The organism is Polaromonas sp. CT11-55 (assembly GCF_047303325.1).
GTDB lineage: Bacteria > Pseudomonadota > Gammaproteobacteria > Burkholderiales > Burkholderiaceae_C > Polaromonas.
Genome location: NZ_JBKBEX010000003.1, coordinates 114,202 through 226,265 on the forward strand (window position 1 = coordinate 114,202; position 112,064 = coordinate 226,265).

A 112,064-nucleotide genomic window follows, 5' to 3' on the forward strand; every position below is an offset into this window, starting at 1 on the left:
CCTCTCGTCGCGCGCTGCGTGCGCGACTGAACTCTCTTTTAACGCACGGAGAGGCGGACTTCGACCCGCATCCCATCCCGCCGGGTGGATTGCCGGCTGTCGGTGATGCCGCTGCTGCTGCCGGTGCTCGCGTCGTCAGACTCCGCCACGGTGACCCATTCCCCGAGGCGCACGCTCAGCGACGTGCTGGTGGACGATGAGGACAAGGGCGCCAGCGGCGATGAGCCGGTGCGGCTGGCCTGCCCCGCAGCCAGTTCCAGCTCCACGCTGTCACCACCGTACCAGAGCGGTCGGGCCGAAAAGCCGCTGTTGGCATCGATGAACACGGTGGCCGCCTGGCGTCCCTGTACCAGCCGCAGCGGCTGGCTGTTGCCCACGCTGATGTTGGCGGGGCGTCCGTTGAGCACCAGTATGCGCTGCACCATGTCACGCGCATCGCTGCGCTGGCTGTCCTGCGCCGTGATCTGGGCGGTGGCGCCCGAGCGGCCCGGCTGCAGCACGATCCCGCCCTGCGCGCCCAGGGCACTCTGGGAGCGCAGGCTGCTGCCGGCCTGCCGCACTTCGATCTGCAGGTTCCGCATGGGCAGTGTTTCGGGGCCCGCACCTGAATTGGCCGATGGCTGCGCCAGCAGCCAGGCGGGCGCAAGCATGAATGGCATCAGGCACAAGGCGCAAACGGCGTTTCGGAATTTCGTCATGGTGGCTCCAGGGGCAGGCGAGACAATAAGGCCGAAGGGGGTGGGCGTTGCCGCATGAAAGGGCGGTCCTCATATAAAGTGAAAGTGCCCATCCCGACAAGGCAAGCTAACATGGTACTGAAGTCGGTTGCCTGCCCGCTGTTTCACGCCATCACAGGCCGTGAGCGCCGTGATTAAACCCGTGTCCCCATGAGCCCAAAAATAAAAGTTATCACCTGGATTGTCGGCATTGTTGCCGCGTACGCCGCCAGCGTCGGTGTCGGTGCCTATCGCATCGCCTCCTCGGAAATGTTTCCGCTGGCAGAGAAAGGGCTGGCGGCCTACCTTGACGCCACGAAATCCGGCGAGGCCAACAAGCCGATTCACTTTAAATGGTGGTCGTCCTGGTATTTCAGAAACAACCTGTCGGATGGGCTGGCGCAGTTTTTACTGTGCACCTCCCCTCCCTCGCATTGCCACACCATCATTGCGTACGGGGCCGACGGCCAATGGCACATCAATGTTGACGGCCACATGGTCAATGTCGACAAATGGCGAGCTCCTGCGAACAGTAATCTGGCGAATGCCGAAACGCCGCCCCGGAAATAAAGCCGCGGCTTGCGGTCAGGCCAAGTGCCCCAGCGGCAGTGCGCTGCTGGCCTTGACCTCACCCAATGAAAAACTGGTGTGCAGGTCTTTCACATTGGGCAGGTTGATCAGGTTCTGCAGCGCGAACTTGCTGAAGGCCTCCAGGTCCTGCGCCACCACCTGCAGTTCAAAGGTGCCGGTGCCGCTGATGTAGTGGCATGACACGATCTCCGGCAATTTTTTGATGGCTTCCTCCAGCTGGCGCGTGGCGTCACCGCTGTTGCGGTCGGCGTCCAGGCGAACAAAAGCCAGCACGCCAAGCCCTATCTTGTGGCGGTTGATCTCGGCCCGGTAGCCGGTGATGAAACCGCTTTCTTCCAGCGCCCGCACGCGCCGCCAGCAGGGCGCGGCCGACAGACCCACGCGCGAGGCCAGCTCGGTATTGGTCAGCCGCGCGTCGCGCTGCAACTCATTCAGGATGGCGATGTCAAACTTATCTAATGTTTCCATATTTGCCATTTTGCAGCAAGATTCTTTCTGGAAGTGGGCTAAATAGGGCAAACAAAGCAAAGACATATCAGGGCCGGCGGCATACACTTTGCATGCATATAGAGGGCCGGCCCTAAGCGGGCGGTGACCCTTTTGCAGCTGCCCACAAGGCGGTATTAAAAACAGTCCTGGAGACCCACGAACATGAACGCGCCCCTACCTGAACACATCCGCAAGGCCCTGGAAACCGTCACTCTTGACGATAAATATTCCTTAGGGCACGGCCGCGCTTTCATGAGCGGCGTCCAGGCGCTGGTCCGCCTGCCCATGCTGCAGCGCACGCGCGACGCCATGGCGGGCTTGAACACGGCGGGTTTCGTCAGCGGCTACCGCGGCTCGCCGCTGGGCGGCTATGACCAGGCGCTGTGGGCCGCCAAAAAACACCTGGCGGCGCAGAACATCGTGTTCCAGCCCGGCGTCAACGAGGAATTGGGCGCCACCGCCGTCTGGGGCACCCAGCAGCTGGACCTGTACCCGCAAAGCAAAAAATTCGACGGCGTGTTCGGCATCTGGTACGGCAAGGGCCCGGGCGTGGACCGCTGCTCGGACGTCTTCAAGCACGCCAACATGGCGGGCACCGCGAAACACGGCGGCGTGATCGCGATTGCCGGCGACGACCATGTCTCCAAGAGCTCCACCGCCGCCCATCAGAGCGACCACATCTTCAAGGCCTGCGGCCTGCCGGTGTTCTTCCCGTCCAATGTGCAGGACATCCTGGACATGGGGCTGCATGCCTTTGCCATGAGCCGTTTTTCGGGCGTCTGGTCGGGCATGAAAACCATCCAGGAAGTCGTGGAGTCGTCGAGCTCCATCCTGGTCGACCCCGACCGCGTGAAGATCGTCATCCCCGAAGATTTCGTGATGCCGCCCGGCGGCCTGCACATCCGCTGGCCGGACGCGCCGCTGGAGCAGGAGGCCCGGCTGATGGACTACAAATGGTATGCGGCCCTCGCGTACATCCGCGCCAACAAGCTCAATTACAACGTCATCGCCGGCCCCAAGGACCGCTTCGGCCTGATCGCCAGCGGCAAGGCCTTCAACGACACGCGCCAGGCCCTGGCCGACCTCGGGCTGGACGAGCCAACCTGCCACCAGCTGGGCATACGCCTGCACAAGGTCAACGTGGTCTGGCCGCTGGAGGCCACCATCACGCGCGACTTCGCCGAGGGCCTGCAGGAAATCCTGGTGGTGGAGGAAAAGCGCCAGGTTATCGAATACCAGCTCAAGGAAGAGCTCTACAACTGGCGCGCCGACGTGCGGCCCAATGTGCTGGGCAAGTTCGACGAGCCCGAAGGCGACCAGTCGGGCGGTGAATGGGGCCGCTCCAACCCCAGTGACAACTGGCTGCTGCGCGCCAAGGCCGACCTGACGCCGGCCATCATCGCCAAGGCGATCGCCAAACGCCTGAAGAAACTGGGCGTGCCGGCCGACGTGGTCTCGCGCATGGACGAGCGCCTGGCCGTGATCGAGGCGCGCGAACGGGCCCTGGCCGAAGCCAAGGCTGACACCGGCGAGCGCGCGCCCTGGTTTTGCAGCGGTTGCCCGCACAACACCAGCACGCGCGTGCCCGAAGGCTCGCGCGCCGTGGCCGGCATAGGCTGCCATTACATGGCGACCTGGATGGACCGCTCCACCTCGACCTTCACCCAGATGGGCGGCGAAGGCGTGACCTGGGTGGGCCAGGCGGCCTTCACGACCGACGAGCACATTTTTGCCAACCTCGGCGACGGTACCTACTTCCACAGCGGGCTGCTTGCGATACGCCAGGCCATCGCCTCGGGCGTGAACATCACCTACAAGATCCTTTACAACGACGCGGTGGCCATGACGGGCGGCCAGCAGGTCGGCGAGCGGCCCGAGGGCCACTCGGTGCTGCAGATCATGCAAAGCCTGCGCGCCGAAGGGGTGGCCAAGCTGGTCATCGTGACCGATGAGCCGCAGAAATACGACGGTGCGCCGCTGCTGGAGGGCGTGACGGTGCACCACCGCGACGAGCTGGACCGCATCCAGCGCGAGTTCCGCGAGATCAAGGGCACGACCGCCATCATTTACGACCAGACCTGCGCGACGGAAAAGCGCCGGCGCCGCAAGCGCGGCACCCTGGTGGACCCGGAAAAGCGCGTGGTGATCAACGAGCTGGTCTGCGAGGGCTGCGGCGACTGCTCGGTGCAGTCCAACTGCCTGTCGGTCGAGCCGCTGGAAACCGAATTCGGCCGCAAGCGTCGCATCAACCAGAACACCTGCAACAAGGACTATTCCTGCGTGAAGGGTTTTTGCCCCAGCTTTATCACCGTCGAGGGCGGGCAGCTGAAGAAACCGAAAAAAGAAAAGAAGGGCGGCGCCTCGAGTCTGCCGCCGGTTCCCGAGCCGGTATTGCCCGTGGCGGAAAATGCCTGGGGCATTGTCGTGGGCGGCGTGGGCGGTACCGGCGTCATTACCATAGGCCAGTTGCTCGGCATGGCGGCCCACATGGAAGGCAAGGGCGTGGTCACGCAGGACGCGGGCGGCCTGGCGCAAAAAGGCGGCGCCACCTGGAGCCACATCCAGATCGCCAACCGGCCCGAAGCGATCTACACCACCAAGGTGGATACCGCCAAGGCCGACCTGGTCATAGGCTGCGACCCGATTGTGGCCGCCAGCAAATACACCCTCACCGTCATGCAGCCGGGCCGCACCTATGTGGCCATGAATTCACACGGCACGCCGACGGCGGCCTTTGTGACCAACCCGGGCTGGCAGTTCCCCGGCGGCAATTGCGAAAGTGCCGTCACCTCCGCAGTGGGCGCTGACTTGCTGGGCAGCTTCGATGCCGAAGAGGTGGCGGTGCAGTTGGTGGGCGACTCGATTTACACCAACCCGCTGATGCTGGGCTTTGCCTGGCAAAAGGGGCGTGTGCCCCTGTCGCATGCCGCGCTGATGCGAGCCATCGAGCTCAACGGCGTGCAAGTCGACAACAACAAGGCGGCTTTTGAGTGGGGCCGCCGCTGCGCGCACGATCTGGCCTCGGTGCGGGCGCTGTTCAAGGCCGCGCAGGTTATCGAATTCGTGAAAAAGCCGGCCCTGGCCGAAATGCTGGCGAAACGGGTGGACTTTTTGACGGCCTACCAGAACGCCGCCTACGCCCAGGCCTACCAGTCCTTTGTCGAACAGGTGCGGGGCGCCGAGGCGGTGCTGGGCAAGACGACGCTGACCGAAGCCGTGGCGCGCTACCTGTTCAAGCTGATGGCCTACAAGGACGAGTACGAAGTGGCGCGCCTGCACACGGACACGGCCTTTCTGGGCAAGGTCAACGCCATGTTCGAAGGCGACTTCAAGTTGAATTACCACTTGGCGCCGCCCCTGATCGCCGCCAAAAACGACAAGGGCGAGCTGCAGAAGAAGCAGTTCGGCCCCTGGATGCTGGGGGCGTTCAAGCTGCTGGCTCGCCTGAAGGGCCTGCGCGGCACGCCGCTGGATGTGTTCGGCCGCACCGAAGAGCGGCGCACCGAACGCGCCCTGATCGAGGAATACAAGGCCAGCCTTTCGGAAGTGCTGGCGGGGTTGACGGCCGAAAACCACGCCACGGCGCTGGAAATCGCCCGGATTCCCGAAATGATCAAGGGTTATGGCCATGTCAAGGCGCGCCACCTGGCCGCCGCGCGGCCGCAGTGGGCCGCATTGATGCAAGCCTTTCGTAGCCCCGGATCTACCGTCCAGCGGAAAGCGGCCTGAGCCCGACTGGGCCTTTCCTTCCCCGTGAGGGGCCCCGCAGCAAAGCCCGCGGCGGCCCTTTACGCGTAAAGCCGGCTTGAAAAGCCCCTGGCGCGCGCCAGTTACCCCTTGGGGCGATTGCCCCGCCGCATACAATCGTGGACTCTGTACGCCGTCCGTGCCGGACGGCGCGCGCGCCAGTGTGTTTTTATTATGTTGTGGAGTTAGCCGTGTTCATTTCTTCCGCCTTTGCCCAAACCGCTCCCGCTGCAGCCGCAGGTGGTGACATGATGTCTTCGCTGACGGGCATGCTGCCCTTGGTGCTGATGTTTGTGGTGCTGTATTTCGTCATGATCCGCCCGCAGATGAAGAAGCAGAAAGAGCACCGCGCCATGATCGACGCGCTGGCCAAGGGCGATGAAGTCGCGACGGCTGGCGGCCTGCTCGGCAAGGTGACCAAGCTGGGCGACGCTTACCTGACCCTGGAACTGGCCCCCGGCGTTGAAGTGCAGCTGCAGCGCAGCGCCATCATCCAGGTCCTGCCCAAGGGTGCGATCAGCACGGCCAAGTAAGTCTTCAGGGCCCTGTGAGGACTCACGGGGCTTTTCGGTATATCGGGGCTGCTGCTTGATGCGGGCGCCCCTTTTGTTCATTTGCCCACCAGGAACAGCCCTCTCATGAATCGTTACCCGGCCTGGAAGTACGCCATCATCGTGGTCGCGCTGCTGATCGCGGCTTTGTACACGCTGCCCAATTTCTTCGGCGAAGCGCCCGCGGTGCAGGTGTCCAGCGCAAAATCCACCATCAAGGTTGACAGCACGACGCTGGCCAAGGTCGAGCAGGCGCTGAAGGACACCGCCATCGCGGCCGACGCCATCACGCTCGAAGGCAGTTCGATCAAGGCGCGTTTCGGCGACACCGACACGCAGCTCAAGGCCAAGGATGCCATCCAGAAAGCCCTGGCGCCCGACGCGAACGACCCGGCCTACGTGGTCGCGCTGAACCTGCTGTCGCGCTCGCCCGCCTGGTTGACCTCGCTGCACGCTTTCCCGATGTACCTGGGGCTGGACCTGCGCGGCGGCGTCCACTTCATGCTGCAGGTGGACATGCAGGCAGCGCTCACCAAACGCGCCGAGTCCCTGGCCGGCGACATCCGCCTGTCCCTGCGCGAAAAGAACATCCGGCACGGCGGCATCAGCCGCAACGGCCAGGCCATTGAAATCAGGCTGCGCGACTCCGCCACCCTGGCCTCCACCAAGGGGCTGATCCAGGACCAGTTCGCCGACCTGCAGACCGTTGATGCGCCGGACGGCACGGAATACAAGCTGACGGCCTCCATCAAGCCCGAAGCCGCGCGCCGCATACAAGACCAGGCGCTCAAGCAGAACATCGTGACGCTGCACAACCGCATCAACGAGCTGGGCGTTGCCGAGCCGGTGATCCAGCAGCAAGGCATAGACCGCATCGTGGTGCAGTTGCCCGGCGTGCAGGACACGGCCAAGGCCAAGGACATCCTGGGCCGCACCGCCACCCTGGAAATGCGCCTTGTGGACGACAGCGCCGAGGCCCGGGCCGCCGCGAGCAATACCGGCGCTGTTCCTTTCGGCGACGAGCGCTTCTTCGAGCGCAACGGCCAGGCGGTGATCGTCAAGAAACAGGTGATCCTGACCGGCGAAAGCCTGACGGACGCGCAGCCCGGCTTTGACTCGCAGAACCAGCAGCCCAAGGTGGACCTCACGGTCGATGCCAAGGGCGGGCGCATCATGCGCGACACCAGCCGCGAGAACCTTAAAAAGCGCATGGCCATTTTGCTGTTCGAAAAAGGCAAGGGCGAGGTGCTGACGGCGCCCGTCATCCAGGGCGAGCTCGGCAACCGCTTCCAGATTTCCGGTTCCATGAGCGTCGTCGAGGCCAATGACCTGGCGCTGCTGCTGCGCGCCGGCTCGCTGGCCGCGCCCATGGAAATCATCGAGGAGCGCACCATAGGCCCGACCCTGGGTGCCGACAACATCTCCAAGGGCTTTCACAGCGTGTCCTGGGGCTTTGTCGTGATCGTGGCCTTCATGGCGGCCTATTACATGCTGTTCGGCCTGTTCTCCGGCCTGGCGCTGGCTGTCAACCTGTTGCTGCTGGTGGCGGTGCTGTCCATGCTGCAGGCGACCCTGACGTTGCCCGGCATGGCGGCCATGGCGCTGGCGCTGGGCATGGCCATCGACTCCAACGTGCTGATCAACGAACGCGTGCGCGAGGAACTGCGCAACGGGTCGTCGCCGCAGGCGGCCATCCACGCGGGCTACGAACGGGCCTGGGCCACCATCCTGGACTCCAACATCTCGACGCTGATCGCCGGCCTGGCGTTGCTGGCCTTCGGTTCCGGCCCGGTGCGCGGCTTTGCGGTGGTGCACTGTATCGGCATCCTGACCAGCATGTTCTCCGCGGTGTTTTTCTCGCGCGGCCTGGTCAACCTCTGGTATGGCCGCCAGAAAAAGCTCAAGTCGGTTTCCATCGGCACCGTGTGGCGGCCCGCCGCCTCCGGCGCGGTGGCGACCAAGTAATCCCGGCCTTTTCTCCCCCGAGTTTCCCAAGGACCCCAGATGGAATTCTTCAAAATCCGGCGCGACATCCCGTTCATGCGGCATGCCCTGGTTTTTAATGTCATCAGTTTTGCGACCTTCGCGCTGGCCGTCTTCTTCCTGATCACGCGCGGCCTGCACCTGTCGGTGGAGTTCACCGGCGGCACCCTGATGGAAGTCAACTACACCCAGGCCGCCGATGTCGGGAAAATCCGTGACACCGTGGCCGGCCTGGGATTCGCCGACGTGCAGGTGCAAAACTTCGGTACTTCGCGCGACGTGATGATCCGCTTGCCCGCCCAGAAGGGCGTGAGCACCGCCCAGCAAAGCGACAAGGTGCTGGCGGCCCTGAAGGCGGCAAGCCCCGAGGTGACGCTGCGCCGCACGGAGTTTGTCGGCCCGCAGGTCGGCGAAGAGCTGGCCCACGACGGCCTGAAGGCGCTCGCCATGGTGGTGTTCGGCATCATGGTTTACCTGGCCTTCCGTTTTGAATGGAAGTATGCGGTGGCGGCCATCATCGCCAACCTGCACGACGTTGTCATCATCCTGGGCTTCTTCGCGTTCTTCCAGTGGGAGTTTTCGCTGGCCGTGCTGGCTGCCGTGCTGGCGGTGCTGGGCTATTCCGTCAATGAGTCGGTGGTGATCTTCGACCGGATTCGCGAGAACTTCCGCCGCTACCGCAAGATGAACACCATAGAGATCATCGACAACGCGATCACTTCAACCATCAGCCGCACCATCATCACCCATGGCTCGACCCAGATCATGGTGTTGTCCATGTTGCTGTTCGGCGGCCCGACGCTGTTTTACTTCGCCCTGGCGCTGACCATAGGCATCCTTTTTGGTATTTATTCCTCGGTTTTTGTGGCTGCCGCGATCGCGATGTGGCTGGGCATCAAGCGGGAAGACCTGGTCAAGGGGCCGGCCAAAAAAGGAGAGGATCCGAATGACCCCAATGCAGGGGCTACGGTGTAAGCTATAGGCTAATCACCCAGGGCGGTCGTGCCAAGCAACAAAAATAACAGTCTTCTGGTCGAGCAGGCTCGCGCGCTGTTTACGGAGCGTGCAGCACGGATATTGCCCGTGCTGGCCAAAACCATTCAAGACAAGCTGTCTGCGCTGGTCGACCAGCCGGGCAGTGCCCGCGACATGCAGGAGCGGCGGGACGGCTGGCTGGCCTTCCAGAAAAGCGGCGATGCCTGGGTCCGCGGCACGATCGCCGCCTGGGCCAACGCGCAGACCATCCCTGCCGCCAACTCACCGACCCGTTTCCTGGACAGCGGGAAATTCGAATTGATGGATAACGACGTGATGGAGGACAAGATCCTCGCCTCGCGTCTGGCCTTGCGCCTGCTCGATTTCGCGAGTTGGGAGCTCAACGACCTTCGCTTGCGCATCCAGAACCTGGAGGGAATCACCGAACTCCACAAGCAGGACATCCTGCGCCCCGAAGTGCTCGCCCAGCACCTGGTGGAGCAGTGGGGCAAGGCCGGCCTGCCGCGCGAGGTCTGGCTCGCGGTCCAGAGCGGCATCCAGAAAGACATGGGCGAGCACCTGCTCGAAACCTACCATGCCACCAATGAATTCCTGGTGCAGCAGGGCGTGATGGCCGAGATCGACCTGAGGCCGCTGGTCAAGCGCACGCCTTCGGCTGCCGGCACCGGTGCTCCCGCCAAAACAGCGCCTGATGCGCAAAAAGGAAAAGCCCCGCAGGGTGACGGCAATCCGGGTGGGTCAGGCATGGGCGGTGGCGGTGGTGCGGGTTACGGCGGTGGCGGTGGCGTTTCAGCTTCCTATGGAGAATCCGCAGGCGGAGGCTCATCATCATTCGGTGGCCGAGGCCCGGGTCTCTCGAGTGGCGGCCGTGGTGGTGGCAACGCTCGCGGGGGCAGCCCCGGCGCCGCTTCACCCAGGGGTGGCACCGGCTCCCCCTATGGCGGTACGGGAAGTGTTGGCGCCGGCGGGGGGGGGGCGCGAGGTGCAAATGCTGCGGCCGGTGGTGGCGGTGGCGGTGTGCAAGGTGCTGGACGCTTTGCGTCCGGTGGCGCGGCGGGTTCTGGCGGCGTGGGAAGCGGCACGGGTTTCCAGGGCAGCCCCGGCAACATCGGCAATGGCGCTGGTGGCACCGGCCAGCCCAACGTAGCAAAAGGTCACGAAGCCACAACGGGTCCCGGCCAGGGGGTGTACGACGAAACCCGCTTGCAGACCGCGACCACGCCCCTGGCCCGGGCGCGTATGCGTGCCCAGGGCGTGATGGGGCAACTTAAACGCCTGCTGTCAAACCAGGCGGCGGGCTTCGACGATACGCGTCCCAGCCAGGCCTCGCCGCAGCTCGCGCAGGCCATGGCCAGTGTGGAGCGTGTGCAGGAAACCGGCGGGGAACGCACGCTGCTGGTGGATGCGCCGGGGCAGGTCTACGGCCAGGCGCAGGTGGACCATGCCGTCGGCGTCTTGCGCGAACGCACCACCAAGCTCAAGGAGGCCGCGTCAACCTCCTCCGAGAAGGCGACGATCGAAATCGTGGCCCTGATGTTCCAGAGCATCCTCGCGGAAGACCGGATTCCCGCAGTGATCCGTGTCTGGTTCGCGCGCCTGCAGATGCCGGTGCTGCGCGTGGCGATCTCGGAGCCCGAATTCTTCGAGTCCCTGCAGCATCCCGCGCGCCGGTTGATAGACCGCATGGGTTCGTGCGTGCTTGGCTTCGACGTCACGGTGGCGGGCGGCGTGCTGGAAGCCGAGATCAAGCGCGTTGTACAAGTGATCGAGCAATACCCCGAAACCGGTCGCCGGGTGTTCCAGCTCGTCTACGATGAATTCGACAAATTCCTGTCCCGGTTTCTTTCGGAGCACGGCAACGCCGCTCGTGTGGTGAGCGTGGCCCAGCAGGTCGAGCAAAAAGAGACCATGACCATCCAATACACCATTGAGATGCGCAACATGCTCAATGACATGCCGGTACGCGATGAAATCCGCGAGTTCCTGTTCAAGGTATGGGCCGAGGTGCTGGCGATCGCCGCCATGAAGAACGGCCCGCAGCATGAAGAGACTCTCACGCTCAAGCGGGCCGCCGCCGACCTGGTATGGGCGGCAAGCGCCAAGCCCAACCGCAATGACCGCGCGCGCGTCATCGCCGACCTGCCCAAGCTGCTGCAGCTATTGCGCCTGGGAATGTCCATGCTGGGCCTGAGTGTCGCCGACCAGGATGGGCACCTGAAAATCATCAGCGATACGCTGGCCGATGCTTTCATGTCCAAGACCGACGCCATTCCCGTGGAGAAGGTGGAGGCCATGGCCAAGCGGCTCACCAACCTCGAGGATTACCTGTCCGACGAGGATGTGGGAGACCTGCCTCTGGACACCGACAGCCTGGTGACCATGATAGGCATAGACGCCACCGACATCGAGGTGATCGCCGACGGCGGCAGCCACCCCACCGAGGCCATGCGCGCCTGGGCCAAGGAATTGCAACTGGGTTCCTGGTTCAGCCTGGACCACAACGGCAAGGTCAGCCATGTGCAGTTCGCCTGGTGCAGCGGCCGCAAGCAGCTGCACTTGTTCGCCTCCGCCGACGGCCGCAATTTCCTGATCCAGGCGCGACGCCTGGCGGCCTATCTGCAGGCAGGCTTGCTGGTGCCGACGGAAGAAGAAGCGCTGACGGTGCGCGCCACGCGCGATGCGCTGGCCAAGCTGGACGCCAATCCCGAGCGACTGCTGGGCTAGGCCTTTAATTTCCGCATTGGGGGGCGGCCCCTGGCGCGCGGCGTTCAGCGCTCAGTGGGCCAGGCGGAACTCCGTGTCGTCGCACAGCTCGTCGAGCACCAGCGCGTCGGGCTCTTCGCCAAAACTCCAGTACACCATGAGGACGATGATTTTGAGGTCGTCCAGCGTCACCGGGTCGCCCGGGGCCGCCATGGCGCGGTCTATGACGATCTCGCGCATGTGCGGCGGCAGCACGCCGGAGGATTCGAGAAAGCTCACAAAACCCAGGCTTTGCGCGCCCAGATGCACCTGCTCGGCGACGGAGTACACACGCAGGCTGGCGGCTGATTGCGGCTGGATGGCGGAAGCGCTTGCGGGGGATTCACCGCTTGCCTGCGGGGCCTTGGCCGGCAGGCTGATCTGCGTGCCTTGGGCAGCGACATTCAGGCCGTCGAGCCAGACAAGGGCTGCCTGGATTTCCTCGGCATCGAATCCCGCCGCGGTGAGTTTGCGGCTCAGTCGGTGGAGTTCGGGGCAAGCGTCACCTTGCCAGTAATTCTCGTAGACGTACACCAGTACTTCAAACATGCACCCAATATAACGCAGATGTTGCCGGCCGTGTCAAACCTCGAGGCCAGGGCCCGCGCGTGCGGAAACTGCCGGCGTCAGCCGGTGACCAGGCGCTGGAAAAGCCCGCCGGGCAGGCGCACCACCTGCCCGCACAGCTCAAGCTCCAGCAGGCTGGCCTGTAGCCGCGCAGTGTCCAGGCCGGTGCGCGCCTGCAATGCGTCGAGGCTCACGGGGTCAAAGCCCAGGGCCGCAACCAGCGAGTTACCGGCGTCCGGTGTCGCCGCCGCATCGTTGTCGCCGTCAGCGTGGAATCCGTTAGAGAGGTTCAGCTCTTCCAGTACATCCTGCGCGAGTTCCACCAGCTTGGCGCCCTGCTTGATCAGCGCGTGGCAGCCGCGTGATTGGGGCGAGTGAATGGAGCCGGGAATCGCAAAGACCTCCTTGCCCTGCTCGGCCGCCAGCCGCGCCGTGATCAGCGAGCCCGATTGCAGCGCAGCCTCCACGACCAGCGTGCCGCGCGCCAGGCCCGAAATAATGCGATTGCGCCGCGGGAAATTGCCCGCCAGCGGCGGCGTGCCCAGGGGAAATTCGCTGACGATCATGCCCTGCTGCGCGATCCGGTGCGCCAGCGTAAGGTGCTTTTTGGGATAAACCCTGTCCAGGCCGGTGCCTACCACCGCAATGGTCTCGCCGCCGCCCAGCAGGGCGCCATCGTGCGCCGCGCCGTCAATGCCCAGGGCCAGCCCCGACACCACGCAGAGCCCGACGGAGCCGAAGGCCTTGGCGAACTGCCGGGCGTTGGTTTCACCCTGCGGCGTCGGGTTGCGGCTGCCCACAATGGCGATGCAGGCCGCCGCCGGCTTCCCGGCCAGCGTGCCCAGCATGTAAAGCATGAGGGGCGGATCTTCGATGTCGAGCAAGGCCGCCGGATAGGCGCTGTCGCCCAGCACGGCGACCCGCCTGTCGTCGCCGGCCTGCAGCCATTCGAGGGTGAGCTGCAACTGGGCCGCCAGCCCCGGCGGTTCCGTCAGAATGGCTTTGGCCAGCTTTTCAGTGCCGAGTTGCTTGAGGGCGGCCGCGCTCTGACCAAAGACGGCCTGCGCCGACCCGAAGGCGGCCAGCAGCTTGCGCGCGGTGTCGTTTCCTACACCGGGGGAAAGCGTCAGCCGTAACCAGGCCTGAAGCTCTTGGGTATCCACGTCAGTCGGGGGATTTTGCGGAGGGAGGGCGGCTGTCGGTGGGCCGCGCCGCGGCGCGCCCTGCCGCAGGCTGCGCCCTTAGTTCGGGTTGGTGAAGCGGTCGCCGACCTTCACGCCGTCGGTGATCTGCAGGATCAGCGCGTAGGAGAGTTTGTCAAAAGTGCGGAACACCATCATGAGGCCGTTGCGCTCATTGGGGAGCTTGATCTGGGGCCGCGCGCTGTCGGTCTTGTCGGCCAGCCGCTCGCCATCCTTGAGGATGGCCATGACGTGGCCGCGCTCAAGGCCGTCCGCGGCGCCCCGGTTGATCACCACAACCTGGTTTTCCGCTGCATTCGCCACAGCGCTGCCGTAAATCGAAACGATCTGGCCGGTGATCGGGGTGGCGGGCGCATGCGGGACATAGCTGACCAGCTCCCGAGCGGGTTCAGGGAGCAGGCGGTCTCCCACTCGCATTTCTTCCTTGGTGGCCACGATATCGATGGTGGCAGGCACGATTTCCGCTTGCGGCTTGCCGTCCTTGCCCGGTACTTGTGCGACGGATTCGCCGCGCATCAACTCGGCCTTGCCGATGTATTGCGCCTCATAGCCCAGGATTTGCTGGGTGGTCGGGTCTTTCAAGGGGGTGGCATTGCGGTAGACGCGGTAGTCCAGTGGTTGGCCCTTGGCATCGCTCAAAGGGGTGCCGGTGGGCACGCCTCCCACGTATTCGCCGCGCGCATAGGCGCGGTCACCGCGGCTCAGCAGCACGCGGCCTTCCTGGGCGGCGACGATGCGGGGAGCCCTGGAGAAGGTCGCGTCGTCCACCAGGACGGCTTCCGAGAGGAAGGGTTCGATGGCATTGGGCGACAGCGTGGGAATGGAGCTGTCGGCCATGCTTTCAAAGCGCGTGCGGGGCGAGACGCGCACCGTGTCGGTCGGTGGGCCGTCGCTGGAGGCCTGGCGCGTGCGCAGGGTGGCGCGGCCGCCGGTTTTGTCCAGGTACAGGTGCTGGCCTGGGTAAATACGGTGCGGGTTGCGGATGTCCTGCAGGTTCATGCCCCACAGTTCCGGCCAGCGCCAGGGGCTTTTGAGGAACATGCCCGAGATGGCCCACAGGGTGTCGCCGCGCTTGACCGTGTATTCGTCCGGGGCGTTGGGGGCGAGTTCGCTGAGGGGGATCCCGGTCTGGGCCACCTGTGTGGCTGTTGCTTTTTGGCCCGGTGTGATGGGGTAATTCTGGGCATGCAGACCGCCGGCAATGCCCAGAAGGGCGGTGGCGGCTATTGAAATTTGACTGAAACGACCAAAAATTGTTTGCATCTTTGTAGGCCTTCGGCGCTTTTAGGGGATTGGCACGACGCGATCCGCAGCGGAATCAGGCGGAAAAGGCCGTGTCATATCTTGATAAATTACTAACGATTTTGTACCTAAGCCCTTGATTAAGCAACGAATACGCGATTCTGGGAATATCAGGATGCCGAAAAACCGAGAAAAGTGGCGAAAATAGCGACATCTCCCCCTCGGGCCTTCATTTCCCCTTGCTTTCCCCCATGAGCCAGCTGACCATTCTTCGTTACCCCGACCCCCGCCTGCACACGGTGGCCAAACCCGTGGCCGCCGTTGATGCACGCCTGCGCAAGCTGGCCGACGACATGTTTGAAACCATGTACGAGGCTTCCGGCATAGGCCTGGCCGCTACCCAGGTCAATGTCCATGAGCGCCTGATCGTCATCGACGTGAGCGAAGAGCGCAACCAGCCCATGGTGCTGATCAACCCTGAAATCCTCTGGGCCAGCGAGGAAAAGCGCGTCGGCGACGAAGGCTGCCTTTCGGTGCCCGGCATTTATGACGGGGTGGAACGTTCCATCGCCATCAAGGTCCAGGCCCTGGACCTCGACGGCAAGCCCCAGGTGTATGAGGCCGAGGGTATGTTGGCGGTCTGCATCCAGCACGAAATGGACCACCTGCTGGGCAAGGTGTTTGTGGAATACCTTTCTCCCCTGAAGCGCAACCGCATCAAGACCAAGATGATCAAGCAGAAAAAGGACGAGGAGCGCGAAGCCGCCGGTTGAGCGTTCACGGCCGGCTTGCGCGATACGCGGGGCTTTGCCGCCGCTACCCGGGATTTTCCCAGGGGTCTTTAGAATCGGACGCCATGCGCGTCATATTTGCCGGTACCCCTGAGTTCGCTCGCGTCGCCCTCGAAAGATTGTACGCAGCCGGTTTTGAAATCCCCCTGGTCCTGACCCAGCCCGACCGCCCCGCCGGCCGCGGCATGAAACTGCAGGCTTCTCTCGTCAAGCAGTGGGCTGAAACCGCCCACATCGCCGTCGCCCAGCCGCGCAGCCTGCGGCTGGACGGCAAATTCCCCGATGACGCGGCTTCGGCCCGTGAAGCCATCATGGCCGCGCGCGCGGACGTCATGGTCGTTGCGGCCTACGGCCTGATTCTTCCCCAGTGGGTGCTCGGTGCCCCCAGGCTGGGCTGCCTCAATATCCATGCGTCCTTGCTGCCTCGCTGGCGCGGCGCGGCGCCGATTCACCGCGCCATCGAGGCCGGCGACGCGGAAACCGGCATCACTATCATGCAAATGGACGCGGGCCTGGACACCGGCGACATGCTGCTGGTGGACAAGCTGCCTATCGCGGCGGACGACACCACCGCCTCCCTGCACGACAGGCTGGCGGCCTTGGGTGGGCGGCTCATCGTGGAGGCGCTGGAACTCGCGGCCTGCGGCGGCCTCCGCGCCACGCCCCAGCCGGCTGAGGGTGTGACTTACGCCCACAAGATTGAAAAACACGAGGCCATGACGGATTGGACGCAAAGCGCCGCCGTGCTGGAGCGCCGGATCCGCGCTTTCAACCCCTTTCCCGGTGCGGCCGGCGTGCTGGCTGGCCAGACCCTGAAGTTCTGGCGTGCCGAAATCCTGGCCGGCGCGGCCCGACCTGCCGACGCCGAGGCGGGCCTGGTGCTGGCTGCCGGCACGGAGGGTATAGACATCGCCACGGTGGACGGCGTGCTGCGCGTGAGCCGCCTGCAAAAAGCCGGTGGCAAGGCGCTGGACGCGGCCGATTTTTTGCGCGGTTTCGATATCCAGCCCGGCATGGTGTTCAGCCAGGCGCCGGCAGATCAACAGGAATGAGGATTTTGTGAAGAGATTGTTCAAGCATCCGGATTTCCGGGCGGGCGTCAACGACATGGCAGCGGTCGCGCCCGGCATCGCGGCCTGGGGGCTGATGACGGGTGTGGCGATGATCAAGTCGGGCATGAGCCTCGTTGAAGTGCTGCTGATGGCTGTCCTGGTGTTTGCCGGCAGCTCACAGCTGGCCGCCCTTCCGCTCATCGTTGCCGGCGCCCCGATGTGGGTGATCCTGGCCACGGCGTTTTGCGTCAATCTGCGCTTTATGGTGTTCAGCGCCCATTTGCGGCCTTATGTCATGCACCAGAGCCTCTGGAAGCGCCTGGGCTACGGTTACCTGATGGCCGACTTGAATTACGTGCTGTTCACCAGGCGTTTCCCGCACCCCGGCACAGACCCCGCGGTCATTGCCGCGCAGGAAGCCTATTGGATAGGAAACTGTGCGACCGGCTGGGTCAGCTGGGTGGGCGCCAGCCTGCTGGGCATTGTGCTGGCCAATTCCATTCCACTGTCCTGGGGCCTGGGTTTTGCCGGCATCCTGGCCTTGCTGGGCATCATGTGCTCGCTGGCCACCACCCGCCTGCGCGCGGTGTCGGCCGGCATCGCCGGCGCGGCTGCCGTGGCCACCTTCGCCCTGCCGCTCAAACTGAATATCCTGGTGGCCATCGCCGCCGCTGTGGCCGTCTGCCTGCTGCTGGAAAAGCCGGTGCCGGCCAAACCCGCCGCGCCCGCCCCCGGAGACGCCGCATGAACGAGACCGATCTCTGGACCGTGGCCACCATCCTCGGCATGACGGCCATCACCATCATCACCCGCAGCTTCTTTTTCCTGTCGGACAAGCCCTGGACCCTGCCGGCCTGGGCCCAGCGCGGCCTGCACTACGCGCCCATCGCCGCGCTGGCGGCCGTCATCATTCCCGAAATGGTGATGAGCCAGGGCCACCTGATCGCCACCTGGAAAGACGCGCGCCTGTTTGCCGTCGTCGCGGGCACGGCCTGGTATTACTGGCGCCATGGCGTGCTGGGCACCATTCTGGCCGGCATGGCGGTTTACCTGCCGCTGCATATTGGCTTGGGTTGGTAGGGCAGGTAAGCAAAAGCAAAGGCGCTCCGCAGCCGGCTTTCGGGAAAAGCGCCCGCCTACAATTGCGGCAGCTCTGGCCGGCATCGGCCTGAAACTCCACTTCCCTTGCGAGCCTTTCCATGAATTTCATCCGTTTTTCCGACCTGTGTGCCAGCGGCAAAGTTGCCGGCAAGCGCGTATTCATCCGTGCCGACCTCAATGTGCCGCAGGACGACGCCGGCAACATCACCGAAGACACGCGCGTGCGCGCCTCCATCCCCTGCATCCAGATGGCGCTGGACGCCGGCGCCGCGGTGATGGTGACTTCCCACCTCGGGCGGCCGGTGGAAGGCGAATTCAAGCCGGCCGACTCGCTGGCGCCCGTGGCCAGACGCCTGGGCGAGCTCATGAAGCGCGACGTGCCGCTGGCCGCCGGCTGGGTGGATGGCGTGGACATCAAACCCGGCCAGCTGCTGCTGCTCGAGAACTGCCGCCTCAACAAGGGCGAGAAGAAAAACAGCGAAGAACTCGCGCGCAAGATGGCCGCGCTATGCGACATCTTTGTGCACGACGCCTTCGGCACCGCGCACCGGGCCGAGGCCTCCACCTACGGCATCGCGCAGTACGCGCCCGTGGCCAGCGCCGGCCCGCTGCTGGCCGCCGAAATGGACGCCATCTCCAAGGCGCTGACGGCGCCACGCCGGCCGCTGGTCGCCATCGTGGCCGGCAGCAAGGTGTCCACCAAGCTGACCATCCTCAAGTCGCTGGCCGCCAATGTGGACCAGCTCATTGTGGGCGGCGGCATCGCCAACACTTTCATGCTGGCCGCCGGCCTCAAGATTGGCAAAAGCCTGGCCGAAGCCGATTTGCTGGCGGAAGCCAAGGCCGTGATCGACGCCATGAAGGCGCGCGGCGCCGAAGTGCCGATCCCGACCGACGTGGTCACCGCCAAGACCTTTGCCGCCGATGCGCCAGCCACCGTCAAGGCCGCCACCGACGTGGCCGACGATGACTTGATCCTCGATATCGGCCCGCAAACCACGGCGAAACTGGCCGCGCAGCTCAAGGCCGCCGGCACCATCGTCTGGAACGGCCCGGTCGGCGTGTTCGAGTTCGACGCCTTCGCCAAGGGCACTGAAGGCATTGCGCGCGCCATTGCCGACAGCAGCGCGTTCTCCATCGCCGGCGGCGGCGATACGCTGGCCGCGATCGCCAAGTACGGTATCGAAAAGCAGGTCGGCTATATCTCCACCGGCGGCGGCGCCTTCCTCGAGGTGCTGGAAGGCAAGACCTTGCCGGCCTTCGAGATTTTGCAAAAGCGCGCCGCGGGCTGAGCGTCTTCGAGAGTCTTCTTTTCCTGCCGCGCGGGTCCCGGGATGACCCCGGGCGCCGAATTGGTAACGCCTCTGTAACTATTTCCGTGTGAAAATCGGAAACTAAATTACATGGAGACATTCACTATGCCGCGTCGCGCCACCAAGATCGTTGCCACCCTCGGACCCGCCTCCAGCGATCCCGCACTGCTGGAGAAAATGATCCGCGCCGGCGTCAACGTGGTGCGCCTCAATTTCAGCCACGGCACGGCCCAGGACCACGTGGACCGGGCCCAGCTGGTGCGCGAAGCCGCCCAGCGCGCCGGCCGCGAAGTCGCCATCATGGCCGACCTGCAGGGCCCCAAGATCCGCGTCGGCAAGTTCGCCGAAGGCAAGGTCCAGCTCGAGCCCGGCGAGAAATTTGTCCTCGATGCCTCGCGCACCGAACCCGGCGACCTCAAGGGCGTGGGCCTGGATTACAAGGAACTGCCGCGCGACGTGAAAGCCGGCGACGTGCTGCTGCTCAACGACGGCCTGATCGTGCTCACCGTCGACATGGTGCGTGGCGAGGAAGTCCACACCACCGTCAAGCTGGGCGGCGAGCTGTCCAACAACAAGGGCATCAACAAGCAGGGCGGCGGCCTGACCGCCCCGGCGCTGACCGCCAAGGACATGGAAGACATCAAGACGGCCATGAGTTTCCAGGCCGACTATGTCGCCGTGAGCTTTCCCAAGAACGCCACCGACATGGAAATGGCGCGCCAGCTGTGCAACGTGGCCGCCGCGCCCTATAAACACAAGCCCGGCCTGATCGCCAAGATCGAGCGCGCTGAAGCCATCCCCAAGCTCGAGGAGATCCTGCAGGTCAGCGACGGCATCATGGTGGCCCGCGGAGACCTGGCCGTGGAAGTCGGCAACGCCGCTGTGCCGGCCCTGCAAAAACGCATGATCAAGATGGCGCGTGCCGGCGACAAGGTCGTCATCACCGCCACGCAGATGATGGAGTCCATGATCGTCAACCCGGTGCCCACGCGCGCCGAGGTCAGTGACGTTGCCAATGCGGTGCTGGACGGCACCGACGCGGTGATGCTCAGCGCCGAAACTGCCGCCGGCAAATACCCGCTGGAGACCGTCGAGGAAATGGCCAAGATCTGCGAGGAAGCCGAGAAGGCCGAATACAAGGAACTGGAAGGCGATTTTTCCGGCAAGACCTTCAGCCGCATCGACCAGTCCATCGCCATGGGCGCGCTGTTCACCGCCCATCACCTGGGCGCCAAGGCCATCGTCGCGCTGACCGACAGCGGCTCCACCCCTTTGTGGATGAGCCGCCACGACATCCGCGTGCCGATCTACGCGCTCACGCCGCGCCTGGCCACGCAGCGCAAGATGGCGCTGTACCGCAACGTTCGTCCCCTGCTCATGGACACCAGCGCCGACCGCGACACCGCGCTCGAGCAGGCCGAAGGCCACCTGCTGCGCCGCAACATCGTGCAAAGCGGCGACGTCTACGCCATCACCTGCGGCGAGCCCATGGGTGCGCCTGGTGGCACCAACATGCTGAAGATCTGCAGGGTAGCCTGATTTCCCCCGCCGGGGCCTAGAACCCCGGTGCGAGCGCGGGCACCTGGGCCCGGGCCGGCGACGGCCTTTGTGAAAGCATCTGGCTGACGATGTTGTCCACCAGCGCCGCCGAGGCCCAGCACAGCCAGGCGGTCCAGAGCGTGTGGCTCATGTAGTGGGCCCCGCGTACCTGCTGCGCCAGACCCAGCACCAGACCCGCCGTCAGGGCGCCTGCCAGCCAGCGCCGCGCCGTTTGGGGCAGGGTGTGGCGCAGCGCAAAAAAACCGCCGATAAACGCAAAACCCGCCGAGGCATGGCCGGCCGGAAAGCAGCCGCCGCTGCCGCCGTCGCGTATGCCCCAGGCCCAGTGCGACACATAGGCCACGGTGCCGCCGAACTCGCGCAGCTCCCAGGGGCAGCTGGTAAGGCTGTGCAGCTTGAGGGTGGACACCACCAGCAGTGAAACCAGCGTGGTCAGCGCCAGTTGCGCCCGGCGCTCCACGGCCAAGCCCCGCAGGGCGCCGAAAGGCCGCGCCACGGCCGCCAGCAGCGCCAGTTCGACCCCCCATGGCAGCCAGCGCATGTCGTCGTGCAGCGTTCCGCGCCAGAACCAGTGGTCTTCATAGGCAAAACCGGTGGCGGAGCCGAACCAGTGCGCCATCCACAGGTCCAGGCCTGAATGGTCCCAGGCGATGAGCAACAGGAGGCTGAGCAGGGTTCCCAGGAAAACACGGGACGCGAGGGGCGTGTTGTCGCCGGCGTAGGGGAAGGCGGTCATCGGAATTGCGCGCAAGCGGTTGGGCAGAGGGGGATGCCGCAAGGTAGTTCGGGCGTCTTAACTCATCCTTAAGGCCTTGCGGGCGAGCCGTGAAACCCCCGCCCCGTCCTCGCAGCGCCGACAATGGGCCCATGCGAATCCTGGTGGTCGAAGACGATGCCGGCATCGCCCTGGGCCTGCGGACCAATCTGCAGCAGCGGGGCTATGCGGTCGATGTCTGCGCCAGCCTGGCCTCGGCCTGGGCCGCCCTGTCCAGCGAGCCCTTCGACCTCGTGCTGCTGGACCTGGGGCTGGCCGACGGCGACGGCGGCGACCTGCTGCTGCGCCTGCGCCAGGCCCGCGCGGCCGCGCCCGGGGCGCTGCCCGACCCGCTGACGCCGGTGCTCATCATGACCGCGCGCGACCAGGTCGCGGACCGCATCTCGGGCCTGAACCTGGGCGCTGACGACTACCTGGTCAAACCGTTTGACCTCGATGAACTCGAGGCGCGCATGCGCGCCTTGCTGCGGCGCGCGGCGGGCCGGGCCCATCCGCTGCTGGTTCACGGCGAACTGGTGGTGGACCCGGCGGCCCGCACGGTATTGCGCGCGGGTGAGGCCGTCGAGCTGGCGCCGCGCGAATTCGCCCTGCTGCTCCTGCTGCTGGAATCGCGCGGCCGGGTGCTGTCGCGACAGCAGCTCGAGGCGCGCCTCTACAACTGGCAGGATGCCGTCGGCAGCAATGCGGTCGAGGTCCACGTTCACCACCTGCGGCGCAAGCTGGGCGAGGGCCTGATCCAGACCCTGCGCGGTGTCGGCTACTTCATACCGCGGGAGGACGGCGCATGAAGCCCGCGGTGCGTGCTCAGGCCTCGCTCACGCGCCGCCTGCTGCTGTGGGTGCTGGCGGCGCTGCTGCTGGTGTGGGCCGGCTTTGTGGCGGTGGGTTACCGCACCGGCATCCATGAGGCGGGCGAGCTGACCGACGGGCACCTGGCAGGTACCGCGGCCCTGATGCTCAACCTGGACCTGCCGCCCTTCGTCGACGCGGCGAGGGAAGTCATCCGTCCCGCCATTCCCACGCTCAAGAGCCATGACTACCAGCCATCCCTGAGCGTGCTGGTGCGCGGCGCCGACGGTCGGCTGCTGGCCCGCTCGGGTGACGCGCCTGTGCCGCCTTTCAGTGAACACTCCGGTTTCGCCGACCTCGAACTGGGCACGCCGCCGGCCACCTGGCGCAGCTTTTCACAGTGGGACGGCCCGCACGCGCGGCAGGTCACCGTGCTGGTGCGCGCCGACGAGCGCGACGAGATGGCCGCCGACGTCGCCGGGCAACTGGCAGAGCCGGGCCTGTGGCTGCTGCCTGTGGTGGCGCTGGCGCTGGGCGCGGCCATCTGGCGCGGATTGAGGCCCTTGCAGGCGCTGTCGCGCGACGTGGCCGAACTTGAAGTGGACAAGGCCGAACGCCTTGAGGCCCGCCATCCTTACCGCGAGTTCAACTCGGTCGTGCGCTCCATCAACACGCTGATGGGCCAGCAACAGGCCTCGCTGGAGCGCGAGCGGCAACTGGCCAGCGAGGTGGCCCATGAATTGCGCACCCCGCTGTCTTCCATCGCGCTGCAGGCGGCCTCGCTGCGCGGCGAGCTTTCGCCCGCCGCGCGCGAGCAGGCGCTGGCGCAGATAGGCGCCGACGCCATGCGCGCCGGGCACGTCATTGCCCAGCTGCTCGCGCTGGCGCGGGCCAGCCGCGCCGACCTGCAGCAGCAGATGCGGCGCCTGGACCTGGGTGCGCTGGCCGGGCGGGTGGTGGCCGGCTACGCGCAGGCTTCCTGGGAAAGCGGGCACACCCTCAGCGTGCAGGGCGAGGAAGGGCTTGAGGTGCTGGCCCATCCGCTGCTGCTGGAATTGGCCCTGCGCAACCTTGTCGACAACGCCCTGCAGCACACGGCCCGGGGCACATTCGTCTGCGTCCAGTGGGGCCATGACGCCGGCGCGGCATGGCTGCAGGTCTGCGATGACGGCCAGGCCCGTCCCGGCACCGTGGCGCCCTCCGCCGAAAGGCTGGGCTTGGGCCATAAAATCGTCGGCCGCGTGATGGACGTGCACGGCGGCCGTTTTACGCAGCCTGCCGCGCCCGCGCCTTTTACACGCTGTTACCGCATGGTTCTGCCGCTAACTTCCTAAATAAGTGGTCTTTACGCAGCCGGTAGAATGAAGGCCTCGGTTACTTGACGGTTACGGCCCATGCATGCAGCCCTCGTGCTGCGCGGCCCTCCGCAGGGACCTCGCCTTTTTTCGGCAGCGTTTTTAACTTTCTGGGGATTTTGATCATGGCACTCGTTTCGATGCGCGAGCTGCTGGACCATGCGGCAGTCAACGGCTACGGCATTCCGGCTTTTAACGTCAACAACCTCGAGCAGGTGCAAGCCGTCATGGAAGCGGCCAAGGAAACCGGCGCGCCCGTGATCCTGCAGGCCAGCGCCGGCGCGCGCAAATATGCCGGTGAGCCCTTCATCAAGCACCTGATCCAGGCGGCCATCGAGATGTACCCCAACATCCCCCTGGTCATGCACCAGGACCACGGCCAGAACCCCGACGTCTGCCAGGGCGCCATAGACCTCGGCTTTTCGTCGGTGATGATGGACGGCTCGCTCGAAGCCGACGGCAAGACCATCGCCAGCTACGACTACAACGTCGAAGTGACCAAAAAGGTCTCGCAACTGGCCCACAAGTACGGCGTCACCGTCGAAGGCGAACTCGGCTGCCTGGGTTCGCTGGAAACCATGAAGGGCGACAAGGAAGACGGCCACGGCACCGATGCGACCATGACGCGCGAGCAGTTGCTGACCGACCCCGAGCAGGCCGCCGACTTCGTCAAGCGCACGCAGATCGATGCGCTGGCCATCGCCATCGGCACCAGCCACGGCGCCTATAAATTCACCCGCAAGCCCACCGGCGACATCCTGGCGATTGACCGCATCAAGGAAATCCACAAGCGCATTCCCAGCACCCACCTGGTGATGCACGGATCCTCCTCGGTGCCGCAGGAGTTGCTGGCCCTGATCCGTCAGTACGGCGGCAACATGAAGGAAACCTACGGCGTGCCCGTCGAGGAAATCCAGGAAGCCATCAAGCACGGCGTGCGCAAGATCAACATCGACACCGACATCCGCCTGGCCATGACGGCCGCGGTGCGCAAGTTCCTGGCCGAAAACCCCGAAAAATTCGATGCCCGCGAATGGCTCAAGCCCGCGCGCGAAGCCGCCAAGCAGATTTGCAAGCAGCGCTACATCCAGTTCGGCTGCGAAGGCCAGGGAGCCAAGATCAAGGGCGATACCCTGCAGGTCGTGGCCGCCAAATACGCCAAGGGCGAGCTGGCCCAAGTGGTGCATTGAAAATTTCGCCGGCCGCCCGCGCGGATTGGCGATAATTCAAAGCCCGCGGCTCTTGCGAGTCGCGGGCTTTTTACTTTGATTCCTCCTTCCACCATGACCCAAGCACTCCACACCTCCGCCCTGACCTCCCTGCCCCTGCTCGCGCGCGGCAAGGTGCGCGACAACTACGCCGTGGGCAAGGACAGGCTGCTGATGGTGGCCAGCGACAGGCTCAGCGCCTTCGACGTCATCCTCGGCGAGCCGATTCCCGGCAAGGGCGCGCTGCTCACGCAGATGGCGCTGTTCTGGTTCGGCAAGCTGGGCCACATCTGCCCCAACCACCTGACCGGCGAGGCGCCCGAAAGCGTGGTTACGCCGGCCGAAGTGCCGCAGGTGGTGAACCGCTCCATGCTGGTCAAGCGCCTGAAGCCCATCCCGGTCGAGGCCGTGGTGCGCGGCTACCTGGCCGGCAGCGGCTGGAAGGAATATCAAGAGAGCCAGTCCGTCTGCGGCGTGCCGTTGCCCGCGGGCCTGAAGAACGCCGGCAAGCTGCCCGAGCCCATCTTCACGCCGGCGGCCAAGGCCGAAGCCGGCGAGCACGACGAGAACATCAGCTACGAACAGGTGGTCAAGATTGTCGGCCCGGAACTCGCCGCGCAGATCAAAAAGATCAGCATAGAGATCTACAGCACGGCAGCTGCCTTCGCACTGACCAAAGGCATCATCATCGCCGACACCAAATTCGAGTTCGGGCTCGACGAAAATGGCACGCTGACCCTGATGGACGAGGTGCTGACGCCCGACTCCTCGCGCTACTGGCCCATAGAAGGCTATGAAGCCGCCTACGCGGCGGGCCAGAACCCGCCCAGCTACGACAAGCAGTTCGTGCGCGACTGGCTCGAAGCCGTGCGCATCAACGGCAAGCCCTGGGACAAAACCCCACCCTCGCCGCACCTGCCGGCCGATGTGGTCGCCAAGACGGCCGCTAAGTATCAAGAAGCGCTGACTCGCCTCACGGCCTGAAACCCAGAGCCGGTCCAGCACCGCGATGGAATTCCTGCTGGAACTGCTGTTCGAGTTTTTCGGCGAGCTGTTTCTACAGCTTTTGGGCGAGATGTTCGGCGGTGCGTTCAAGGCCGCCTGGTACAAGCTGCGCGGTCGCGACCATGAACTGACGGCGGCGCAGGAAGCCGCATGGTCTGTCATGACCGGCATTGCCGCCGGCATCTTGACTGTTCTGGTCGTGCCCCAGCTGGCGATACGCCTGCATTGGCTGCAAATCCTCAACCTGCTGCTGGCGCCCGTGGTGGCGGGCCTGTTGGTCGAGCGGCTGCGAGCCTGGCGCGAATCGCGCCGCGAATTCAGCCTGGAGGTTGCCGGCTACGCCGCGCTCTTCGGTTTTGCCTTCGCCCTGACCCGCTGGCTGTTCGGCCAGTAGTCCTTGGTTCCCTAGCTCAGCACCACGCTGCTCAAGCGGCGGCGGTAAGTGGCTACGACGGGGTCCTCGGGCGGAATCTGCCCGTCAGCCACCTTGGGTTTGGGCGCTTCCATGATGTCGAGGATGGCGATATAGGTCTTGCGCGCGAGTTCCTCGTTCCAGGCCTTGTCGCGCATCAGGATTTCCAGCAGCTCGTCAAGAGCGTCGGTCCAGCGTTGCTGCACCATCAGCCCGCGCGCCTTGTCGAAACGCGCCTCGAAATCGCGCTTGTTGGCCGTGATCCTGGCGTCCAGGCCGGCAGCGGCACCCGTGCCCTGCGTGGCCACAAAATCCATGGCGTCCATCCAGCGCTTGAGCGAGTCAAAACGCCGCACCACTGTGGTCTGCGCGATCACCGGCGCAAACGCCACCTTGGCATCGTCTTCGCGGCCCATCTGCAGCAGCAGCTTCACGTAGTCGAAGCGCGCGTTGTCATCGGCCGGGTTGGCGGCCACGGCGTGCTGCAGTTTTTCGAGCACGTCGGCCGGGTCCGCGCTTTCTTCCTCGAGCGCCAGTTCGGCTTCCTCGGGCTCGCCGGCCGGCGGCAGGTGCTTGTCGAGGAATTCCTTGACCTTGCCTTCGGGCAGGGCGCCGGCAAAGCCGTCCACCGGCTGGCCGTTCATCATCAGGATGCAGGTCGGGATGCTGCGTATGCCGAAGGCCGCGCCCAGTTGCTGTTCCTGGTCGGAGTCGATTTTCACGAGCTTGAAACGCCCGGCATATTCGGCCTCGACTTTTTCAAGAATCGGGCCCAGCGACTTGCAGGGGCCGCACCAGGGCGCCCAGAAGTCGATCAGCACAGGGGTGGTCATGGAAGCGGCAACGACTTCCGCTTCGAAATTGGCAATGGTGACGTCTATCATGATTCAGTGGAAATGGGGCTGGAACAAGGGGTTTCAACCGCCGCGGCGCGGCTGGCTAGCCCGGGAGCAGGCCCAAACGATAGCATGCGGGCCCCGTTTGCCGCCGCCCACGCGTCCAGCCCTTAAAATCGGGGGTTACGGGCGAACGGCCTGCAAATCCCAAGACCAGAAGGTCCCAATGACGACGACAAACAATCCAGCCGCCCTGGTGGGCGTGGTGATGGGCTCCAGCAGCGACTGGGAGACCATGCAGCACGCGGTGCAGATCCTCACGCAGTTCGGCATCGCGCACGAAGCCCGTGTGGTGTCGGCTCACCGCATGCCCGACGAGTTGTTCGCCTACGCCGAAGCCGCTTCGGGCCGAGGCCTGCAAGCCATCATCGCCGGCGCCGGCGGTGCGGCCCACCTGCCCGGCATGCTGGCCGCCAAGACCACCGTGCCCGTGCTAGGCGTGCCGGTGGCCAGCAAGCACCTGCAAGGCGTCGATTCGTTGCACAGCATCGTGCAGATGCCCAAGGGCATTCCCGTCGCCACCTTCGCCATCGGCAACGCCGGCGCGGCCAATGCGGCCCTGTTTGCGGTCGCCATGCTGGCCCTGCACGACAAGGCGCTGGCCGCCAAACTGCTGGCCTTTCGGGTCGAGCAGACCGCCGCCGCCCACGCCATGACCCTGCCGCCCGCATGAGCCTTCCTTCCGGACTCCCTGTTTTCCCCGGCACTGTTTCCGTCTCCGGCCAGCCCGCCACGCTGGGCGTGATGGGCGGCGGCCAGTTGGGCCGCATGTTTGTGCATGCCGCGCAGCGCCTGGGCTACTTCACCGCCGTGCTGGACCCCGACGCGCAAAGCCCGGCCGGACTGGTGAGCCATCACCACATCCAGACCGGCTATGCCGACGAGCAAGGCCTCAAGCAACTGGCTGCGCTGTGCGCCGCCATCACCACCGAATTCGAAAACGTGCCGGCCGGCGCGCTGCAGGCCTTGGCCGCCAGCCGCCCCGTGGCACCGGGGGCGGCTGCCGTCGCCATCGCGCAGAACCGCATCGAGGAAAAGTCCCATTTCACCGCCAGCGCCGCAGAATCGGGCGCGTTGGCCGGGGTCGGCTGCGCGCCCTATGCGGTCATTGAAACGCAGGCCCAGCTCGAGGCCGCGCCGGCCGGCCTGCTGCCCGGCATATTAAAAACCGCGCGCATGGGCTACGACGGCAAGGGCCAGGTCCGCGTCAGGAACGCGGCCGAACTCGCCACTGCCTGGACGGGCCTCAAGCAGGCGCCCTGCGTGCTCGAAAAAATGCTGCCACTCAAGGCCGAATGCTCGGTCATCGTGGCGCGCGGCTGGGACGGCCGCATCGTGAGCTTTGCGCCGCAGCGCAATGTGCATGTGGACGGCATTCTGGCCGTGACCCAGGCCTATGAGGGCAATATGCCGGCTGCGCTGGCGCAACGCGCATTGGCCGCGACCCATACCATCGCCAACCATGTCGGCTATGTGGGCGTGCTCTGCGTCGAGTTTTTCCTGGTCGACGACGGCAGTCCCGACGGCGCGCTGGTCGTCAATGAAATGGCGCCGCGCCCGCACAACAGCGGCCATTACACGATGGATGCCTGCGATGTTTCGCAGTTCGACCTGCAGGTCCACGCCATGGCCGGCTTGCCGCTGCCGCAGCCGCGCCAGCATTCGCCGGCCATCATGCTCAACCTGCTGGGCGATGTCTGGCTTGATGCCGATGGCCGGGCGCGCACGCCCGATTGGCAGGCCGTGCTGGCCCTGCCGGGCACGCATTTGCACCTTTACGGCAAGACCGAAGCGCGCGCCGGCCGCAAGATGGGCCACCTCAATATCACCGGCACCGATATCGCCGCGGTCAGGGCCACGGCGCGCCAGGCGGCCGCCATCCTGGGGCTACCCGGCCTTGAAGACATCTGATGATTCTGTCCGGCACCGATCCACAGGCCATTGCTGAGGCTGCCCGCCGCATCCAGGCCGGCGAGCTGGTGGGCTTTCCGACCGAAACGGTGTACGGCCTGGGTGCCGACGCGTCCAGCGATCAAGCCGTCGCCGGCATTTTTGCGGCCAAGGGCCGGCCGGCGGACCATCCGCTCATCGTGCATGTGGCCGACGCCGCACATGTGGGGGTTTACGCGAGCAGCGTGCCGCCTTTCGCCGCACGTCTGATGAAAGCCTTCTGGCCCGGACCGCTCACGGTGATCCTGCCGCGAAAGCCCGGCGTGGCCGCGGCTGCGGCCGGCGGCCAGAATTCCATAGGCCTGCGTTGTCCCTCGCACCCGGTGGCGCTGGCTTTCCTGAAAGCCTGCAACACAGGCGTGGCCGGCCCCAGCGCCAACCGCTTCGGCCGCGTCAGCCCCACCACCGCGCAGCATGTGCGGCAGGAGTTCGGTGACGGCCTGTTGGTGCTGGACGGTGGCCCCTGCGATGTCGGCATCGAGTCCAGCATCGTCGACTGTACGCGCGGACGGCCTGTGCTGCTGCGCCCTGGCGTGCTCACGCGCGCGCAGCTGGAAGCCGCCTGCGGCGAAGCCGTGTTGGGCAAGGATGAATTCAAGCGGCAGGCCCTGGACCTTGTGGGTGAAGCGCCGCGCGCCTCCGGCACGCTGGAGGCGCACTACGCCCCCAACGCCAAGCTGCGCCTCATGGATGCCGGGGCCATACAGACGGCGCTGGACCTGTTGGGCGCCGATGCGGCCCACATCGCGGTCTATGCGCGCAGCATCGTGCGCATCAAGTCCGAAAAAGTGCTGTACCGCCGCATGCCCGACGACGCGCTGGCCACCGCGCAGCAGCTGTTTGCCGTGCTGCGCGACTTCGACGCCAAGGGCGTCAAGCTGATCTGGGTGGAAAACCCGCCGCCGGACGCCGAATGGGACGGCGTGCGCGACCGGCTGGGGCGCGCTGCCGCGAGTTGAGGCTTACCCTCCCGCGAGCCTCCGAGGTATAAACGAGGCTCCGCCAACAGCGTCGACTGCTGCGCAGGATGAACGCGCTGTGCCGAAACGCGTTTCAGTCAACGTCTACATGGGATGCATATTTTGGAACACTCCGTGTCACAACACCCCTTGGGCAGCGCGCCAGCGAGTGCTTCGCATGCAAGCCCCTGGCTAAAGCTCTGGCGCATGACGGCCTTGGCGATGATCATCATCGCGGTGGTCTTCATCAGCGTTGTGCCCCAGGTGTCCAATGACTTCTGGCTGCAGGCAAAGGTGGGAGAGCTCATCGCCAGGGACCACACCATCCCGAAAACCATCCTGTTTCCTTTCACGGAGATACGCGACGCTCGTTTCAACGCGCACGAATGGCTGCCCTCCTTGATGTTTTACTGGCTCATCGGCCTGGTTGGTGAAGATGGGCTCCCCTTGGTCATGGGCGCCGCGGGCGTCGCACTGTTCTGTCTCATGGCCTGGTTGGCCTACAGGCGAAGTGAAAGAAATCTGCCGCTTGCCCTGCTGTTGGGGCTTCTGGCTGTTGGCATAGAGAATCAGCGCCATTTCCTTCGCCCTGAGCTTGTTTCGCTGTTTCTTCTTGGTTTTTACTGGCTCCTGCTGGAAGCTTGCCGGCGAAGGCCGCAGGTGCTCGCTTGGGCGGGTGCATTGCTGGTGGTGGTTCTCTGGGCCAATACCCACGGCTCTTTTATCCTGGCTCCCGTCATCGCGGCCATCTACGCTGTGGGCTTGTGGCTGGATGGGCTTCGTTCCGGTACCGCGGGGGATTTGCGCCAAAAGCAGTTGCCCAAGGCCTTTGCCGTCTTTTCCATCGCCGCCCTGGCCGCGTGCGTGGTCAACCCTTTCGGTGTGGAACTCCTGCAGTTTGTCGTGAGCTTCGGCGGCGATACGGACAAAATCATCATCAATGAGTGGATGCCGACTTTCAGCCCGGGTTGGTACCAAATCCCCGCAGTCTGGATGGGGCTTGGCTGCGCTGCCCTCACCGGCACGGTGATGCTGCTTCGATGGCGCAATCTCAGTGCCGTAGACACTTTGCTGTACCTGATGTTTTTGGTCCTGGCGCTGAAAACCGTTCGCTTTCTCGTTTACCAGGGCATGGTCGCGGCATTTGTACTTTCGGCGCTGGCGACTGCGGGGCAGCAGGGCGCAAAGAAACAAATCCGGATCTATGCGGCCAGCACTTTCGCGGCGGCTCTTGTGCTGGGGCTGGCTTCGCAGTTTGGCAATGCTTTTGGTGCCTTTCCGCATTCGGCGCTGGGAATCAGCCCGAGCTACACCAGCTTCATGGTCAAAAAATTGAACGCTCCTGATTTGCAGGGCAATGTGATCAATTCATATGAGCTTGGAGCGGAGCTGGTCTATCGGGCCTATCCACGGCTTCGCCCTTCTATCGATTCAAGAATTGATTCATACGGAGGCGCGTACACGTGGCTGAATGGCCGCCTGTTTCAGGATGACGCACTGCTGACTGACTACGTGAAAAAATACGATGTGCGCTACATGTTACTGAGCCATCGGGATTTCCGGTCCGTTGAAAAATTGGCAAGCTGGACCAGTGGGCGCTGGACCATCCGGGCCATGGACCAACGGGCTGTATTGCTGCAAAGAAGCGACCTGCCTCCCGCGCCTTGATCCAGCGAGGGCCATGGCGCGATCCCATAATATTGACGTCAAGGGACATCGATGTTTTCCATCCTCCTCACCATCTGGTTTCTCCACGTTGCGGCCATGATGAGCCCCGGCGCCAATGTGCTGCTGGTGTCACAACTCGCGGCGAGTGATCGGGCGCGCAGCGCGGTGTTTGCGGCCCTGGGTGTGACGACCGGGGCCGCCATCTGGGCGCTTTGCGCGGTGCTGGGCGTCAATGCGATCTTTCAAGTCTTTCCGGGGCTGCGCCTGGCGCTTCAGGTGGCCGGCGGCCTGTACCTGCTTTATGTGGCGAGCCGGCTCTGGCGTTCCGGCGGCGTGGCGCTGGGCAATACCGGCCCCACGGTGTCCTCACCGGCGGCTTTCCGGCTTGGCTTTCTGACCAATATCACCAATCCCAAGTCGGCGCTGTTTTTCGGCAGCGTGTTTGCCGCATCGTTTCCGGCTTCGCCCAGCCCGGCTTTGCAGGCCGCGGCGGTGACCATGATCGTGCTCAACGCGCTGTGCTGGCATACCTTGTTGGCTTACCTGTTCTCGCGAGAGCGGGTGCGGCTGGCCTATGCCCGTACGCGTGGAGCGGCCAACCGTATCGCTTCGGTGGCTGTGGGCGCATTGGGCCTTGGGCTGTTGGCGGCTTCCTTGCGCGAGGCGCGCTCCTAGACTCTGCTTTTTAAGGCAGCGCGAACTGCCCCTCGGGCTCCGGTTCGTCCGGCCCGGCCCGCGTTTCCTCGTCGAGCCATTGCATATAGGCCGCGGAACCCGCGGTGATCGCTATCTGCACAATCTCCGGCGTCTCGTAGCTGTGGTGCGCACTGATGAAGCGCTCCAGCGCCGCGTAGCGTGCCTGCGGCGTTTTGACCGACAGGCGAAATTCGTTTTCGTTGCAAAGCCTGCCCTGCCAACGGTAAACGCTCTGGATGGGCTGGATCTGCACGCAGGCACCCAATCGGGCTTCGACAATGCCTTGGGCCAGGTTTTGTGCCTCTTGCTCCGTGGCGGTGGTGGTCAGCACCAGGCAATACACCTGCTTGCTGGTGGGGGGATGGCTGCTTGCTTGCATGGTGAGGCTCCGGTTCGACCTGCCGCCCCGGACAGGGTGGCTGCCCAAATTTCAGGCATTGTGGCGCAGGCCGCGCCAGATGGGGTTTTGGCCCTCAAGCCGCGGGGTCATCAACAGCCTTGTCCACACCCCTCAGGGATAACTTGCCTGCCCCGGGGCCGGAAAACTCCCTAGCGGGCTGCTTCTTTGACGGCCCATTCCAGCAGCGCGTCCAGCGCCGGGCGCGCCGCGCCGGCGTTCGGGTGGTTGATGAGCCCTACCACGATATATCGCGTGCCGCTGTGGCCGTTGGCGTAGCCCGCTATCGCGCTCACGTCGCGCAGCGAACCGGTCTTCAGGAAGGCCAGCCCCGCCACGCTTTTACCGCGCTCTCGCAGCGTGCCGTCCACACCCGCCACGGGCAGCGAATCGGCAAAATCCGCGGCCAGCGGGCTTCTGGCGGCATGCAGCAGCAGGGCCGACAGGCCCGCCGCCGTCACACGCTCCTGGCGGCTCAGGCCAGAGCCGTTGTCCATCAAGGGCGGCGCCGTGCCCGGCAGGTTTTTTTTCCACCAGGCGGCCAGCGCGGCGTGGGCCGATTCGAGCGTGCCGGCTTTGGGCTGGCCCAGGCCGGCATGCAGGCCCAGCGTCAAAAAGACGTGCTGGGCCATCACGTTGTTCGAATATTTGTTGATGTCACGCACCACTTCCAGCAGCGGCGGCGAGGGGTGCTCAAACCGTATCGAGGCTTTTTCGCCCGAGAGCGTGCCGGTGCTGCGCAGCATGGCCAGTTCCTGCGGCGTCGCGTCGCGCGCCGTGCCGGTCAGCAGGCCGCCCAGTTGCCTCCACGAGCCCTCGATGGCGCGCGCGGCAAAGCTGGCCGGGTCGGCATAGGCGCTGGGCCAGATTTTTTCGCCGCAGGCCGACGAATAGGTGCCGAGGAATTCGATATTGACCGGATTCTCGACGCTGGCGCGCAGCTCGCTGCGCCAGTCTCCGCAGCGCGCCACGCGCACCAGGGGCACGCTGGCGCCCACCTGCACGCCCGCCAGCGGCGGCTCGTAGCGCACCAGCGCGCGGCCGCTGGGCAGGTCCGGCGTGAAAGTCATCACAATGGATTTGAAGTTGATGAGAAGCGCATCGGGCCGCGCGTTGTAGGGCCGCAGCGGTTCGCCGTCGAACTCGCCTGGGTCGGTGGCGGGCACGCTGAAGGCGCTGCGGTCCAGCACGATGTCGCCGCGAATCACCCGCGCGCCGCCGGCCTGCACCTGGGCCAGCAGGGCCTGCAGGCGCTCCACGACGAGTTTGGGGTCTCCCCCGCCCTGCACCACCAGGTTGCCGTTAAGCAGGCCGCCCGAGGTGCTGCCGTCCAGTATCACCCTGGTCTTCCAGGTGAAATCGCGGCCCAGCGCATCGAGCGCCGAGTAGGTGGTGACCAGCTTCATGACCGAAGCCGGGTTCATCGGCGTGTCTATGCGCCAGCTCAGGCGCGGCACCGGCTTGCCGCTGGCCGCTTCGACCACCAACATGGACACCGCGTCGCGCGGCACCTTGGCGCGCGCCAGGGCTTTTTCAATTGGCGCGGGCAGGCGCGGGGCTTGCGCCAGGGCGGTATGGGGAATGCAGGGCAGGGCGGCGATCAGCGCGGCGGCCAGCAGGCCCCGCGCAACAGCATACGGTGCGCGCGGCGGGTCTTGGGTCATGCGGAGATTATCGCGGCAGCGTGCCGGCCGTTGGCGGGGATAATCGGGTACACATACCCGCCAGCTCCTTGATTCAAGCGCTGCCGGCCCTGATAGACCTGACCGACCGCATGCCCCAATTCCTCAAATTCCTCGCCTTTGACACCAGCACCGACCGCATGTCGGTGGCCGTGACGGACGGCGCGCGGATCTGGCAGCACAGCGGGCCCGGCGGCGCGCAGGCCTCGACCACGCTGATCCCGGCCGTCCTCGCGCTGCTGGCCGAGGCCGGGCTGGCGCTGGGCGAGCTGGACGCCATCGCCTTCGGGCGCGGCCCAGGCTCGTTTACCGGCCTGCGCACCGCCTGCGCCGTGGCCCAGGGCTTGGCCATGGGGGCAAGGGACGGCACCGGCATGCCGGTGCTGCCCATAGACACGCTGATGGCGGTGGCCGAGGAGGCGCGTTCGCGGCAGCCCGGCGCCAAGCCGTCCACCGTCACGGCGCTGCTCGACGCGCGCATGGACGAGATGTATGTGCAAAGCTTTGAATTCAGCAATGGCCAGTGCCGCGCGCTGGGCGAATGCGAGCTGCTGCGGCCCGAGGACTTTGTGCCCGATGCGGCGGCCGGGCTGCTGGCCGGCAATGTGTTTGCCGTCTATGCCGGGCGCCTGCCAGCCGCCATGCCGGCGCAGGCCGAGGCCCTGCCCACAGCCGCCGCCTTGCTGCGCCTGGCGCCCATGCTGGCCGCCGCCGGGCACTGCGTGAGCGCCGAGCTTGCCCTGCCGCTTTACGTTCGCGATAAAGTAGCGCTCACCACCGAGGAGCGCGAGCGGGTCAGGGCCGCCAAGCTCCTTGCTGAGATCCCGCCCCTTTCACCATGAACGCCATCCTCAAGCCCCTGGAAGCCCAGTTCGAAGCCATGACGCCCGCCTGGCTGGATGCGGTGCTGCGGGTGGAGCAAAGCGCCTACAGCCAGCCCTGGACCAAGGGCAACTTCCTCGACTCACTCAATGCCGGCTACCAGGCGCAGCTGTTGACCGCCGGCAACGCCCCCGATTCCCAACTGCTGGGCTACTTCGTGGCCATGAAGGGTGTGGACGAGGTGCACCTGCTCAACATCACCGTCGCGCCCGAACACCAGCGCCAGGGCTGGGCCCGCATCATGCTCGACGGGCTGGCGATCTGGTCGCGCGCCCAGGGCGCGCAGTGGCTGTGGCTGGAAGTGCGTGTGAGCAATGCGCGCGCCAAGGCGGTGTATGAGTGCTATGGCTTTCGCCATGTCGGCACGCGCCGCAACTACTACCCGGCCGGCGCCTCCGCGCGCGAAGATGCCGTGGTCATGAGCCTGGCCCTATGAGCCTGGACCTCGACAAACGGCATCGCGCCATGCTGCGCGAGATGGGTGTGCGCGTGTGGCTGCCGCAGGCTGCGCCCGCGGCCGAAGCGATGATGGACGCGGCTGTTGCCCGCGCCGGCGCAGCGGCAAGCCCCGTTGCGGACCTGCCGCAAGCCACGCCAGCGGCTACCCCCGTGGTGCGCGAAGCGCCGCCGCCGGCGCGCACCCCGCCCCCTCGCGCGCCGGTGGCTGCTCCGATCGCCGAAGCGCGTGAAGCCGCCGCACCCAATATCTCAGGCGCCTGGAGCATGGGCACGGCCCAGGCTTTGTATGCCGAGGCCGCCCATGCCGAAGGCGCGCGCTGGCTGGTGCTGGCTGAAACGCCGGCGGCCGCGCTGCAGCGCGAACCCTTCAACCCTTTCGAGGGCGACGCCGGCAAGCTGCTTGACAACATGTTGCGCGCCGCCCGTCTGCACAAGGCCGGCGTGGTGCTGCTTGCGCCGCTGGTGCGCGGCGCTGCGGCCGGCGTGGGCGCCGCCCCGCCCGAGGCGCTGCCGGCCCTGCTGGCCAGCGCGCAGCCCGACATCGTGCTGGTCATGGGCCGGCTGGCCGCGCAGGCCTTGCTGCAATCGAGTGAGCCCTTCGGCAGGCTGCGCGGCCAGGTGCATGCCCTGCACGGCGCCCAGGCGGTGGTGACTTATGACGCCACCTATTTGCTGCGCAACCCCTCCGACAAGGCCAAGGCCTGGGACGACCTGTGCCTGGCGATGGGCCGGGTTGCCGCCTGATTCCTCTTTCAGCCTTTTTCAGCGAGCGGACGGCTGGGCGCCAGCACCGAGGCGATCGCCACCGCCATCAGCAGCACCGCGGCCCAGTCCTGCCAGTGCAGCACCTCACCCAGGCCCAGTGCGCCCGAAAACACGCCCAGGATGGGAATCATCATCACGCTCAGCGTTGAGGCCACGGGCGGCAGCGCGCGCGCCAGTGTGAACCAGGCTGCGTGGGCAAAACCGAAGATCAGTACCGCGTTGTAGACAATCGCCGCCCAGGCCGTGGGTGAAGGCGCTTTCCACTGCGGCAGCTCGAACACCATGCCCAGCCCGCTCATCACCACGGCCGTCATCACCGTCATCCAGAACGAGATCGTCAAGGTCGCGGCCTGTATCGTGGTCTTGCGCAGCAGCTGCGTGCCCAGCGCCCATACGGCCGCCGCCACCAGCGCGCACAGCACGGCCAGCGGCCGGCCCGTCAGGTTGGTCAACTCATACCAGAGCAGCAGGGCCACGCCCAGCGCCGCGGCAGCCACCCCCAGCCAGTTGCGCGGTTTGAGCTTGGCGCCGAAAAACCAGGCGCCCAGCAGCGCCGAGAAAATCGGCATGGTGTAGCCCAGGATGGCGGCGCGCCCGCTGCTCAGGTTTTTCACCGCCAGGATGATGAGCGCATGCCAGACAAACATGTTCGCCGCCGCCAGCCAGAACAGCTCGCGCCATTTGTCGCGCGGCACAAAAAACGGCACCTTGAGCAGCACCATCGCCAGGCCCAGCACCGGAATGCCCAGCCAGATCGAGATTGCGCGAAAGGTCAGCGGCGGGTAGTCCGCGACGCCCATTTTCATCACCGGCCAGTTCAGGCCCCAGACCAGGGTGAGCAGGACCAGGAGGACGAGTTGGCGGCGGGAGAGTTGCATGAAGTTATTGTGCCCCCACGCTCCGCCGCTACGCGGGTCGCTGCCCCCGAGGGGCCGCCCGCCTGCGGCCCGGCAAAGCCGGTTCCGCGGCTCATGCTGGGCTAAGAGCTAAGGCTCTATTTACAATGGGGGATGACTTTTCTTGACATGCTGGGCGCCGCGGAACGCCAAAACAACTCCATGCTCTGCGTCGGCCTGGACCCGGAGCCGACCAAATTTCCCGGCAAGCTCAAGGGCGACGCCAACAAGATTTACGATTTCTGCGCCGCGATCGTCGACGCCACCGCCGACCTGGTGATCTCCTTCAAGCCGCAAATCGCGTATTTCGCGGCCCACCGCGCCGAAGGCCAGCTCGAACGCCTGATGGAACACATGCGCCGCGTCGCGCCCCAGGTGCCCATCATCCTGGACGCCAAGCGCGGCGACATAGGCTCCACCGCCGAGCAGTACGCCAAGGAAGCGTTCGAACGCTATGGCGCTGACGCGGTGACGCTCTCGCCCTTTATGGGCTTTGACTCCGTCGCGCCCTATCTGAAGTACCAGGGCAAGGGCGCGTTTTTGCTGTGCCGCACTTCCAACCCCGGCGGCGACGATTTGCAGAACCAGCGCTTCGCCTCCATCGAAGGCCAGCCGCTGCTGTACGAACACGTGGCGCGCCTGGCGCAAGGGCCCTGGAACCTCAACGGCCAGTTGGGCCTGGTGGTGGGTGCGACCTACCCGGCCGAGATTGAGCGTGTGCGCACCGTGGCGCCCACCTTGCCCTTGCTGATTCCCGGCGTGGGCGCACAGGGCGGCGATGCCGTCGCCACCGTCAAGGCCGGATGGCGTGCCGGTGCGCCCATCATTGTCAATTCCTCGCGCGCGATTTTGTACGCGTCGTCGGGAGATGATTTTGCCGACGCCGCGCGGCGGGAAGCGGTGAAGACGCGTGATGTGCTGGAGGCGGCCCGGGCGGAGGCTTCAAAGTAGGTTGTTTGTGGCTATTGGCCGGTTCGCGCCCTGCTGCGGGCGCACTCACAGGACAAGCTCTTAGCGAAACCCGTATAACCCCGCCGGGTTGTCCACCAGGATCTTCCGCCTCACCTCATCGCTTGAAACCCATGAAAACAGCAAGTCATAGAGGTCGACCTCGGAGGGCGGCGGGTTGCGCCCCGGGTGCGGCCAGTTGCTCGCCCAGAGACAACGTTCCGGAAACTTCTCGGCCAAGGTGCGCGCGATCAGGCTCACGTCGTCATAGCCGGGCGCACCCACTTTGGAGGTTTCGTAGGGCGCCGACAACTTGATCCACACCTTGCCGGTGTCCAGCACGCGCAGCAGCGACTGGAAGGCGGGATGCTCGGGCTTGACGGGTTCGAGGAACTTGCCGTTGTGGTCAATCACCAGCTTGCAGGGCAGGCGCTTGAGCACTTCTTCATGCTCAGGGAAATTGCGGCCGTCGAGTTGCAGATTGACCATCCAGTCCATCGCCGCCATGCGCGCGGCCATGGGCTCCAGTGACGCCCACGGCAGCACCGGGTTGATCATCATGTAACGCACGCCGCAAATGCCCCCGTCGTGCAGGCGGCGCAGCTCGGCATCCGTCACCTCGGGCGCCACCAGCGCGATGCCGCGGCCCGACTCGCCGAGCTGGGCCACGGCATCCAGCGTGCAGCTGTTGTCAAAGCCGTAGGCCGAGGGCTGGACAATGACCGCGCGGCTCAAGCCCAGGGCTTTTTGCACTTCGCGATATGTGGACACCGGCAGATGCGGCGGCACCCAGGCCACATTGGGCACCATGGGGTATTTGTCTTCGTAGATGTGCACATGGCAGTCGCAGGCGCCGGCATAGGTTTTGTTCTGGGTGGCTTGCATGAAGGAAAGGGCTTTCGAAGAAAACGGGAAGTGAGGGTGGGCGGCATTCAGGCCGGCTGCGGCGCTTGCGTGGCCTGTTGCCAGCGGTGGGCCTGCGCCGCGTTCACCGCGCCCTGGGGCGCGCGCCCCTGCAGCAGTTCGGCCACCTGGGCCACGGTTTCCATCGCCTGGTGCTCCACCGCGGGCGGCGTGAGGCCGCCGATGTGCGGCGAGGCAATCACGCGCGGGTGCGCGGCCACGCGCGGCGAAGGCATCTGGTCGGGCGCGCGGCCCACGTCGACCGCGCAGCCGGCAATCGTGCCGGCGTCCAGCGCGGCGATCAAGGCCTCGTCATCGACGAGGTTGCCGCGTGAGGCATTGATAAAAAACGCGCCGGGTTTCATGGCCGCGAAGGTGGTGGCGTTCATCAAATTCTCGGTCGCTTCGGTCGCGGCGGCCAGGCAGACCACGTAGTCGGAGCGCTGCAGCAAGGGCAGCAGTTCGACCTGCTCGAGTTCCTTGCGGCCTGTCGGCGTATAGGGGTCGTGCACCACGATGCGCATGCCGAGCGCCAGCGCCAGGTCGCAGAGGTAACGGCTGATCTGCCCATAACCGATCACCCCCAGCGTGGCGCCGCGCAGCTCGCGGCCCATGGCCGGCACTACGGGCCGGCCCGCGTGGTAGTCGGCCGTGGTGGCGCTGATGTGGCGGCTTAAATCAATCATCACGCCGATGATCCATTCGCTGACCGAGGGGATAAAACCTGCGCTGGCCTGGGTGACCAGCACGCCGTGGCGGCTGGCGGCCGGCACGTCGATGTTGCGGATGTCGATGGCGCAGCGCACAAAGGCCAGCAGGCGCGGCAGCGCGGCAAACAGCGCCTCGTCGCCTACCGTCTGGCGGTAGGAAATGATGACCTCGCAGCCGGCGGCCAGCGCGGCCAGTTCGCTGGAGGAGAGGTCGGTGTCGCCCGGGTTGAAGCGCACCTCGGCGACGGCCTGCAGCGCGGCGATCGCGCGGTCGCCGAAGTAGTGCCCGAGCTTGCTCTGGGGGTGGCTGACAAAAACCGTTGTCATTCAAAAACCTTGTGTTCAGTGCGTGCCGAAAATCAGCGTTCACGGGCCTGGTATCTCGCGGCCGAGTCGCGCGCCACCAGCGTGGGCTGGAAGATGTATTCCCGGGTCTCTATGGAAGGGTCGGCCAGCCGGCTCATCACGCGTTCGACCATGACCTGCGCCATCTCGGGCACCGGCAGGCGCACACTGGTCATGGCCGGATGCATCAGGGTGGAGAGGAACACGTTGTCGATGCCGATCACCGACACGTCTTCGGGCACGGCCAGGCCCGCGTCGCGAAAGCCCGCCATCAGGCCGAAAGCCATCAGGTCGTTGACGCCTATCACGCCGGTGGGCCGCTCGGGCAGTTTGGCCAGCAGGCCGGCCTGGGCGCGGCCGACTTCGCTCATCATCGAGTCCCCGTACTCGTCGACCGGCGTGCCTTCGACCACGTGGGCGCTGCCTTCCAGCCCCGCGCTTTTCGCGGCCGACAGGAAGCCGGCGATTTTTTCGTTACGGCTCATGGTGCGGCCGGCCGGTGTGACGAACGCCAGGCGGCGGTGGCCCAGGTCTATCAGGTGCTGCGTGGCGATGCGCGCAGACTCGAAGCTGTCCACCGTGACGTGGTCGACGATGGAGCGCCTATTCGGCGTGGCGCGCCTGTCGTAGCTCACCATCACCATGCCGCGTTCGGCCGCGGCCTCCACGTGCTGCTCGTCGATCAGCGAGGAGATGATGATCACGCCGCGCACGCCGTGGGCCAGCAGGTCGTCGAAGAAGCGCGTCTCCTTGTCCCTGTCGCGGTAGGTGTTGCCAATCATGATGCGAAAGCCGTAGCGCTCTTGCGCCAGGGTTTCGATCTCGCGCGCGATGAAGCCGTACATGGGGTTGGCCATGGACGGCACCAGCAGGCCTATCAGCGGCGTGTAGCCGGTTTTGAGCTGGCGCGCCGTGGAGTTGGGCCGGTACTTGAGCTCGGCGATCGCGGCTTCCACGCGCGCCAGCGTCTCGGCGGCCATGCGGTTGGCACGGCCGTTGAGCACGTTGGACACGGTGCTGGTGGAAACCCCGGCCAGGCTGGCGACATCTCGGATCTTGCTCACGGCGTTTGTCTTTTCATCAAGGAGTTGAAGGCGGTCACAGCCCCATGCGAGTAGGGAGCCACAAGGAGAATTGCGGCACCAGCACCAGCAGGATAAGCGTGACGAACAGCACCGCCAGGTATTTCATCATGGGCCGGGCCACGTCCTTGACGTGCGTGCCGGTGATGGCGCAGGTGGCGAACAAGCCCAACCCGACCGGCGGCGCGAACAAGCCCAATCCCATGGCAATCACCATGACGGTCCCAAAATGTAATGGATTGACGCCCAGCTGGGAGGCAATCGGCGTCAGCAGGGGGCCGAAAATGATCAGCGCGGGCGCGCCTTCCAGCACCGCGCCGAAGACGATCATGATGAGCACCGAGAGAATCACGAACATGGTGCTGCCGTAGGTGTGCGCAAAACCTATCATGAAGGTCGACAGGTATTGCGGGATCTGCTGTATGGTCAGCGCAAACGACACGCTGGACGCCGCCGCCACGATAAAGAGGATGCCGCCGGCCATGGAGGCAGAGCGCACAAAGAGCTGCGCAACCGACCTGACCGTGAGCTCGCGAAACGCCATCCAGCCCACCACCAACGCATAGACCACCGCGAAAGCCGAGACCTCGGTGGAGGTCGCCACGCCCGAGGTCACACCCTTGCCTATCATGGCCACCATCACCAGCGCCACCATGGCGCCGCCCAGCAGGCGCAGCATCGGCGTGCGCACGTCAAAGGCTTCGTCTGGGTTGATGCGCGTGCCCACGTAAATCGTCACCGCCGCCAGCGACAGCGCCAGCACCGCGGCTGGCACCAGCCCGGCCATGAAGAGGCCGGCAATCGAGATGTTGGCGACAAACCCCATGATGATCATGTTGATGCAGGGCGGAATCGTCTCGGCCATCACGGCCGTGCAGGCCAGCAGGCCCGCGGTTTCGTTCGGGTCCTGCTTGGTCTTGCGCACCGCCGGCATGATGATGCCGCCCACCGCCGCGATGTCGGCCAGCTTGGAGCCCGACACGCCCGAGAAGAAGGCGGTCGCTGTGATGGTGATCAGCCCCAGCCCGCCACGCACCCGGCCGAACATGCGCAGCAGCAGCTCGATGAGGCGCGAAGACATGCCGTTGGACTCCATCAGCAGCCCGGCCAACACAAAGAAGGGAATTGCCAGCAGCACATAGTGGTCGGTGCCCGCCATCACCTGCTGTGAATACACCAGCATGGGCAGGGAAGGGTCGGCCATGAAGAACACCAGTGAGGACAGGCCCAGCACAAAGGCAATCGGCACGCCCAGCAGCAGCCCTCCCAGGAAGCCGGCGGTCAGCAGCATCCAGGGCTTGATGGCCAGGCCGGGCAGCAGCATGTTCCAGCCCACCACCGCCGCCACCATGGCGATGCCGATTCCCAGTGTGGACCAGACCACGCGCGAAGGCCCATTGACTGCGTTGGCGATGCCGAACAGGGTCATGAACAGGCTGCCGATCACGACGGGGAAGGTATAGATCCATTGCGGCAGGCCTATGGGCGTGGTGCTGGACCAGGAGTCCACCAGCAGGCCGACCGACGAGACGAAGAGGCAAGCCGAAACCCCCACGATGATCCAGCTCGCGAACTGGATCAGCGCCGGCTGCCAGCGCGCGGGCAGGAGGCCGCGGAAGATGTCCACGCCCACGTGCTGGCTGCGCGCCAGAACGGTCGCCGCGCCGAAAAATACCAGCACGATCATCAGTGCCCGCGCCACCTCCTCGGCCCAGTCGAAGGGCTCGTGCAGAAAGTAGCGGAACACCACCGACGCAAACACCACCAGCACGTCGACGGCCAGCACCGCGCCCGCGACGTACTCGGTCATGCGCATCAGCCAGGCCAGCCAGCGACCGGGCGAATGGCCGACGCTGAAACCGGGGGCGGACGCGTGCGCCGGGTTGTGCGTGACGGCCTCGGGTACCACCGCGGGCAGGGCCGCCGACAGACTGGCTTCCATGCTCAGCCCCGCGCCGCGCTGATGGCCGTGAACAGCGGCGCGGTTTCAGGGTATTGCTTGGCAAAGCCGGCCCAGAGTTTGGTTTCCATTTCCTTGCGCACCTGGTCGCGCTCGGTTTTGGCCATGGGCGTGAAAGTGATGCCGAGTTTCTTCAAGTCTTCTATGCCCTGCAGGCCTTTTTCGGTGCCGGTCTTGCGCAGCTGCACCGTCGAATCGGCGGCGGCCTTCATGAAGGCCGGGCGCAGTTCGGCCGGGATCCGCTCTACGCCGCGTTTGCCCATGATGCACACCATGGGGCTGAACAGGTGCTCGGTCATCCAGCAGTGCTTGACCACCTCGTTGAGCTTGCTGGCCAGCACCGTGCCCGAATCGTGTTCAAAGCCGTCGACCACGCCGGTCTGCGCGGCCATGTAGAGCTCGCCGAAGGAAATCGGCGTGGGGATGGCGCCCATGATCTTGAAGGTCTCGATAAAGGCCGGCGTCGGCAGCACGCGCAGCTTGACGTTCTTGATGTCGGCCAGCGACTTGACCGGCTGCTTGGTGTAGACGTTGCGGGCGCCGTAGTGTGCGCTCCAGGTGATGACCTGGCAGCCGGTGCTTTTCTGCAGCATCTCGTTGAGTTTGGCGCCCACGCCGCTGTCCAGCGCCTTGGCCACGTGCTCGTAGCTGTCGAACAGGTAACCCAGGTCCAGCATGCCGAGCTGCGGCGTCACCGTGGCCCAGATGGACGAGCCGGTCAGCATCATGTCGATGGAGCCGACCTTGACCTGCTGCACCACGTCGCTCTCCTTGCCGAGCTGGTTGTTGGGAAAGTAGTCGATGCGTATCTTGTCGCCCACAGCCTTCTTGAGGTTGGCCTCCATGAGCTGCTGCCAGGCGAAGTGGGAGGAATTGAGGTCGGGCAGGTGCGCGGACGACAGTCGCAGTGCGACGGTGGACTGGGCCCTGGCCAAGCCGGAAAACCCCGCCGCCATGGCAACGGAGGCGGCGGAGGCGGCAGAAGTGGCCTGGACAAAGCGGCGGCGTGAAAGTGAACTCATTTTTTGTCTCCTGATGGTGTTTTGCGGTGCGCTGGGGAATCTCGGCGTTCTTTGTAGAACGATTTACTGTATCGTTACACTAAATCAACCGTCAAGCTGGACGAGCGCGGTTTTGCTAGGTGTTTTCCTCCGTAAATCGGTGTTTGGGGCCGGTTTTGCCATCAGCGGCAAAAGCGCGATGAAATCCGGGGAGACAGACCCGACGCCCCTTTTTGGTTCGCTCGGCAATCGCGGAAAACCCGGGTCTTGACGCGAGCGGGCAGCGGCGCAGAATGCATCAGCTGCCGAGCTTGTATGTACAAGTTACGGGCGGCAACAAGCGGGGTGTATGGGCACGGTTCGTGCTCTCCTCCTAAGCCTCCCAGGCCCAGGGCGCAGCCGCCATAAGCGGCGCGGCGCATTCTTTTTGAACCGTCCAACAGAAGGAAACCATCTTGAACCACATGCTCCCCCTCATCAGCCGGCGCGTGCTTTGCGCCACGGCCGCGGCCGCCATGCTGGCCTGCGGTGCCGGCGCCGCGCTGGCCGCCACGCCCAAGGACACGCTGGTGCTGGCCTTCGGCTTTGACGACATCATCACCATGGACCCGGCCGAGGCCTTCGAGCTGTCCGCCGGTGAGATCATGGGCAACACCTACGACCGCCTGCTGCGCCTGGACATCAACGACCCTTCCAAGCTGGTGGGCGACGTGGCCAAGTCCTGGAACGTCTCGGCCGACGGCAAGACCTATACCTTCGAGATCAAGCCCGGCCTCAAATTCGCCTCGGGCAATCCGCTGACGGCTGAAGAGGTGGCTTACTCGCTGCAGCGCGCTGTGATGCTGGACAAATCCCCGGCCTTCATCCTGACGCAGTTCGGTTTTTCCAAGACCAACGTCAAGGACAAGATCAAGGCCACCAGTCCGACCGTGCTGACCATGGAGACCGACAAAGCCTACGCACCGACCTTTGTCTTCAACTGCCTGACGGCCAATGTGGCCGGCATCGTAGACATGAAGCTGGTGCAGTCCAAGGAGGTCAACGGCGACTGGGGCTATGCCTGGCTCAAGACCAACTACGCAGGCTCCGGCCCGCTCAAGCTGCGCGAATGGCGCGCCAATGAAATCGTGGCGCTGGAGCGCAACGACAACTACTACGGCACCAAGTCCAAACTCGCGCGGGTGATCTATCGCCACGTGAAGGAATCGGCCACGCAGCGCCTGCTGCTGGAAAAAGGCGATATCGATATCGCGCGCAACCTGAGCCCGCAGGACATCGCGGCGCTCTCGGCCAACAAGGACGTGAAGCTCACTTCCACGCCCAAGGGCACGGTCTACTACATCAGCCTGAACCAGAAGAACCCCAACCTGGCCAAGCCCGAAGTGCGCGAAGCCATGAAATACCTGGTCGATTACGGCGCCATCGGCGACACGCTGGTCAAGAACATCGGCGTGATCAACCAGAACTTCCTGCCGCAGGGCCTACTGGGCGCCAGCACCGAAAAGCCCTATAAGCTCGACGTGGCCAAGGCCAAACAATTGCTGGCCAAGGCCGGCCTGCCCAACGGCTTCAAGGTGACCATAGACATGCGCACCATACAGCCGGTGCAGGGCATTACCGAAGCCTTCCAGCAGACGGCCAAGCAGGCCGGCATCGACATCGAGATCATTCCCGGCGACGGCAAGCAGACGCTGACCAAGTACCGCGCTCGCACCCACGACATGTACATTGGCCAGTGGGGTGCCGACTACTGGGATCCGCATTCGAACGCCGACACCTTCACACGCAATCCCGACAATTCCGACGACGCCAAGTCCAAGCCCCTGGCCTGGCGCAACGCCTGGGCGATTCCCGAGCTGACCAAGCAGTCGGACGCCGCCGTGCTGGAGCGCGACGCCGGCAAGCGCAAGAAGATGTACGAGGAACTGCAGGCCGAGTTCCGCAAGACCAGCCCCTTCATCATGCTGTACCAGCAGACCGAGGTGGCGGCCTACCGCAGCAATGTGGACGGCCTGAAGCTGGGCCCGACCTTCGACAGCAACTACGTGTTCAACGTGTCCAAGCGCTGACAGCTCCACGACTTTGGCCATCCCCGACCCCACGGCCGCCGGCGTCGCACCGCTCAGTGCGGTGACCACACGCACGGCGGGCCAGCGCCTCACGCCGCACGCCAAAAGCTTTGGCAACTTCCTGGTGGTGATCCTGCTCACCTACCTGGGCCTGCTCGCGGTGACGTTTTTCATAGGCCGGGTGATCCCCATAGACCCGGTGCTAGCCATTGTGGGCGACCGCGCGCCGGCCCATGTGATCGCGCGCGCGCGCGAAGAGCTGGGCCTGGACAAACCGATCTACCAGCAGTTCTACATCTACCTGGGCAAGGTGCTCAAGGGCGACTTCGGCACCTCGGTGCTGACAGCCAACCCGGTGATGACGGACATCAAGCGCGCCTTTCCGGCCACGCTGGAACTGGCCAGCCTGGGCATCTTGATAGGCGCGGGCCTGGGTGTGCCTCTGGGTGTGTGGGCGGCCGTGCGGCGCGGCAAGCTGGTGGACCAGGTGGTGCGCGTGATCGGCCTGGTCGGTTATTCGGTGCCCATCTTCTGGCTGGGGCTGATGGCGCTGGTGGTGTTTTACGCGCGCCTGGGCTGGGTCTCGGGGCCGGGCCGCATCGACGTCAGCTATGAATACACGCTCACGCCGGTCACCGGCCTGCTGCTGCTGGACACCGCCATGGCCGGCGAGTGGGAAGCTTTTCGCAATGTGTTTTCGCACCTGATACTGCCGGCCTTGTTGCTCGGCTATTTCGCGCTGGCCTACATCAGCCGCATGACGCGCTCCTTCATGCTCAATGAGCTCGCGCAGGAATACGTGATTGCCGCGCGCGCCAAGGGCTTGTCGGAGTCGCGCATCATCTGGCGCCATGCGCTGCGCAATGCCATGGTGCCGCTGGTGACGGTGATCGCGCTGTCCTATGCCGGCCTGCTGGAGGGCTCGGTACTGACCGAGACCGTGTTCGCCTGGCCGGGCCTGGGCCTGTACATCACCAACTCGCTGCAGAACGCCGACATGAACGCGGTGCTGGGCGGCACCATCATCGTGGGCTCGGTTTTTGTGGGCCTGAATTTGCTCTCCGACGTTTTGTACAAATTGCTTGACCCGAGGACTCGCATCCGATGACTTCCAGAGCCGCCTCTTTGCGTGATTGGCTGGCGTCGGACAGGCCCACCTCGCGCCGCCAGGCCTTTATGGGCCGGGTCTACCACGGCTGCCGCGATTTTTCGCGCAACCGGCTGGCCATGCTGGGCCTCCTTATCGTGCTGGGCCTGGTCGGGGTAGCGATCTTTGCCGAGGTGCTGGCGCCCTATTCGGCCTATACGGGCGACCTGCGCACCACGCGATTGCTGCCGCCCTCGTGGACCCACTGGTTCGGCACCGACGACCAGGGACGTGACATCCTCTCGCGCATCATCATCGGCTCGCGCATCACGCTGATGGTGGTGATCCTGGTGGCGGTGCTGGCCGCGCCGCTGGGCCTGATCGTCGGCACCGTGGCCGGTTATGCCGGCGGCTGGGTCGACGCGGTGCTGATGCGCATCACCGACATCTTTCTCGCGTTTCCGCGCCTCATCCTCGCGCTGGCCTTTGTCGCGGCGCTGGGGCCCGGCATACAGAACGCGGTGATTGCGATCGCCATCACCTCATGGCCGCCTTATGCGCGCATGGCGCGGGCCGAGACGCTGACCATACGCCAGACCGACTACATCGCTGCTGTGCAACTGCTGGGCGCCTCGCCCTGGCGCATCGTGCTGAGCCACATCATGCCGCTGTGCGTGTCGTCCGTGATCGTGCGCGTGACGCTGGACATGGCCGGCATCATTTTGACGGCTGCCGGCCTGGGCTTCCTCGGCCTGGGCGCGCAGCCGCCTATGCCGGAGTGGGGCGCGATGATCGCCAACGGCCGCCTGTATGTGCTGGACCAATGGTGGGTGGCGGCCGCACCCGGCGCCGCGATTTTTGTCGTGAGCCTGGCCTTCAACCTGCTGGGCGACGGCCTGCGCGACGCGCTTGACCCCAAGGCTGCCAAATGACGGACGCCAACGTTCCCCTGCTGGTGGTTGACGATCTGCGCGTGAGCTTTCCGCGCCGGGACGGTGGCATGACGGAGGCGGTGCGCGGCGTGTCTTTCACACTGGGCCGCGAGCGCCTGGGCATCGTCGGCGAATCGGGCTCTGGAAAGTCGCAGACCGGCCGCGCCATCATGGGGCTGACCGCACCGGAAGGCCGCATAAGCGCCAAACGCCTGGAGTTTTCCGGTGTCGATTTGCTCAACTGCGTGCCGGCGCAACGCCGTGCCCTGCGCGGCGGCCGCGTCGCCATGGTGCTGCAGGACCCGAAGTTTTCACTGAACCCCGTCATGACCATAGGCGCGCAAATCGTGGAAACACTGCAGGCCCACACGCGCGTCTCGTCGGCCGAGGCCAGGAAACGCGCGCTCGCCGCGCTCGAATCCGTGCGCATCGACGACCCTGCGCGCGTCTTCAAGCTCTACCCGCATGAAGTCTCGGGCGGCATGGGCCAGCGCGCGATGATCGCGATGATGCTGATCGCCGACCCCGACCTGCTGATCGCCGACGAGCCCACCTCGGCCCTGGACGTCACGGTGCAACTGCAGGTGCTGTCCATACTCGACACCCTGGTGGCCGAACGCGGTATGGGCCTGATATTGGTTTCGCACGACCTGCGGCTGGTGTCCACTTTCTGCGACCGCATCCTCGTGATGTATGCCGGCCGTGTGGTGGAGGAACTCGCCGCCGGCGGCCTGGCCCAGGCCAAACACCCTTACACACGCGGCCTGATGGCCTGTCTGCCGCAACTGGGCGCTTCCACCCATCCGCTGGCCACGCTGGACCGGAAACCGGAGTGGGCGCTGTGAGCACGGCGACTGGACCCACCGCACTGGGCCTGGAGGCCAGCGGCCTGCGCGTGGAATACGACGGCTTTGTCGCGGTCGCCGGCACCTCCTTCAGCGTGGCTCCCGGCGAAAGTTTCGGCATTGTCGGTGAATCGGGTTCGGGCAAGTCCACGGTGCTGCGCGCCATCTGCGGGCTGGCGCCGCGCACGGCCGGCACGGTCCGGCTGCTGGGCCAGGATAGCGCACCCGGCAGCAAGGCCTTCAGGCGGCAGGTGCAAATGGTGTTCCAGGACCCTTATGGTTCGCTGCACCCGCGCCACACGGTGGACCGCATCCTGGCCGAGCCGCTGGCCATCCACGGCATTCTCGATGCGCAAGCGCGCATAGAGCGCGCACTGGAGGAAGTCGGCCTGGGCGCGGGCTTTCGCTTTCGTTACCCACATCAGCTTTCGGGCGGGCAGCGCCAGCGCATCGCAATCGCGCGAGCCCTGATTCTGGAGCCGCAAATCCTGCTGCTGGATGAGCCTACTTCGGCGCTTGATGCTTCGGTGCAGGCCGAGGTGCTCAACCTGCTCGAAGAACTGCGCCGCCGGCGCGGCCTGACCTTCATCATGGTGAGCCACGACCTGGCCGTCGTCACCCATTTGTGCGAGCGGCTCATGGTGATGCAGCGCGGCCAGACAGTGGAGATGCTGCCTTCGGCCGACCTGGCGGCGCACAAGGTCACTAATGCCTACACTCTGAGCCTGATGGACGCTTCCACCGGCTTCAAGCGCCGCGCCGAGGCCGGGGTGCCCACCACGGCATAGTGGTGGCTATGCTTGACTGGCGCATCGGGCGTGCGCGTGCTTTAATTTCCTTTCACCCACGGAGGCCTCCGACATGATCAACTGGGAAGCCCATGCCTGCCTGCCGCTGCACCCGGCGGCTGACTTTTCGCCCATGGACGCCTTGCGCGCCGCGGGCGTCAACTATGTGTCCATCAACGTCGGCATGGACATGAACCCGGTGTCGCAAATCATGGCGGTGATCGCCGCCTTTCGCACCAGGATCGCGGCGAACCCGGATCGCTACCGGCTGGTCTCCAGCGTGGAGGAAATCCGCGAAGCCGCCGCGGCGGGCGTGCTTGCCATCGGTTTTGACCTCGAAGGCGCGATGCCCCTGCAGGAGCACACCGAGATGGTGGCGCTGTACCGCGAGCTCGGCGTGCGGCAAATTCACTTTGCCTACAACCGCAACAACAGCGTGGCCGACGGCTGCCATGACGAGGCGCGCGGGCTCACGCCGCTGGGCGTGCGCATGGTGCGGGCCGTCAACAAGGCCGGCCTGCTCATGGACTGCTCACACACCGGCCGGCGCTGCAGCCTGGACATCATGGCGGCCTCGTCAAAGCCGGTGATCTTCAGCCACGCCAACCCGCTGGCGCTGGTGGAGCACGGCCGCAACATCACTGACGAGCAGATACGCGCCTGCGCGGCCACCGGCGGCGTGGTCTGCATCTCGGGCGTGTCGGCCTTCCTCGGCACCAGCACGCCGCACGCCCGCGACATGGCGCGGCATGTGGCCTATGTGGCCGGCCTGGTAGGCGCGCAGCATGTGGGCATAGGCCTGGACATCAGCTTTCGCCAGGACGAGCTCAACGACAACCCGCCCGGCGACTACGACCCTGACTACTGGTGGCCCAAGGCTGCCGGTTACGACCGCAGCGTGCAGCGCATGACTTACACGCCGGTCGAAACCTGGCGGCTGTTGCCCGAGGCGCTGCGCCAGGTGGGCTTGGGCGCGGCCGAGATCGAGGGCGTGATGGGCGACAATATGATGCGTGTCGCCGGCATCGCCTGGCAGCACGCCTGAACATCCCGCAACCCACCGGCAGCTCTTCATGTCTTCCATCACCCTTCGTTTCCTGGCCGAACCCAGCACCGTCAACTTCGGCGGCAAAGTCCATGGCGGCACCGTCATGAAATGGATTGACGAGGCCGGCTACGCCTGCGCCACCAGCTGGGCCAAGCGCTACTGCGTCACCGTCTCGGTGGGCAGCATACGTTTTCAGCGCCCCATCATGATCGGCGACCTGGTCGAGGTCGAAGCCCGGCTGGCCTACACCGGCAAGACCAGCCTGAACATCTCGGTGGAAGTGCGCGCCGGCGACATGAAAATCGGCCAGATGGCGGTGATCACCGAATGCCTGGTGGTGTTTGTCGCGGTGGACCTGGACGGCAAGGCCTTGCCCGCCCAGGAATGGCGGCCCGAGACCCCCGGCGACGTCGCGCTGGCCCAGCGCGTCAAGGCGCACCTGGACGCCGCGCGCAGCATGCAGCTGTCCTGAGCCGCGCCCGTCTCGTTCCGTTCCGCTGATGCAAAGTAACTCCCTGACGGGCCGCGACCTGGCGGCCGCCCTCACCGTGGTCGTGCTGTGGGGCATCAATTTTGTGGTGATGAAATTCGCGCTGCGCGACTTCACCCCGTTTCAACTTGGAACAGCCCGCTATGTGTTCGCCGCCCTGCCCTTGGTGCTGCTGATACGCCCGCCCAAGATCGCGTGGAAGTGGATTGTGTTTTATGGCCTCTTCCAGGGTGTGGGGCAGTTCGGCATTTTGTTTTTCGCGCTCAAGGTCGGCATGACGGCGGCGCTGGCATCGGTGTTGCAGCAGACCCAGGTGTTCTGGACGGCGCTGTTTGGTTTTGTGCTGCTGCATGAGCGCGCCAGCCGCCCGCTGCAGGCCGGCCTAGTGCTCGCGGCCCTGGGCCTGGCCTGCTTCGCGCTCAACTACGTGGGCACGGACGGCAGCAGCGCCACCACGCCGCTGGGCTTTGTGCTCACGCTGTGCGCGGCCGCCATGTGGGCCATGTCCAACATCGTGGCGCGCCGCGTGCAGCAGACCTACAAGGACTATTCGCCGCTGGCTTTTGTGGTGTGGAGCAGTCTGGTCGCGGTGCTGCCATTCGCAGCCCTCTCCTGGGCGTTCGACCCCGAGCCCCTGCGCTGGCACTGGTTGGAGGCGCGCGCCTCGAGCTGGGCCGCCGTGGCTTACCTGGGCTGGGCCGCCACCATCCTGGGCTACGGCCTGTGGACCAACCTGCTCAAGCGCCACCCCGCGAACCGCGTCGCGCCTTTCAGCCTGGGCGTGCCCGTCGTTGGCCTGGCCACCGGCATGCTGGTGCTGGGCGAGGTCGTCACGGCCTGGCAATGGGCCGGTGTGGCTTTCGTGGTGGCGGCGCTGGCCTGTGTGATGCTGGGCGGGCGGGTGTTCAGGCCGCGCCCGCAGCAGGCTTGAGGTTGGCGGCCTGCGCCTCGCCAAACCAGGCTGCCAGCAGCTCCAGCGTGTAGCGCACCTTGGCCGGTTGCTCGCCGCGGCGCGGCGTGACGGCATACACCGGCACATCCGTCATGCGCCAGCCCGGAAGTATCGGCAGCAAACGGCCCTCGGCCAGCGCCGTGCGATCGTCCTCGCTCACCGCCATGCCTATGCCCCAGCCCGCGAGGTATAGCGCATGCAGCGCCGATACCTGCGATGCCTGCACGCGCGGCTCCAGCCGCAGGGTTTGCCGCTCCCCCTCCGGCCCCGTGAGTTCCAGCATGTCGACGCCGACGGTTTGCGGCTTGCTCGCCAGCCAGTCGTGCTGCAGCAGGTCTCTTGGATGCGCGGGCCAGCCGCGTTCAGCCAGGTAGGCCGGGGAAGCGCAAAGCTGGCGCTTCATGACGCCGAGCTTGCGTGCCACCAGGGATGAGTCCGCCAACGAGCCGACGCGCAAAGCGATGTCTATGCGCTCTTCAACCAGGTCGATCAGCGTGTCGTCCAGCAGCAGGCACAGTGTGAGTTTGGGATGCCCGCGCAGCGGCGCCAGCGCTGCTGCCAGCAGGCTGCCAAAGCCGACAGGCGCTGTCAGGCGCAGTTCGCCCTCGGGTTCGTCGCGCAGGCGCACCAGGGCTTGCTCGGCCTCGCGCGCGGCACCCACCATGGCCGCGCAACCGGTGTGGTAGCGCTCACCGGCCTCGGTCAGCGTGAGGCGCCGGGTCGAGCGGTGCAGCAAGGCCAGGCCCAGCGCCTGCTCAAGCTGGCGCAAATGCTGGCTCACGGCCGAAGGCGTCATGCCCAGGCGGCGCCCCGCCGCCGTCAGCGAGCCCGCCGCCACCACCTCGGCAAAGACGGCCATGCGCTTGAGCTGGTCCAGGGATTTATCGCTCATTGATTAGTTGTACTTCACAGTGTTGTTAAATTTTGCCGTCTATTCAGCTGCTTGTGAAGCAATCAAACTAAGAGCTTCTTTCAACCACAGGGCAATTTCCATCATGAACATCGCACTCATTGGCGCCACCGGTTTTGTAGGCGCCCCCATTCTTTCCGAACTGCTGAGCCGCGGCCACAAGGTCACGGTGCTGGCCCGCAACCCCGGCAAAGTCGCGCCGCAAACAGGCCTCAAGGTCGTTGCCGCGGACGCGCTGGACGCCGGCCAGGTCGCCAGGGCCGTAGCCGGCCATGACGCCGTCATCAGCGCCTACAACCCCGGTTGGGGCGAGCCGAAGATTTACGACCTGCACCTGCAGGCCAGCCAGGCCATCGTGACCGGCGTCAAGCAGGCGGGCGTGAAGCGCCTGCTGGTGGTGGGCGGCGCGGGCAGCCTGTATGTGGCGCCCGGCCTGCAACTGGTGGACACGCCGCAGTTCCCCGCCGAATACAAGCAGGGCGCGCTGGCGGCGCGCGAAGCGCTCAACCAGCTCAAACTCGAAACCTCGCTGGACTGGAGCTTTGTATCGCCTCCCATTGGGTTGGCGCCCGGCGAACGCACCGGTAAATACCGACTGGGTGGTGATGAGCTGCTGTCCGGCCAGGGCGACAAGCCGGCAGGCATTTCGGTGGCCGACCTGGCCGTGGCGATTGTGGATGAGGTCGAGACGCCTCGACATATACGGCGCCGGTTTACCGCGGCCAATTGACGCTGATTGGCCTTGCCGGGACAAGACCCGGCTGGCAGGCCCAAGCAGGGAGGAGGGAAGAGGAGAGGAAGAGCGCGCGCGTCCAGCCGGAGCAAGACCGGCGCCGACCCCTGCCAAAATCCCTCAAATGCAGTTCTTCAAAGACCTCAACCTCTCCGCCTTCACCGCGGGCTTTGTAGCCGTGCTGGTCGGCTTCACCAGCTCGGTCGCCATCGTGTTCCAGGCTGCGCAGGCCTTCCACGCCACGCCGGCTGAAATCGCCTCGTGGATGTGGGCATTGGGTATAGGCATGGGGCTGTGCTCGGTGATTCCCTCGCTGTGGCTTAAAAAGCCGGTGATGGTGGCCTGGTCCACGCCGGGCGCGGCGCTGCTGGCCGCGGCCGGGCTGGCCGGCGGGTTCTCGATGGGGGAGGCCGTGGCGGCTTTTATGGTCAGCGCCGCGCTGATCACGCTGTTCGGCATCACCGGCTGGTTTGAAAAAGTCATGAACCGGATTCCCGTAGCGATCGCCTCGGCGCTACTGGCCGGCGTGCTGGCGCGTTTCGGCATCCAGGCTTTCTCGGCGGCGCAGACGGCCCTGCCGCTGGTGCTGCTGATGCTGGCCATCTATCTGCTGGGCAAACGCCTGTTGCCGCGTTACGCCGTGGTGCTGACGCTGGTCGGTGCGATTGTTTTTGTGGCTGCGCGCGGGCAGCTGGCCTGGTCGGAAATGGCGTTTGCTTTCGCCATGCCGGTGTTCGTGATGCCGAAGTTCAGCGTCGCGGCCATCGTGAGCATGGCGATCCCGCTGTTTGTGGTGACCATGGCCTCGCAAAACCTGCCGGGTGTGGCGGCCATTTACGCGGCGGGCTACGGGCCGGACAGCGCGGACGGGGGCATCCCGATCTCCAAAGTCATCACGCTGAGCGGTATTGCCACGCTGGTGCTGGCGCCCTTCGGCGCCTTCGCGCTCAACCTGGGCGCCATCACGGCGGCCATCTGCATGGGAAGGGAAGCGCATGAGGACCCGGCCAGGCGCTACACGGCGGCGGTTTCCTGCGGCGCTATGTACATCGTGATCGGCATTTTCGGCGCGGCGATCACCGGTCTGCTTACGGCTTTCCCCAAGGAGCTGGTGGTGGCCATCGCGGGGCTGGCGCTGTTGGGGTCCATAGGCAGCGGGCTGGCGGCGGCGGTGAAAGACGAGTCGCACCGTGAGGCGGCGCTTATCACGTTTCTCGTCACCTTGTCGGGCGTGGTAATAGCCGGCGTGGGTTCGGCCTTTTGGGGGGTGGTCGCGGGCGCGCTGGCGCTGTTTGTACAACAATACGGCCAGCAAGGCCGTGAATCCCTGTCCGCCCCGGCGCCGGACACCCGAACCATTTCCAAACCATGAACCTTCTTTTTGTCGCCGATCCGCTCGAGTCCTTCAAGATCTACAAGGACACCACCTTCGCGATGATGCGCGAGGCGCAAAAGCGCGGCCACCGCATCAGCGCCTGCCTGCCGGCCGACATGAACTGGCAGACCGGCGCCAGGGTCACGGCCCAGGTGCGCCACATCCGGCTGACGGGCGACGCCGACACCTGGTTCACGGCCGACGCAAGCCGCCCCGATGCGCGCGAAGCCGTCGCCGGTTTTGACGCGGTGGTCATGCGCAAGGACCCGCCTTTCGACAGCGAATATTTCTACAGCACGCACCTGCTGGAGCAGGCCGAGCGCGAGGGCGCCAAAGTCTTCAACAAGCCACGCGCGCTGCGCGACCACCCGGAAAAACTCGCCATCCTCGAATTCGCGCAGTTCAGTGGCCCGACGCTGGTCACGCGCAGCGCGGCCGACATCAAACGTTTTCATGCCGAGCACAAGGACATCATCCTCAAGCCGCTGGACGGCATGGGTGGCATGGGCATCTTCCGCGTGAAGGAAGACGGCCTGAATCTGGGCAGCATCACCGAGACGCTGAACCGTGACGGCGCGCAAAGCGTGATGGTGCAGAAATTCCTGCCCGAGATCGCCAAGGGCGACAAGCGCGTGCTGGTCATTGGCGGCAAGCCCGTGCCTTTCAGCCTGGCGCGCATCCCGCAAGGCAGCGAGGTGCGCGGCAACCTGGCGGCCGGCGGCCTGGGTGTGGCGCAGCCGCTGTCCAAACGCGACTTTGAAATCGCCGAGGCGCTGGGCCCGGTGCTGGCCGCGCGCGGCCTGCTGCTGGCCGGCGTCGACGTGATCGGCGACTACGTGACCGAGATCAACGTCACCAGCCCGACCTGCTTCCAGGAAATCCACGACCAGGCCGGCTTTGACGTGGCGGCCATGTTCATCGACGCGCTGGAGGCTGCGCTGAAGGCTTGACGCCGCCGGCACGCCGGTTAAGCTGGCAGGCACCGTCCACGAGGCCTGAGCCATGAAACCCGCCCGCCAATTCCCTTCATTGCGCTACGCGCTGAGGCCGCTTGCCCTGCTCGCCTGTGCCGTACTGCCGCTGCTGGCGCAAGCGCAGGCGGTCGAGCAGAAGATCATCTTCATCCGCCACGCGGAAAAGCCCGACCAGGGCCTGGGCCAGCTCAACTGCCAGGGGCTGAACCGCGCGCTGGCCCTGCCGGCCGTGCTGCTGGCGAAATTCGGCAAGCCGGATTTTGTGTTTGCGTCCGACCCGCACGAGAAAAAAACCGATGGCGGCCAGCTTTACAACTATGTGCGGCCGCTGCTGACCATCGCGCCCACGGCCGTGCAGGCCGGCTTGCCGATCAACACCTCTTTCGGCTTCGAGGACATCAAGGGGTTGCAGCGGGAGCTCGCGGCGCCGCGCTACCAGAACGCCGTGGTGCTGGTGGCCTGGGAGCATAGAAAGCTCGAGGATATGGTCAAGGCCATGCTGGCGGGCATGGGCGGCCAACCCGATGCCGTGCCGCACTGGAAGGGAGATGACTTCGACAGCATTTATGTGCTGACCGTGCAGCGCGACGGGGGCAAGGCCGTGGCGAGCTTTCGCCATGAACAGCAGCAGCTTGATGGGCAAGCCGCGGCCTGCCCCAAACCTTAGGAAAAGCTAGGCAACAGTCAGCGCGCCGCCCTCAAACACCTTGAGCTCACCCGGCGCGAAGGCCGTCCACTGCTCATTGGTGGTCAGCGGCGCCGTGACGACCACGGCCACCTTGTCGGTGGGCCGGGTGTGCTCGGCGAAGTTCACGCTCACGTCTTCGTCGCTCAGCGTGGCATGGGCAAAGGGGTGCTTGCGCTCGACGTAATACAGGTTCGTGGAGGCATGGGCCCACAGCGCCTGGCCGTTGCTGAGCAAAAAGTTGAAGGTGCCGTGGCCGGCGATCTGCGCCGCGAGTTCGCGCAGCGTGATGCTGAGTTCCCGCACACTGGGCACGCCGGCGTGCGATTTGGCCATCTCCTGCATGATCCAGCAAAAGGCGCGCTCGCTGTCGGTGCTGCCCACGGGCCGGAAGCTGCCGTGCAGGCGCGGCGCAAAATCCTTCAGGTCGCCGTTGTGCGCGAACACCCAGTAGCGGCCCCAGAGCTCGCGCACAAAGGGGTGGCAATTCTCCAGCGCCACGCGGCCTTGCGTGGCCTTGCGGATGTGCGAGATCACGTTGCGGCTTTTGATAGGGTAGCGGCTGATCAGTTCGGCCACCGGCGAGCTGCTGGCCGGCTGGTGGTCGACAAAGTGGCGCAGGCCCTTGTCGCTGGCGCCGGCCACGCTGTCGTCACCCTCAAAAAATGCGATGCCCCAGCCGTCGGCATGGTGGTCGGTGTGGCCGCCGCGCTGCGCGAAGCCGCGAAAGCTGAACGTCACGTCGGTGGGGGCGTTGCAGTTCATGCCCAGGAGTTGGCACATGGTCAGCCTGCTTTCTGTTCGTCGTTGTGAGGGCCGGGGGGCGCGGGTACGCGAAGCTGCCAGGCCGCCACCATCGCCAGCAGGCAAAGGGTGGCCAGCATCAGGAATGCTTCATTGAAGGCCGCCAGCCGCGCCGGGCTGCTGGCGCTGTTGGCCAACGAATCGCCATGGGCGGCCAGCCGCCATTCGAGCACGATGCCGCACAGGCTCACGCCAATGGCGCCGCCCAGCATGCGCAAAAAGTTGATCGCGCTCGCGCCCTGCGAGAGCAGGTGCTCGTGCAGCGGCCGCAGCGACCCGAGGTTCAGCGAAGGCAGGATAAAACCCAGGCCTATGCGGCCCAGCGTGGCCCAGGCCACCAGCATCCACAGGCCGGAGGCCAGGCTCACCGTGAGCATCAAGGCAAACGAGGCGGCCAGCAGCGCCAGGCCGGTACTGACCAGCAGCCAGGTCGGGTGCTTGTCGGCCAGGCGGCCCACGCCGGCAATCGTGGCGGCCAGCACCAGCCCGGCCGGCAGCAGGATGGTGCCCACGTGCGAGGCCGAGAGCTTCAGGCCCAGCTGCAAATAGACCGGCAGCAGGTAGGTCGAGCCGAACAGGGCCGTGCCGTAAATAAAGGCGACGATGCTGCCCATGGCGAAGGGCCGGTAGCCGAAAAGCGCCAGGTTCATCAGCGGCGCGCCGCCGTTGGCGGCCAGGCGGCGCTGCCACCAGACAAAAGCCGCGAGCGCGGCCGCCGCACCGCCGAGCAAGGCAAAAGCCTGGACGCCACCACCCGCGCCATGCAACTCGACCATGCCGTTGAGCAGGCACAGCGTGCCCACCGCACCCAGCAAGAGGCCGCGCCAGTCGATCATGGCCGTGTTGCGGTTGGCCGCCACGCCGCCGGGCGCGGTGTCGGGTACATAGCGGTAGGCCATCCACAGCGAGACGAGGCACAGCGGGACCACCATGAAAAAAATCGAGCGCCAACCGAACAGGTCGACCAGCACGCCGCCTATGCTGGGCCCCACGGCCGGCGCCAGCACCACGCCCATGCCGAAGAGGCCGCTGGCGCGGCCCTGCTCATGCGGCCCGAAGGCGCGCATGATGATGATGGCGGGAATCGGCTGCACCACGCCGGCCGCCAGGCCCTCGGCCACGCGCGCGCCCAGCACCAGGCTGAAGTGGTTGGACAGGCCGCCGACGATGCCGCCGGCCATGAGCAGCAGCATGGTGCCCGCGTAGGTGCGGCGGTAGCCGTAGCGCGCCAGCAGCCAGGGCGTGGTCAGCATGGAGACCGTCATGGCCACCATAAAGCCCGAGCTGACCCATTGCGCGCGCTCCTGCCCCAGCGTGAAGTGCTGGCTCATGTCGGGAATCGCCACATTGACGATGGTCGACGACATGATGGAGGCCATCGTGCCTATCATGACCGACAGCAGGAGCAGCCAGCGGTAGCGCGGGCCGTGGAGCGCCTGCAGGCCGGCAAGGGAAGCGGACATGCGCTCGGCCGGGCTCAGTCCCTGGGCTCGGACCAGAGCTTGCCGCCGGTGGCCCAGTTCTCGCGTTTGACGTCGGTGATCAGGATGTCCACCGATTCGGGCTGGCCGCCCAGGATTTCAACGCTGACGCGGGTAATGGCCTCGACGAGTTTTTTCTTTTGCTCGATGGTGCGGCCTTCCATCATTTCGACGTGGTAAGTGGGCATGGTTTCCTCTGGATGTGAATTGCTTGCGGCGGGATTGCCGCAGGGCGCGTGAATACCCGATGATAAAAGCAAGCGGCGCGGGCAGATTTGTCGGCATGCGCTGACAGGCCGACGGGTAGTACCGCCGCAGGCCCGCGCGCCAAAAGATGGGACACTGCTTTTTCCGGCCTGCCGGGCGCCCCGCGCGCTCCCCGCGGGCCTCATCCGGGCAAGCACTTGTTTTTCACCAACCCGTCCACATCCACCGAGCCGCCTCTGCCCCTGCTGGCGGGCCGCAATTACCGCTGCCAGTGCGGGCAGCCGGTGTTCTTTCGCAACAGCAAATGCCTGGCCTGCAACACGCCGCTGGGCTATGACTGCGAGCGCGGCCTGCTGCTGCCCCTGATGCCGGGACCGCGCAAGGGCAGCTGGCGCGAGTGGCAGGCGGGCGCCGCGCCCGCCACGCCGCCGCCTGACGACACGCAGCCACCCTCGCTGGACGAGATCCCCGGTCAGGAATCCGCGCCTGATGCCGTGCCGGCGCCGCCCGCCGAAGCTGGTAGCGACGCCGGCGATGACGACGGTGTGCCGACCTACAAGCGCTGCCTCAATCTTTCCACCCCCGCCTCCTGCAACTGGCTCGTGGCCTGGCACGACCCCGCGGACATGTGCCGGGCCTGCAGGCTGAACCGCACGATTCCCGACCTGACCAACCCGGAGCAGCCCGACAACGGTTACCTCTGGGGGCGCATAGAGCTGGCCAAGCGGCGGCTGGTGTCCTCGCTGATCCTCCTGGGGCTGCCGGTGGCCTCGCGCATGAGCGAGGACCCGGAACGCGGCCTGATGTTTGATTTCCTTCGCTCGCCGATCAACGGGCCACACATCATGACCGGGCACAGCACCGGCCTGATCACGCTCAACATCGACGAGGCCGACGACGCCAAGCGCGAAGCCGTGCGCAAGGCCATGCGCGAGCCCTACCGCACCCTGCTCGGCCACTTCCGCCATGAGGTGGGCCACTATTACTGGGACCGGCTGGTGGCCGGCACACCCTGGCTGGAGGGCTTTCACCAGCTCTTCGGCGACGAAGCGCTGGACTACGCGGCCGCCCTGCAGCGCAACTACGACGAAGGCCCGCCCCCTGACTGGCCGCAGCATTTCGTCAGCGCCTATGCCAGCACCCATCCCTGGGAAGACTGGGCCGAGTGCTGGGCGCATTACATGCACATGCGCGATGCCATAGACACCGCGCTGAGCTTCGGCCTGAGCGTGGACCGCTTCGACCTCGAATTCACGCCCTTCACGCTGGATGCGCTGTACCAGCCGGAGCACCCGGATGCGGCGCAGTTCCTGGCCTTCATCAACCACTGGACCCGGCTGACCACCATGCTCAACGAGATGTCGCGCAGCATGGGCCAGCCCGACTTTTATCCCTTTGTTCTGCCCCTGGACGCGGTGGGCAAGCTGCAATTCATTCACCTGCTGGTGAGCTCGGGCAGCTGGCACGAGCAGGAGGCAAGCCACGCGACTCAGGCGCAGGACCAGGATCAGACGCAAGAGACGCCGCAAGAGACGCCGCAAGAGACGCCGCAAGCGCAGCCGGCGGAGTAAATGCGGGCCAGGCGCAGCGCGTGCGCTACAGTGGTGCCGCCATGCCGCGCCGCCCCAAAAGCCATCACTACAGCGTCTATGTGATCGAGCTCGCGCCCGAAGTCTGGGACGTGCCGCGCTTTCGCCGCGCCAACCCGGACTACCAGCTGGGCAAACCGTTTGTCTATGTGGGCATGACCGGGCTGGACCCGGATGTGCGCTTTGACAAGCACAAGGCCGGCATACAGTCCAACCGCTTCGCGCGCGATTTCGGTGTGCGCCTGCTGCCCCGGCTTTACGAGATGTACAACCCCATGCCCTACGATGCGGCACGCGACATGGAAGTCGAGCTGGGCATAGGCCTGCGCGAGGCGGGCTACGGGGTCTGGCAGGCCTGAAGCCGGCCTGCCGGCGCTTATTCCAGCGCGCTCACGCGGACGCCGTGCTGGGCGGAGAACGCCAGCAGGATGCCGGCGATCTCGCCGTCCTGCAGCGTGGTGGTTAGCTCCACGATCTTGTTGCCGTCGCCTTTATGGCTGTCGCTCACCGTCACGGTGGCCGCGCGGTCGCCCGCAGCGAACAGCTTTTGAAGCGACGGGCCCAGCGAGGCCATCACGCCGTCGCGCTCATCCTTGCCCGCGTTCGTACCTTCCTCGTACTGCACTTCAAATGAAAAATTGGTCTTGAGGCTCATGGGATCATGGGAATGTGTTCCGGTGCAAGGTCATTTATTTGAGCAGGGTGGCCGCAAGGGTGATTTCGGGCACGCTGGCCAGGGCTTTTGACAGCGGACAGGCTTTCTTGGCCCCCTCGGCGATTTCCTGGAACTTGGCCTCGTCAATGCCGGGGATGCTGGCCTCCAGCGTCAGCGCGATGCGGTCGATCAGAAAGCCGTCGCCCTGCGGCACCAGGCGAACCTTGGCGCGGGTGTCGACCGAGGCGGTGGCAAAACCGGCCTTGTCGCAGGCAAAGGAAAATGCCATGGTGAAGCACGCCGCATGGGCCGCACCCAGCAACTCTTCCGGGTTGGTGCCGCTGCGGTCATCTTCGAACCGGCTGCCGAAGCCGTAGGGATAACTCTTGAGCGCGCCGGTGTCGGTGCTGATGCGGCCCTGGCCTTTTTTGCCAGCGCCTTCCCAGTGAACGGAAGCGTTTTTTTCAATCATGAAAACCCCTTGAAGGTGAAAGCGAATTCACCAATGTGCGCGCCGGCGGCGAGCGGGGATGTCGGACAGCGCCGCGTGCGGCGCGCCGCATGCTGCCTACAAGGGGCCCGGGGTGTTACGCGGTTTCCGGCTCCGCCTGGGTGGCCGGCGAAACGACTTCCGAGGCGACCGCGTCCAGCGCCTGCGCCACCACGCCCTGGCTGTCCACCGGCCTGAGCAGGCGCTCCCGGATCAGGCGTTCACAGCTGCGTTTGGTCATGGAGTGCGGCTGGCCGCCATGGCTCACGAACATGAACAGCGTGCCCTTGGTGCTGGCCCAGATCAGCTGGGCGCGCAACCAGCGGCGGCGCGAGTACAAATCGACCCAGTGACCGGCCCGCAAGCTCATCAACAGCCGCTCGGCATCGCCCTGGGCCAGGGCCGGCACGGCGCTGGCCGAAGCCTCCTGCTCGGCGATCAGCTCGGCATGGGAGGAGTCGACCTCTTCCCCCACAGAGTCTGCGGTCTCCATGCCCGAGGATGTTTCGTGTTCTTCCTCCAGCGGCATGAGCTCGCCGGGCGCCGTAGGCAGCGTGTCTTCAAAGCCGGCGGCATCGAGTTCGTCGCGCGCCAGCCAGGGGTGGGCGGCCGCTTTGGCCAGGCGCTGCTCGGGCGTGGCCGGAAGCTCCTCGGGCTCCAGCGGCATGGCACCCGACTCTTCGGCGTCGCGCTGGCTTTTGAGGCGGCGCAGCTTGAGCACCGGCCGATGCAGTTTCATCAGGCCTTCAAAAAAGGGTTCGCTCTCGCGCGGATCCTGCCCCAGCAACTCCAGCCCCTCGTGTAGCTTGGCCAGCAGGCTGGGGATCATCTCGATCAGCTTGGCCGGTCGCTTGAGAGTCACTTCCCGCTTGACGCTCCAGAGCAGGTCGGGCACCACCGAGCCGAAGCCCATGGGGTCTATCTGGTTACGCGTGTCGACCAGCTTGGCGTGGGCCATGGCCAGCGCCCAGGGGCCGAAGAGAAAATCGAGCACCAGGCCGGGCACCTTGTCCAGGTCGGAGCGGGTGCTGAGCTCAAAGGCGATCTGGTCGGCCTGTGTCTGGCGCTCCTCGGCGAAACGCAGGGCCTGCAGCACGTTGTTGCGGTTTTCCGCCTCGAGCTGGTCCTGTTCGTCCCAGCCGTACTCCAGCGTGGCCAGCGCCATGCCGAAGGGCTGAGCGTCTTCAATCGTCAGGCCGTTCAGCTCGTTGAAGGCTCGGGTGACCGGCTCGAAGAAGGCCAGGAACTCGGGGCTGAATTCGTCGTTGTACTTGAAGCTGCGCTGCGCCACCCGCTCCATGACGCGGCGCCCGGCGTGGCCTTCGTCGCTGAAAAAGCGCGGGTCCACCATGGCCAGGCGCAGCAGCGAAGGCTCCAGCGCCACGATGGCTTCGCGCACCGGCACCAGGAGGCGCGGGTCCTGCGCCACCTGGTTGACCAGCTTGCGCACCACCTCCAGGCCCAGCACCTGGCCGACCTGGCGGGCTTCCTTCTTGAGCTGGGTGCGCACGATGGCGCGCTCCCGGGGTTTGGCATACGAGCCCCAGACCTGCGGGCTGAGCTGGCTGCGCTCGTCAACCAGGCGCTGCGGGCGATCAACGGCCGGCATGCCCTCGTAGTCGGACATGTAGCCGGGGCGTGATTCGGCCAGCGGCGCGGAACCGGAGTCGGGCGCGGCGTGGAGAGCGGCGAGCTCTTCCTCGACGGTCTCGTAATAAGAGGGTGCCAGGCCGTGGTGGGCATTGCTGCCGCCGTTGAATAGAAAGTCCTGGAACAACTCGTCCCGGATTTCATAGTTGGACAGATCGGCGTATTGCGGCACCGGCTGGCCGCCACCCTCGCCAAAACCGCCTTCACCGCCTCCGCCACCGCTTGCGTCACCTTCGGCGCCGCCGCCGGAACCCGCGCCCGCCGGGCTGGAGCCGTTTCCGCCACGCCCGCGCCCGCGGCCCACGCTGGCCGGCGTGGGCAGCACCCGGTAACTGGCGCCCTGGACGTTGGCGAGTTCGAGCTGGTTGACCAGCCGCTCATAAAGCCGTTTGAGCTCGCGGCCCAGCGGGTCGGCCATGTACTTGAGCCACAGCGAGACCACCGCCGGCTCGGCCTTGCTCGCCACCGCCATTTCGCGCAGGGTTTGCGCAAAGACTTCGGGCCGCAGCGGGTTGAGTTCGGGCCTCACGTTGGGCAGGCCCTGCACTGTGCTGATCAGCTTGTTGAGTTCGGCCAGGATGTGGTCCACGGCCGGCAACACCTGCTGGAGCAGCCGGGAGGATTCAATTGCCTTGGAGACGTCCTGGTCGTCGACCAGCGAGAAGCTCGCATGGCTCAGGGCGGCGAAGGCGCTGGACGAGGCCGCGGCCGAAGCGGCCAGTTGCTCGTTTGAAGCTTCGGGCGTTCGCGCCGCTTGGGCCGCAGCGGCCACATTGGCCTTGAAATGGACCAGCAGGTCGGCGGGATACTGCACGCTCCAGGCGGATTTGTTTTTGAGCAGCTCGCGCCAGGCCGTGGCCAGCTCGTCGCGTTCGGCCACCTTCCCGCTTTGGGTTTCGGCCACCTGCAGGCCCGCCACGGCATCTTCGATGCACTTTTCCAAAGCGGATCGCGCCGCTGTGGCCGCCGACTGGAGGCAGGATTGAAGAACGTCAGGTTGCGAAGCCATCTGGAGCCAGGATTTCCGGAAAAAAAGGTGAGAGCGCTCAGCCAGCCAGCTTGCAACCATACGTGCCGGGGGCCAGAGAGATGTCTAGGGTAAAGGCCAACCGTGTTTCCTTTGAAATGCTTGCAAAGTGTTTCATTTGGTTTCTCCTGTACACATACGATTTGTGCCGCGCTCTTGGGGCAACTCGGCGCAAGCTGCCGCTTAAATCCCCCGAACGCACGGCTGGAGGAGGGTTTTTTGTAAGATCAGCGCTTCTTTGTAAAGGTCGGTTCGGCGCAACACTTTCAGCGCCGCAGCGGCCCTGAACCTCTGTGGAGTGTGTTTTGGCGTCATTTGGGCCTGTTTTCGCCGGTTTCCGGCTTCCCTGGCTGGCGGCCGGCGCGCTTTGGATGTGTTCAAGCGCCTGGTCTCATACCGTGCTGGAAAACACCGCCCTGCTGGGCATGAGCCCCGAACAAGTCGCCGCCGCCCTGCCTGGCGCCCAGCCGGTGCGGTCGCCGCGGCGTTTGCCCTCGGGCGCGCTGGGCTCGCTGCGTGTGCCAGACGCGCTCTGCGAGGGCGCCCATTTCGAGCAGACCCTGTTTTTCGCGCACCAGAAGCTCGCGCAGATGGACTTCGTGTTGCTTAACCCCGCCTCCGGCCCGGGCGCCGAAGAAGCACTGGCCAAAGCCCAGGCGGCCTTGCTGCAATCGCTGCGCGCGAAGCTGGGCCCGGAACTGGCCGGCTTCGGCGCCGCGCCAGGCGCTGTTGCCGACAGCGCGTCATGGGCCGGCGCGGACGCCGACGTGATGCTGTTCCGCTCGGGCAGGCCGGGCCATCCCAGCCTGCGCGTCGTGATCCGGCAGCGGCAGCTGGTGGATGCGGGTGAGCTTTAACGGGCTTCTGGGCTTCAGGCTGTCCCGGTTTTCACCTTGAGCCGCCAGGCGTGCAGCAGCGGCTCGGTGTAGCCGCTGGGCTGCTCCAGGCCCTTGAAGACCAGGTCGCAGGCCGCCTTGTAGGCTGCTGAGGTGCCGAAGTTACCGGCCATGGGCTTGTACAGCGGGTCGCTGGCGTTTTGTTTGTCGACCACGGCGGCCATGCGTTCAAAGGTTTCCTTCACCTGCGCCTTGGTCACCACCCCGTGCAGCAGCCAGTTGGCCATGTGCTGGCTTGAAATTCGCAGCGTGGCGCGGTCTTCCATCAGGCCCACGTTGTGGATGTCGGGCACCTTGGAGCAGCCCACGCCCTGGTCTATCCAGCGCACCACGTAGCCGAGGATGCCCTGGGCGTTGTTGTCCAGCTCCTGCTGTTTGGCCTCGACGCTCCAGGCCGGCGTGCGCGTCACCGGGATTTGCAGCAAGCCGTTGAGCAACGCATCACGCTCCTTGTTGGCGTCAATTTTCTCAAGCTCTTTTTGCACCTTGCTGACCTTGACCTGGTGGTAGTGCAGCGCATGCAGCGTCGCGCCCGTGGGGCTGGGCACCCAGGCGGTGTTGGCGCCGGCTTTGGGGTGCGCGATCTTCTGCTCCATCATGGCTTTCATGAGGTCGGGCATGGCCCACATGCCCTTGCCGATCTGCGCCTTGCCGCGCAGGCCGCATGACAGGCCGACCAGCACGTTGTTCTTTTCGTACGCCGCGATCCAGGCGCTGGCCTTCATGTCGCCCTTGCGGATCATGGGGCCGGCATGCATGGCGGTATGCATCTCGTCGCCGGTGCGGTCCAGGAAACCGGTGTTGATGAAAGCCACGCGGCTGGAGGCGGCGGCGATGCAGGCCTTGAGGTTGACGCTGGTGCGACGCTCTTCGTCCATGATGCCGAGCTTGACGGTGCTGTCCGGCAGGCCCAGCATTTTTTCGACGCGGCTGAAGAGTTCGTCGGCAAACGCGACCTCGGCCGGGCCGTGCATCTTGGGCTTGACGATGTAGACCGAGCCCTTGCGCGAATTCTTGATGCCGGGCTTGCCCTTGCGCTTGAGGTCGTGGATGGCGATGGTGGTCGTGACCACGGCATCCAGGATGCCTTCGGGAATTTCGCGCGTGGCGCCGTCCGCTGCCGTGTACAGCACCGCCGGGTTGGTCATCAGGTGGCCGACATTGCGCACGAACATCAGCGAGCGGCCGTGCAAGGTGACGGGCTGGCCCTTGGGCGAGGTGTATTCGCGGTCCGGGTTCAGGCCGCGGGTGAAGGTCTTGCCGTCCTTGGTCACGCTTTCGGTCAGCGTGCCCTGCAAAATGCCCAGCCAGTTGCGGTAGGCCAGCACCTTGTCTTCGGCATCGACCACGGCCACCGAGTCTTCCAGGTCCAGAATGGTCGAGAGCGCCGCTTCCACAACGAGATCGCTCACGCCGGCGGCATCGGTCTTGCCGATGGCCGTGCTGCGGTCAATGCGGATGTCCAGGTGCAGGCCGTTGTGCTGCAGCAGCACCGACGAGGGCGCCGAGGCCTTGCCCTGGTAGCCAATGAACTGGGCGGCGTCTTCCAGCGTCGTGGTTTCCTCGCCCTTCTTGCCGCTCTTGAGCGTGACGACCAGCTTGCCGCCCTTGACCGCGTAGCCGGTCGAGTCGATGTGCGAGCCTTTTTTGAGCGGCGCGGTGCGGTCCAGCACGTAACGCGCGTATTCAATCACCTTGGCGCCGCGTACCGGGTTGTAGCCCTTGCCTTTTTCGGCGCCGTCGGTTTCGGCGATCACATCGGTGCCGTAGAGCGCGTCATAAAGGCTGCCCCAGCGCGCGTTGGCGGCGTTGAGCGCGTAGCGCGCGTTCAGGATGGGCACCACAAGCTGGGGGCCGGCCTGCAGGGCCAGCTCGTCATCCACCTTGGCCGTCGTGATGCCGACTTTTTTGGGCTGCGGCACCAGGTAGCCGATCTTTTCCAGGAAATCGCGGTAGGCCGCCATGTCGGCGATGGGGCCGGGGTTGGCTTTGTGCCAGGCATCGAGTTCAGCCTGCAGGCGGTCGCGCTCGGCCAGCAGGGCGATGTTCTTCGGGGCCAGGTCGGCCACGATGCCGTCAAAGCCTTTCCAGAACGCGCTGCTGGCCACGCCGGTACCGGGCAGCACGTGGTCCTCGATGAAGCGGTAAAGCTCGGTCGCGACCTGGAGGCGGTGGCTGGCGGTGCGCGCGGTGCTGTCGGCGGCGTTGTTGGCGATGCTGGTGCTCATGGTGTCGTCCCTTTTTTCAGAAAACCAAAATAAAAATGAAAGCGGATTATTGGAAAGGCAGCGCGAGCACGTCGCGCAGGCTGCTGCCGGTGTACACGGGCTGCGTGCCCAGTTCTTCAAACGGCAGCTGGTAGCGGTTGACCCACAGCGTGCGGTAGCCATACCAGGTGGCCGCCAGCGCATCCCAGCCGTTGCAGCTGACGAAGGCGATCTGCCTGGCCTCCAGCCCGGTGGCCTCAAGCCCCAGCGCATAGGCCTCGGGGGCGGTCTTGTATTTGCGGATGCCGTCCACGCTGATCACGTGGTCCAGCAGGCCCTCGAGCCCGGCGGAGCGCACGGCCACGCCCAGCATGGACGGGTCGCCGTTGGACAGGATGCCGGTGACCACGCCGCGCGCCTTCAGCGCCTGCAGCACTTCCCGGTTTTCCGGAAAGGCCGACAGGTGGCGGTACTGGTTCATGAGCTGGTCTTCCTGCCCCGCGGCCAGGTCCAGCCCCAGCCGCTTGCAGGCATAACGCAGGCCGGCGCGCGTGAGTTCCCAGAACGGCTGGTAGTGCGCGCCGTTGTTGCTGGTGGTCACCAGCCGGGTGTATTCGATCTGTTTGTCGCGCCACAACTGGCCCAGTGCCTGCCCCTTTCCAGGAAAGAGCTGCTCGGCCAGCAGGCCCACGCTGTACACGTCGAACAGCGTGCCGTAGGCGTCGAACAGCACCGCGCGCAGAGGAGGCAGGGTGGTCGTGCGCGTTTTTTCCATGACCTCTACTTTATTTGATACAGCTTGGCCGATTAATCGACGCCAAATAGTTTTATTAGTGACCTGAATACACCTAATGAAAAGCAAGGCCTCCTGCCTAAACACTCGCCCTCGGTACGAAGTTGCATCGGAACAGATGGCAAACGACTGGCACAGCTCTTGCATCTTGTCTTGTACACAAGTATGGATGCTTTGAAGTGGTGCACATTTCCTCAACACCGAATCCCTCTGCCAAGCCCGCCGCGCCTGGGCCCGCGGCGCAGCAGGCAGATGCGAAGCGCTTGCTCGCGCCGCAGGCCTGGATCAGCCAGACAGCGTCCTTCCCGCCCGGCAGCAGCGGCGCACTCGCCGGCCTGTCTTTCGCGGCCAAAGACAACATCGACGTCGCGGGCGTGCCCACCACGGCCGCCTGCCCCGCTTTTGCCTACACGCCCACAGCGCACGCCGCCGTGGTGCAAAAGCTGCTCGATGCGGGTGCGCAGTTGCTGGGCAAGACCAACCTGGACCAGTTCGCCTGCGGCCTGAACGGCACGCGTTCACCCTATGGCGCCGTGCCCAATGCGATTAACCCGGCCTATATATCAGGCGGGTCCAGCTCCGGCTCGGCCTACGTGGTGGCGACCGGGCAGGCGGACTTCGCGCTGGGCACCGACACGGCCGGCTCCGGACGCGTGCCTGCGGGGCTGAACAACATCGTGGGCCTCAAGCCCTCCAAAGGTTTGATCAGCGCGCGCGGCGTGGTGCCTGCCGCGCAAAGCGTGGACTGCGTGTCCATCTTCGCGCGCACCGTGGCTATGGCCACCCGTGTGCTCGAGGCGGCCATGGGCTACGACCCGCTGGACCCGTACTCGCGTGCGCTGGCGATGGCCGACACAGCCTTGCCGGCCGGCTTTCGTTTTGGTGTGCCTTCAACATTGAACTTCTGCGGCGACGCGCTGGCCGAGCAGGCCTTTGGCGAAGCGGCCCTGCGCATGCGGGCCCTGGGCGGCGTGCCGGTGCCCATCAACTTCGCGCCGCTGGCCGAGGCGGCCGCGCTGCTCTATGAAAGTGCGCTGGTAGCCGAGCGCTACGCCGCCGTGCGCGATTTTTTCGACGCACATGAGGCCGATGTGATCGAGCCGGTGCGCAGCATCATTGGCGCGGGCAAGCAGTACAGCGCCGCCGACCTGTACGCGGCCCAGACGAAATTACGCGCGTTGGGCCAGCAGGCGGCCGCGATGTGGCAGGACATTGATGTGCTGCTGCTGCCGACTGCACCCACGCACTACACCCTGCAAGCCATGCAGCGCGACCCCGTCGCGCTGAACCGCTACCTGGGCACCTACACCAACTTCGTCAACCTGCTGGACTATGCGGCGCTTTCCGTGCCCAGCAGCCTGCGGCCCGACGGCCTGCCCTTCGGCATCACGCTGGTGGGCCTGGCGGGCAGCGACTGGCAGCTGGCCGAACTCGGCCAGCGCTACCACCACGCCACCGGTTTGCCGCAGGGCGCCTTGGATGAAGCGTTGCCCGCGCCCGCGGTATTGCCGGGCATCAAGCCGCCGTCCACTGTCAGGCTGGCCGTCGTGGGCGCCCACCTGTCCGGCATGCCGCTGAACAGCCAGCTGACCTCGCGCGGCGCCACGCTGGTCGGCCCCGCGCGCACCGCGCCCGACTACCGCTTTTACGCGCTGCCGGGCACGGTACCGCCCAAGCCGGGGCTGCTGCGCGTGGCCGCCGGCGAAGGCGCGGGCATCGCACTGGAAATCTGGGAGATGCCGGTGCAGCACTACGGCTCCTTCGTCGCGCTGATTCCCGCGCCGCTGGGCATAGGCACGCTGGCGCTCGAAGGCGGCGCCAGCGTCCAGGGTTTTGTCTGCGAGGCGCACGCCGTGCAAGGCGCCGAGGACATCACGCACCTGGGCGGCTGGCGCGCCTACCTTGAATCACTGAAGTCAGCCGCCTCCGCTTGAAGTGTTTCCTCCACCGTCACCCATTTATCCAAAGCCTATCCATCACCCGCAGGAGCATTCCATGAAATCCGTTCCCACACCGTCATCCGCCACCTCCGGCCCGGCACGCCGCACGCTGATCAAGGCCACGGCCGCCGGCGCGGCGCTGGGGCTTATGGGCATGCCCGCCATCCTGCGCGCGCAGGGCGGGCCGAAAATCCGCATCGGCTACTGGCCCATCGCCGCCGGCCTGCCGTTTTACTCGGCGATCGAACTGGGTTACTTCAAGGAAGCCGGCCTGGACGTGGAAGCCCTCAAGTTCGCCGGCGCGCAGCAGGTGATGGAGGCGGTGCTCTCGGGCCGCGCCGACGGCACCGCCAACGGCACCGGCTCGGCCAACATCGCCATCGGCGAGATCGCCCAACCCGGGACCTTCAAGATCTTCTGCTCCAACCCGAGCAACGTGAAGAACGTGCTCGACGAAGTGATCGTGCCGGCGGCCAGTCCGGCCAAGGTGATGGCCGACCTCAAGGGCAAGCGCGTCGGCTCCGGCCCCGGCATCCAGAACGTGACGCTGGCCAAGACCGTGCTGGAACGCGGCGGCGCCACCGGCGCGACCGTGGTCGAACTGCCCATAGGCCAGCATGTGGCCGCACTGGCCGCCGGCCAGATCGACGGCGCCTACACGCTGGAGCCCACCGGCACCATAGGCCGCATGAACGGCACTACCCGCGTGCTCGAAGCCGGCGTGATCGCGCGCTATGTGCTGGGAGACCCGATGGCGCCGTGGTTCGGCGGCTCGGCCTCGCTGTCCTCGGACTTCATCAAGAAAAACCCCGACGCAGCGAAGAAGTTCGTCGCCGCCTACGGCAAGGGCGTGGCCTACGTGCGCAGCAAATCGGTCGAGGCGCGCCAGTACCTCAAGGGCTACACCGCGATTGAAGGCCCGCTCACCGGCGAGGTGCCGCTGGCCGCGTACACCATGTACAACGAATTCACCCCGGCCGACGTGGCGCACTTCCAGAAGTTCTTCGACCTGTTCTCCGAAAAAGGCATCTTCAGCTCGCGCCTCATCGTGGACTCCATGCTCTACAAAGGTTGAACACCATGGATACCGCCACTTCAGCAACGGCGACACCCGCCAAACCCTGGGCACCTCCGGCCGCGCCGGTGGCCGCCGTGCAGCGCAAGCCGGCGCTGGACAAGGCCCTGCCCTTCATCGGCCCGGTGGTGCTCTTCATCATCTGGGACCTGGCCGTGCGCCTGGGCTTCATCAAGGCCATCCTGCTGCCGCCGCCCATCGATGCGCTGGGCGCGCTGCTCAGCGGCTTGGCCGGCGGGCCGCTGCTCAAGGACTTCGCGGTCACCGTGTGGCGTACGGTGCAGGCCTTCCTGATTGCCGCCGCTGTCGGCATGCCGCTGGGCGTGCTGCTGGGCAGCAATGAAAAAGCCTACCGCAGCGTGGAGTTCCTGATCGACTTCTTCCGCTCCACGCCGTCCTCTGCGCTGATCCCGCTGTTCCTGATGATTTTCGGCGTGTCGGACATCAACAAAGTGGCGATCGCCGCGTTCGGCGCATTGCTGATCGTGGTCTTCAACAGCGCCTATGGCGTGATCAACGCGCGCAAGCAGCGCGTGATGGCGGCCAAGGTCATGGGCGCCTCACGTTGGCAGGTGTTCAAGGACGTGCTGATCTGGGAAAGCCTGCAGCCGAGTTTTGTCGGCCTGCGTTCGGCGGTGTCCATGGCGCTGGTCATCGTGATCGTCGCGGAGATGTTCATAGGCGCCGACACGGGCCTGGGCAACCGCATCATCAACGCACAGCAGGTCATGAACGTCAAGGACATGTACGCGTCGATCCTGGCTGCGGGAGCCCTGGGCTATGCATTGAATATTTTGTTCCTCATCGCCGAGCGCCGCATTGTTCATTGGAGTGGAAGATGATGTTGCCCCCACGTTCGCTCACTGCGTGTAGCTCTCTGCCCCCCGAGGGGGCCGCTGCGCCTGCGGCCTGGCAAAGCCAGTTCCGCGGCCCCTGCTTGAAGGGGAGGTCTTCCTGCCTATTCTCCAATTGTGAAACTTGCTGGAGTGCGTCATGTCCGCTGTAATCAACGCCCCTGTCTTCGCCGACGTCCCGGTGCGCGAGTTCCAGCCCGGCCCGGCCGGCACGCACATCACCATACGCGGCCTGACCAAGTATTTCGCCGGCTGGCCGCTGTACGAGGACTTCAACCTGGACATCCCCAAACACAAGATCGTGTCGGTCTTCGGGCCCAACGGCTGCGGCAAGTCCACGTTGATCAACATGATCGCAGGCCTGATCCCCATCGATGCGGGCGAAATCCTGTTTGACGGCAAGTCGCTCAAGGACACCAAGATCGGCTATGTCTTCCAGAATTACCGCGAGGCCATGTTTCCTTGGATGCGCACCATCGACAACATCGCCTACCCGCTCAAGCTCGAAGGCAGGTCCAAGGCCGAAGTCGACAGGCGCATGGCCGAGCTCGTGGCCTCTTTCGACGTGAAGTTCGACCTGAACCGCTACCCTTATGAACTCTCGGGCGGGCAGCAGCAGACAGCCTCCATCATGCGGGCGCTCGCGCCCAACCCCGAAGTGCTTTTCCTGGACGAGCCCTTCTCGGCGCTGGACTTCGAGATGACGCTGTTCATCCGCGAAAAACTGCAGGAGGTCTTCATGCAGACCGGCACCACCATGCTGCTGGTCTCGCACGACCTGGAAGAAGCCGTCTACCTGGCCGACCAGGTACTGCTGTTGACCAAGCGCCCGACGCGCGTGGCTGAAATCCTGTCCTACGGCGACGCGCGCCCGCGCACGGTGGAGACGCTGTCCGAAGCCAGCTTCATCCGCACCAAGAAACTCAGCCTGGAAATCTTCCAGCGCGAAGTCAGGCGTTGAACCGCATGACGCCCCCTCAAATAGAAGCCTATGTCGATGCCGCCGCGGCCGCGCTGGACTTGCCGCTGAGCGCGGAGCACCGGCCCGGTGTGCTGCAGTTCTTCGCGCTGGCCGCCGGCTTTGCCGCGCAATTGCAGGCGGTTCCGCTGCACGCGCACGACGACCCGGCGCCGGTGTTTGCGCCTGTCGAGCCTTCCGCCAAGGCCGCCGCATGAACGACGCCGTTGAAAGCCTGCGCGGCGACGCAACGGCCATGGCCCAGGCGGTGCGCTCGCGCAAGATCAGCGCAGCCGAGCTGGTCGAAGCCAGCCTGGCGCACATAGCCGCCACCAATGGCCGCGTCAACGCGTTCACTGAAGTCACCGCCTCGCGGGCACGGCAGCGCGCCGTGCAGCTGGACCGGCAGCTTGCCGGCAATGCGCCCGGCGTGGCGGAGTCACCCCTGCTGGGTGTGCCCTTTGCCGTGAAGAACCTGTTCGACATCGAAGGGGTGGCCACGTTGGCGGGCTCGGCCATCGAACGCGAGCGGGCGCCCGCCGCGGCCGACGCGCTGCTGGTGCAGCGCCTGGAAGCAGCCGGCGCCGTGCTGGTAGGCGCGCTCAACATGGACGAATACGCCTACGGCTTCACGACCGAAAACAGCCATGCCGGCCCGGCCCGCAACCCGCACGACCTCACGCGCATTGCCGGCGGCTCCTCCGGCGGTTCCGGCGCCGCGGTCGCCGCGGGCCAGGTTCCGCTGGCACTGGGCTCGGACACCAACGGCTCCATCCGCGTGCCGGCCTCGCTGTGCGGCGTGTTCGGCCTCAAGCCTACCTTCGGCCGGCTGCCTCGCACCGGCAGCTACCCCTTTATTTCCGGGCTGGATCACCTGGGGCCGTTTGCGCGTTCGGTGCGCGACCTGGCTCTTTCGTACGACCTCATGCAGGGTCCCGAAAGCGGCGGCCGGCGCGACCCCGGTTGCGCGCAGCGTGCCGCCGAACCCGTGCTGCCGTCGCTGACGCAAGGCATGGACGGCCTGCGCGTGGGCCTGCTGGGCGGCTACTTCCAGGACCATGCGCAGCCTGAGGCCCTGACCGCCGTGCAGCGCGTGGCCCAGGCACTGCACACGCGCGACACGGTGGAGCTGCCCATGGTCGAAGCGGGACGAGCGGCCGCATTCCTGATCACCAACGCCGAGGGCGGCGCGCTGCACCTGGACGACCTGCGCCGCCGCGCCGCCGACTTCGAGCCGCTGTCGCGCGACCGCTTTCTGGCCGGCGCCCTGCTGCCGTCCGCCTGGATAGACCGCGCCCAGCGCGTGCGCCGCCTGTATGCGCAGGCCGTGGCCGGCCTGTTCGAGCGCTTCGATGTGCTGCTGGCTGCCGCCACCCCCTGCGCCGCCACGCCCCTAGGCGCCGAGTGGCTGGAATTGAACGGCAAACGGCTGCCGCTGCGCCCCAGCATGGGCCTGCTGACCCAGCCCTTTTCCTGCATAGGCCTGCCGGTCTGCGCGGTGCCGGTGTGGCCCGATGAGGGCCTGCCCGTAGGCGTTCAACTGATTACCGCACCCTGGCGCGAAGACCGCGCGCTGCGCGTGGCCGCGGTGCTGGAGGCCGCCGGCATCGCCCGCGCGCCGCTGGCTTCGCCGACAATCGGGGAACCATGACCCACGCCATCAACCTGCCCGACGTCCATGCCGAAGTGGCGGCCGCGTTCGTCCGTTATGAAAGCGCGCTGGTCGGCAACAACGTGCAAGTGCTCGACGAGCTCTTCTGGAACAGCGAGCACACCTTGCGCTACGGCGCCACCGAAAACCTCTACGGCTATGACGCCATACGCGCCTTCCGCGCGGGCCGGCCCTCGCAAGGGCTGGCCCGCACCCTGCTGAACACCGTGATCACCACCTACGGCCGCGACTTCGCCACGGCGAATACCGAGTTCGTGCGCGCCGGCAGCGACAGGACCGGGCGCCAGAGCCAGACCTGGCTGCGCACACCGGAGGGCTGGCGCGTGGTCGCCGCCCATGTGAGCCTGCTGGCATGAGCCGCGCTCCCGCAGCGCCCGTTGCCGGCGCAGCCTTTCATTCGCGCGCCGACGAGGCCTACGCCGAACTCAAGCGCGATATCGCCGAATTCAAGCTGGTGCCCGGCGATCGCTTCACCGAAACCGAAATCAGCGACCGTCTGGGCGTCTCGCGCACGCCGGTGCGCCAGGCCCTGTTTCGCCTGCAGCAGGAAGGTTTTGTCGAGGTGCTGTTTCGCAGCGGCTGGCGTGTGCTGCCTTTTGACTTCGACAAATTCGAGCAGCTCTACGACCTGCGCATGGTGCTGGAAACCACCGCCGTGCAGCGCCTGTGCGCCGGCAGCGAGGCAGTGGACACGGCGATGCTCGACGAACTGGCCGCCATCTGGCTGGTGCCGGCGGCGCAGCGCAGCGCCGACCACGTGCAGGTGGCCCAGTGGGACGAAGCCTTTCATTGCGCGCTGGTGGCCGCCGCCGGCAATGCCGAGATGGCTCGCGTGCACCGCGACGTGACCGACCGCATCCGCATCATCCGCCGGCTCGATTTCATCAAACAGCCGCGCGTCGACGCGACCTATGAAGAGCACGCCAAGATCCTCAAGGCGGTACAGGCCAGGCGCGGCGACCAGGCGGCCATGCTGCTGCGCGCCCATATCGAGACCAGCCAGGCCGAGGTACGCAAGATCACGCTGCACCAGGTCCACCTGGCGCGCCAGGCCGGGGCCACAAGGCCGCGTTGAAGGTCGCACAGGCTTGCAGCCGGCGGCCACGGACGCAAGCAGCTGGAAACCGTGCGGCCAGGGGCGAGACTTATCGCCCCCAGCGCAGCACCAGCGGATCCAGCCGCCTGGCGGTGGCCAACAGCCCGGCGCGCGTGTCCGGATGCATGGCCGGGAAAGGATGGCGCGGCGCCTCGCAGGCGATGACGCCGCCTTCCTTCATCAAGGCCTTGGCGGCCAGCAGCCCCGCCTGGCGGTTTTCGAAGTTGATCAGCGGCAGCCACTGCTGGTAAAGGGCGTACGCCTTGTCGTGATCACCGGCGCGGTGCGCCTCGATGATGGGGCGGATGCCGTCGGGGTAGCCGCCGCCGGTCATGGAGCCGGTCGCGCCGGCGTCAAGGTCGGGCAGCAGGGTGATGGCCTCCTCGCCGTCCCAGGGACCCTCCACGGCGCGGCCGCCCAGGCGGATCAGTTCGCGTAGTTTGGACGCCGCGCCGGCAGTCTCGATCTTGAAATAGGCGACGTGTTCGATCTCGCGGGCCATGCGCGCGAGGAAGCAGGCCGAAAGTACGGTGCCGCTGGCGGGCGCGTCCTGGATCATGATGGGAATGTTCACCGCATCCGACAGGCGCGCATAAAACTCGTAAATCTGCGGCTCGCTCACGCGAAAAGTGGCGCCGTGGTAGGGCGGCATGACCATCAGCATGGCGGCGCCCATGTCCTGCGCGCGGCGGCTGCGTTCGGCGCAGATCTTGGTGCCGAAATGGGTGGTGGTCACGATCACCGGCACGCGCCCGGCCACATGCTCGAGGACGGTGCGGGTCAGGGTTTCGCGCTCTTCATCCGACAACACGAACTGCTCGGAGAAGTTGGCCAGGATGCAGATGCCGTCGGAGCCGGCGTCGATCATGAAGTCGATGCAGCGCTTCTGGCTCTCAAGGTCCAGTTCGCCGGTTTCGGTGAAGGTGGTGGGGGCGACGGGGAAGATGCCGCGGTAGCGCGGCTGGCGGAGCGTGGTCATGGATGTAAGGATCAGGTTGAAGGAGGCTTCACGGATTTACGCACTGCGCATCTAGTGGGAATGGCGGGGAACTTCGGAGCCGCGGCAGCCGACCAGGAAATCAAAGTCGCAGCCCTCGTCGGCTTGCAGCACGTGGTCGACGTACAGGCGCTGGTAGCCGCCGCGCATGCCCGCGGCGGCTTTGCCCTGCAGCGCCGCGAGGCGCTCGGCGAGTTCGGCATCACTGATGTCCAGGTGCAGGCGGCCCTGGTCGCAGTCGAGCTCTATCCAGTCGCCGTCGCGCACGGCGGCCAGCGGCCCGCCGGCCGCGGCTTCGGGCGCCACATGCAGCACCACGGTGCCGTAGGCGGTGCCGCTCATGCGCGCGTCGGAGATGCGCACCATGTCCTTGACGCCCTGGCGCAGCAGCTTGGGCGGCAGGCCCATGTTGCCGACCTCGGCCATGCCGGGGTAGCCCTTGGGGCCGCAGTTTTTCATGACCATGACGCAGCTGGCGTCGATGTCGAGGTTCTCGTCGACGATGCGCTCCTTGTAGTGCTCCAGGTTCTCGAACACGACCGCGCGGCCGCGGTGCTTGAGCAGCTCGGGGGAGGCCGCGGAAGGTTTGAGCACCGCGCCGCGCGGCGCCAGGTTGCCGCGCAGTATGCAAATGCCGCCGTCGGCGATCAAGGGGTTGTCCAGCGGGCGGATCACCTCGTCGTTGTACTGCGGGGCCTCGCGCACGTTGTCCCATAGAGCCCGGCCGTTGACGGTGAGTGCGTTGGGATGCGGCAGCAGGCCGTTCTCACCCAGGCGGCGCAACACCGCGGGCAGGCCGCCGGCGTAATAAAACTCTTCCATCAGGAAACGGCCGGAAGGCTGCAGGTCGACCAGGGTCGGCGTGTTGCGGCCTATGCGCGTCCAGTCTTCCAGGTCCAGTTGCACGCCGATGCGGCCGGCGATGGCCTTGAGGTGGATCACCGCGTTGGTGGAGCCGCCAATGGCGGCGTTGACGCGGATCGCATTTTCGAAAGCTTCGCGCGTCAGGATTTTCGACAGCGTCAGCCCTTCGCGCGCCATCTCGACAGCGCGCGCGCCCGACATCTGTGCCAGCACATAGCGGCGCGCATCCACCGCGGGAATCGCCGCGTTGTGCGGCAGCGAAGTACCCAGGGCCTCGGCCATGCAGGCCATGGTGGAGGCCGTGCCCATGGTGTTGCAGGTGCCGGCCGAACGCGACATGCCGCCCTCAGCCGCCAGGAACTGGTGCAGCTGGATTTCGCCCGCCTTCAGCGATTCGTGCAACTGCCACACCGCCGTGCCGGAGCCGATGTTTTTGCCTTCAAGCTTGCCGTTGAGCATGGGCCCGCCGGTCACCACGATGGCAGGGATGTCGCAACTCGCCGCGCCCATCAGCAATGCGGGGGTGGTCTTGTCGCAGCCGGTGAGCAGCACCACGGCATCAATCGGGTTGCCGCGAATCGCCTCTTCCACATCCATGCTGGCCAGGTTGCGTGTGAGCATGGCGGTGGGCCGCAGGTTGGACTCGCCGTTGGAGAACACCGGGAATTCCACCGGGAAGCCGCCCGCCTCGGAGATGCCGCGCTTCACATGCTCGGCGATCTTGCGGAAGTGCGCATTGCAGGGCGTGAGTTCCGACCAGGTGTTGCAGATGCCGATGATGGGCCGGCCGTCGAACTCATGATCGGGAATGCCCTGGTTCTTCATCCAGCTGCGGTACATAAAGCCGTTTTTGTCGGCCGAGCCGAACCATTCGGTGGAACGTAATTTTCTTTTGGTGCTTGTCATGGGGGTAATGTGTGGTCGTTTCAGGAGGAGGTGGTTGTGCGCTTCACCAGCAGCCGTTGCAGCAGGCAAAAAACAAACAGCAGGACGCCGACGACAATGCGCGTCCACCAGGAACTCAGGCTGCCGTCGAAAGAAATCAGGGTCTGGATGATGCCGAGCATCAACACGCCGAACAGGGTGCCGGCCACATAGCCCACGCCGCCGCTGAGCAGCGTGCCGCCGATCACCACGGCGGCGATGGCGTCCAGCTCCAGGCCGGTGGCGTGCAGTCCGTAGCCCGACAGCATGTAGAAGGTAAAGACCACACCGGCCAGTGCCGAGCAGAAACCGGAAAGCGTGTAAACCCCCACCAGCGTGCGGCGCACCGGCAAGCCCATCAGCAGCGCGGATTGCTCATTGCCGCCGACGGCATAGACGGTGCGGCCGAAAGGCGTGCAGTGCGCGATGAACACCGCCGCCAGCAATACCACGACGGCGATCAGGGCGCTGATCGACAGCGAAGCGTCTTCCCACAGGGGAATGCGCAACTGCGAGACCTCCGAATAAAACTCGTTGGTGATGCTGATGGAGTCGACGCTGATCAGGTAGCACAGGCCGCGCGCCAGAAACATGCCGGCCAGCGTCACGATGAAGGGCTGCAGGCGAAAACGCTCGATCAAAAACCCCATGAAGGCGCCGAAAGCCGTGCCCATGAGCAGTACCAGCGGAATCACCGCGGCCGGGCTCCAGCCGTGGTGCTCCACCAGCGCGGCCGACACCATGGTGGTCAGCGCCACCACGGAACCCACGGACAGGTCGATACCGCCCGAAAGAATCACAAAGGTCATGCCCACGGCGACGATGACCAGAAAGGCGTTGTCCACCAGCAGGTTGAGGAAGACCTGCGCTGAAAAGAAGCCGGTGTAAAGCACCGAGCCCAGGCTCGCCATGGCGACAAACAGCGAAATCGTGGCCGCCAGCGGCAGGTATTTGGGGTTGAAGCGGGAAGCCGGCACGGCCGGCGGCAGCGGCCGGGCTGCAGCTTCTGCGCCAGGTGCTTTGAGCGTCGCGCTCATGGCCGCATCCCCCGCACGGCCGGCCGCCGTGTCCAGATGGCTATCTCGGCCCGGAACTCCGGCGACTGCAGCAGCATCACGGCAAACACCACCGCGGCCTTGACCACCAGGTTGATCTCGGGCGGCACGCCCAGCGAATAAATGGCATAGGTCAGGGTCTGGATGATCAGCGCGCCTATCACGCTGCCCACCAGGCTGAAGCGCCCACCGGTGAGCGCGGTGCCGCCCAGCGTGACCGCCAGGATGGCGTCGAGCTCGAGCAATTGGCCCGCATTGTTGCCGTCGGCGCTTTTCACGTTGGAGCTGATCAGCAGGCCCGCAATGCCCGCGCACAGGCCGCAGAAAGCGTAGGCCGCGACGATCAGCCGCCGCGCCTGCACGCCGGCGACGCGCGCCGCGGTCGGGTTGATGCCCACGGCCTGGATGAATAGCCCGAGGGCGGTGCGCGTCACCGCCAGGTACAGCAGGGCAAACACCACCGCCACGATAAACAGCGAGAAAGGCAGGCCCAACAGGTAGCCGCTGCCCAGGAAGAAAAACGGCGCGTAATAAATGGTGATGATCTGCCCGCCGGTGATGAGCTGCGCGATGCCGCGGCCCGCCACCATGAGGATCAGTGTGGCGATGATGGGCTGCATGCCCACCCTGGCGACCAGCAGCCCGTTCCACAGCCCGCACAGCAGCGCGATGCCCAGCGCCGCAAGAATGGCCAGCGGCATCGGGAAGCGGCTCACGCCCGCGGCCACCGAGCCGCCTATCATCCAGGCGGCCAGCGCGGCAGCGATGGCAACCACCGCTCCCACGGAAATGTCAATGCCGCGGGTGGCGATCACCATGGTCATGCCCAGCGACACCAGCACCAGCGGCGCGGCCCGGTTGAGGATGTCAACCAGGCTGCCGTAGAGGTGGCCGTCGCGCCACTCGACATGCAGAAAGCTGGCATTGAACACCGTGTTCACCACCAGCAGCAGGAACAGCGTGACAAGCGGCCAGGCCAGGCGATGCCGCATGACATTCAGTGGGGTTTTCTTTTCAGACATGTTCAGCCGCGATCAGTTCATAGACGGCGTCTTCGCTGCTGCCCGCCGGTAGCTCGCCTACCTTGCGGCGGTCGCGCAGCACCACGATGCGGTGCGCCACGCGAACCACCTCGCTCATTTCGGAGGAAATGAAGATCACGGCCATGCCGGCCTGCGCCAGGCGCAGGATCTGCTCCATGATTTCCTGCTTCGCGGCCACGTCGATGCCGCGCGTCGGCTCGTCCAGGATCAAGAGGCGCGGCTCGGTCGCCAGCCAGCGCGCGATCATGGCCTTTTGCTGGTTGCCGCCCGACAGCAAGCCTATGGGCGTGTCCACGCTCGCGGTCTTGATGCCCATGGCCTGGACAAAACGTTCGGCCAGTGCCGTCTGCTCGGCCCGCGACAAAAATCGGCGCATGCCCATGCGGGCTTGCAGCGCCAACGCGATGTTTTCACGCAGCGACAGCTCGGCCACAATGCCGTCGGTCTTGCGTTCCTCGGGGCACAGGGCCAGGCCGTGGCGGATCGCGTCGGCGGGGCTGGAGAAAGCGACTGTCTCGCCGTCGATCCTGAGCACACCGCGGTCCGGCGCTTCCAGGCCGAAGAGCAGGCGCGCCAGTTCCGTGCGGCCCGAGCCCAGCAAGCCGGCAAGGCCCAGCACCTCGCCGGCACGCACACGAAGGTTCACGGGTTGCAACTGGCCGCTTTGGCCCAGGCCTTCGGCTTGCAAGAGCGCCGGCTGCGCGTCATCAAACGCCGCAGTTGCCGGGGCGCTTGCGGATTGCGCGGCCAGCTCCCGGCCCAGCATGGCCGCGATCAATGCCTGCGGCCCCAGCTCGCTGGCCCGCCACTCCCCGACCCAGCTGCCGTTGCGCAGCACCGTGATGCGGTCGGACACCGCATAGACCTGGTTCAGGAAATGGGTCACAAAAACAATGGCCAGGCCCTCGCCGCGCAGGCGGCGCAAGACCTCAAAGAGTTTTTGCACTTCGTCATCGTCGAGGCTGGAGGTGGGCTCGTCGAGGATCAGCACCTTGGCCTCAATACTGATGGCGCGCGCAATGGCCACCAGCTGCTGCACCGCGACCGGGTAGCTGGACAGGAGGCGCGTGACGTCGATGTCCAGGCCGACGCGCGCGACGAGTTCGCGCGCGCGGCGAGTCAGTTCGGCCCAGGCAATGCGATAGCCCTGCGCAATGCCGCGCCGCGGATAGCGGCCCGCGAAGATGTTTTCCGCCACGGAGAGGTTGGGGCAGAGGTTGACTTCCTGGTAGACCGTGCTGATGCCCAGGCGCTGCGCCGCCAGGGGAGAGGCCGGCCACACCGCCTGGCCGGCCAGCCGCATTTTGCCGCCGCTGGCTTCGAGCACGCCGGTCAGGACCTTGATGAGCGTGGACTTGCCCGCGCCGTTTTGCCCCATCAGGGCATGGATTTCACCGGGATACAGGCGAAGGTGCACGTCGCGCAGCGCATCGATGCCGGCAAACTGCTTGTGGATGCCCGAGAGCTCCAGCACGGGAGCGACGTCGGTGGGGGTATCGGCCGGGGTCATGGGGCAAGCTCGGCGCCATGCGCCGCGGTATTCACCTTGAGGACGGCCGCAGGGCTCATGCCTTGTTTTTGTTATAGACGTCGACAAACACGGCGGCCAGCAGCACTACGCCTTTGATGACCTGCTGGTAGTCGATGCCCACGCCCAGGATGGACATGCCGTTGTTCATCACGCCCATCACGAACGCGCCTATCACCGCGCCCATGACCTTGCCGACGCCGCCCGAGGCCGAAGCCCCGCCGATGAAGCAGGCGGCAATGACGTCGAGCTCAAAACCCAGTCCGGCCTTGGGCGTGGCGGTGTTCAGTCGCGCGGCGAACACCAGCCCCGCCAACGCCGCCAGCACGCCCATGTTCACGAAGGTGTAGAAAGACAGGCGCTCGGTCTTGATGCCCGAGAGCTTGGCTGCCTTTTCGTTGCCGCCCAGCGCATAGACGCGCCGCCCTATCGTGGTGTGCCCCGTGATGAAATGGAACATGAAGATCAGCACGGCCATCACGATCAGCACATTGGGCAGGCCCTGGTAGGAAGCCAGCAGATAGCTGAAGTAGATCAGCAGCGCGGCAAACACCGCGGTTTTGACAAAAAAGAACACAGCGGGCTCGGCCTGGATGCCGTGCTTGAGCTGGCGGGCCCGCGCGCGCAGGCCGGCTGCCGCCAGCACCGCGGCGAGCACCACGCCCAACAGCAGCGAAGTCATGCGCAGGCCTTCACTGCTCAGCAGGTCCGGCATGAAGCCGGAGCTGAGTTTCTGGAAGGACTCGGGGAAGGGGCCCACCGACTGGCCCTGCAGCAGCGCGAGGGCAAGCCCCTTGAACACCAGCATGCCTGCCAGCGTGACGATAAAGGAGGGAATGCGGAAGAAGGCGACGAACCATCCTTGCACCGCGCCTATCAGCGCGCCGCAAGCCAGGCACAGCAGCGAGGCCGGCACGAAGTTCCAGTCGTACTGGACCATCAGCACGGCGGCCAATGCGCCGATGAAGCCGCACACCGAACCCACCGAAAGGTCGATGTGCCCCGCCACGATGACCAGCAGCATGCCCAGCGCCATGATGACGATGTAGCTGTTTTGCAGCACCAGGTTGGTCAGGTTCAGGGGCTGCATCAGCGTGCCCTCGGTCATGTACTGGAAGAAGGCCATGATGGCCACCAGCGTGACCAGCATGCCGTACTCCCGGAAGTTGTGCTTCAGGTAGTCCAGCGGTGATTTGTCGCCTGTGGACGCGGCTTTGACCGGTGGCATGGTGGCGTTGGAGGGTTCGTTCTTCATTTCAGCTTGCTTTCACGATCGCGCGCATGATCTTTTCCTGGGAGGCTTCGGCCGTCGGCATCTCGGCGATGAAGCGGCCTTCGTTCATGACGTAGATGCGATCCGTCATGCCCAGCAGTTCCGGCATTTCCGAAGAAATGACAATGATGCATTTCCCCTCGGCCGCAAGCTGGGCCATCAGGGTGTAAATCTCGTACTTGGCGCCCACGTCGATGCCGCGTGTGGGCTCATCCAGGATGAGTACCTCGGGGCTGGTGAACAGCCATTTCCCGAGCACCACCTTTTGCTGGTTTCCGCCCGAGAGGTTGAGGACTTTCTGGCCGACGCCGGAGCAGCGTATGCGCAGTGTTTCCCGGTAGCGCTGCGCGACCTGGTATTCACTGCCGCTGTCGATCACGGCGGCTTTCGAAACGCCTTTGAGGTTGGCCAGCGACACATTGAACTGGATGTCTTCGTTCAGCACCAGACCGTTGCCCTTGCGGTCTTCGGTCACATAGGCCAGGCCGTGGCGAACGGCTTTTTCCACCGTGCCCACGTCGACGGGCTTGCCGCCCAGCAGCACCTGGCCGCTGATGCGGCGACCCCACGAGCGGCCGAAGATACTCATGGCAAGCTCCGTGCGCCCCGACCCCATCAGCCCGGCAATGCCGACGATTTCACCGCGCCGCACCTGCAGGCTCACGCCCTTGATGAATTTCCTGTCCGTGTGCAGCGGGTGGTAAACATTCCAGTCGCGCACTTCAAACACGGTCTCGCCGATTTTCGGCTGGCGCGGCGGGTAGCGGTCTGCCATCTCGCGGCCCACCATGCCGCGAATGACGCGGTCCTCGCTGACGGCCTCTTCGCGGCAGTCCAGCGTTTCCACGGTGCTGCCGTCGCGCAGGATGGTGATCGCATCGGCCACGCGTGAAATTTCATTGAGCTTGTGCGAAATAAGGATGCAGGTGATGCCATGGCCCTTGAGTTCCAGCAACAGGTCGAGCAGCGCCTGGCTGTCGTTTTCATTGAGGCTGGCCGTGGGCTCGTCGAGGATGAGCAACTTGACCTGCCTGGACAAGGCCTTGGCGATTTCCACCAGCTGCTGCTTGCCCACGCCGATGTCCGTGATCAGCGTGCCGGGTGATTCCTTGAGACCCACTTTTTTCAGCAAGGCCTGTGTCTTGCTGTGCGCGGCCATCCAGTCGATCACGCCGTGCTGCGCGGTTTCGTTGCCCAGAAAGATGTTCTCGGCGATGGACAGCAGCGGAACCAGGGCCAGCTCCTGGTGGATGATGATGACACCCAGTTGCTCGCTGTCGTGGATGCCGAGGAAGCGGCGCTCCTGCCCTTCGTAAACAATGTCGCCGCTGTAAGAGCCATGCGGATAGACGCCGGAGAGGACCTTCATCAAGGTCGATTTTCCGGCGCCGTTCTCGCCGACGATGGCATGGATCTCACCCGCGCGCACGCGCAGGTTGACCTTGTTCAGCGCGACAACACCTGGGAAGGTCTTGCGGATGTCGCGCATCTCCAGAATCGTTTCCAATGCCTGTCCTTTGATGCAAGGTGATTGCCACCTCTTGGCGTTGACGGCCCCGCGCCTTGCAGCGCGGGGCCGTTTGTTCCGTTTGTTTTCAGCGAATGCTTACTTGATCTGGGATTCTTTGTAGTAACCGCTGCCTATCAGCACCTGGTGCCAGTTGGATGCATCCACGGCCACAGGTTTGAGCAGGTAGGAGGGCACCACTTTCACGCCGTTGTTGTAAGTCTTGGTGTCGTTGATCTCAGGCTGTTTGCCGGACAGCATGGCGTCCACCATGTTGGCCGTGACCTTGGCCAGTTCGCGCGTGTCCTTGAAGATGGTCGAGTACTGCTCGCCTTTCAGGATGGACTTGACGGAAGCGATTTCAGCGTCCTGGCCGCTGACCACGGGGCAGGGTTGCTGCGCGGTGCAGTAGCCCACGCCCTTCAGGGAAGACAGGATGCCGATGGACAGGCCGTCATACGGCGACAGCACCGCGTGGACTTTTTCCTTGCCGTAGTAGGCCGACAGCAGGTTGTCCATGCGCGCCTGCGCCACCGCACCGTCCCAGCGCAAGGTACCCACCTTGTTCATGCCCATCTGCTTGCTGCGCACCACCAGCTTGCCGCTGTCGATGTAGGGCTTTAGCACGCTCATGGCGCCGTCGTAGAAGAAGAAAGCGTTATTGTCGTCGGGTGAACCACCGAACAGTTCAATGTTGAAAGGGCCTTTGCCCTGCTTGAGGCCCAACTTGTCGACGATAGTGGTGGCCTGCAATACGCCCACCTGGAAGTTGTCGAAGGTGGCGTAGTAGTCCACGTTCTTGGAACCCTTGATCAGGCGGTCGTAGGCAATGACCTTGATGCCTTTGTCGGCCGCATTTTGCAGGGCCTTGGACAAGGTGGTGCCGTCGATGGAGGCGATCACCAGCACTTTCACGCCCTTGGTGATCATGTTCTCGATCTGGGCCAGCTGGTTGGGGATGTCATCCTCGGCGTACTGCAGGTCGGTCTTGTAGCCGCGCTCCTTGAGCACCTTGACCATGTTGTCGCCGTCAGCGATCCAGCGGGCAGAGGACTTGGTCGGCATCGAGATGCCGATGCTGCCCTTGTCCTGCGCATGGGCCAGCGGCGCGATACCGACGGCGGCCAGGGCCAGGCTGGCCAGCAAAGTCTTCAGAAAAATACGCTTCATGAGTTGTCTCCTTGTGTGTTGTCAATGATTCTTGAGTATCCGCGCGCCATGGCAGGCGCCCCATCAGTACTTACGCTTGGGAAATTCCGCGGCCGCCACTTCCATCGGAAAAATCCCCTCTTCAGTAACGATTCGTTTCTGAACCGGCTTGCCGGCCTTGATGTCTTTCACCGCGGCCATCAACTGGGGGCCCAGCAAGGGGCTGCATTCCACGGAGACGTTGAGCTTGCCGGCCATCATGGCCTCGAACGCGCCCTTGACGGCGTCGATGGAGATGATGGTGATGTCCTTCGCCGGCTTCATGCCGGCTTCTTCAATCGCCTGGATCGCGCCTATGGCCATGTCGTCGTTGTGCGCGTAAAGCACATTGATCTTCTTGCCTTCGGCCTTGAGGAAGGCTTCCATCACTTCCTTGCCCTTGGCCCGGGTGAAGTCGCCTGTCTGCGAACGGATGATCTTGAACTTCGGGTCGGCCTTGATGATTTCCTCAAAACCTTTTTTGCGGTCTATGGCCGGCGCGGAACCGACGGTGCCCTGCAGCTCGACGATGTTGACCTGGCCACTTGTCCCCTTCATTTTTTCCACCAGCCAGCGGCCCGCCTTGCGGCCTTCTTCCACAAAGTCGGAGCCCATGAAGGAGACATACAGCGAGGTGTCCTTCACATTGACGGAGCGGTCGGTCAGCACCACCGGAATCTTCGCCGCCTTGGCTTCGCGCAGCACGGTTTCCCAGCCCGACTCGACAACCGGCGAGAACGCGATCACGTCCACCTTTTGCGCGATGAAGGAGCGGATGGCCTTGATCTGGTTCTCCTGCTTTTGCTGGGCGTCCGAAAACTTGAGCTCGATGCCGGCGTCCTTGGCGGCCGATTTGATGGATTCGGTATTGGCGGTGCGCCATTCGCTTTCCGCGCCCACCTGGCTGAAACCCAGCACGATGGCTTTTTGCGCCCACGCGGAAGCCGGCAGCAGACCGGCAAGGGGGGCGCAAGCGAGCGCGGCGGCGAGGGTACGGCGTTGGATCTTCATATTGTCTCCTTTGGTTGAAATTAAACTGACAAGTCTCCCGTGATCCGAAGTGGTTCAGGCCAGCACATAGCCGGTCTTGACCGTGGTGTAAAACTCCGCGGCGTAGCGGCCCTGCTCGCGCGGGCCGTAACTCGAGCCCTTGCGCCCGCCGAAAGGCACATGAAAATCGACGCCCGCGGTCGGCAGGTTCACCATGGTCATGCCGACCTCGGCGTTGCGCTTGAAATGCATGGCGTGCTTCAGGGATGTGGTGCAGATGCCCGCGCACAGGCCGAACGGCGTGTCGTTGGCCAAGGCCAGCGCATGTTCAAAATCATCGGCCTGCAACACACAGGCCACCGGCCCGAAGATCTCTTCGCGCGCGATGCGGTGCTCCGGCCTGGCCAGGAATAGCGCCGGGTTCATGTAGTGCCCCGGTGTCGCACGTTCGAGCAGCTCACCGCCCCAGACATGCTCGGCGCCCTCGTTGCGCCCTATCTCCAGGTAGGACAGGTTGTTGTCCAGTTGGCCCTGGTCGACCACGGGCCCCATTTCGATGCCTTGCTCCAGCGCATGGCCCACCTTGAGCGCGGCGACGCGATGGCGTAGCCGGGCAACGAAGGCGTCGTGCACGGGCGCTTCCACAATCAGGCGGCTTGAGGCGGTGCAGCGTTGGCCGGTCGAAAAATACGAACCTTGCACCGCGCATTCGACGGCTTGGTCAAGGTCGGCATCGGCCAGCACCACCAGCGGGTTTTTGCCGCCCATTTCAAGCTGCACCTTGGCGCGGCGCGCGGCCGCGGACTGGAGGATGCGCTCGCCGGTCGCCACCGAACCCGTGAAACTCAGCGCATTGACCAGGGGATGGTCGACCAGCGCCTGGCCGACTTCCCGGCCGCTGCCCATGACCAGATTGAACACGCCCGCGGGCAGTCCGCAGCGGCTGATGATTTCGGCCAGCGCCCAGGCGCAGGTGGCGACCAGTTCGGCCGGCTTGAAGACCACCGTGTTGCCGTAAGCCAATGCCGGTGCGATCTTCCAGGCCGGGATCGCCAGCGGAAAATTCCACGGCGCGATGATGCCCACTACACCGACGGGTTCACGCGTCACGTCCACCTGGATGCCGGGGCGCACCGATGCCAGGGTCTCCCCCTGGACGCGCAAGGCCTCGCCCGCGAAAAACTTGAAGATCTGACCTGCCCGCGCCGCTTCGCCCACGCCTTCGGGCAGGGTTTTTCCTTCTTCCCGCGCCAGCAGCATGCCCAGTTCATCCTTGCGCGCCAGTATCTCGCTGCCTATCTGGTCGAGCACGTCGGCGCGGCGTTGCGGGGTGCTGTGGCTCCAGTGCGGCAAAGCCTCGGAGGCCGCCCGGATCGCGACTTCTGTCTGATTGCGGTCGGCACGCGCATACTCGCTCACCACTTCGCGGGTGTCCGAAGGGTTGGTGCTGATGCCCGTGGTGGTGCCGGTTTCCCAGCGCCCATTGATGTAATGCCGGGCGTTGTGCTGCAGTTCGCCGAATCTCATGAAAGATGCTTTTTCATAACGACGCAGTCTAGAATCGATTTTGATATCAATCTAATCGTTTTTTTGACAAAATTGATATCGTTCTACGCATTCTGGAAAACCCGATGACCACCTACAACCACTGGTTCATACGCGCACGGCTCAAAACCCGGCAATTGCTGCTGCTGGTCGCGCTGGCCGAGGAAGGCAACATCCACCGCGCGGCGCAGGTGCTCAGCATGACCCAGCCGGCGGCTTCCAAGCTGCTCAAGGACCTGGAAGACGTCCTGGAAGTACCGCTGTTCGAGCGCCTGCCCCGCGGCATGCGGCCGACCTGGTATGGCGAAACCATGATCCGGCACGCGCGCATGGCGCTGGCCAGCCTGAACCAGGCGCATGACGAGCTCACCGCGCTCAAGACCGGGCACTTCGGCCATGTCGCCGTCGGCGCGATCACCTCGCCGGGGCTGGCCTTGTTGCCACCCGCGGTGGCCGTGGTCAAGCAGGAGCACCCCAGCCTGCGCATTTCGCTGGACATCGAAACCAGCCCGGTGCTGCTGGAGCGGCTGGAGCAGGGCAAACTCGACATTCTGGTGGCGCGCCTCTTTGCCGAGCATGACAAGACCCACTTGCGTTATGAGCCCCTGGTCGAGGAGCCGGTATGCGCCATGGCCAGGCCTGGCCATCCCTTGCTGGGGGTGTCGGGGCTGACCCTGCGCGACGTGGTGGCGGCGGCCTGGATCGTGCCGCCCGCGGGTAGCGTGCTGAGGCACCGCTTCGAGCTGATGTTCCAGGAAGACGGGCTCGCGCCGCCGATCAATGTGGTCGAGTCTTCGGCGCTGCTTTTCATCACGCGCATGCTGCAGCAAAGCGACATGGTGGCCGTGGTCGCGGCCGACGTGGCCAGGTATTACGCGGCGCACGGCATTGTTGCGATGCTGCCGCTGGACATGCCCTGCCATATGGACGCCTTCGGCATCATCACCCGCACCGACCGCCTGCCTTCACCCGCCGCCAAGGTCATGATGAAGGCGCTGAAGGCGGCGAGCATGACACTCTACGGCCGCAAGCTGGAGGCGGATTAGGGCCTGCAAACACAGTGTTAACAGGCCCTGGCCTGAAGCCTAGACCCAGCCGGCATCCACCTTGAATTCCTGCGCGGTGCACATGGCGGCGTCGTCGGAAGCCAGGAACAGCACCATGCGCGCGATATCGTGGGGCAGCAGTTTGTCGGGCAGGCACTGGTTGCGCTCGAGTTCCTTTTCGCCTTCGGCATTCAGCCAGAGCTTGATCTGCCGCTCGGTCATGACCCAGCCCGGCGACACGGTGTTGATGCGGATACGGTCGCGGCCCAGTGTTTTCGCCAGGCCGCGCGTCAGGCCGTTCACCGAAGACTTGGCGATGGCATAGCATGGGTAGCCGGCGCCTTTGCCCTGCCAGCCGGTGGAGCCCAGGTTGATGATGGAGCCGGCGCCCAGCCGCTGCATGCCGGGCACGACCGACTGGATCGCAAAAAAGGCGGGCCGCTCGTTGATCGCGATGCGCTCGTCGTAATAGGCGGGCGTCACGGATTCCAGGCTGTGGCGGTCATCGCTGGCCACGTTGTTGACCAGCACCGAGAAATCGCCCAGCGCCTGCGCCGCTTCGGCAATCGCGGCTTGCAGCGCGGCCACATCCCGCACGTCGCAGGCGCGCCACCAGGGGCGGGCATGCCCCGCATCCGCCAGTTGCTGCGCCAGCGCCTCGCTGGCCTCCTTCGCGACATCAATGAATGCAACGCGCGCGCCCTGCTGGGCAAACGCCGTCACGATGGCGGCGCCAATGCCGCTTCCTCCGCCGGTGACAAATACTGGCCGGTTTTTCAGACTGGGAAAGATGCTGAGGGTGTCGCTCGCGGGAGCGGCACGCATGGAGACAGGACTCGAAATATTTGACATTGCAATTTGTATATATATTGAATTAAAAACAATAGGTTTTCAACATCACTATGCATTGATATCATGCACCGCGTCAAGAGGCCAAAACACCCAGACACGGGCCCGCAACAGGGAGACATCAGTGATATCGATTCCGGATACCCCCGCGGATATGCATAGGCTGCGGCCGACCACACCGGTGCCAGGCGCGGCGCATTGCGTTGACCCGGTGGGGGCCCTGCTGGGCGAAGGCACCTTGTGGTCGCCGCGTGAACAGGTCCTGTACTGGGTGGACATTCTTGGGCGCCGCCTGCACCGCTTTGACCCGGCTACTGGCGAGCGCAAAAGCTGGTCTTTTGACGAGGAAATTTCCGCGCTGGCCGAACGGGCCCATGCGCCCGGTCTGATCATCACCCTGCGGCGCGGCTTTGCGCTGTTTGACCCGGCCACAGGCGGCGAGCCGCGCTACCTGCACCAGCCGGAACCCGCCTTGCCGGGCAATCGCTTCAATGACGGCAAGTGTGATGCACAAGGCAGTTTCTGGGCGGGCACCATGGACTTTGACTGCGTGGCCCCCAGCGGTGCGCTGTACCGCTACGACCCCGACGGCCGCTGCACGCGCCATGACGAAGGTTTTGCGGTGACCAACGGCCCCACCTGGTCGGCCGACGGACGCACCCTGTATTTCAACGACACGGTCAACGGCCGGATCCATGCCTACGACTTCGACAGTGCGGCGGGGACTTTGTCGAACAAGCGGCTTTGGCTTGCCTTTGCGGCCGGCGACGGTGTGCCCGACGGCATGACCACCGACGCCGCCGGCCGCCTGTGGATCGCCCACTGGGGAGGCGCCCGCGTCAGCTGCCACGACCCGGTCACCGCGCAGGAGCTATGCCGCGTGCCGCTGCCCACAAGCCACGTGACCAACTGCGCCTTTGGCGGGCCAGACCTGCGCACGCTTTTTATCAGCACGGCCCGCACCGGGCTCACGCCGGAGCAACTCGCCGACCAGCCGCTGGCCGGCGGCCTGTTCGCGGTGGCCATGGACAGCCCGGGCATGCCGGCCGGCTTGTTCGGCGGCTGATGCCGCGAACAAAGCGCATGATCCCCTTCACGTGAAAGATCTTCGATGACTGATTCACAGCACTCTATTGCCTGGCTGAGCCACGCCGGCCAGCGCCTGGGGCTGCTGCCTTCGCTGGGCGGCAGCGTGGCCGCCTGGCAACTCGACCGTCCGCAAGGGCCGCTGGATCTCTGGCGGCCCTGGGACGGCAAAACCCAGGACCTCTACCAGGCCGCGTCGTTTGCCATGGTGCCGTGGTCCAACCGCATCAGCGGCGGCGGCTTCCAACACGCGGGGCAGTTTCACGCGATGCGGCCCAACCGCAAGGGCGAGCCCTATCCCATTCATGGCGACGGCTGGCTGCAGCCCTGGGAGCTCTCGCAGCCCGCCGCCGACACGCTGGTGATGACGCTGGTGTCGCACGGCTTCGACGGCAACCCTTATGACTATGAAGCTGTGCAGACCTTCCGGCTGGTCGATGGCGGGTTGGACCAGCGGGTGCAGGTGCGCCACCTGGGCGTCGCGCCGCTGCCCTATGGCCTGGGCGTGCATCCCTGGTTTCCCCGCACGCCGCAGACGCGGATCACCGCACCCGTGCAAGGCGTCTGGCTCTGCGGTGACGATCCGCTGCCGGTGGCGCACACGACCGACTTCCCTGCGGGCTGGGACCTGAACAGCGGTGCCCCCGCCAACGGCCCGCTCATCGACAACGGCTACACCGGCTGGGGCGGCAAGGCCAGCATCGCCTGGCCCGAACTGGGCCTGCAGGTCACGGCCGGCATGCCGGACTTTGAGCGCGACGGCGGCGCCCCGCGGCACTTCTGCCTGGTCTACCGGCCGCCAGAGGGGCCCGCCTTTTGTTTTGAGCCCATCACGCAGCCCATCGATGCCTTTCACCTGCCAGGCCAGCCCGGCCTGCGTGTGCTGGGGCCGGGGGAACAGTTTTCGCTCAACATCCAGTGGCGCATCGAGGCCCTGGCCGCGCAGGGCCTAGAGCCTGTTTAATGCCTAAACGGGGCCGCGCAAGTACCTTCTCGGGATGGGATGCAAGGCGCGGTGCGACGCCCATAGCACGGCTATGGGCTAGCGCCGCAACGCCGCAGACCGCCCGAGAAGGGGCTTGCCCTTCGGGTTGGGGTGACGCAAACGCGGTCGCGTTTGCATCCCCGTTGGGGCAGCCGCACGACGCCCAGCCGGCCGGCTGGGCGGTCGGGCGATTGAGCCACCCAGGCCCTTGCATGGGCATCAGCCCATGCGGCGTTCCCGGTCGGCCCACTCATCCCGATTGCACCCCAACGCGGCCTCGTTTAGGCATTGAACAGGCTCTTAACCCTTAAACCTGGCCCGTCAGGCGGCGGGCGGCTTCAAGCACCGGCTTGACTTGGGTTTCGCTGTAACGGTTGGCCGGCATGGTCAGCGTCACCGCGCCCGCCAGCACGCCATCAGCTCTGAACACCGGCGCTGAAATGCCGGCCACCTCGGCCAGCCGGTCGCCAACCGCCGTGTAGTAGCCCTGTTCGCGAATCCTGGCGTAAAGCGGATGGTCTTTTCGTGCGGCGGCCTTTGCCCTGTCGGTGTCGAACGCAATCAGGATGCGGGCGCCCGTGCCGCGGTCGGCGGGCAGCAGGTCGCCGGCCCGGATGTGATCGCGGATAGGCTGCGGCGAGTCCACCCGGTACAGGCACAGGCGGGCTTCGCCCTGGCGCACGTGGTAGGCCGCGCTCTCGCCGGTGGCCGCGACCAGCTGGCGCAGCACCGGCAGCACCACGCGGTCCAGCGAAAACGAGGCGGCATACACCGCGTTGAGGCGCGCGACCTCATTGCCCAGCCCGTAGTTGCCGTCGTCCAGGCGCTGCACCAGGCGCGCGTGCTCCAGCGAGGCCAGCAGGCGCAGCGTCGTGCTCTTGTACAGCTGCGTGCGGCTCGCGAGTTCCGCCAGGCTCAGCGAGGTGTCGCCCGTGCGGAACGCCGACAGCAGGGTCAGGGCACGGTCCACCGCGGCGGCGCCGCCGGGTGCGGCGTGGCTGTCGGCAAGGGATTCGATCTGGGCTTTGCGGGGCATACGCAGCTTTCAAGGCTTGACGCGGCGCGCGGCTTGACAAGCCGGCGTTTAGCGTTGAATATTTCATTAGAGAGAACGATATTCTATCTTACAGAACTATGACTTCAAATGCAAGCGACTCCCGGGCATCCCGGTCGCCTCCCGAGGTGCTGATCAGCGAGGTCGGCCCGCGCGACGGCCTGCAATCGGTCAAGGCCGTGATGCCGACGGAGCACAAGCTGCGCTGGATCAGCGCCCTCTACGAAGCCGGCCTGCGCGAGATCGAGGTCGCATCGTTTGTGCCGGCCAGGCTGCTGCCGCAGATGGCCGACGCGGCCGAGGTGGTGCGGCACGCCCTGACCTTGCCCGGCCTGACCGTCATGGCACTGGTGCCCAATCTGCGCGGCGCGCAGGCGGCCCTGGCGGCCGGCGTGCACAAGCTTACCTTGCCGGTGTCGGCCAGCGCCGCGCATTCGCTGGCCAACGTGCGCAAGACGCGCGAAGAGATGGTGGAAGAAGTGCGCGCCGTCGCCGCACTGCGGCGTGACACCGCGCCGCACGTGAAAGTCGAGGCCGGTATTTCCACCGCCTTCGGCTGCACGCTGCAGGGCGAGGTCGCTGAAGACGAGGTAATCCGCCTGGCCGCGCAGTGCATTGCCGCGGGCGCCGACGAATCGGGCCTCTCGGACACCACAGGTTACGCCAACCCGGTGCAGGTCAGACGCCTGTTCCGGCGGTTGCGCGCGGAAATCGGCGAACACGCCGGCGCGGCCCATATGCACAACACGCGCGGCCTGGGCCTGGCCAACTGCCTGGCCGCCTACGAGGAAGGCGTGCGCACCTTTGATTCATCCCTGGGCGGCCTGGGCGGCTGCCCTTATGCACCGGGCGCCTCGGGCAATGTGGTCACCGAAGACCTGGTTTTCATGTTCGAGGCCATGGGTGTTTCGACCGGCGTGGACCTCGGCAGGCTGATGGCCGCACGGGAGCCGCTGCGGGCCGGGCTGCCGGGCGAGGCCATTTACGGCATGACACCCGAGGCGGGTTTGCCCAAGGGCTTTGTGCAGGGAGCCGTCCATGTCTGATATGCCTGACACCGGCACGCCACCGAACGGACCCGCCAAGGCGCTGCCCTATGCGGGCCTGCGCGTCGTCGAATTCACCCACATGGTCATGGGGCCGACCTGCGGCATGCTGCTGGCCGACCTGGGGGCCGAGGTCATCAAGGTCGAGCCGATCGCCGGGGACAACACCCGCAAGCTGATCGGCTCGGGCGCGGGCTTTTTCCCCATGTTCAACCGCAACAAAAAAAGCCTTGCCGTCGACCTGCAGACGCCTGAGGGGCGCGAGCTGGTGCTCAAGCTGGTCGCGACGGCCGACGTGGTCAGCGAAAACTTCAAGCCCGGCACCATGAAAAAGCTGGGCCTGGACTACGCCAGCCTCTCGCAGCTCAACGAACGGCTCATTTACGTGAGCCATAAGGGCTTCCTGCCCGGCCCCTACGACCACCGCACGGCGCTTGATGAAGTGGTGCAGATGATGGGCGGCCTGGCCTATATGACGGGCCGCGCGGGCGACCCGCTGCGCGCCGGCAGCAGCGTCAACGACATCATGGGCGGCATGTTCGGCGCGATAGGCGCGATGGCGGCGCTGGCCGCGCGCGAAAAAACCGGCAAGGGCCAGGAGGTGCAGGCCGCGCTGTTCGAGAACAACGTCTTCCTGGTGGCCCAGCACATGATGCAGTTCGCCGTGACCGGCCAGCCCGCCGCGCCCATGCCCAGCCGGATTTCGGCCTGGGCGGTTTACGACGTGTTCACGGTCAAGGACGGCGAGCAGATTTTCCTGGCCGTCGTCAGCGATACGCAGTGGGCGGTTTTCTGCGAGGCCTTCGGCCTGCAGGAGCTGCGGGCCGACCCGCGGCTGCAAAGCAACAACGACCGCGTGCGTGCGCGCGACTGGCTGATGCCGCTGCTGCGCTCGCAACTGGCCGGGCACAGCGCCGCCGAGCTGGGCGCGGTGTTCGAAAAACACGCGTTGCCGTTCGCGCCCATCACGCGGCCGCAAGATCTGTTCGAGGACCCGCACCTCAAGGCCACTGGCGGCCTGGCGCCCATCACGCTGGTCGACGGCGAACGCGCGGGGCAAACCACCTCCACCGTGCTGCTGCCGCTCACGCTGGACGGGGAACGGCCGGGCGTGCGCATGAACCCGCCGCGGCTGGGCGAGCACACGCGGGAGCTGCTGCAGGAGCTCGGCTACTCAGGCGAGGCCATCGCGGCCTTGCAGGCCGGCGGCATCACGCGCTGAGCATTCCAGAACAAAACCACAGAACACACACGGAGACAAACATGAACAAAAACCTGAAAGCGGTTTTGCTGGCCGCAGGCCTGGGCCTGGCCCACTTCACGGCAGGGGCGCAAACCGCCTGGCCTGCCAAGCCGATCCGCATCATCGTGCCCTTCCCGGCGGGCGGTCCGACCGACATCACGGCGCGCGTCCTGGGGCAGGCCATCGGCGAGTCGCTCAAGACGCCGGTGATTGTGGAAAACAAGGCGGGCGGCCACGGTTTCATTGGCGTGGGCGAGGCGGCCAAAGCACCGGCGGACGGCTACACCCTGATGATGGCCAGCATAGGCACCATGGCCATCAACCCAAGGCTGCACGAGAAGATCCCCTACGATGCCAACAAGGATTTCGCGCCCGTATCCCTGGTGGTGACCGTGCCTATCGTGGTGGTGGCAAATCCGCGGGTGCTGCCGGTGGCGACCTTGCCGGAACTCGTCGAGCGGCTCAAGGCCAACCCCGGCAAGATCAACTTTGCATCGGCCGGCAACGGCGGCTCCTCACACCTGGTGCCGGAGTACTTCAAGTACCGCACGGGCACTTTCATGACGCACATTCCCTACAAGGGCTCGGGTCCCGCCATCGGCGACGTGGTGGCCGGCCAGGTGCAACTGATGTTTGATACCCTGCTGACCAGCACACCCTTTGTGAAAAGCGGCAAGCTCAGGATGCTGGGCGTCACCACCGCGCAACGCCTGCCGCAGTACCCCGACGTGCCCACGGTCGCGGAGGCGCTGAACATGAAGGACTTCGAGGCCTCGTCCTGGTATGCGCTCTATGCACCCGCCGGCACGCCGCCCGACATCGTCAAGCGCCTGTCCGCCGAGGTGGACGCGGCGCTCAAACAGCCGGCGGTGGCCAAACGCCTGACGGACCTGGGTGCCATACCCGCCGGAGGCACGCCGGAGAAACTGGCCGCGTTCCAGCGCATGGAGCAGGACAAATGGGGCAAGGTGATCCAGCTTGCCCATGTCAAGCCGGACTGAACGGGCCTCTTGAGCGCCCCCCCGGCCGGGCGGGCACCGCCGCACGACATCCACATCAACGGAGACACGCATGAACAAAAACCTGAAAACCATTTTTATCGCCGCGGGCCTGGGCCTGGCCCAGCTCACGGCGGGGGCGCAAACCGCCTGGCCCGAAAAACCGGTGCGCATCATCGTGCCCTACGCGCCCGGCGGCACCACTGACTATGCGGCGCGGCAGATCGCGCAAAAACTCACCGAACAGACCAAACAATCTTTTTATGTCGAGAACAAGGCCGGCGCCAGCGGCACCATAGGCACGGACCTGGTGGCCAAGGCCGCGCCCGACGGCTACACCTTGCTGACCAACGACACCACCTATGCGATGCTGCCTTCGCTGTTCAACAAGCTGCCCTGGGACCATGCCAACGGCCTGGTGCCGGTGACGACCATCGCGCTGACGCCGGTGGTGCTGGTGGTGGGCGTCAACTCGCCCTACAAGACACTGGCCGAGCTGCTGGCCTTCGCGCAGAAGAACCCGGGCAAACTCAATTTCGGCTCGGGCGGCCCCGGCAGTTCCACCCACCTGTCGGCCGAACTACTGAAGAAGGAGGGCAAGTTCTTCATGACCCACATCCCCTACAAGGGCGCCGGCGAGGCCATGCTGGCGGTGGTATCGGGCCAGGTCGACGTGCTGGTCACCGCCAGCCCCACGGCGATCCCGCAGGTCAAGGGCGGCAAGCTGCGCGCGCTGGCCGTCACCGGCGACAAGCGCCTGTCCAGCCTGCCCGATGTGCCCACCTTCCGGGAAGCGGGCCTGCGCGGCTACACGGTCACCAACTGGTTCGGCCTGGTAGCCCCCAAGGGCACACCGCCCGAGCTGGTCGGCAAGCTGCAGGCGGAAGTCAAAAAAGCGCTGGCCGACCCGGCCCTGCGCGAACGCCTGGCGCAGCAGGGCGCGCAGCCCGGCGGCATGGCGCCGGCCGACTTTGCCGGTTTCATCAAGCAGGAAACCCTGATTTGGGGCACGGTGGCCAAACTCGCCGGCGTGAAGCCCGAATAAGGCCGCGCAGCATGTGGAACCTGTCCTTCACGCCGCCGCAAGTCATTGAAGCCCGGGTGCTGACCCGCCTGCCGGACAGCCTGCGCCAGCCCCGGCCCACGGCCTGGGTGGATGCCAACAAGCCCGGCTACGTCATGGACAGCTTTCTCGAGGGCCCGGCCTTCGACCGCGCCGGCAACCTGTACCTGGCCGACATTCCCTACGGCCGCATCTTCCGCGTGAGCCCCGAGCTGCAATGGACGCAGGTCGCACAGTACGAGGGCTGGCCGAACGGCCTGGCCGTGCACCGCGACGGCAGCGTCTGGATCGCGGACTACCGGCGCGGCATCCTCAGGCTGGACGCGGCCCCGGGCCGCGTGGACACGCTGCTGGGCCATCGCAACAGCGAGTCCTTCAAGGGAGTGAACGACCTTGCTTTCGACGCGCAGGGCCAGTGCTATTTCACCGACCAGGGGCAGACCGGCCTGCACGACCCCACGGGCCGCGTCTACCGGCTGCGCGAAAACGGCCAGCTCGACCTGCTGCTGGGCAACGCGCCCAGCCCCAACGGCCTCGCGCTGAGCGCCGACGGCAAGCTGCTGTTTGTCGCCGTGACGCGCGGCAACGCGGTGTGGCGCGCGCCGCTGCTGCCCGACGGCTCCATCTCCAAGATGGGCGCCTTCCAGACTTTCTTCGGCGCCAGCGGCCCCGACGGCATGGCGCTGGACGCCGAGGGCCGGCTGGTGGTCGCGCATGCGAGCCTGGGCGGCGCTTTTGTGCTCAATGCGCGCGGCGAAGTCACGCATTTCGTGCGCAGCCCCGTGGGCGCCACGGTCACCAATGTCGCCTTCCGGCCGGGCACGCGCGAACTGCTCATGACGGAATCGCAGACCGGCAGCGTGCTGACGGCGGAGCTGCCCGCGCCAGGCCAGCTTTTGTATTCACACGACACTCCAGGGTGAACAGCGGAATAAGCAGAGATTCTCTGTTGATTGCTGACATTCATGCGCATAATGAAGGCGCATGGACAAACTCAAACAGCTGGAATCCTTTGTCTCGGTGGTGGCGCGCGGCAGCCTGACGGCGGCCGCCAAATCCGAGGGGGTGGCGCCCGCCATCATGGGCCGTCGGCTGGACGCGCTGGAAGAGCGGCTGGGCGTGAAGCTGCTGGTGCGCACCACGCGGCGCATCGCGCTCACGCATGAAGGCAGCGCTTTCCTCGAAGACTGCCAGCGCCTGCTGGCCGACCTGGCCAATGCGGAGGCCAGCGTGTCGGCCGGCGGCGTCAAGGCCAGTGGCCATTTGCGCATCACGGCGCCGGCGGGCTTCGGGCGCCGACACGTCGCGCCGCTGGTGACCCGCTTTCGCGAACAGCATGCCGACGTGACGATTTCGCTGAACCTGAGCGACCGTGTGGTCGACCTGGCGGGCGAGGGTTTTGACTGCGCCGTGCGCGTCGGCGACCTGCCCGATTCCTCGCTGGTCAGCGTGCGCATGGCCGACAACCGGCGCCTGTGCGTGGCCACGCCGCGCTACCTGAAGACCCACGGCACGCCGCAGCACCCCAGTGAGCTGGCGCGTTTTGACTGCCTCACGCTGTCCAGCGATGCCTCGCAGACGCGGGGCTGGGCCTTCCAGGTGGGCGGCGAGCTGGTGCACCTCAAGCCGGGCGGGCCGCTCGACTGCTCCGACGGCCAGGTCCTGCACGACTGGTGCCTGGCCGACTGCGGCATCGCCTGGCGCAGCACCTGGGAGGTTGAATCGGAGATCGCCGCCGGGCGGCTGACGGCGGTGCTCGAAGACTTTGCCGCGCCGCCCAACGGTATTTACGCCGTGTTCCCGCAGCGCAAACATTTGCCGCTGCGGGTGCGGCTGTGGGTAGACTTCCTCAAGCACCACTACAGCCAGCCCGAGTTCTGGCGCAGCCCGGCGGCTACCGCCGCCCTCAAGCCCTGACAACCCCAACAAGGAAAAAAGGACCCCGCGATGACGCTCGAAGCCCTGCTGGCCTATGCCCACCTGCTGGCGATTCTCACCATGGTGGTTTTTCTCGCGAGCGAGGCGGCGCTGTGCCGCGTCGAATGGCTGAATGCCGCCGTGGTCGAGCGGCTGGGCAAGATAGACATGGTCTACGGCATCTCCGCGGGGCTGGTCTTGCTGACTGGCCTGGCGCGCGTGTTCCTGGGCAGCAAGGGCGCAGCCTGGTATGCGCACAACCCCCTGCTCTATCTGAAGCTGGCCATGTTCCTGGTGATAGGGCTGATCTCCATCAAGCCGACCCTGATGTTTGTGCGCTGGCGGCGCGCGCTGCGCGCCAACGGTGCCCTGCCCGACGCGGTGGAGGTCAAGAAGGCGCGCCGGCTGGTGATGGTGCAGGCGCACATCCTGCCTTTCATTCCGCTGGTGGCGGTTTTCCTGGCGCGAGGCTTCGGCTAAAGAAGACCGCGCACCAGCCAGAAGGCTGTGCCCCACATCATCAGCGCCACCAGCAAGTCCATGGCGCGCCAGACGGCTGGTGAATTGAGCCTGCGCCCCACGCACCACAGCGCCGCACCCAGGCCGGTGAACCACAGCAGCGAGCCGGTGATGGCCCCCAGGCCGAACACCGCGTTGTCGGGTTGCGCATAGGCCAGCGAGGCCGTGCCTATGACCACCGCCGTGTCCAGCCAGGCATGGGGATTGAGCCAGGACAGCGCCAGCGCCAGGCCGATCGCCTTGCGACGTGAAATCGCCTCGGTGGCGACCGGCGCACCGTCAGCCGACTGCGGCGCCGGCTGCAAAAAACGCCGCATCGCCTGGGCACCATAGACCAGCAGCACCAGCGCGCCCGCACCGGTCATCGCGCCCAGCAGCTTGTCGGACAGGCCGCCCAGCTGGGCCAGCCCCATCACACCCAGGGCGATCAGCGCCACGTCGGTTAACACGCAAAGGGCGACCGTAAGCCACAGGTGCTGGCGCAGCAGGCCCATGCGTATGACATGGGCGTTCTGCGGGCCTATGGCCATGATCAGCGAGAGGCTCAGGACCATGCCGGTCAGGAAGGCGGGGGCGGCAAGCGGGTTCATGGTGTTTCTTCAAGGTTCAGGAGAGTGCGGCTTGCACGCAGTGTCGGGCAAAGCCCATAATGCTTAAACAAAGTTAACTAAAACTCTGATTGATCAATTAATACTTGATTCAAACCCCACCATGCTCGACGCCCGACAACTCGATGCCCTGGCCGCCGTGATTGAGCACGGCAGCTTCGGCGAGGCCGCCAAAGCCCTGAGTCTGACGCTGGCGGCCGTATCGCTGCGCATCAAGTCGCTGGAAGGCGAGCTGGGCCAGCGCCTGCTGGTACGGGGCAAGCAGGTGCGCGCCACGCCGGCCGGCCAGGCCTTGCTGGGCCATGTGCGGCAGTTACGCCTGATGGAGTCCGACCTGCTCGCGGGCCTGCAGGGCGGCGGCAAGGCCGGGCGCCTGCAAAGCCTGAGCGTGGCGGTGAATGCCGACTCCCTGAGCAGCTGGTTTTTACCGGGCGTTGCGCCGGTGCTGCAGGCCCACGGCTTGCTGCTGGACGTGGTGGTCGACGACCAGGACCACACCCACGACGCGCTCAAGAGCGGCGACGTCACCGGCTGCGTGACCACGCTGGCCCAGGCCATGCGCGGCTGCGTGGCCGAACCCCTGGGTGTGATGCGTTACCGCTGCATGGCCTCGCCGGCGCTGCTCGCGCAGTGGAACGAGCCTTCGTTGGAAGGCAAGGCGCAGGGGCCTAACCGCCTGGCCCATCGCCTGCTGGCCAGCCCGGCCGTGATCTTCAACCGCAAGGACGCACTGCAGGACACTTTCCTGGCCCAGCATTTCAAGCTCAAGGGCGCGCTTTACCCGCGCCACTTTGTGCCGGCCGTGGATGCCTTCGAGCTCGCGCTGGAGCTGGGCATGGGCTGGGGCATGGTGCCCGATATCCTGCTGGCGGCGCGCGCGCATCGCCCGCCCGTGCAGGAGGTGTTACCGGGTTGCGCGGTTGACGTGCGGCTTTATTGGCAGCACTGGACGCGCGAACCGCTGGCGGCGCAGCGGCTCACCCAGGCCGTCAAACAGGCGGCCAGGGAGCGCTTGCTGCAGGACTAGGGCGGCGATGCCGCCCCTGGCCGCTTACTTCTTGGCCGAAGCTGCCGCAGCCGGCTTGGCGGCAGCGGGGGCCGTGGCCTTCTTCTCGTCGGCCATGCATTTCTTGATATGCGAGTTTTTGGCGGCGCCGGCAAGCTTCTTGTCGGCGGCGGATTTCTCGCAGGCGGGGCTGGGCGCGGCGGCGGCGTCGCGGATGCACTTCTTCTCGAAGCTGGCCTTGGCGGCGCCCGCCAGTTTTTTCTCGGCGGACTTGGCCGCGCAGTCAGCTTCGGCGCCCGCCGCATGGGCTGTGGCCGACAAGCCCATGGACATGGCAAAGGTCATAGCGACCAGGGTCAATAGTTTTTTCATAGATGCATCCCAGATGTAAACGCGGGAAACCGGAATCGAATTCCCCGTGGAATTCAAACACAGAAGGCCGGGCTTGGCTACGTCAAATTCGACGGCCGGGCATTCGCGCCCCACGGACGGTGCATGGCTTAACCGTAAAATCAGCCCATGCTCTCGATTAAAAAAGACCTGCTCGCGGCCCTGGCCGCGGGCCTGGAAGAACTTTCCCCCGGCGCGGGCGACAAAGCCGCGTTTGAATCCCCCAAGGTGGCGGCCCACGGCGACTTCGCCTGCACCGCCGCGATGCAGCTGGCCAAGCCGCTCAAGCTCAATCCGCGCCAGCTCGCCGAAAACCTGCGCGCCATTTTGCTCAAGGCTCCGGCCTTCGAGCGCTGGGTGGACGCCATCGAGATCGCCGGCCCCGGTTTCATCAACATCCGCCTCAAGCCCGCCGCCAAGCAGGAAACTGTGCGCGAGGTGCTGCAGGCCGGTGCTGCTTACGGCACGCAGGCTGCAGGCAGCGGGCAGCGCATGATCGTCGAATTCGTCTCCGCCAACCCGACCGGGCCGCTGCATGTGGGCCACGGCCGGCAGGCCGCGCTGGGCGACGCGATCTGCAATCTCTTCGCCACCCAGGGTGCGCAGGTCTGGCGCGAGTTCTATTACAACGACGCGGGCGTGCAGATCCAGACCCTGGCCGCCAGCACGCAGGCGCGCGCCAAGGGCCTCAAGCCCGGCGACGCCGGCTGGCCCGAGTCGGCCTATAACGGCGACTACATTGCCGACATCGCGGCGGACTTCCTGGCGAAAAAGACGGTCAAGTCGGACGACCGCGAGTTCACCGCCTCGGGCGATGTGGAAGACATGGACTCGATACGCCAGTTCGCCGTGGCCTACCTGCGCCACGAACAGGACCTGGACCTCAAGGCCTTCTCCGTCAAGTTCGACAACTATTACCTCGAGTCCAGCCTGTACAGCTCGGGCCGCGTCGACGCCACGGTGGCGAAATTGAAAGACGCCGGCAAGACCTATGAACAGGACGGCGCGCTGTGGCTGAAGTCGACCGATTACGGCGACGACAAAGACCGCGTGATGAAAAAGAGCGACGGCAGCTACACCTACTTCGTGCCCGACGTGGCCTACCACCTGGCCAAGTGGGAGCGCGGCTTCGGCAAGGCGATCAACATCCAGGGCATGGACCACCACGGCACCATCGCCCGCGTGCGCGCGGGGCTGCAGGCCGCCGGCGAGGATATTCCCCAGGGCTATCCCGACTACGTGCTGCACACCATGGTGCGCGTCATGCGCAATGGCGAGGAGGTCAAGATCTCCAAGCGTGCCGGCAGCTACGTCACGCTGCGCGACCTGATCGAATGGACCAGCGCCGATGCCGTGCGTTTCTTCCTGCTTAGCCGCAAGCCCGACACCGAGTACATCTTCGACATCGACCTGGCCTTGGCCAAGAACAACGAGAACCCGGTGTACTACGTGCAGTACGCGCACGCGCGCATCTGCTCCATCCTCACCACCTGGGCCGAGCAGGGCGGCGACGAAGCCAGCCTGAAGTCTGCCGACCTCTCGGCGCTGGACAGCCCTCAGGCCCAGGCGCTGATGCTGCTGCTGGCCAAATACCCCGAGATGCTGGCCAACGCGGCCGCCGGCCTGGCGCCGCACGACGTGGCGTTTTACCTGCGCGAGCTGGCCGCCTGCTACCACAGCTATTACGATGCGGAGCGCATCCTGGTCGATGACGAGGCCGTCAAGCGCGCCCGGCTGGCGCTGGTCGCGGCGACCGCGCAGGTGTTGCACAATGGCCTGGCGGTGCTGGGCGTGAGCGCTCCGCGCAAGATGTAAGAACGCCGGTAGCACCCGGATTTTCAGGACAAGGCAATGAACGTGGGCAAGGGTATGAATACACAACGAGGCGGGACGCTGCTGGGCTTGATCATTGGCGCGCTGATAGGCCTTGGCGCCGCGCTGGCCGTGGCGGTCTATATCACCAAGGTGCCCGTGCCTTTCATGAACAAGAGCCAGGCGCGCAATCCCGACAGCGACGCCGCGGAAGCCAAGAAGAACAAGGACTGGAACCCGAACGCGCCGCTGGCCGGCAAAAACCAGCCCAAGCCGCCGCCAGCCGCCGCCACCCCTGAAGCGAGCGGCGTCGCCGTTCCCGACCCTGCCGTGCCCAAGGCCGCCGCCTCGGCGCCCGCCAAAACTGCCGCCGCCAAGCCCGCCCCCGCGGCCGACCCGCTGGGCGATCTGGCCAAGGCCAAGGTCGAAGGCCTGTCGTCCGGCCCCAGCGTGGACCCTTTCAGCTACTTCATCCAGGCCGGCGCCTTCCGCACGCCCGAAGACGCCGAGCAGCAGCGCGCCAAGCTGCTGTTGCTGGGCATGCAGGCCAAGGTCAGCGAGCGCGAACAAGCCGGCCGCACCGTGTACCGCGTGCGTCTCGGGCCTTTCGACAAAAAGGAAGACGCCGACAAGGCCAAAGAGCGGCTGGACAACAACTCCATTGAGACGGCGCTGGTCCGCGTGCAGCGCTGACCGCTCTGTTGCCGATACTGAACTTTTCACGGGGCCGGTGTACAAACCCCTGTGCCCCGCCCCACGAGGCCGCCGTCCGCAGGGGCGGCTTACCCACCATTTCTGTCATACCAGGAGAAGAATCTGATGCAACGCCGTGAGTTTTCGTTTTCAGCCGCCTCGGCAGCCGTCGCCAGCCTGGGCGGCATCGCCCTTCCCACGCTGGCTCAAGCTCAGGCCAGGGCCTTCAAAGACGGTGCCGACTACCTGACGCTGGACAAGCCGGCGCCTACCGAAGTCCCCGCGGGCCAGGTCGAAGTGGTGGAGTTCTTCTGGTACAGCTGCCCGCATTGCAATGCCTTTGAGCCGACGCTCGAGGCCTGGATTAAGCAGGCGCCCAAGGATGTGACGGTGCGGCGTGTGCCGGTGGCCTTCCGCCCTGATTTCGAACCACAACAACGCCTTTTTTACGTGCTCGAGGCCATGGGCAAGGTCGAGGAGCTCCACAAAAAGGTGTTTTACGCCATCCACGTGGAAAAACTGGCGCTCAACACGGCCGACTCCGTCGCGGCTTGGGCCGAAAAACAGGGCCTGGACAAGGCCAAGTTCGTCGAGATGTACAACTCCTTCACCGTCACCACCAAGGCCCGCAAGGCCACGCAGCTGCAAGACATCTACAAGGTCGACGGCGTGCCGGCGCTGGGCATTGCGGGGCGTTACTACACCTCGGCCACCCTGTCGCAAAACATGGCTCGCGCGCTGCAGGTCACGGATTACCTGATCACGCAGTCGCGCACCAAGAAGTAAGGCCATAAGGCTGCCGTTCAGGGCCGCAGCGGCCCACGCTGAAAAACCCGCCTCGTTCCAGGCGGGTTTTTTTTATGCCCCTAATATTCACCCGTGCAAGCCATTCCCACAGCTTGCATGGCTACAATGGCCCAACCCAAAGCAGCAAGATTCGTGCCTTATGAAACACCCCCTTTATTCCCTCGTCCTGCCGGCCGCTTTGGCGCTGGGGGCGGCGTTTCCGGCCTGGGCCGAAAAAGCCGACCGGGACAAGCCCATGAACGCGGAGGCCGACGCCCTGCGTTATGACGACCTGAAGCAGACCAGCGTGTTCACCGGCAACGTGGTGATTACCAAAGGCACGACCATCGTGCGCGGCGCGCAGGTCGACGTGAGCCAGGATCCCGAGGGCTACCAGCAGGCGGTGGCCATCGCCGCGCCCGGCAAGCTGGCCTTCTACCGCAAGAAACGCGACGGCGTGGACGAATACATCGAAGGCGAAGGCGAGCGCATCGAATACGACAGCCGCGCCGACCTCGTCAAATTCATCAAGCGTGCCGTGGTGCGCCGCTATAACGGCGCCACCCTGGTGGACGAAACCACGGGCGCCGTGATCGTCTACGACAACAATACCGACGTTTTCACCGTGGACGGCGGCGCGCAAAATAAAACTGCCGCCAACCCGAGCGGGCGCGTACGCGCCATGCTGTCGCCGCGCGCCGCCGCATCGGCCCCGGCCGCCACGTCCGCCCCCGCAGCCCCAGCCGCCACCTTGCGCCCCAGCACCACGCTGGGCAACGAAAAGAACTAGAAAGAACCTGCACAGATGGATGTGGTGACTGACACTTCGGCGGCCGAGGCCGCGACCCCCAGCCGCCTGGTGGCGCAGGGGCTGCAAAAATCCTACGGCAGCCGCAAGGTCGTACAGGACGTTTCAGTGGCCGTGCAAAAAGGCGAGGTCGTGGGCCTGCTGGGCCCCAACGGCGCCGGCAAGACGACCTCCTTCTACATGATCGTGGGCCTGGTGCGCGCCGATGCCGGCGAGATTTCCATCGACGGCCAGTCGGTCGAGCACATGCCGATTCACCTGCGCGCCCGCCTGGGCCTGAGCTACCTGCCGCAGGAGGCCTCGATTTTCCGCAAGCTCACGGTGGAAGAGAACGTGCGCGCCGTGCTCGAACTGCAGCTGGACGCGAACGGCAAGCCGCTGGGCCGCGCCGACATCGAGTCGCGGTTGGATGCCCTGCTGCAGGACCTGCGGGTGGATCATTTGCGCAATTCCCCGGCGCCGGCGCTGTCGGGCGGCGAGCGCCGCCGCGTCGAGATCGCCCGCGCCCTGGCGACCCAGCCACGCTTCATCCTGCTTGACGAGCCCTTTGCCGGCATCGACCCCATCGCGGTGATCGAAATCCAGCGCATCATCGGGTTCCTGAAGTCGCGCGGCATCGGCGTGCTGATCACCGACCACAATGTGCGCGAGACGCTGGGCATCTGCGACCACGCCTACATCATCAGCGACGGCCATGTGCTGGCCCAGGGCACGCCGTCCGAGATCGTGAACAACGCCGATGTGCGCCGCGTGTACTTGGGCGAGCACTTCAAGATGTAGAGATGGTTTCCCCCTTGTTGTTCATCGCGCTTAACGTGCGGGCTTCCGAGAGTGCCGTCGCCACATTGACACGCCTGCCATCGTCTTTCAAGCGGGGGCCGTGGAACTGGCTTTGCCAGGCCACAGGCGCCGCCCCCTGTAGGGGGGAGGGTGCTACACGAGGTGAGCATCCAACGGGGGGGAGTCCTTGAAACAAGGCCTTTCGCTCCGCGTCTCGCAGCATCTTGCGCTGACGCCCCAGCTGCAGCAGTCGATTCGGCTGCTGCAGCTGTCCACGCTCGAGCTGAGCCAGGAGGTCGAGCAGATGCTCGACGAAAACCCGTTTCTCGAGGTGTCGGACGAAACCGCAGTGCGCGAGGAGTTCGGCCTTGAGCATGTCAACACGCCGGTCAGCCAGGACAGCCGTGAGTTTGAATCCGCCGCCGATGCAACGGCCGGCGGCGCGGAAGACGCGGGCATTTCCGCGGCCGGCGAAGCCGAGGTCAGCGCGGAGCCCAAGCTCGAGGAAAGCTGGGAAGGCGACGGCACGGTGGAGACCACCCCCGACGACAGCGAATGGGGCAGCGATGCGCCGGCGCGCAAGAACAACAACGAGGAAGGCGAGGCCGAGGCCTCGGACCTCACGGGCGGCCATGAGTCGCTACAGGACCACCTGCACCGCCAGTCGCTGGGCCTGCGCCTGTCCGAGGAAGACCGCGCGGCCCTGCATTTCCTGATCGAATCGCTCAACGACGACGGCTACCTCGAGGACAGCCTGGCCTCGCTCGCGGCCGGCCTGGCCGGCGGCGACATGGAACAGGCCGAGGAGATCGAGCAGCGCTTTGCCATGGCGCTCAGGCTGCTGCACCACATGGAGCCGGCCGGCGTGGGCGCGCGCAACCTGGCCGAGTGCCTGAGCCTGCAGTTGCTCGACTGCAAGGACTGCGAGGAGACCCGCGCAGCCATCGCCGTGTGCAAGCATCCCATGGAGCTGCTGGCCAAACGCGACGTCAAGCGCCTGTCCTACCTGTGCGGATTCACCGAGGCGGCCATCAAGGGCGCGATCGCCGTGATAGGCCGGCTCGACCCCAAACCCGGGCGCCGCTTCGTCAACGTGGAACGCAACCTGATCGTGCCCGACGTCATCGTCGTGAAGTCGGGCCGGGGTTTCAAGGTCACGCTCAACGGCGACGTGATGCCGCGCCTGCGCGTGCACGACATCTACGCCAACGCCCTCAAGCAGCACAAGGGCCAGGACGGCCAGGCACTGCAGCAGCGCCTGCAGGAGGCACGCTGGTTCATCAAGAACATCCAGCAGCGCTTTGACACCATACTGCGCGTGAGCAGCGCCATCGTCGAGCGGCAAAAGAGTTTCTTCACGCACGGCGAGCTCGCGATGCGCCCGCTGGTCCTGCGCGAAATCGCCGACGAACTGGGCCTGCACGAATCCACGATTTCACGCGTGACCACCGCCAAATACATGGGCACGCCCTTCGGCACCTTTGAGCTGAAGTATTTCTTCGGCTCCGCGCTGGGCACCGAGACCGGCGGCAACGCCTCGAGCACGGCGGTGCGCGCGCTGATCAAGCAGTTCGTCTCATCCGAAAGCGCGAAAAAGCCGCTCAGCGACAACCAGATTTCCGAAATGCTCAAGGAGCAGGGCATTGAATGCGCGCGACGCACCGTGGCCAAGTACCGCGAGGCCCTGCGCATCGCGCCGGCTAATTTACGCAAATCACTCTAGCCGCGATCAGGCAGCGCTGCCCCGTCCCTCAAAGTCAGTCATGAACCAACTTCAACTCTTTTTACCCTGCGCCGCGGGCGTCGAAGCCCTGCTGGCCACCGAAGTGCAGCGCATCACGGGCATCCAGGGCAAGGCCTGGCGCGCCGGCGTGCAATTGCAGGCTTCCTGGCGCGACGCGCTGCAGCTCAACCTGCACAGCCGTCTGGCGCAGCGCGTGCTCATCGAGCTGCAGCACAACCAGTACCGCGGCGAGCAGGACCTCTACAACGCCGCCGCCAATGTGGCCTGGGAGATCTGGTTCACGCCCAAGCAGACCTTCAAGGTGGAGATCACCGCCCAGCACAGCCCGCTGACCAGCCTGAACTTCGCGGCGCTGAAGATCAAGGACGCCATCGCCGACCGTTTTCGCGCCAAGTTTGATGACGTGCGGCCCAGTGTGGACACGCGCTGGCCCGACGTGCGTGTCTACGTGCACCTGACGACGGACACCGTCACGATTTACATCGACACCTCGGGCGAGCCTCTCTTCAAGCGCGGCTGGCGCGAGGACAAGGGCGACGCGCCGCTGAAAGAAACCCTGGCCGCCGCGATGATCGCCGCCAGCGGCTGGGACCAGCTGTGCAAAAACGGGGTGCCGCTTTACGACCCCTGCTGCGGCTCGGGGACCATCGCCATCGAGGCGGCGCAGATCGCCTGCAACATCGCGCCCGGCATCAACCGGCGCTTCGCCTTCCAGAAGTATTTGCCCTTCCAGGGCCATGTCTGGGACGGACTGCTGGACCAGGCCGAAGCCGCCATCACCGAGCCCACGGCGCCGGTGTTCGGTAGCGACGTGTCCTTCCGCATGGTCGACTTCGCCGAGCGCAATGCCGAGCGTGCCGGTGTCGCCAACGCGGTAGAGTTCCGCGGCGGCGACGCGCTGCAGCGCATGCCGCCCGCGCCGTCGGGTGTGATGCTGGTGAACCCGCCCTATGGCGAGCGCATCGACGTCGCCGGTGTGGCCGGCATTACCGGCGTGCAGGGCCGCGACCAGCGCCGCCAGCAGGGCCGGGAAGTCCAACACGACCACCGCAACCAGCCCATCGACGAATTCGGCCAGCCTCTGAATCAGGACAGCGGCGACACCCGCGAAGAGCCCGCCTTCGAAACCTCGCGCGACCGCTCGGCAAACCCGGGCCGCGAACAGGCGCAAAACGCCTGGGGCGAGGAAGCCGCCGACTTCTTTCCGCAGCTGGCCGCGCACTGGAAGAAGAATTACGCGGGCTGGACGGCCCACGTGCTCACGCCCGACCTCAAGCTGCCCGGCAAGATGCGCCTGAAGGAATCGCGCCGCGTGCCCATGTGGAACGGTCCGATTGAATGCCGGCTGTTCCGCTTCGACATGGTGGCCGGCTCCGCGCGCGGCAAGCCGGCCAGCGCAGCGGGTGCTGACTTGCCGGCTGCTTCGCCACACAAGCCGTGAGTGCGCTGCTCCGGCCTGCCGAAGCCCTGCCTGCTTGTGGGGAGCCGGTAGTCATCGACACCAATATCGCGCTGGATATTCTTGTGTTTGCCGATGCGGCCGTGGCCCCATTGCGACAAGCATTGGCGGACGGCGAGCTTTATTGGCTGGCAACACAGGCCATGCGTGACGAACTTGAACGCGTGCTCGCCTATCCGCAAATCGTTTCACGTCTTGCGTTCTATCGGCTCACCGTGGATAAGGTTCTCGCGGTCTTCGATGCGACAGTCCGCCTTTGCGATGCGCCCGGAAAATCAGTCTTGACGTGCCGCGACGCGGACGACCAGAAGTTCATCGATCTTGCGATCGCACACCAGGCCCTGCTGCTAAGCAAGGACAAACACATCCTGTCGATGAGAAAACGGATTCTTGCCTGCGGGGCTCGAGCTCAACGCGTGATGTAAACGGTGTTGTGCCACATGGGAGGGCTGGCTGGCAGATAGCATCCACGCGAACGTGGCCTGGTGCTGCCGGCTTAACGCGGCGTGAACTCGGCTGAAACCACATTGCGCCCGCCCATCAGGCTTTCCAGTTGTGCCGAGGTCGAATCCGGCAAGTCCCGCTGGCCGC

108 protein-coding genes (2 of these 108 only partly in view) are annotated in these 112,064 nt (G+C 65.5%); 69 read left to right on the forward strand and 39 right to left on the reverse strand.

The annotated features are described in order from the left end of the window. Positions 1–30, forward strand: partial view of a hypothetical protein gene (locus ACEN8I_RS04110; protein WP_413326581.1) — the 3' end only. Its footprint begins 297 nt before the window's first position; 30 of the gene's 327 nt are visible here — the last part of the coding sequence; the start codon falls outside the window, past its left edge; its stop codon occupies positions 28–30. Between the two features lie 8 nt (positions 31–38). Here ACEN8I_RS04110 and ACEN8I_RS04115 read toward each other — a convergent pair whose 3' ends face one another. Next, the gene (locus ACEN8I_RS04115) at positions 39–698 is read right to left on the reverse strand and encodes a hypothetical protein (RefSeq protein WP_413326583.1); all 660 of its coding nucleotides are present in this window, start codon (positions 696–698) and stop codon (positions 39–41) included. 189 nt (positions 699–887) lie between these two features. Here ACEN8I_RS04115 and ACEN8I_RS04120 point away from each other — a divergent pair, with 189 nt between their 5' ends. Further along, positions 888–1,286 (forward strand): hypothetical protein, encoded by a 399-nt coding sequence (locus ACEN8I_RS04120; RefSeq protein ID WP_413326585.1) that lies wholly within the window; start codon positions 888–890, stop codon positions 1,284–1,286. 15 nt (positions 1,287–1,301) lie between these two features. On the opposite strand, the gene ACEN8I_RS04125 is transcribed toward ACEN8I_RS04120, so the two are convergent. Next, positions 1,302–1,775, reverse strand: coding sequence for an Lrp/AsnC family transcriptional regulator (locus ACEN8I_RS04125; RefSeq protein WP_007870093.1), 474 nt, complete (start codon positions 1,773–1,775; stop codon positions 1,302–1,304). A 183-nt stretch (positions 1,776–1,958) separates the two neighbouring features. Between ACEN8I_RS04125 and ACEN8I_RS04130 the strand changes: the two genes are divergently transcribed. The 5 genes from ACEN8I_RS04130 to ACEN8I_RS04150 all read left to right on the forward strand — a co-directional run bounded on the left by ACEN8I_RS04130 (position 1,959) and on the right by ACEN8I_RS04150 (position 11,797). Next, complete coding sequence (locus ACEN8I_RS04130) at positions 1,959–5,525, forward strand: indolepyruvate ferredoxin oxidoreductase family protein (RefSeq protein WP_413326587.1); 3,567 nt, start codon at positions 1,959–1,961, stop codon at positions 5,523–5,525. 209 nt (positions 5,526–5,734) lie between these two features. After that, the gene (gene yajC, locus ACEN8I_RS04135) at positions 5,735–6,076 is read left to right on the forward strand and encodes a preprotein translocase subunit YajC (RefSeq protein WP_036839126.1); all 342 of its coding nucleotides are present in this window, start codon (positions 5,735–5,737) and stop codon (positions 6,074–6,076) included. A 105-nt stretch (positions 6,077–6,181) separates the two neighbouring features. Beyond that, complete coding sequence (gene secD, locus ACEN8I_RS04140) at positions 6,182–8,059, forward strand: protein translocase subunit SecD (protein WP_413326589.1); 1,878 nt, start codon at positions 6,182–6,184, stop codon at positions 8,057–8,059. A 39-nt stretch (positions 8,060–8,098) separates the two neighbouring features. Then, positions 8,099–9,052, forward strand: coding sequence for a protein translocase subunit SecF (gene secF / locus ACEN8I_RS04145; RefSeq protein WP_413326591.1), 954 nt, complete (start codon positions 8,099–8,101; stop codon positions 9,050–9,052). 27 nt (positions 9,053–9,079) lie between these two features. Continuing rightward, the gene (locus tag ACEN8I_RS04150) at positions 9,080–11,797 is read left to right on the forward strand and encodes a DUF1631 family protein (protein ID WP_413326593.1); all 2,718 of its coding nucleotides are present in this window, start codon (positions 9,080–9,082) and stop codon (positions 11,795–11,797) included. 51 nt (positions 11,798–11,848) lie between these two features. On the opposite strand, the gene ACEN8I_RS04155 is transcribed toward ACEN8I_RS04150, so the two are convergent. The 3 genes from ACEN8I_RS04155 to ACEN8I_RS04165 all read right to left on the reverse strand — a co-directional run bounded on the left by ACEN8I_RS04155 (position 11,849) and on the right by ACEN8I_RS04165 (position 14,847). After that, positions 11,849–12,364 carry a DUF494 domain-containing protein gene (locus ACEN8I_RS04155; RefSeq protein WP_413326595.1) on the reverse strand — a complete coding sequence of 172 codons (516 nt, stop codon included), beginning with the start codon at positions 12,362–12,364 and terminating at the stop codon, positions 11,849–11,851. Positions 12,365–12,441: 77 nt separating this feature from the next. Then, a complete protein-coding gene (dprA, locus tag ACEN8I_RS04160; RefSeq protein WP_413326597.1) occupies positions 12,442–13,545 on the reverse strand; it encodes a DNA-processing protein DprA in 1,104 nt (367 codons plus the stop codon). Positions 13,546–13,623: 78 nt separating this feature from the next. Beyond that, positions 13,624–14,847: a LysM peptidoglycan-binding domain-containing protein gene (locus ACEN8I_RS04165; RefSeq protein WP_413326599.1), complete on the reverse strand. Its 1,224-nt coding sequence runs from the start codon at positions 14,845–14,847 to the stop codon at positions 13,624–13,626. Positions 14,848–15,077: 230 nt separating this feature from the next. Between ACEN8I_RS04165 and def the strand changes: the two genes are divergently transcribed. The 6 genes from def (at position 15,078) to pyk (ending at position 20,622) form a co-directional block, all read left to right on the forward strand. Continuing rightward, on the forward strand, positions 15,078–15,599 hold the full coding sequence (gene def / locus ACEN8I_RS04170) for a peptide deformylase (protein WP_413326601.1): 522 nt from the start codon (positions 15,078–15,080) through the stop codon (positions 15,597–15,599). Positions 15,600–15,682: 83 nt separating this feature from the next. After that, positions 15,683–16,669, forward strand: a complete 987-nt coding sequence (gene fmt, locus ACEN8I_RS04175) for a methionyl-tRNA formyltransferase (RefSeq protein WP_413326603.1) — start codon at positions 15,683–15,685, stop codon at positions 16,667–16,669. 7 nt (positions 16,670–16,676) lie between these two features. Further along, on the forward strand, positions 16,677–17,417 hold the full coding sequence (locus tag ACEN8I_RS04180; RefSeq protein ID WP_413326606.1) for an AzlC family ABC transporter permease: 741 nt from the start codon (positions 16,677–16,679) through the stop codon (positions 17,415–17,417). Beyond that, on the forward strand, positions 17,414–17,749 hold the full coding sequence (locus ACEN8I_RS04185) for an AzlD domain-containing protein (RefSeq protein ID WP_413326608.1): 336 nt from the start codon (positions 17,414–17,416) through the stop codon (positions 17,747–17,749). The genes ACEN8I_RS04180 and ACEN8I_RS04185 overlap by 4 nt, the downstream gene beginning before the upstream one ends. Positions 17,750–17,868: 119 nt before the next feature. Continuing rightward, complete coding sequence (locus tag ACEN8I_RS04190) at positions 17,869–19,062, forward strand: phosphoglycerate kinase (protein ID WP_413326610.1); 1,194 nt, start codon at positions 17,869–17,871, stop codon at positions 19,060–19,062. A gap of 126 nt (positions 19,063–19,188) precedes the next feature. Continuing rightward, a complete protein-coding gene (pyk, locus tag ACEN8I_RS04195; RefSeq protein WP_413326612.1) occupies positions 19,189–20,622 on the forward strand; it encodes a pyruvate kinase in 1,434 nt (477 codons plus the stop codon). Positions 20,623–20,638: 16 nt separating this feature from the next. Here pyk and ACEN8I_RS04200 read toward each other — a convergent pair whose 3' ends face one another. Continuing rightward, the gene (locus ACEN8I_RS04200) at positions 20,639–21,379 is read right to left on the reverse strand and encodes a phosphatase PAP2 family protein (protein WP_413326614.1); all 741 of its coding nucleotides are present in this window, start codon (positions 21,377–21,379) and stop codon (positions 20,639–20,641) included. A 131-nt stretch (positions 21,380–21,510) separates the two neighbouring features. Here ACEN8I_RS04200 and ACEN8I_RS04205 point away from each other — a divergent pair, with 131 nt between their 5' ends. The 5 genes from ACEN8I_RS04205 (at position 21,511) to ACEN8I_RS04225 (ending at position 26,168) form a co-directional block, all read left to right on the forward strand. After that, complete coding sequence (locus ACEN8I_RS04205) at positions 21,511–22,206, forward strand: response regulator (protein WP_413326616.1); 696 nt, start codon at positions 21,511–21,513, stop codon at positions 22,204–22,206. After that, entirely contained in the window at positions 22,203–23,540 is a 1,338-nt protein-coding gene (locus ACEN8I_RS04210) for a histidine kinase dimerization/phospho-acceptor domain-containing protein (protein ID WP_413326619.1), read from the forward strand. Before ACEN8I_RS04205 ends, ACEN8I_RS04210 begins: the two co-directional genes overlap by 4 nt. Positions 23,541–23,686: 146 nt before the next feature. Beyond that, complete coding sequence (gene fba, locus ACEN8I_RS04215; RefSeq protein ID WP_074579197.1) at positions 23,687–24,751, forward strand: class II fructose-bisphosphate aldolase; 1,065 nt, start codon at positions 23,687–23,689, stop codon at positions 24,749–24,751. A 93-nt stretch (positions 24,752–24,844) separates the two neighbouring features. Further along, complete coding sequence (locus ACEN8I_RS04220; protein WP_413326622.1) at positions 24,845–25,753, forward strand: phosphoribosylaminoimidazolesuccinocarboxamide synthase; 909 nt, start codon at positions 24,845–24,847, stop codon at positions 25,751–25,753. A gap of 25 nt (positions 25,754–25,778) precedes the next feature. Next, a complete protein-coding gene (locus ACEN8I_RS04225; protein ID WP_413326625.1) occupies positions 25,779–26,168 on the forward strand; it encodes a hypothetical protein in 390 nt (129 codons plus the stop codon). A gap of 11 nt (positions 26,169–26,179) precedes the next feature. Here ACEN8I_RS04225 and trxA read toward each other — a convergent pair whose 3' ends face one another. Next, positions 26,180–27,070: a thioredoxin gene (trxA, locus tag ACEN8I_RS04230; protein WP_413326627.1), complete on the reverse strand. Its 891-nt coding sequence runs from the start codon at positions 27,068–27,070 to the stop codon at positions 26,180–26,182. A gap of 178 nt (positions 27,071–27,248) precedes the next feature. On the opposite strand from trxA, the gene purE reads away from it, so the two are divergent. From purE to ACEN8I_RS04255, 5 genes are all read left to right on the forward strand, one after another. Next, a complete protein-coding gene (gene purE, locus ACEN8I_RS04235; protein ID WP_413326629.1) occupies positions 27,249–27,755 on the forward strand; it encodes a 5-(carboxyamino)imidazole ribonucleotide mutase in 507 nt (168 codons plus the stop codon). Continuing rightward, complete coding sequence (locus ACEN8I_RS04240; RefSeq protein ID WP_413326632.1) at positions 27,752–28,993, forward strand: 5-(carboxyamino)imidazole ribonucleotide synthase; 1,242 nt, start codon at positions 27,752–27,754, stop codon at positions 28,991–28,993. Before purE ends, ACEN8I_RS04240 begins: the two co-directional genes overlap by 4 nt. Next, complete coding sequence (locus ACEN8I_RS04245) at positions 28,993–29,991, forward strand: L-threonylcarbamoyladenylate synthase (RefSeq protein WP_413326635.1); 999 nt, start codon at positions 28,993–28,995, stop codon at positions 29,989–29,991. The genes ACEN8I_RS04240 and ACEN8I_RS04245 overlap by 1 nt, the downstream gene beginning before the upstream one ends. Before the next feature lie 207 nt (positions 29,992–30,198). After that, on the forward strand, positions 30,199–31,659 hold the full coding sequence (locus ACEN8I_RS04250; protein WP_413326638.1) for a hypothetical protein: 1,461 nt from the start codon (positions 30,199–30,201) through the stop codon (positions 31,657–31,659). 51 nt (positions 31,660–31,710) lie between these two features. After that, positions 31,711–32,334, forward strand: coding sequence for a LysE family translocator (locus tag ACEN8I_RS04255; protein ID WP_413326640.1), 624 nt, complete (start codon positions 31,711–31,713; stop codon positions 32,332–32,334). A 10-nt stretch (positions 32,335–32,344) separates the two neighbouring features. On the opposite strand, the gene cutA is transcribed toward ACEN8I_RS04255, so the two are convergent. Beyond that, on the reverse strand, positions 32,345–32,734 hold the full coding sequence (gene cutA, locus ACEN8I_RS04260) for a divalent-cation tolerance protein CutA (RefSeq protein ID WP_413326642.1): 390 nt from the start codon (positions 32,732–32,734) through the stop codon (positions 32,345–32,347). 170 nt (positions 32,735–32,904) lie between these two features. Further along, positions 32,905–34,416: a D-alanyl-D-alanine carboxypeptidase/D-alanyl-D-alanine-endopeptidase gene (gene dacB, locus ACEN8I_RS04265; RefSeq protein WP_413326644.1), complete on the reverse strand. Its 1,512-nt coding sequence runs from the start codon at positions 34,414–34,416 to the stop codon at positions 32,905–32,907. Positions 34,417–34,526: 110 nt separating this feature from the next. On the opposite strand from dacB, the gene tsaB reads away from it, so the two are divergent. From tsaB to ACEN8I_RS04280, 3 genes are read left to right on the forward strand one after another with little or no spacing between them, the layout of a single operon-like run. Then, the gene (gene tsaB / locus ACEN8I_RS04270; protein ID WP_413327052.1) at positions 34,527–35,276 is read left to right on the forward strand and encodes a tRNA (adenosine(37)-N6)-threonylcarbamoyltransferase complex dimerization subunit type 1 TsaB; all 750 of its coding nucleotides are present in this window, start codon (positions 34,527–34,529) and stop codon (positions 35,274–35,276) included. Next, positions 35,273–35,752, forward strand: coding sequence for a ribosomal protein S18-alanine N-acetyltransferase (gene rimI, locus ACEN8I_RS04275; protein ID WP_413326646.1), 480 nt, complete (start codon positions 35,273–35,275; stop codon positions 35,750–35,752). The genes tsaB and rimI overlap by 4 nt, the downstream gene beginning before the upstream one ends. Next, positions 35,749–36,519 carry a uracil-DNA glycosylase family protein gene (locus ACEN8I_RS04280; protein ID WP_413326648.1) on the forward strand — a complete coding sequence of 257 codons (771 nt, stop codon included), beginning with the start codon at positions 35,749–35,751 and terminating at the stop codon, positions 36,517–36,519. The genes rimI and ACEN8I_RS04280 overlap by 4 nt, the downstream gene beginning before the upstream one ends. A gap of 8 nt (positions 36,520–36,527) precedes the next feature. On the opposite strand, the gene ACEN8I_RS04285 is transcribed toward ACEN8I_RS04280, so the two are convergent. Continuing rightward, positions 36,528–37,418 carry a DMT family transporter gene (locus tag ACEN8I_RS04285; RefSeq protein WP_413326651.1) on the reverse strand — a complete coding sequence of 297 codons (891 nt, stop codon included), beginning with the start codon at positions 37,416–37,418 and terminating at the stop codon, positions 36,528–36,530. 132 nt (positions 37,419–37,550) lie between these two features. Here ACEN8I_RS04285 and pyrF point away from each other — a divergent pair, with 132 nt between their 5' ends. Beyond that, positions 37,551–38,387 carry an orotidine-5'-phosphate decarboxylase gene (gene pyrF, locus ACEN8I_RS04290; protein ID WP_413326653.1) on the forward strand — a complete coding sequence of 279 codons (837 nt, stop codon included), beginning with the start codon at positions 37,551–37,553 and terminating at the stop codon, positions 38,385–38,387. Between the two features lie 60 nt (positions 38,388–38,447). Here the strand turns inward: pyrF and ACEN8I_RS04295 are convergent, their stop codons facing one another. The 5 genes from ACEN8I_RS04295 to ACEN8I_RS04315 form a co-directional block, all read right to left on the reverse strand. Beyond that, positions 38,448–39,269, reverse strand: coding sequence for an amidohydrolase family protein (locus ACEN8I_RS04295; protein ID WP_413326655.1), 822 nt, complete (start codon positions 39,267–39,269; stop codon positions 38,448–38,450). A gap of 47 nt (positions 39,270–39,316) precedes the next feature. Then, a complete protein-coding gene (locus tag ACEN8I_RS04300; protein ID WP_413326657.1) occupies positions 39,317–40,324 on the reverse strand; it encodes an NAD(P)-dependent oxidoreductase in 1,008 nt (335 codons plus the stop codon). A 32-nt stretch (positions 40,325–40,356) separates the two neighbouring features. Further along, positions 40,357–41,406 (reverse strand): LacI family DNA-binding transcriptional regulator, encoded by a 1,050-nt coding sequence (locus tag ACEN8I_RS04305; RefSeq protein ID WP_413326660.1) that lies wholly within the window; start codon positions 41,404–41,406, stop codon positions 40,357–40,359. A gap of 34 nt (positions 41,407–41,440) precedes the next feature. Next, complete coding sequence (locus ACEN8I_RS04310) at positions 41,441–43,240, reverse strand: TRAP transporter large permease subunit (RefSeq protein WP_413327054.1); 1,800 nt, start codon at positions 43,238–43,240, stop codon at positions 41,441–41,443. 128 nt (positions 43,241–43,368) lie between these two features. Beyond that, positions 43,369–44,406, reverse strand: a complete 1,038-nt coding sequence (locus ACEN8I_RS04315) for a TRAP transporter substrate-binding protein (protein ID WP_413326662.1) — start codon at positions 44,404–44,406, stop codon at positions 43,369–43,371. A gap of 443 nt (positions 44,407–44,849) precedes the next feature. Between ACEN8I_RS04315 and ACEN8I_RS04320 the strand changes: the two genes are divergently transcribed. From ACEN8I_RS04320 to ACEN8I_RS04355, 8 genes are all read left to right on the forward strand, one after another. Further along, positions 44,850–46,454, forward strand: a complete 1,605-nt coding sequence (locus ACEN8I_RS04320) for an ABC transporter substrate-binding protein (RefSeq protein ID WP_413327056.1) — start codon at positions 44,850–44,852, stop codon at positions 46,452–46,454. A 13-nt stretch (positions 46,455–46,467) separates the two neighbouring features. Beyond that, the gene (locus ACEN8I_RS04325) at positions 46,468–47,562 is read left to right on the forward strand and encodes an ABC transporter permease (RefSeq protein ID WP_413326664.1); all 1,095 of its coding nucleotides are present in this window, start codon (positions 46,468–46,470) and stop codon (positions 47,560–47,562) included. Continuing rightward, positions 47,559–48,473, forward strand: coding sequence for a nickel transporter permease (gene nikC, locus ACEN8I_RS04330; RefSeq protein WP_413326666.1), 915 nt, complete (start codon positions 47,559–47,561; stop codon positions 48,471–48,473). Before ACEN8I_RS04325 ends, nikC begins: the two co-directional genes overlap by 4 nt. Continuing rightward, positions 48,470–49,318 carry an ABC transporter ATP-binding protein gene (locus ACEN8I_RS04335; protein WP_413326668.1) on the forward strand — a complete coding sequence of 283 codons (849 nt, stop codon included), beginning with the start codon at positions 48,470–48,472 and terminating at the stop codon, positions 49,316–49,318. The genes nikC and ACEN8I_RS04335 overlap by 4 nt, the downstream gene beginning before the upstream one ends. Positions 49,319–49,341: 23 nt before the next feature. Next, positions 49,342–50,106: an ABC transporter ATP-binding protein gene (locus tag ACEN8I_RS04340; protein WP_413327058.1), complete on the forward strand. Its 765-nt coding sequence runs from the start codon at positions 49,342–49,344 to the stop codon at positions 50,104–50,106. Positions 50,107–50,179: 73 nt separating this feature from the next. Continuing rightward, positions 50,180–51,151 (forward strand): dipeptidase, encoded by a 972-nt coding sequence (locus ACEN8I_RS04345; RefSeq protein WP_413326670.1) that lies wholly within the window; start codon positions 50,180–50,182, stop codon positions 51,149–51,151. 28 nt (positions 51,152–51,179) lie between these two features. Then, positions 51,180–51,626, forward strand: coding sequence for an acyl-CoA thioesterase (locus ACEN8I_RS04350; RefSeq protein ID WP_074579169.1), 447 nt, complete (start codon positions 51,180–51,182; stop codon positions 51,624–51,626). Positions 51,627–51,654: 28 nt separating this feature from the next. After that, entirely contained in the window at positions 51,655–52,575 is a 921-nt protein-coding gene (locus ACEN8I_RS04355; protein ID WP_413326672.1) for an EamA family transporter, read from the forward strand. Here the strand turns inward: ACEN8I_RS04355 and ACEN8I_RS04360 are convergent. Continuing rightward, positions 52,550–53,488, reverse strand: a complete 939-nt coding sequence (locus tag ACEN8I_RS04360; RefSeq protein ID WP_413326674.1) for a LysR substrate-binding domain-containing protein — start codon at positions 53,486–53,488, stop codon at positions 52,550–52,552. The two genes, ACEN8I_RS04355 and ACEN8I_RS04360, sit on opposite strands and share 26 nt — an antisense overlap. 103 nt (positions 53,489–53,591) lie before the next feature. Between ACEN8I_RS04360 and ACEN8I_RS04365 the strand changes: the two genes are divergently transcribed. The 4 genes from ACEN8I_RS04365 (at position 53,592) to ACEN8I_RS04380 (ending at position 57,255) form a co-directional block, all read left to right on the forward strand. Beyond that, positions 53,592–54,236 carry an NAD(P)-dependent oxidoreductase gene (locus tag ACEN8I_RS04365; protein ID WP_413326676.1) on the forward strand — a complete coding sequence of 215 codons (645 nt, stop codon included), beginning with the start codon at positions 53,592–53,594 and terminating at the stop codon, positions 54,234–54,236. Between the two features lie 127 nt (positions 54,237–54,363). Then, positions 54,364–55,611, forward strand: coding sequence for a benzoate/H(+) symporter BenE family transporter (locus ACEN8I_RS04370; protein WP_413326678.1), 1,248 nt, complete (start codon positions 54,364–54,366; stop codon positions 55,609–55,611). After that, positions 55,608–56,564, forward strand: coding sequence for a glutathione synthase (gshB, locus tag ACEN8I_RS04375; protein ID WP_413326680.1), 957 nt, complete (start codon positions 55,608–55,610; stop codon positions 56,562–56,564). Before ACEN8I_RS04370 ends, gshB begins: the two co-directional genes overlap by 4 nt. A 52-nt stretch (positions 56,565–56,616) precedes the next feature. After that, a complete protein-coding gene (locus ACEN8I_RS04380) occupies positions 56,617–57,255 on the forward strand; it encodes a histidine phosphatase family protein (RefSeq protein WP_413326682.1) in 639 nt (212 codons plus the stop codon). A gap of 6 nt (positions 57,256–57,261) precedes the next feature. Here ACEN8I_RS04380 and ACEN8I_RS04385 read toward each other — a convergent pair whose 3' ends face one another. Genes ACEN8I_RS04385 through ACEN8I_RS04395 form a run of 3 tightly spaced genes read right to left on the reverse strand, consistent with a single transcriptional unit; the run spans position 57,262 to position 59,746 of the window. After that, positions 57,262–58,056 (reverse strand): class II glutamine amidotransferase, encoded by a 795-nt coding sequence (locus tag ACEN8I_RS04385; RefSeq protein ID WP_413326684.1) that lies wholly within the window; start codon positions 58,054–58,056, stop codon positions 57,262–57,264. A 2-nt stretch (positions 58,057–58,058) separates the two neighbouring features. After that, positions 58,059–59,540: an MFS transporter gene (locus ACEN8I_RS04390; RefSeq protein WP_413326686.1), complete on the reverse strand. Its 1,482-nt coding sequence runs from the start codon at positions 59,538–59,540 to the stop codon at positions 58,059–58,061. A gap of 14 nt (positions 59,541–59,554) precedes the next feature. Continuing rightward, the gene (locus ACEN8I_RS04395) at positions 59,555–59,746 is read right to left on the reverse strand and encodes a 4-oxalocrotonate tautomerase (protein WP_007872778.1); all 192 of its coding nucleotides are present in this window, start codon (positions 59,744–59,746) and stop codon (positions 59,555–59,557) included. A gap of 216 nt (positions 59,747–59,962) precedes the next feature. Here ACEN8I_RS04395 and ACEN8I_RS04400 point away from each other — a divergent pair, with 216 nt between their 5' ends. Both ACEN8I_RS04400 and ACEN8I_RS04405 read left to right on the forward strand, forming a co-directional pair. Then, positions 59,963–61,336: a putative zinc-binding metallopeptidase gene (locus ACEN8I_RS04400; RefSeq protein ID WP_413326688.1), complete on the forward strand. Its 1,374-nt coding sequence runs from the start codon at positions 59,963–59,965 to the stop codon at positions 61,334–61,336. Between the two features lie 41 nt (positions 61,337–61,377). Next, entirely contained in the window at positions 61,378–61,713 is a 336-nt protein-coding gene (locus ACEN8I_RS04405; protein ID WP_413327061.1) for a hypothetical protein, read from the forward strand. A 17-nt stretch (positions 61,714–61,730) separates the two neighbouring features. Here ACEN8I_RS04405 and ACEN8I_RS04410 read toward each other — a convergent pair whose 3' ends face one another. The 3 genes from ACEN8I_RS04410 to ACEN8I_RS04420 all read right to left on the reverse strand — a co-directional run bounded on the left by ACEN8I_RS04410 (position 61,731) and on the right by ACEN8I_RS04420 (position 65,218). After that, entirely contained in the window at positions 61,731–62,009 is a 279-nt protein-coding gene (locus tag ACEN8I_RS04410; RefSeq protein WP_413326690.1) for a hypothetical protein, read from the reverse strand. Between the two features lie 34 nt (positions 62,010–62,043). Continuing rightward, on the reverse strand, positions 62,044–62,481 hold the full coding sequence (locus ACEN8I_RS04415; RefSeq protein ID WP_413326692.1) for an OsmC family protein: 438 nt from the start codon (positions 62,479–62,481) through the stop codon (positions 62,044–62,046). 115 nt (positions 62,482–62,596) lie between these two features. Next, entirely contained in the window at positions 62,597–65,218 is a 2,622-nt protein-coding gene (locus ACEN8I_RS04420; RefSeq protein WP_413326694.1) for a DUF1631 family protein, read from the reverse strand. Positions 65,219–65,574: 356 nt separating this feature from the next. Here ACEN8I_RS04420 and ACEN8I_RS04425 point away from each other — a divergent pair, with 356 nt between their 5' ends. After that, positions 65,575–66,033 (forward strand): hypothetical protein, encoded by a 459-nt coding sequence (locus tag ACEN8I_RS04425; protein ID WP_413326696.1) that lies wholly within the window; start codon positions 65,575–65,577, stop codon positions 66,031–66,033. A gap of 14 nt (positions 66,034–66,047) precedes the next feature. Here ACEN8I_RS04425 and ACEN8I_RS04430 read toward each other — a convergent pair whose 3' ends face one another. Further along, on the reverse strand, positions 66,048–68,300 hold the full coding sequence (locus tag ACEN8I_RS04430) for a malate synthase G (RefSeq protein WP_413326698.1): 2,253 nt from the start codon (positions 68,298–68,300) through the stop codon (positions 66,048–66,050). 46 nt (positions 68,301–68,346) lie between these two features. Further along, positions 68,347–69,054 (reverse strand): haloacid dehalogenase type II, encoded by a 708-nt coding sequence (locus tag ACEN8I_RS04435; RefSeq protein ID WP_413326700.1) that lies wholly within the window; start codon positions 69,052–69,054, stop codon positions 68,347–68,349. Positions 69,055–69,356: 302 nt separating this feature from the next. Between ACEN8I_RS04435 and atzF the strand changes: the two genes are divergently transcribed. The 8 genes from atzF (at position 69,357) to ACEN8I_RS04475 (ending at position 76,646) form a co-directional block, all read left to right on the forward strand. Further along, positions 69,357–71,006 carry an allophanate hydrolase gene (atzF, locus tag ACEN8I_RS04440; RefSeq protein ID WP_413327064.1) on the forward strand — a complete coding sequence of 550 codons (1,650 nt, stop codon included), beginning with the start codon at positions 69,357–69,359 and terminating at the stop codon, positions 71,004–71,006. 61 nt (positions 71,007–71,067) lie between these two features. Next, on the forward strand, positions 71,068–72,087 hold the full coding sequence (locus ACEN8I_RS04445; protein WP_413326702.1) for an ABC transporter substrate-binding protein: 1,020 nt from the start codon (positions 71,068–71,070) through the stop codon (positions 72,085–72,087). 5 nt (positions 72,088–72,092) lie between these two features. Further along, a complete protein-coding gene (locus tag ACEN8I_RS04450; RefSeq protein WP_413326704.1) occupies positions 72,093–72,929 on the forward strand; it encodes an ABC transporter permease in 837 nt (278 codons plus the stop codon). Between the two features lie 151 nt (positions 72,930–73,080). Continuing rightward, positions 73,081–73,902, forward strand: a complete 822-nt coding sequence (locus tag ACEN8I_RS04455; RefSeq protein WP_413326706.1) for an ABC transporter ATP-binding protein — start codon at positions 73,081–73,083, stop codon at positions 73,900–73,902. Between the two features lie 5 nt (positions 73,903–73,907). After that, the gene (locus ACEN8I_RS04460) at positions 73,908–74,117 is read left to right on the forward strand and encodes an AtzG-like protein (RefSeq protein WP_413326708.1); all 210 of its coding nucleotides are present in this window, start codon (positions 73,908–73,910) and stop codon (positions 74,115–74,117) included. Continuing rightward, positions 74,114–75,550 (forward strand): AtzE family amidohydrolase, encoded by a 1,437-nt coding sequence (locus ACEN8I_RS04465; protein WP_413326710.1) that lies wholly within the window; start codon positions 74,114–74,116, stop codon positions 75,548–75,550. The genes ACEN8I_RS04460 and ACEN8I_RS04465 overlap by 4 nt, the downstream gene beginning before the upstream one ends. Next, positions 75,547–75,927: an oxalurate catabolism protein HpxZ gene (gene hpxZ / locus ACEN8I_RS04470; RefSeq protein WP_413326712.1), complete on the forward strand. Its 381-nt coding sequence runs from the start codon at positions 75,547–75,549 to the stop codon at positions 75,925–75,927. The genes ACEN8I_RS04465 and hpxZ overlap by 4 nt, the downstream gene beginning before the upstream one ends. Beyond that, the gene (locus ACEN8I_RS04475; RefSeq protein ID WP_413326714.1) at positions 75,924–76,646 is read left to right on the forward strand and encodes a GntR family transcriptional regulator; all 723 of its coding nucleotides are present in this window, start codon (positions 75,924–75,926) and stop codon (positions 76,644–76,646) included. The genes hpxZ and ACEN8I_RS04475 overlap by 4 nt, the downstream gene beginning before the upstream one ends. Positions 76,647–76,716: 70 nt before the next feature. On the opposite strand, the gene ACEN8I_RS04480 is transcribed toward ACEN8I_RS04475, so the two are convergent. The 10 genes from ACEN8I_RS04480 to ACEN8I_RS04525 all read right to left on the reverse strand — a co-directional run bounded on the left by ACEN8I_RS04480 (position 76,717) and on the right by ACEN8I_RS04525 (position 89,563). Continuing rightward, positions 76,717–77,646, reverse strand: a complete 930-nt coding sequence (locus tag ACEN8I_RS04480) for a dihydrodipicolinate synthase family protein (protein WP_413326716.1) — start codon at positions 77,644–77,646, stop codon at positions 76,717–76,719. A 51-nt stretch (positions 77,647–77,697) separates the two neighbouring features. Continuing rightward, positions 77,698–79,434: an IlvD/Edd family dehydratase gene (locus ACEN8I_RS04485; protein ID WP_413326718.1), complete on the reverse strand. Its 1,737-nt coding sequence runs from the start codon at positions 79,432–79,434 to the stop codon at positions 77,698–77,700. Positions 79,435–79,454: 20 nt separating this feature from the next. Further along, positions 79,455–80,489, reverse strand: coding sequence for a galactofuranose ABC transporter, permease protein YjfF (yjfF, locus tag ACEN8I_RS04490; protein WP_413326720.1), 1,035 nt, complete (start codon positions 80,487–80,489; stop codon positions 79,455–79,457). Beyond that, complete coding sequence (locus ACEN8I_RS04495; RefSeq protein ID WP_413326722.1) at positions 80,486–81,529, reverse strand: ABC transporter permease; 1,044 nt, start codon at positions 81,527–81,529, stop codon at positions 80,486–80,488. Before ACEN8I_RS04495 ends, yjfF begins: the two co-directional genes overlap by 4 nt. After that, a complete protein-coding gene (locus ACEN8I_RS04500) occupies positions 81,522–83,060 on the reverse strand; it encodes a sugar ABC transporter ATP-binding protein (protein WP_413326724.1) in 1,539 nt (512 codons plus the stop codon). The genes ACEN8I_RS04495 and ACEN8I_RS04500 overlap by 8 nt, the downstream gene beginning before the upstream one ends. Before the next feature lie 55 nt (positions 83,061–83,115). Then, the gene (mmsB, locus tag ACEN8I_RS04505) at positions 83,116–84,333 is read right to left on the reverse strand and encodes a multiple monosaccharide ABC transporter permease (protein WP_413326726.1); all 1,218 of its coding nucleotides are present in this window, start codon (positions 84,331–84,333) and stop codon (positions 83,116–83,118) included. Between the two features lies 1 nt (position 84,334). Beyond that, entirely contained in the window at positions 84,335–85,840 is a 1,506-nt protein-coding gene (mmsA, locus tag ACEN8I_RS04510) for a multiple monosaccharide ABC transporter ATP-binding protein (protein WP_413327067.1), read from the reverse strand. A 117-nt stretch (positions 85,841–85,957) separates the two neighbouring features. Then, positions 85,958–87,028 carry a multiple monosaccharide ABC transporter substrate-binding protein gene (chvE, locus tag ACEN8I_RS04515; protein WP_413326728.1) on the reverse strand — a complete coding sequence of 357 codons (1,071 nt, stop codon included), beginning with the start codon at positions 87,026–87,028 and terminating at the stop codon, positions 85,958–85,960. A gap of 63 nt (positions 87,029–87,091) precedes the next feature. Beyond that, positions 87,092–88,057 (reverse strand): ABC transporter substrate-binding protein, encoded by a 966-nt coding sequence (locus ACEN8I_RS04520; RefSeq protein WP_413326730.1) that lies wholly within the window; start codon positions 88,055–88,057, stop codon positions 87,092–87,094. Positions 88,058–88,111: 54 nt separating this feature from the next. After that, positions 88,112–89,563, reverse strand: coding sequence for an aldehyde dehydrogenase family protein (locus ACEN8I_RS04525; RefSeq protein WP_413326732.1), 1,452 nt, complete (start codon positions 89,561–89,563; stop codon positions 88,112–88,114). Positions 89,564–89,667: 104 nt separating this feature from the next. Between ACEN8I_RS04525 and ACEN8I_RS04530 the strand changes: the two genes are divergently transcribed. Beyond that, positions 89,668–90,627: a LysR family transcriptional regulator gene (locus ACEN8I_RS04530; protein WP_413326734.1), complete on the forward strand. Its 960-nt coding sequence runs from the start codon at positions 89,668–89,670 to the stop codon at positions 90,625–90,627. A gap of 39 nt (positions 90,628–90,666) precedes the next feature. Here the strand turns inward: ACEN8I_RS04530 and ACEN8I_RS04535 are convergent, their stop codons facing one another. Then, positions 90,667–91,452, reverse strand: a complete 786-nt coding sequence (locus ACEN8I_RS04535; RefSeq protein ID WP_413326736.1) for an SDR family NAD(P)-dependent oxidoreductase — start codon at positions 91,450–91,452, stop codon at positions 90,667–90,669. A gap of 178 nt (positions 91,453–91,630) precedes the next feature. On the opposite strand from ACEN8I_RS04535, the gene ACEN8I_RS04540 reads away from it, so the two are divergent. Both ACEN8I_RS04540 and ACEN8I_RS04545 read left to right on the forward strand, forming a co-directional pair. Then, positions 91,631–92,542: an SMP-30/gluconolactonase/LRE family protein gene (locus ACEN8I_RS04540; protein WP_413326738.1), complete on the forward strand. Its 912-nt coding sequence runs from the start codon at positions 91,631–91,633 to the stop codon at positions 92,540–92,542. Between the two features lie 45 nt (positions 92,543–92,587). After that, positions 92,588–93,526 carry an aldose 1-epimerase gene (locus ACEN8I_RS04545; protein ID WP_413326740.1) on the forward strand — a complete coding sequence of 313 codons (939 nt, stop codon included), beginning with the start codon at positions 92,588–92,590 and terminating at the stop codon, positions 93,524–93,526. A gap of 328 nt (positions 93,527–93,854) precedes the next feature. Here the strand turns inward: ACEN8I_RS04545 and ACEN8I_RS04550 are convergent, their stop codons facing one another. Next, positions 93,855–94,583, reverse strand: a complete 729-nt coding sequence (locus ACEN8I_RS04550; protein WP_413326743.1) for an IclR family transcriptional regulator — start codon at positions 94,581–94,583, stop codon at positions 93,855–93,857. A 98-nt stretch (positions 94,584–94,681) separates the two neighbouring features. On the opposite strand from ACEN8I_RS04550, the gene ACEN8I_RS04555 reads away from it, so the two are divergent. The 7 genes from ACEN8I_RS04555 to ACEN8I_RS04585 all read left to right on the forward strand — a co-directional run bounded on the left by ACEN8I_RS04555 (position 94,682) and on the right by ACEN8I_RS04585 (position 101,348). Beyond that, positions 94,682–95,647 carry a hydroxymethylglutaryl-CoA lyase gene (locus tag ACEN8I_RS04555; RefSeq protein ID WP_413326745.1) on the forward strand — a complete coding sequence of 322 codons (966 nt, stop codon included), beginning with the start codon at positions 94,682–94,684 and terminating at the stop codon, positions 95,645–95,647. Continuing rightward, positions 95,640–96,869 carry a CaiB/BaiF CoA transferase family protein gene (locus ACEN8I_RS04560; RefSeq protein ID WP_413326747.1) on the forward strand — a complete coding sequence of 410 codons (1,230 nt, stop codon included), beginning with the start codon at positions 95,640–95,642 and terminating at the stop codon, positions 96,867–96,869. Before ACEN8I_RS04555 ends, ACEN8I_RS04560 begins: the two co-directional genes overlap by 8 nt. 41 nt (positions 96,870–96,910) lie before the next feature. Next, a complete protein-coding gene (locus tag ACEN8I_RS04565; RefSeq protein WP_413326749.1) occupies positions 96,911–97,891 on the forward strand; it encodes a Bug family tripartite tricarboxylate transporter substrate binding protein in 981 nt (326 codons plus the stop codon). Positions 97,892–97,961: 70 nt separating this feature from the next. Further along, the gene (locus tag ACEN8I_RS04570; RefSeq protein ID WP_074580111.1) at positions 97,962–98,933 is read left to right on the forward strand and encodes a Bug family tripartite tricarboxylate transporter substrate binding protein; all 972 of its coding nucleotides are present in this window, start codon (positions 97,962–97,964) and stop codon (positions 98,931–98,933) included. Positions 98,934–98,944: 11 nt separating this feature from the next. Then, the gene (locus ACEN8I_RS04575; RefSeq protein WP_413326751.1) at positions 98,945–99,874 is read left to right on the forward strand and encodes an SMP-30/gluconolactonase/LRE family protein; all 930 of its coding nucleotides are present in this window, start codon (positions 98,945–98,947) and stop codon (positions 99,872–99,874) included. Positions 99,875–99,935: 61 nt separating this feature from the next. Further along, entirely contained in the window at positions 99,936–100,868 is a 933-nt protein-coding gene (locus ACEN8I_RS04580) for a LysR family transcriptional regulator (protein ID WP_413326753.1), read from the forward strand. Between the two features lie 30 nt (positions 100,869–100,898). After that, entirely contained in the window at positions 100,899–101,348 is a 450-nt protein-coding gene (locus ACEN8I_RS04585) for a DUF2214 family protein (protein ID WP_413326755.1), read from the forward strand. Here the strand turns inward: ACEN8I_RS04585 and ACEN8I_RS04590 are convergent. Continuing rightward, a complete protein-coding gene (locus tag ACEN8I_RS04590; protein WP_413326757.1) occupies positions 101,345–101,977 on the reverse strand; it encodes a LysE/ArgO family amino acid transporter in 633 nt (210 codons plus the stop codon). The genes ACEN8I_RS04585 and ACEN8I_RS04590 overlap by 4 nt on opposite strands. Before the next feature lie 121 nt (positions 101,978–102,098). Here ACEN8I_RS04590 and ACEN8I_RS04595 point away from each other — a divergent pair, with 121 nt between their 5' ends. After that, complete coding sequence (locus ACEN8I_RS04595) at positions 102,099–103,022, forward strand: HTH-type transcriptional regulator ArgP (protein ID WP_413326759.1); 924 nt, start codon at positions 102,099–102,101, stop codon at positions 103,020–103,022. 24 nt (positions 103,023–103,046) lie between these two features. On the opposite strand, the gene ACEN8I_RS04600 is transcribed toward ACEN8I_RS04595, so the two are convergent. Next, on the reverse strand, positions 103,047–103,373 hold the full coding sequence (locus ACEN8I_RS04600; protein WP_413326762.1) for a hypothetical protein: 327 nt from the start codon (positions 103,371–103,373) through the stop codon (positions 103,047–103,049). 147 nt (positions 103,374–103,520) lie between these two features. Between ACEN8I_RS04600 and argS the strand changes: the two genes are divergently transcribed. The 8 genes from argS (at position 103,521) to ACEN8I_RS04640 (ending at position 111,898) form a co-directional block, all read left to right on the forward strand. Next, positions 103,521–105,206: an arginine--tRNA ligase gene (gene argS / locus ACEN8I_RS04605; protein ID WP_413326764.1), complete on the forward strand. Its 1,686-nt coding sequence runs from the start codon at positions 103,521–103,523 to the stop codon at positions 105,204–105,206. Between the two features lie 54 nt (positions 105,207–105,260). After that, on the forward strand, positions 105,261–105,896 hold the full coding sequence (locus ACEN8I_RS04610) for an SPOR domain-containing protein (RefSeq protein ID WP_413326766.1): 636 nt from the start codon (positions 105,261–105,263) through the stop codon (positions 105,894–105,896). A gap of 126 nt (positions 105,897–106,022) precedes the next feature. Next, positions 106,023–106,682 carry a thiol:disulfide interchange protein DsbA/DsbL gene (locus tag ACEN8I_RS04615; protein ID WP_413326768.1) on the forward strand — a complete coding sequence of 220 codons (660 nt, stop codon included), beginning with the start codon at positions 106,023–106,025 and terminating at the stop codon, positions 106,680–106,682. 160 nt (positions 106,683–106,842) lie between these two features. Then, on the forward strand, positions 106,843–107,472 hold the full coding sequence (gene lptA, locus ACEN8I_RS04620) for a lipopolysaccharide transport periplasmic protein LptA (protein ID WP_413326770.1): 630 nt from the start codon (positions 106,843–106,845) through the stop codon (positions 107,470–107,472). 15 nt (positions 107,473–107,487) lie between these two features. Then, positions 107,488–108,270 (forward strand): LPS export ABC transporter ATP-binding protein, encoded by a 783-nt coding sequence (gene lptB / locus ACEN8I_RS04625; protein WP_413326772.1) that lies wholly within the window; start codon positions 107,488–107,490, stop codon positions 108,268–108,270. Between the two features lie 187 nt (positions 108,271–108,457). Continuing rightward, a complete protein-coding gene (locus tag ACEN8I_RS04630) occupies positions 108,458–109,993 on the forward strand; it encodes an RNA polymerase factor sigma-54 (RefSeq protein WP_413326774.1) in 1,536 nt (511 codons plus the stop codon). Between the two features lie 40 nt (positions 109,994–110,033). Then, positions 110,034–111,455, forward strand: coding sequence for a THUMP domain-containing class I SAM-dependent RNA methyltransferase (locus ACEN8I_RS04635; protein WP_413326776.1), 1,422 nt, complete (start codon positions 110,034–110,036; stop codon positions 111,453–111,455). Next, positions 111,452–111,898: a putative toxin-antitoxin system toxin component, PIN family gene (locus ACEN8I_RS04640; protein WP_413326778.1), complete on the forward strand. Its 447-nt coding sequence runs from the start codon at positions 111,452–111,454 to the stop codon at positions 111,896–111,898. Before ACEN8I_RS04635 ends, ACEN8I_RS04640 begins: the two co-directional genes overlap by 4 nt. Positions 111,899–111,969: 71 nt before the next feature. Here ACEN8I_RS04640 and ACEN8I_RS04645 read toward each other — a convergent pair whose 3' ends face one another. Then, positions 111,970–112,064, reverse strand: the 3' portion of a protein-coding gene (locus ACEN8I_RS04645) for a caspase family protein (protein WP_413326780.1). Its footprint extends 1,348 nt past the window's final position; the window shows 95 of its 1,443 coding nt (coding positions 1,349–1,443); its start codon lies off the right edge, out of view; the stop codon is at positions 111,970–111,972.

Coding starts and splice junctions, on each gene's coding strand:
- ACEN8I_RS04370 (WP_413326678.1), top strand. CDS start 54,364: ATGCAGTTCTTCAAAGACCTCAACCTCTCCGCCTTCACCGCGGGCTTT.
- chvE (WP_413326728.1), bottom strand. CDS start 87,028: ATGAAGCGTATTTTTCTGAAGACTTTGCTGGCCAGCCTGGCCCTGGCC.
- ACEN8I_RS04580 (WP_413326753.1), top strand. CDS start 99,936: ATGGACAAACTCAAACAGCTGGAATCCTTTGTCTCGGTGGTGGCGCGC.
- ACEN8I_RS04315 (WP_413326662.1), bottom strand. CDS start 44,406: ATGAGTTCACTTTCACGCCGCCGCTTTGTCCAGGCCACTTCTGCCGCC.
- yjfF (WP_413326720.1), bottom strand. CDS start 80,489: ATGAGCGCGACGCTCAAAGCACCTGGCGCAGAAGCTGCAGCCCGGCCG.
- ACEN8I_RS04445 (WP_413326702.1), top strand. CDS start 71,068: ATGAAATCCGTTCCCACACCGTCATCCGCCACCTCCGGCCCGGCACGC.
- ACEN8I_RS04535 (WP_413326736.1), bottom strand. CDS start 91,452: ATGCGTGCCGCTCCCGCGAGCGACACCCTCAGCATCTTTCCCAGTCTG.
- ACEN8I_RS04385 (WP_413326684.1), bottom strand. CDS start 58,056: ATGTGCCAACTCCTGGGCATGAACTGCAACGCCCCCACCGACGTGACG.
- ACEN8I_RS04350 (WP_074579169.1), top strand. CDS start 51,180: ATGTCTTCCATCACCCTTCGTTTCCTGGCCGAACCCAGCACCGTCAAC.
- mmsA (WP_413327067.1), bottom strand. CDS start 85,840: ATGCGCGACATCCGCAAGACCTTCCCAGGTGTTGTCGCGCTGAACAAG.
- argS (WP_413326764.1), top strand. CDS start 103,521: ATGCTCTCGATTAAAAAAGACCTGCTCGCGGCCCTGGCCGCGGGCCTG.
- lptB (WP_413326772.1), top strand. CDS start 107,488: ATGGATGTGGTGACTGACACTTCGGCGGCCGAGGCCGCGACCCCCAGC.
- ACEN8I_RS04240 (WP_413326632.1), top strand. CDS start 27,752: ATGAGCCTTCCTTCCGGACTCCCTGTTTTCCCCGGCACTGTTTCCGTC.
- nikC (WP_413326666.1), top strand. CDS start 47,559: ATGACTTCCAGAGCCGCCTCTTTGCGTGATTGGCTGGCGTCGGACAGG.
- ACEN8I_RS04475 (WP_413326714.1), top strand. CDS start 75,924: ATGAGCCGCGCTCCCGCAGCGCCCGTTGCCGGCGCAGCCTTTCATTCG.
- ACEN8I_RS04295 (WP_413326655.1), bottom strand. CDS start 39,269: ATGCAAGCCACCCAGAACAAAACCTATGCCGGCGCCTGCGACTGCCAT.
- secD (WP_413326589.1), top strand. CDS start 6,182: ATGAATCGTTACCCGGCCTGGAAGTACGCCATCATCGTGGTCGCGCTG.
- hpxZ (WP_413326712.1), top strand. CDS start 75,547: ATGACCCACGCCATCAACCTGCCCGACGTCCATGCCGAAGTGGCGGCC.
- ACEN8I_RS04595 (WP_413326759.1), top strand. CDS start 102,099: ATGCTCGACGCCCGACAACTCGATGCCCTGGCCGCCGTGATTGAGCAC.
- ACEN8I_RS04600 (WP_413326762.1), bottom strand. CDS start 103,373: ATGAAAAAACTATTGACCCTGGTCGCTATGACCTTTGCCATGTCCATG.
- ACEN8I_RS04200 (WP_413326614.1), bottom strand. CDS start 21,379: ATGACCGCCTTCCCCTACGCCGGCGACAACACGCCCCTCGCGTCCCGT.
- ACEN8I_RS04335 (WP_413326668.1), top strand. CDS start 48,470: ATGACGGACGCCAACGTTCCCCTGCTGGTGGTTGACGATCTGCGCGTG.
- ACEN8I_RS04550 (WP_413326743.1), bottom strand. CDS start 94,583: ATGCCCCGCAAAGCCCAGATCGAATCCCTTGCCGACAGCCACGCCGCA.
- ACEN8I_RS04300 (WP_413326657.1), bottom strand. CDS start 40,324: ATGACAACGGTTTTTGTCAGCCACCCCCAGAGCAAGCTCGGGCACTAC.
- def (WP_413326601.1), top strand. CDS start 15,078: ATGAGCCAGCTGACCATTCTTCGTTACCCCGACCCCCGCCTGCACACG.
- purE (WP_413326629.1), top strand. CDS start 27,249: ATGACGACGACAAACAATCCAGCCGCCCTGGTGGGCGTGGTGATGGGC.
- ACEN8I_RS04255 (WP_413326640.1), top strand. CDS start 31,711: ATGTTTTCCATCCTCCTCACCATCTGGTTTCTCCACGTTGCGGCCATG.
- ACEN8I_RS04360 (WP_413326674.1), bottom strand. CDS start 53,488: ATGAGCGATAAATCCCTGGACCAGCTCAAGCGCATGGCCGTCTTTGCC.
- cutA (WP_413326642.1), bottom strand. CDS start 32,734: ATGCAAGCAAGCAGCCATCCCCCCACCAGCAAGCAGGTGTATTGCCTG.
- ACEN8I_RS04410 (WP_413326690.1), bottom strand. CDS start 62,009: ATGAGCCTCAAGACCAATTTTTCATTTGAAGTGCAGTACGAGGAAGGT.
- ACEN8I_RS04320 (WP_413327056.1), top strand. CDS start 44,850: ATGCTCCCCCTCATCAGCCGGCGCGTGCTTTGCGCCACGGCCGCGGCC.
- ACEN8I_RS04525 (WP_413326732.1), bottom strand. CDS start 89,563: ATGAGATTCGGCGAACTGCAGCACAACGCCCGGCATTACATCAATGGG.
- ACEN8I_RS04310 (WP_413327054.1), bottom strand. CDS start 43,240: ATGCGCATGACCGAGTACGTCGCGGGCGCGGTGCTGGCCGTCGACGTG.
- ACEN8I_RS04245 (WP_413326635.1), top strand. CDS start 28,993: ATGATTCTGTCCGGCACCGATCCACAGGCCATTGCTGAGGCTGCCCGC.
- ACEN8I_RS04120 (WP_413326585.1), top strand. CDS start 888: ATGAGCCCAAAAATAAAAGTTATCACCTGGATTGTCGGCATTGTTGCC.
- ACEN8I_RS04635 (WP_413326776.1), top strand. CDS start 110,034: ATGAACCAACTTCAACTCTTTTTACCCTGCGCCGCGGGCGTCGAAGCC.
- rimI (WP_413326646.1), top strand. CDS start 35,273: ATGAACGCCATCCTCAAGCCCCTGGAAGCCCAGTTCGAAGCCATGACG.
- lptA (WP_413326770.1), top strand. CDS start 106,843: ATGAAACACCCCCTTTATTCCCTCGTCCTGCCGGCCGCTTTGGCGCTG.
- ACEN8I_RS04590 (WP_413326757.1), bottom strand. CDS start 101,977: ATGAACCCGCTTGCCGCCCCCGCCTTCCTGACCGGCATGGTCCTGAGC.
- ACEN8I_RS04585 (WP_413326755.1), top strand. CDS start 100,899: ATGACGCTCGAAGCCCTGCTGGCCTATGCCCACCTGCTGGCGATTCTC.
- ACEN8I_RS04530 (WP_413326734.1), top strand. CDS start 89,668: ATGACCACCTACAACCACTGGTTCATACGCGCACGGCTCAAAACCCGG.
- ACEN8I_RS04365 (WP_413326676.1), top strand. CDS start 53,592: ATGAACATCGCACTCATTGGCGCCACCGGTTTTGTAGGCGCCCCCATT.
- ACEN8I_RS04390 (WP_413326686.1), bottom strand. CDS start 59,540: ATGTCCGCTTCCCTTGCCGGCCTGCAGGCGCTCCACGGCCCGCGCTAC.
- ACEN8I_RS04520 (WP_413326730.1), bottom strand. CDS start 88,057: ATGAAGATCCAACGCCGTACCCTCGCCGCCGCGCTCGCTTGCGCCCCC.
- ACEN8I_RS04205 (WP_413326616.1), top strand. CDS start 21,511: ATGCGAATCCTGGTGGTCGAAGACGATGCCGGCATCGCCCTGGGCCTG.
- ACEN8I_RS04575 (WP_413326751.1), top strand. CDS start 98,945: ATGTGGAACCTGTCCTTCACGCCGCCGCAAGTCATTGAAGCCCGGGTG.
- ACEN8I_RS04285 (WP_413326651.1), bottom strand. CDS start 37,418: ATGCAACTCTCCCGCCGCCAACTCGTCCTCCTGGTCCTGCTCACCCTG.
- ACEN8I_RS04125 (WP_007870093.1), bottom strand. CDS start 1,775: ATGGAAACATTAGATAAGTTTGACATCGCCATCCTGAATGAGTTGCAG.
- dacB (WP_413326644.1), bottom strand. CDS start 34,416: ATGACCCAAGACCCGCCGCGCGCACCGTATGCTGTTGCGCGGGGCCTG.
- ACEN8I_RS04190 (WP_413326610.1), top strand. CDS start 17,869: ATGAATTTCATCCGTTTTTCCGACCTGTGTGCCAGCGGCAAAGTTGCC.
- ACEN8I_RS04130 (WP_413326587.1), top strand. CDS start 1,959: ATGAACGCGCCCCTACCTGAACACATCCGCAAGGCCCTGGAAACCGTC.
- mmsB (WP_413326726.1), bottom strand. CDS start 84,333: ATGAAGAACGAACCCTCCAACGCCACCATGCCACCGGTCAAAGCCGCG.
- ACEN8I_RS04555 (WP_413326745.1), top strand. CDS start 94,682: ATGACTTCAAATGCAAGCGACTCCCGGGCATCCCGGTCGCCTCCCGAG.
- ACEN8I_RS04395 (WP_007872778.1), bottom strand. CDS start 59,746: ATGCCCACTTACCACGTCGAAATGATGGAAGGCCGCACCATCGAGCAA.
- ACEN8I_RS04500 (WP_413326724.1), bottom strand. CDS start 83,060: ATGACCCCGGCCGATACCCCCACCGACGTCGCTCCCGTGCTGGAGCTC.
- ACEN8I_RS04465 (WP_413326710.1), top strand. CDS start 74,114: ATGAACGACGCCGTTGAAAGCCTGCGCGGCGACGCAACGGCCATGGCC.
- ACEN8I_RS04380 (WP_413326682.1), top strand. CDS start 56,617: ATGAAACCCGCCCGCCAATTCCCTTCATTGCGCTACGCGCTGAGGCCG.
- ACEN8I_RS04355 (WP_413326672.1), top strand. CDS start 51,655: ATGCAAAGTAACTCCCTGACGGGCCGCGACCTGGCGGCCGCCCTCACC.
- ACEN8I_RS04495 (WP_413326722.1), bottom strand. CDS start 81,529: ATGTCTGAAAAGAAAACCCCACTGAATGTCATGCGGCATCGCCTGGCC.
- ACEN8I_RS04155 (WP_413326595.1), bottom strand. CDS start 12,364: ATGTTTGAAGTACTGGTGTACGTCTACGAGAATTACTGGCAAGGTGAC.
- ACEN8I_RS04560 (WP_413326747.1), top strand. CDS start 95,640: ATGTCTGATATGCCTGACACCGGCACGCCACCGAACGGACCCGCCAAG.
- ACEN8I_RS04455 (WP_413326706.1), top strand. CDS start 73,081: ATGTCCGCTGTAATCAACGCCCCTGTCTTCGCCGACGTCCCGGTGCGC.
- ACEN8I_RS04430 (WP_413326698.1), bottom strand. CDS start 68,300: ATGAGCACCAGCATCGCCAACAACGCCGCCGACAGCACCGCGCGCACC.
- trxA (WP_413326627.1), bottom strand. CDS start 27,070: ATGATAGACGTCACCATTGCCAATTTCGAAGCGGAAGTCGTTGCCGCT.
- ACEN8I_RS04545 (WP_413326740.1), top strand. CDS start 92,588: ATGACTGATTCACAGCACTCTATTGCCTGGCTGAGCCACGCCGGCCAG.
- ACEN8I_RS04435 (WP_413326700.1), bottom strand. CDS start 69,054: ATGGAAAAAACGCGCACGACCACCCTGCCTCCTCTGCGCGCGGTGCTG.
- ACEN8I_RS04165 (WP_413326599.1), bottom strand. CDS start 14,847: ATGCAAACAATTTTTGGTCGTTTCAGTCAAATTTCAATAGCCGCCACC.
- ACEN8I_RS04460 (WP_413326708.1), top strand. CDS start 73,908: ATGACGCCCCCTCAAATAGAAGCCTATGTCGATGCCGCCGCGGCCGCG.
- ACEN8I_RS04480 (WP_413326716.1), bottom strand. CDS start 77,646: ATGACCACGCTCCGCCAGCCGCGCTACCGCGGCATCTTCCCCGTCGCC.
- gshB (WP_413326680.1), top strand. CDS start 55,608: ATGAACCTTCTTTTTGTCGCCGATCCGCTCGAGTCCTTCAAGATCTAC.
- ACEN8I_RS04115 (WP_413326583.1), bottom strand. CDS start 698: ATGACGAAATTCCGAAACGCCGTTTGCGCCTTGTGCCTGATGCCATTC.
- ACEN8I_RS04210 (WP_413326619.1), top strand. CDS start 22,203: ATGAAGCCCGCGGTGCGTGCTCAGGCCTCGCTCACGCGCCGCCTGCTG.
- ACEN8I_RS04345 (WP_413326670.1), top strand. CDS start 50,180: ATGATCAACTGGGAAGCCCATGCCTGCCTGCCGCTGCACCCGGCGGCT.
- ACEN8I_RS04615 (WP_413326768.1), top strand. CDS start 106,023: ATGCAACGCCGTGAGTTTTCGTTTTCAGCCGCCTCGGCAGCCGTCGCC.
- fba (WP_074579197.1), top strand. CDS start 23,687: ATGGCACTCGTTTCGATGCGCGAGCTGCTGGACCATGCGGCAGTCAAC.
- ACEN8I_RS04610 (WP_413326766.1), top strand. CDS start 105,261: ATGAATACACAACGAGGCGGGACGCTGCTGGGCTTGATCATTGGCGCG.
- ACEN8I_RS04185 (WP_413326608.1), top strand. CDS start 17,414: ATGAACGAGACCGATCTCTGGACCGTGGCCACCATCCTCGGCATGACG.
- ACEN8I_RS04220 (WP_413326622.1), top strand. CDS start 24,845: ATGACCCAAGCACTCCACACCTCCGCCCTGACCTCCCTGCCCCTGCTC.
- ACEN8I_RS04570 (WP_074580111.1), top strand. CDS start 97,962: ATGAACAAAAACCTGAAAACCATTTTTATCGCCGCGGGCCTGGGCCTG.
- ACEN8I_RS04250 (WP_413326638.1), top strand. CDS start 30,199: ATGACGGCCTTGGCGATGATCATCATCGCGGTGGTCTTCATCAGCGTT.
- ACEN8I_RS04450 (WP_413326704.1), top strand. CDS start 72,093: ATGGATACCGCCACTTCAGCAACGGCGACACCCGCCAAACCCTGGGCA.
- fmt (WP_413326603.1), top strand. CDS start 15,683: ATGCGCGTCATATTTGCCGGTACCCCTGAGTTCGCTCGCGTCGCCCTC.
- ACEN8I_RS04415 (WP_413326692.1), bottom strand. CDS start 62,481: ATGATTGAAAAAAACGCTTCCGTTCACTGGGAAGGCGCTGGCAAAAAA.
- pyrF (WP_413326653.1), top strand. CDS start 37,551: ATGACTTTTCTTGACATGCTGGGCGCCGCGGAACGCCAAAACAACTCC.
- ACEN8I_RS04540 (WP_413326738.1), top strand. CDS start 91,631: ATGCATAGGCTGCGGCCGACCACACCGGTGCCAGGCGCGGCGCATTGC.
- tsaB (WP_413327052.1), top strand. CDS start 34,527: ATGCCCCAATTCCTCAAATTCCTCGCCTTTGACACCAGCACCGACCGC.
- ACEN8I_RS04485 (WP_413326718.1), bottom strand. CDS start 79,434: ATGACAAGCACCAAAAGAAAATTACGTTCCACCGAATGGTTCGGCTCG.
- pyk (WP_413326612.1), top strand. CDS start 19,189: ATGCCGCGTCGCGCCACCAAGATCGTTGCCACCCTCGGACCCGCCTCC.
- ACEN8I_RS04405 (WP_413327061.1), top strand. CDS start 61,378: ATGCCGCGCCGCCCCAAAAGCCATCACTACAGCGTCTATGTGATCGAG.
- ACEN8I_RS04565 (WP_413326749.1), top strand. CDS start 96,911: ATGAACAAAAACCTGAAAGCGGTTTTGCTGGCCGCAGGCCTGGGCCTG.
- secF (WP_413326591.1), top strand. CDS start 8,099: ATGGAATTCTTCAAAATCCGGCGCGACATCCCGTTCATGCGGCATGCC.
- ACEN8I_RS04420 (WP_413326694.1), bottom strand. CDS start 65,218: ATGGTTGCAAGCTGGCTGGCTGAGCGCTCTCACCTTTTTTTCCGGAAA.
- ACEN8I_RS04225 (WP_413326625.1), top strand. CDS start 25,779: ATGGAATTCCTGCTGGAACTGCTGTTCGAGTTTTTCGGCGAGCTGTTT.
- ACEN8I_RS04280 (WP_413326648.1), top strand. CDS start 35,749: ATGAGCCTGGACCTCGACAAACGGCATCGCGCCATGCTGCGCGAGATG.